The following is a 112,553-nucleotide window of genomic DNA, read 5'->3' as shown; positions in this document are numbered from 1 at the left end:
TGTCGCGCATTGGTCCGCCGGATATCGATCTGTGCCTCGTTGCGCAGCCGCGCCAGCAGCGCGTCCAGATCCTGTGACATCTGCGGCGGCATTGCCCCGCTTGTGCGCACTGTGATGGGCGTTTCAAACCGCGTCAGAATCGGAAGCGGTTGCCCGCTTTCCATCCGAAACGCGAGATCAAGAAAGTCTTGCGCGATTTCCGAATTGGGGCGCTGTGGCGGTGTGGGGGTGGCTTGGTGAAAGCTGCGCATCGCTGGGAATTCCAGCAAAATCGGTTCGGGGCCTTGGGGGACCTCGGTACAGGCTGTGGTCAGCGCAAGGACCATGGCGGCAAGGCGCTTCATAGCGGTCTCTGGTATTTAACAAAGTCCGTGACGGTGCCAATACGGTCATATAGCTGTCGTGCGGATGTATTATCGGATTGCGTCATCCAATAGACATTGGGCGCGCCAGCCTTGTCCGCAGCCTGATAGACGGCTTCGATCAATTTACGTCCGACACCCGTGCCGCGCACGGACGGATCTGCAAAAAGATCTTGCAGGTAGCACACGTTTTCAATGCGCCAACCGTGCCGATGAAACACGTAATGGGCCAGCCCGACCAAAACACCGTTCTGTTCGGCAACCAGCCCGTGAAAATCCTGCGGGTCCCCCCCGATCATGCGCGCAAAAGTGCTGTTATAGACCGGATCGGGCAGGGCGGTTTTGTAAAATGCCAGATAATCTGTCCAAAGCCCGCGCCATGCAGGGAAATCTGCGGCGGAAAGCGGTCTAATCTGTGTTTGGGCCATGAATGTGTTACTCTTGCAGGGTTTGATCGACAATAGTCCGCTTTGGGGCGGATGCCAGTCAAATCACTGTGGGTTAGCGCCCCGAACGCGCCATAAATGCAAGCCGTTCAAACAGATGCACGTCCTGTTCGTTTTTTAGCAACGCCCCATGGAGTTTTGGCAACGCGTTGGCCCCGTCGCGGCGCAAATCCTCGGGGGTCAGGTCTTCGGCAAGCAAAAGTTTCAGCCAATCGATCACCTCGGAGGTTGACGGTTTTTTCTTGAGACCCGCCGTTTCGCGAATTTCATAGAACTGGGTTAACGCGGCCGTCAGGAGCGCGTCTTTGATACCGGGATGGTGGACGGCGACGATTTTGCGCAGCGTGTCGATATCGGGAAAGCGGATGTAATGGAAAAAGCAGCGGCGTAAAAACGCGTCGGGCAGTTCTTTTTCGTTATTCGATGTAATGATCACAATCGGGCGGTGGACGGCGCGAATGGTTTCCCCTGTCTCGTAGACATGAAATTCCATCCGGTCCAATTCCTGCAGCAGGTCGTTGGGGAATTCGATGTCAGCTTTGTCGACCTCGTCGATCAAAAGAACCGACCGGCCGGGGGCGGTAAAGGCCTGCCACAGTTTCCCTTGCTTGATATAGTTCGCGACATCGTTGACCCGCGCATCGCCTAACTGGCTGTCGCGCAAACGGCTGACCGCATCGTATTCATACAGCCCTTGCTGCGCTTTGGTTGTGGATTTCACGTGCCATTCAATCATGGGAAGATCAAGCGCTGCGCTGACCTGTCGCGCCAGTTCTGTTTTGCCAGTGCCGGGCTCACCTTTGACCAGCAGCGGACGCTGCAAGGTAATCGCCGCGTTGACGGCCATTGTCAGGTCGCTTGTTGCGACATAGCTGTCAGTCCCATTGAAATGCATGACGTTTTGCCCCTTTTTCCTAAGCCTAACCTAGCAGTTTACCAAGGATCATCAACATCACGCTTAGACCTTAATTCAGGGGGTGACACTGTGCCGCCAAAAGAGTAAACCCCGCGTAAATACGGCATAGGATGTAACATTTTATCCGCATCCGTCGCCGCATCGGAGCTATGATAGGGTATGACGATGAAAGCTGAAACGTTTCTTCCAGAAGACTACACACCCGCCGACAATGAGCCGTTCATGAACGAGCGTCAGACCGAATATTTTCGTCGCAAGCTTTTAAACTGGAAGGCCGAACTGATGGAAGATACCCGCGACACTGTCGCAGGTATGAAAGATCAAACGCGCAATATTCCCGATGTGGCCGACCGTGCATCCGAGGAAACAGATCGTTCGCTGGAACTGCGGACCCGTGACCGTCAGCGCAAGCTGGTCACCAAGATTGACGCGGCTCTGCGCCGGATCGATGAAGGTGAATACGGCTATTGCGAAATGACCGGAGAGCCGATTTCGCTCAAACGTCTGGACGCGCGCCCGATCGCGACCATGAGCCTTGAGGCGCAAGAGCGTCATGAGCGCCGCGAGAAGGTCCACCGCGACGACTAAAGTGTCCCATAACGCACACCGTGATGTCGCGATTATCGGCGGCGGGATTGGCGGGTTGACCGCCGCAATCGCGTTCGCCCAACGCGGTGCGCGGGTGACAGTCTATGAACAGGCGGCCGCCTTGACCGAAGTCGGGGCAGGGCTGCAAATAACCCCGAACGGCGCGCGTGTCCTACATGCCTTGGGGCTGGAAAGCGCATTAAATCATGTGGGACTTACAGCGCAGGCTGTGGTCCCGATGGATGCTGTGTCGGGTCGCGAGATTACCCGCTTTGACCTTTCCCAACAAACCCCGGCCTATCGGTTTTATCATCGATCTGCGTTGATCGACCTGTTGGCGCGGGCCTGCGCGGCGAATGGTGTGACGGTGCAATTGAACGCACGCATCGACGATTTGCAGCCGGACGGGTCGTTCATGACCGCATCGGGGCGTGTGTCGCCCGCGGTGACCATTGGCGCAGATGGGCTGCGGTCTGTGGTGCGCGGCGTAATCAACGCGCCGTCCCAACCATTTTTTACCGGGCAGGTCGCCTGGCGTGCGGTGGTCAAGTCCGACGACGCCGACCCGGTGGCGCGGATCTGGATGGCGCCCGGTCGGCATATGGTGACTTATCCTTTGGCGGGCGGGCGTTTGAATATTGTCGCCGTGCAGCAACGCAGTCAGTGGGCTGATGAAGGTTGGCATCACACGGATGATCCGGGGAATTTGCGCCATGCGTTTGCGGATTGTCACTGGCGTCTCAAAAGCGTGCTAAGTGACGTCGCGCAGGTCAATCTGTGGGGCTTGTTCCGACACCCCGTCGCGCAGCGTTGGCAGATGGGTACAATTGCCATTTTGGGCGATGCCGCGCATCCAACGCTGCCATTTTTGGCGCAAGGGGCGAATTTGGCGATCGAAGATGCCTATGTTTTGGCGCGCTGTTGCGATGAAAACGCGCAGCTTTCAGCGGGGTTAGCGGCCTATCAAACGGCGCGCCGTGCCCGTGTCGTAAAGGCGATTAACGGCGCCAATGCCAATGCCCGCAACTATCATTTGGGCGGTCTGCAACGGCGTGTGGCGCACGCCGGGCTGGGGCTGATGGGACGTGTCGCGCCTGCGGCGTTTTTGAACCGTATGGGATGGCTTTATGATTTTGACGTGACCAACTAACGCCAGTTGTTGTTGGTCCAGCGGGTCACGTTTTCAAGCACCTCGTAGGTGCGGAAGTCGACGCGGTACAGGTCATTTTCGATCCGCATATAAATCCAGCCATCGCTGACCGGCGGCAGGCCGTAGTAGCGGATATTCATCAATATCGAGTGCGCGCCGCGGTCTAGAAATTCGCCGATTTCGACCGGGCTGGGTCGCGGTTCGGCGGATGTTTTTACGGTCTCGCACTGTGTTCCTGGTACGTTGATCAGGCACTGCGCGGCCGCCTGGGACGGCCCAATACCCAGCATCAGCAGTGCCGTAAAAATGGATTTATCGAGCATTTTCAACATGCTCCTTGTTACTGTTTACCATGGATCGCAAGGTGTAGATAGGCGGCTAAGCCGCAAGGTCAACCCAGACAGGCACGTGGTCGGATGGTTTTTCACGGCCACGCACTTCGGATTCGATCCAGCAATTTTTCAACAGATCGGCGCATTGCGGCGTCAGCAAGAAATGATCAATGCGGATGCCGTTGTTTTTTTCCCATGCGCCGGCTTGGTAGTCCCAGAACGAATAATGGCCGGCCCCGGATTCAACGGCGCGAAACGCCTCTGTGAACCCAAGGTTGAAGATTCGGCGAAAAGCAGCGCGGCTTTCGGGCAGGAACAGGGCGTCATCGCGCCATGCATCGGGGCGCGCGGCGTCTTCGGCTTGGGGGATGATGTTATAATCGCCGGCCATCAAGGCAGGGATTTCAGAGGCAAGCAATTCTTGTGCGCGGGCATACAGCCGGTCCATCCAGCGTAGTTTATAGTCATATTTTGGGCCGGGTGCCGGGTTGCCGTTGGGCAGATACAGCCCGCAAATACGGATTGCCACGTCGCCCACAACAGTCGCTTCGATATAGCGGGCTTCGTCGTCGTCGGCACCTTCACGCCCGGCGCCCGCAGCACCCGGCAAACCGCGTGTGACATCCTCAAGCGGGAATTTTGAAAGGATCGCGACACCATTAAAGCCTTTTTGGCCGTGGGTTTCGACGTTATATCCTTTGTCTTCAAGAAGGTCGCGCGGGAACCCTTCGTCAACGGATTTGATTTCTTGCAAGATTGCGACGTCCGGGTTGGTGTCATCCAGCCAGTCGGTCAACGCATTTATCCGGGCTTTGACGCCGTTGATATTGAATGTCGCAATTTTCATATCTGCCCCCTATGTCGCCGGGCAGTTCTGCAGCAGGGAACGCGGATGCGCAAGCGTTCAGCGTTTGTTGTCGGTCCGCACCGGAATACGGGCCAACGCGGTCATCAGACCGGGAAACCGCGCATCTTTGTTTTTCGCGGCAACACTGTTCAGGTGGTTGCGGAAAATGGCAAGCTGTACCAGCATCGCGGCAGCAAAGATGGCCAAGGCGGCTTCGGTCGCGGTGAACGTGGTCAGTTGGTCCAGCATGGTGAGACTCCTCTATCAACAGACGCTTAACATATTATGGATCGCTACGCAAAAGATTGCGAAAGCCTTCATAATTGGTTCTGCGTCCCTTCAACGTAGATATAGTGTCGAAAGCACGCTTGCGGTAGGCCTGTACCCCAAAAAAGGCAGCAACCATCGCGCCAGAGATGCCTGTAGCGGTTAAAATATCAGCAGATCCGTAAACAACGGCGCCAAAAGCGCCCAACATCAGACCGATGATCGTGCCCATCGCCAACCGGCTGGGCACCATATCATTTTCAAGCCGCGCAATGTCGTGGTCCAGATCGCGCACACGGTCGGCCAAGGATTCGCCGATCGCCTCGGCAAGATCGCGGTAGGTCAGGGTGTTGGTGTCGCGGGCACCTGCAAGCAGCCTGTTGCGCAGGTCGATGCGCGATGGGCCATCGGTTACAGCCTGATCAAGAAGTGACGCGATTTCTGCGTTGCGCCCGTCCCAATCGTTATCTTTGGTGTCGCGCTGGACCTGATCCAAGATCAGGCGCGCCAGCCTTTGATTGTCCTGCATTACATCGAAAAAGACGTGCCGCACCCGCAAGAAGACGTGGCGTTCGGGTTTTGGATAACAAAGCGCGCGCCAATCAGTTCTTCGGTAAAGTCGATGGTCGCATCAGCCAAGAATGGCAGGGACACGCTGTCGATCACGACGGTTTCACCCTTATCGGACAGGATCAGGTCGTCCTCTTTGGCGTCATCCAGATCAATTTCGTATTGGAAACCGGAACATCCGCCGCCTTCGACGGCGATGCGCAGGGCCTTGCCTTGGGACGCGGCACCAATTTCGGCCAGCCGTTCAAACGCGCGGGGTGTCACTTTGGGGGGGATCGTCAGCATATTGCGACCTATCAGTTTGTGTTCACTTGCAATATAGGTGCCACAGGCACGACGGACAAGACAGGCAAATATCATGGCAGCGCTATATGCAACCGACCCGGTAAACCCGCGTGGGCGGCTTTATCCCGAAGAAGAGAGCTATTTTCGCTCGCCTTTTCAACGCGACCGCGACCGGATCATCCATTCCAGCGCGTTTCGACGGCTGAAGCATAAAACCCAAGTGTTCATCGAACACGAGGGCGATTATTTTCGCACCCGCCTGACCCATTCGATTGAAGTCGCACAGGTAGGCCGCACAATTGCGGGCACGTTGGGGCTGAATGTCGAACTGACCGAGGCGGTGGCATTGGCCCATGATCTGGGGCACACGCCCTTTGGCCACACCGGCGAAGAAGCGCTGGATGCCTTGATGCGCCCCTATGGCGGGTTTGACCACAACGCGCAGGCTTTGCGGATCGTGACCGATCTGGAACGGCACTATGCCGAATGGGACGGGCTGAACCTGACGTGGGAAACGCTCGAGGGTATCGCAAAGCACAACGGCCCGGTGACGGGTGATATTCCGTATGCATTGGCGGCCTATAATGCGCGCCACGATCTGGAACTGCACACCCACGCAAGCGCGGAAGCACAAGTTGCGGCGCTTGCGGATGATATTGCATATAATAACCATGACTTACATGACGGACTTCGCGCGGAATTGTTCAGCACGGACGATCTGGCCGAACTGCCGATCCTGCGCGACTGCTTTGCGCGGGTGGATGCAAAATATCCCGGTCTGAATTATTATCGCCGCCGTCACGAGGCACTGCGGCGGTTCTTTGGCGTGTTGGTCGAGGATGTGATTACCGTCAGTCAACGCAACTTGATCGACCTTAACCCACAGTCTGTCCACGACATCCGCCATGCCGGACGCATGGTGATCCAGTTTTCGCCCGCTCTGTGGGCGGACCTGAAGGTCATTCGCCAATTCCTGTTTACGCGCATGTACCGCGCCCCTGCGGTCGTCGAAATGCGCGTCGTCGTCACAAAGATGGTGAATGACCTATTCCCGTTTTTTATGGATAATACTGACGAACTACCAAAACAGTGGCGCAAAGATGTGGCCGACGCGCCTGATCGCCTTACCTTAGCGCGGATCGTGGCGGATTATATCGCGGGCATGACGGATCGGTTTGCGATTCAAGAACACAAACGACTTATTGGGGGCGAAGACATCCCCGCAGGAGTGATTGATGGCAGTTGAAACAGCAGCGGGCGCGATGGCCCCGGTCATGGCATTTGCGCTTGTGGGCGCCCTTGGGGTTGGATCGCAATGGCTTGCGTGGCGTTTACGGATGCCCGCGATTGTGCTGATGCTGGTTGCCGGTGTCCTGATCGGGCCGGTGACCGGGGTCTTTAATCCTGCCCGCGATATCGGGCCGCTGATGAGCCCGATTATCTCGATCGCTGTTGCGATTATTCTGTTCGAGGGTGGGCTGACCCTAAACTTTCATACCTTGTCGGATGCGGCCAAAGGTGTGCGCCGTCTGGTGTTTATCGGGGCGCCGCTGGGGTGGCTGACATCAACCTTGGCGCTGCGGTACGGGGCAGGGTTGTCGTGGGAAAGCGCGACAGTATTCGGCGGGATTATGATTGTGACAGGCCCGACTGTGATTGCGCCGCTCTTGCGCACGGCGCGTCTGTCCAAACGCCCGGCGGCATTGCTGCAATGGGAGGCGATAATCAACGACCCGATTGGCGCGTTGGCCGCTGTCTTCGCGTTCGAAGTTGTGCTGGTCCTGAACACGGCAACGACGGTGCAAGCCGCCGTGATGGATTTGGTTGTCGGCATCGGTTTTGCCACCCTCGTGGGGGCCGTTGCGGGGTACGGCATTGCACGTGGGTTCAAGCGTGGTTGGGTGCCGGAATATATGAAAGTGCCTGTGCTTTTTGCACTGCTTTTGGCGGTATTCGGGGTGTCGGACTATGTCCTGCACGAAAGCGGCTTGTTGGCTGTCACCATTATGGGGATCGTGATCGCCAATGCCAATCTGCCCAGCTATGAAGAACTGCGCCGCTTCAAGGAACATGCGACAGTTTTGCTGGTGTCGGGCGTGTTCATTCTGTTGGCTGCCCAACTCGATTTTTCTGCGCTGGCCAAATTGGATATGCGCGCCGTCGGCTTTATTGTTCTGGTCATTTTCGTCGCCCGCCCGCTGACGGTCCTCATTTCTTTGCTGGGGTCTGGCGTTCCTTACAAAGAACAATTTCTGGTGGCGTTTACCGGGCCGCGCGGTGTGGTTCTGGTTGCGGTGGCGGGGCTGTTTGCAGAACGGTTGTTGACCCTCGGATTTGAAGACGCGGCATTGATCGGTCCGCTGGCGTTTGTGTTGGTTTCGGTCACCGTGGTTTTGCACGGGTTTACGTTAGCGCCCTTCGCGCGCTGGCTGGGCCTGACGGGGGCTGACGTGCCGGGGGTGGTGATTATCGGTGGGTCCGCATGGACAACCGCCTTTGCCGAGGCGTTGAAAAAAGCCGAGGTGCCAGTGCTGATGACCGATCCGAACTTTGGCAATTTGCGGGGCGCACGTGCGGCGGGCATTCCGACGTTTTCGGGTGATATCCTGTCAGAGGCTGCCGAACAGCGGCTCGAGCTGATCAGCTATGCGACATTGGTCGCGGCCACGGACAATGATGCGTATAATACCCTTGTCGCGACCGACCTTGCCCCCGAATTCGGGCGCGACAGCGTGTTTCAGGTGCTGCGCAGCCATAGCGACAGCGCGCGGCACCAGTTGCCGCGCACCTTGGGGGGGCGCAAGTTTGGCCCCGAAGAAACCCATGCCGGGCTGTGTAACTTGATCGCACAGGGTTGGACGTTCAGGATCACACGTCTGACCGAAGAATACACGCTGGACGACTGGCGTGCCAAACGCCCGGATGCGCATCTTTTTGCGCGGATTGATACCAAGGGCGCGATTAAACTTGTTCGCAAGGATGAAGAAGTGAAAGGCGCACCAGACGTCCGCATCATCGCGCTGCGGCCGCCGGAATCGGTTGATGACGAACAGCCACCCGCCGATGCATAAATCCATGCGCAGGGGCGGTTGCAAACGCCGCCCCTGACTGGACATGCTGACACGAATGCCCACATAGTCTTGCGAAAACCACAGGCCAAGCGCGTCGTCAGAATCAATGCGACGACCGTGGCCTAACGCCCGCGTCTCTGAAGGAGCCCGATATGAAATTCCGCTTTCCCATTGTGATCATCGACGAAGATTTCCGGTCTGAAAACACGTCTGGCCTTGGGATCAGGGCGTTGGCGACGGCCATCGAGGCCGAAGGATTCGAAGTGCTGGGTGTGACAAGTTACGGCGATCTGTCGCAATTTGCGCAGCAGCAATCGCGTGCCAGCGCGTTCTTGTTGTCTATCGACGACGAAGAATTTACGCCCGGTCCCGACCTTGACCCGGCGGTCCTGAACCTGCGCAATTTTATCGAAGAAGTGCGCTGGAAAAACGAAGACGTGCCAATTTACGTATACGGTGAAACCAAAACCAGCCGGCATTTGCCCAACGATATCTTGCGCGAATTGCATGGATTCATTCACGCCTTCGAAGACACACCGGAATTTGTAGCGCGTCATATTATCCGTGAGGCGAAACAATACCTTGAAGGGATTCAGCCGCCGTTTTTCAAGGCGTTGCTGGATTATGCCGAGGACGGGTCGTATTCATGGCATTGCCCCGGCCATTCAGGCGGCGTGGCATTTTTGAAAAGCCCGATTGGCCAGATGTACCACCAGTTTTACGGTGAAAACATGTTGCGCGCGGATGTGTGCAACGCGGTCGAAGAATTGGGTCAGTTGCTGGATCACAACGGGGCGATCGGCGCATCAGAGCGCAACGCCGCGCGAATTTTCAACGCGGACCACTGCTATTTCGTGACCAACGGCACATCGACGTCGAATAAAATGGTCTGGCACCACACCGTTGCCCCCGGCGATGTTGTTGTTGTGGACCGCAACTGTCACAAGTCGATCCTGCACAGCATTATCATGACCGGCGCTATTCCGGTGTTCTTGAAACCAACGCGCAACCATTACGGCATTATCGGCCCGATCCCGCAAAGCGAGTTCGAGATCGACAGCATCAAGGCCAAGATCAGGGCAAACCCGCTGCTGGCCGGGGTTGATGCCGATGCGGTAAAGCCGCGGATCATGACGTTGACCCAATCCACCTATGACGGCGTGCTTTATAACACCGAAACCATTAAAAACCTGTTGGATGGCTACGTCGAAAACCTGCATTTTGACGAGGCATGGCTGCCGCATGCGGCCTTTCACCCGTTTTACGGCAGCTATCACGCGATGGGGCGCAAACGTGCACGCACAAAACATTCGGTGACTTACGCGACCCAGTCCATTCATAAACTGCTGGCGGGTATTTCGCAGGCCAGCCATGTTTTGGTGCAAGACAGCGAAGACACCAAATTGGACCGTCACCTGTTTAACGAAGCCTACCTGATGCACACGTCAACCAGTCCGCAATATTCGATCATCGCAAGCTGTGACGTGGCCGCCGCAATGATGGAGCCGCCGGGCGGTACGGCTTTGGTCGAAGAAAGCATCGCAGAGGCGCTCGATTTCCGCCGGGCGATGCGCAAGGTCGACGAAGAGTTCGGCGAAGGCGACTGGTGGTTCGAAGTGTGGGGGCCAGACGCGCTGAGCGAAGAAGGCATTGGCGAAACCAAGGATTGGGTTTTGAAACGGACAGATGCTGACGGCGTGCAAGCCGCCGACGGCGAGGATTCCTGGCACGGTTTTGGGTATATGGCGCCGGGTTTCAACATGCTTGACCCGATCAAGGCGACGTTGATCACACCGGGTCTGAATTTGGACGGTCGATTTGAGGAAACCGGGATTCCGGCCTCTATCGTGTCGAAATATCTGGTGGAACACGGCGTTGTTGTCGAAAAAACAGGGCTTTACAGCTTTTTCATCATGTTCACGATCGGGATCACTAAAGGGCGGTGGAACACGCTTTTGGCGGCGTTGCAGCAGTTCAAAGATGATTACGACCGTAACCAACCGCTGTGGCGGACGATGCCGAAATTCTGCGCCAAACATCCGCGGTACGAAAAGATGGGCCTGCGCGATCTGTGCCAACACGTGCATACGCTTTATGCGAAATATGATGTGGCGATCCTGTCGACCGATATCTACCTAAGCGATCATACCCCTGCGATGACGCCAAGTGCGGCCTTCGCCCATATCGCGCAGCGCACCACACAGCGCGTGCCGATCGACGAATTGGAAGGGCGGATCACAACCAGTCTGGTGACCCCATATCCGCCGGGCATCCCGTTGTTGGTGCCGGGCGAAGTCTTCAACAAAAAGATCGTGGACTACCTCAAGTTCAACCGCGAGTTCGCGCGCGAATGTCCGGGGTTTGAAAACGATATTCACGGGCTGGTGCACGAAGTTGCCGAAGATGGCACATCGACGTATTTCGCCGACTGCGTCGCCGAGTAACAGGTGCGTTCGGCCAGACGCGGCCCTTTTGACATAAGGGCCGCGATCCATTGACCTGCGCGGTTAGGGTGGTAAACCCTGACCAAATGTTATGATGCCCGTCTGGGGCCGAAGGACTGTTATGAACCTCTTTGCTGATATCCGTACCCGTGTCATTGCCTGCCTTGATCAAATGGTCACAGAAGGCACGCTGCCCGCCGGCCTGTCCACTGCGGGCGTTTCGGTGGAACCACCGCGTGATCCGGCGCATGGCGATATGGCGACAAACGCGGCGATGGTTCTGGCGAAACCTGCACAGATGAACCCGCGCGTGATCGCGGATGCCTTGGCGGCTAAATTGCTGGCCGATCCGATGATCACAATTGCACAGGTTGCGGGACCGGGTTTTCTGAACATGCGGTTGGATCCGACCGTATGGCAGGGTGTGGTCAAGACGGTTCTGTCTGATCCAAGTTTCGGCCAGTCCACGCTTGGGCAAAATCAACGGATGCTGGTGGAATACGTATCCGCCAACCCGACGGGGCCGCTGCACGTCGGTCACACGCGGGGGGCTGTGTTTGGCGATGCGCTGGCGCGGTTGCTGGATTACGCGGGCTACGATGTTACCAAAGAGTATTATATCAACGATGGCGGCGCGCAGGTCGATGTTCTGGCGCGGTCTGTTTATAACCGTTACCTAGAGGCGCATGACCTGAGCGTGGATTGGCCCGAAGGCACATACCCCGGTGATTACCTGATCGAGGTCGGCGAGGCGCTGAAAGCCAAGGTTGGCGACAAGTTCGTCGGCAAGGGCGAACAGTTCTGGCTGGAAGAGGTGCGCGAATTCGCCACCGAGGCCATGATGGATCTGATCCGCGCAGATTTGAAATCGCTTGGTGTCGAGATGGACAGCTTCTTCTCGGAAAAGTCGCTGTACGGCACGGGCTTGATCGAAAAGGCAATTGCCGAGCTGGACGCAAAGGGATTGATTTACCGCGGCGTTCTGGAACCCCCAAAGGGTAAAACCCCAGAAGATTGGGAGCCCCGCGAGCAGACATTGTTCAAATCGACCGAACATGGTGATGACGTGGACCGGCCTGTGCAAAAATCTGATGGCGCGTGGACATATTTCGCGCCCGACATCGCATATCACTATGACAAGGTGCAGCGCGGCTATGACCAGTTGATCGATGTCTTTGGTGCTGATCACGGGGGCTATGTCAAACGGATGAAGGCGGCGGTGTCTGCGTTGTCCGATGGCCGCGTACCGCTGGATATCAAGCTGACGCAACTGGTTAAACTGTATAAGAACGGCGCACCATTCAAGATGTCAAAGCGGGCAGGGACGTTTGTGACCCTGCGCGATGTGGTGGATCAGGTTGGCCCCGATGTGACCCGGTTCCACATGCTGACCCGCAAGAACGATGCCCCGCTTGATTTTGACTTCGACAAGGTGCTGGAGCAGTCAAAAGACAACCCTGTCTTCTATGTGAACTATGCCTATGCGCGGGTGAATTCCGCTGTGGCAAAGGCCAGTGCTTTTGCAAAGGTGGATGATGTCACGCTTGCCGGCGTCGATATGTCAGGTCTCAATCACGACGCAGAGCTTAATGTGATCAAGAAATTGGCGGAATGGCCGAGGTTGGTGGAAATCGCCGCCAAAGGTCACGAACCACACAAGATCGCCTTCTATCTGTATGATTTAGCGTCAGATTTCCACGCGCTTTATCACCGTGGAAATGATGAAACCGCATTGCGGTTCGTGCAGGAAAGTGACCCAGACACAACACAGGCGAAAATCGCCCTAATCCGGGCCGTAGCGATTGTTATTTTGCACGGATTGGGTATTCTCGGCGTCACACCGGCAGAAGAAATGCGATAACGTATATTTGCCGGATCGCGCTGAGTTAACGGACCCATAAGCCAAAAAGGCACGGGCAGTGAGGCAGAGATGGCAGTATATGACGAGGGCTTTGCCCGCGTAGGTGACGCATCGCGTCCCGGAAATTTCATCAATTATATTGGTGCAGGCCTTTCGCTTGCGCTCATCGTCGGGGTTGGCCTTTGGGGCTATAAATTGATCATGCGCGATGTCAGCGGCATTCCCGTTGTGCGTGCCATGGAAGGCGAAATGCGCGTGCTGCCCGACAATCCGGGCGGGTTTGTGGCCGATCACATTGGTCTTGCCGTGAACGAAGTGGCAGCAAGCGGAGAGGCGGGCGGTCTGGAAGACAGGCTTGTCTTGGCACCAACGACCGTGGGCCTGTCAGAAGAAGATTTAGCCGCACAGCCAACTGCCGAAGCGGGCGAAATGGTGGCGACCGCGGCGACCACTGACCTGTCTGCAACAGCGGTCAGCGCTAATATGGGTGATTTGGACACGATGGACGTGGACCAGATCATGGCGCTGGCGGACCAAATCGCGGCCGGAGCAGAACCGTTTGCCGATACGCCTGTGAACCCGGACCGCATTGCCGCAACTGTACCCGGTGTGTCCCGGTCCGTGCGCCCGATGGTGCGTCCGGCCAGTCTGCGCAGCGTTGCGGCAGCACCCGTCGCAGCCCCCGCCACATCTGCGGCGCCCGACGAAGTGGCCGTGAGCGGCCAGGATTTCCCTGTTGGCACCAATCTGGTGCAGCTTGGCGCGTTCCAGTCACCGTCGGTTGCAGCGACCCAGTGGGCTTTGCTTGAAGGGCGGTTCGATTCGCTGTTGGATGGCAAAGAACGCGTCATTCAGGTCAGCGACCAGTCCAGCGGCACATGGTACCGCTTGCGCGCCAGCGGGTTTGCCGACAATGCCGAAGCCCGCCGGTTCTGCGCCGCGCTTGTGGCCGAAGGGGCGGATTGTATTGCGGTACAGGTCAACTAAGTGGTGATGAACGCCGCGATTTTCGGGCCTGCGGGGCTTGCGGTCACGCCGTGGGAGCGAAAGTTCTTTCGCGCTGTTAATCCGCTTGGGTTCATCTTGTTTGCGCGCAATGTCGATAATCCAGACCAATTGCGGCGCCTGACAAGCGACCTGCGCGAAGCAGTTGGGCGCGAGGCCCCGATTCTGATTGATCAAGAAGGCGGGCGTGTGCAGCGCATGCGGTCGCCGCATTGGCGCGAATTTCTGCCTGCGCTGGATCAGATGGATCGTGCAACCGACCCGCTGCGCGCGCATTGGATACGCAACCGGCTGATTGCCGATGATCTGCGCAGTGTCGGTATTGATGTGAATTGCGCGCCGCTGGCAGATATTGCCGAAGACGCAACCCATCCTTTCTTGCAAAACCGCCTTTATGGCCGGGATGTGGACAGCGTTGTCGCAGCGGCGCGTGTCTGTGCCGACGCGCATTTGGCGGGCGGCGTTTTGCCGGTGCTCAAGCACATTCCGGGCCACGGGCGTGCGGCGGTCGATAGCCATCTGAACCTGCCCACAGTGACAGCGACACGTGCTCACCTGACGGCCAAAGATTTTGCACCCTTTCAGGCCTTGAACGATCTGCCGATGGGGATGAGCGCACATATTGTGTTCACGTCCATTGACCCGCGTGGCCCTGCCACCACATCGCCTGCGATGATCAAAGTCATCCGTAACGAGATCGGATTCGACGGGTTGCTGATGACGGACGATCTGTCGATGCAGGCGCTTTCGGGCACCGTGGCAGACCGTGCGCATGCGGCGATCGCTGCCGGATGTGATGTGGTTTTGCACTGCAATGGTGATGGGCCTGAAATGGAAGCAGTCGCACATGCGGCCGGGACCATGACCGCAGCGGCGAAAAAACGCAGCGATGATGCGCTTGCTTTGCGCAAGCCACCCGAAATTGTTGACATCAGCGCGCTGGAGGCCGAACTTGAAGCGCTTTTAGCGTGAGTTCTGATGCAACAAGATTTTGACCTATCTGACGACAAACTAAGCGTCAGCGACCGTGTCGCCGCCGAAGCGCTGATCGTCGATGTCGGCGCGTTTGAAGGGCCTCTCGACCTGTTGCTGACGCTGTCGCGCACGCAAAAGGTGGACCTGCGTAAAATTTCGATCCTTGCGCTGGCGCAGCAATATTTGGCCTTTGTGGAAAAGGCCAAACAATTGCGGCTGGAACTGGCGGCGGACTATCTGGTGATGGCGGCATGGCTCGCGTTTTTGAAATCACGCTTGCTGCTTCCTCCCGATCCCAGCGAAGAGGGGCCATCGGGCGAAGAGCTTGCCGCGCACCTCGCGTTCCAGCTAGAGCGGTTACAAGCGATGCGCGAAGCGGCCGCAAAACTGATGGGTCGCGACCAGCTGGGGCGCGATTTCTTTGCGCGGGGCATCACCGAAGATGTGCAGCGGGTGCGCCGTGTCACCTATACTGCGACGCTGCTGGATCTTATGCAGGGCTATGCCCGTATTCGAACCCGCGACGATTTTCGCCCGTTCGTATTGGACCGTGCGCATGTGATGACGATGGAACAGGCGCTGGACCGGATGCGGCATCTCATTGGTTTCGCGGGCGACTGGACCGACATTTTCAGCTATCTGCCCGATGGGTGGGACGCAGACCCGCAGCGGCGCAGATCGACGACTGCGGCGACCTTTGCCGCCAGTTTGGAACTGGCAAAGGAGGGCAAAATCGAAATACGTCAAGGCGATGTGTTTTCCCCGATCCAAATTCGCAAACGGGCCCCCAGAGATGAAAGACCGTCATGAGTAAGCCACAGAACGATAGCCTGTTTGATGCGCCGCCAATGGGCGAACAGGAACGCATGGTCGAAGCCATCATGTTCGCCACCGCTGACCCGGTGACGGTCCAAGAACTGATCGGGCGGATGCCCCATGGCTGCGATCCCGCCGAGGCGATCGCGCGTTTGCGCAAGCGCTACGAAGGACGCGGTGTGAATTTGGTGAAAATTGACAACGCATGGGCCATTCGCACAGCGCCTGACCTTGGGTTTTTGATGCAAAAAGAAACCATTGAGATGCGCAAACTATCGCGCGCCGCGATCGAAACATTGGCGATTGTCGCCTACCACCAGCCTGTCACCCGCGCCGAGATCGAAGATATTCGCGGCGTAAGCGTCAGCCGCGGCACGATTGATCAGTTGATCGAAATGGAATGGATCCGGTTCGGCCGCCGCAAAATGACGCCGGGTCGGCCTGTGACCTTTGTGGTAACGTCACATTTCTTGGATCACTTCGGATTAGAAACAGCGCGTGATCTACCGGGTCTGAAGGATTTGCGCGCGGCGGGATTGCTGGAAAACCGTCCACCGCCCGGCACAACCCGTCTGGGCGAGGATGACGAGGACGACGATGGCGACGATCAAACAGAGTTGTTTGAAGATTGATCATTTGCGCCTATATTCATCTAAACAACGCCAGAGAGGCCATGCAATGAATATGAACCGTTTGATCAACATGGGTGTCCGTATGGCGATGAGACACGGTTCCAAATACCTTGCGAACCGCGGCAAAAGCCATGCTGATATGACACCCGATGAACGCAAATCTGCGCAGTCATCACAGGTGAATATGCGTCGTGCACAGCAAGGGCTGCGGTTTTTCCGCCGTTTTATGCGTTAGATTTAAAGTGTTTAGACAGCTTTAAACCCTGGCCCTGATAGTTTGATTTGATGTCGCGCCCATAAAGCGCGTCTGGCATTGCTGCCATATGTTCATAGACCAATCGGCCGACGACCTGACCATGTTCCAACACAAACGGCGCTTCGTGACAGCGGACTTCAAGCACCCCGCGTGATCCGGCGCCGCCCGCTTCGGCATAGCCGAATCCGGGGTCAAAGAAACCTGCGTAATGTACCCGAAATTCACCGACCATGGCCAGATAAGGCGCCATTTCTGCGGCTTGCATCGGGGGAATCACAATCGATTCGCGGCTGACCAAAATATAGAACGCGCCGGGGTCAAGAATGATCCAGCCGTCGTTGGTGTGAACTGGCTCCCAAAAATCGGCAGGGTCGTAATGGTTGAGTTTGCCCAAATCAACCACGCCCGTGTGCGGTTTCGCGCGGTAGCCGACAAGATTTCCCTGTTCGGGACGCAAATCGACTGAAAACCCCAGCCCGTCCGAAATGACCGGGTCGCCTGAGACAATCGGTGTTTGCGCATGCAGACGGCGCAGGTCGTCGTCGGACATCAGCGTTTTGCCTTGGCGAAAGATGATTTGATTCAACATCTGGCCGGGCTGCGCGACAACGGAAAAAGAGCGGGGACAAATTTCGACGTAAAGTGGGCCGTTGTATCCCTCAGGAACGCGGTCGAATTCGACACCGCGGTCGGTGATGATGCGGGTCAGCAGATCAAGCCGCCCGATGGATGATTTGGCGCTGGCGGCTGCGGTCATGCCTTGGGGCAGGGACAGGCTTTCCATCAGGGGCACGACATAAACACAGCCCTTTTCCAGCACGGCGCCGCCGGTCAAATCAATGGCATGCATTTGAAAATCGGCCAGACGGTCACGGACCGTGCGCTGACGCCCCGCCAAAAACGACGCCCGCACCCGGTAGGCGGTGTTGCCAAGGCGCAGATCCAGCGATGCCGGCTGTATTTGTTCCGGTGTTATGGGCGCGATGGCCGCAATATTACCCGAACCGATCAACGCACGAATTTGGTGATCTGCTAATACGCCCGGTGTTTTCATCATGACCCCCAGATAGATAACAAAACGCCCGCTGCGTTGAAACGCAAGCGGGCGGTTGTGATTGGTCGGGCTAGCAGGACTCGAACCTGCGACCTTCCGTCCCCCAGACGGACGCGCTACCAGGCTGCGCTATAGCCCGACTTGGCGCTTTCATACCCGAAAAGAATTTGGGAGCAAGCCCGAAACGCACGGGCATTGCTACTGGGTATGCATCTGTTGGCGCAAGGCATCCAGACGTGCCAACAGCGGTGCAATTTGTGCGGCGCGCGCGCGCAACGTGGCCTGATCCACAAGGCGCAGACCAAACATTCGTGCAGGCAGATGGGTAATCTCCGCAGGCATCGCGGGCAATGTGACCGCAGGCGCATCGTCATCTGGCAGCGGGTCTGGTGCTGTCGGTTGCGGCGCCGGTGCCGTTTCCACGGTGGGCGCGGGCGGCGTGACTTCGGGGGCGTCGGAGGCATCCAACATGCGACCCAGCGTCGCCACATGTTTGACGCCCTGTTCGCGCAGAATCTTTTGAACGCCTTTGATGGTCAGCCCATCCTCGTGCAATAACTGCTTTATGCCGCTTAACAGCTCCATATCTGCGGGGCGATAATACCGTCGGCTGCCAGCGCCTTTCACGGGTTTGATCTGGGAAAACTTTGTTTCCCAGAATCGCAACACATGTGTCGGCGTATCAAGCCATTCAGCAACTTCGCTGATGGTTCTAAAGGCGTCTTTGGCTTTTGCCATATCTTAGTGCTTGTTCCCCGCAGCGACGCGATCTTTCATCAGATGCGACGGGCGGAATGTCAAAACGCGGCGCGGGTGAATAGGGACCTCTTCGCCGGTTTTAGGGTTACGGCCAACACGTGCGGCCTTTTCTCGGACCGAAAACGTTCCGAAAGATGAAATCTTGACGGCCTGACCGTCCACCAATGCATCTGATACGTGCGTCAGCACGCTTTCCACCAGATCGGCGCTGTCGTTACGAGACAATCCGACTTGCGAATGTACGGCGTCAGCTAAATCCATGCGTGTTAAAGTTTTGTCGGCCATCGGGTCCCCCTGAAATATTCTTGTAGATTAAGCGCGCTGTAATTTCAGAGTCAATAACAAGGACTTGGCAAGTCAGGTTAACATGACCTTCGGTTTACCATCGCAGAACGACCGAACCCCATGCCAGCCCGCCACCGATCGCCTCGGCGACAATCAAATCGCCCTGCTTGATCTGGCCGTTTGCGACCCCGACGGACATTGCCAGCGGGATTGATGCCGCCGACGTATTCCCGTGGTCCTGAACTGTGACAACAACCCGGTCCATTTCGACGCCCAGCTTTTTAGCTGTGGACTGGATGATTCGAATATTCGCCTGATGTGGCACAATCCAATTGACGTCGTCCGCGGTCAGGCCAACTTTTTCCAGCGCTTTATCAGCGGTTTGCGCCAGTTTTTCGACAGCGTGACGGAAGACTTCTTTGCCTTCCATCCGCAACACACCGGTGTTTTGGGTGGCAACGCCACCATCGACATAAAGAAGATCCTTGTAGCGCCCGTCGGAATTCAGATCTGTCGATAGAATACCACGGTCTGCCGTGGTGCCTGTACCGGTCTCGGCCTCGAGAACCAGCGCACCTGCACCGTCGCCAAAAAGTACGCAGGTGGACCGGTCGGTCCAATCCATAATGCGGCTGAATGTTTCGGCGCCGATGACCAGAATACGGTCAGCTTGGCCAGACAGAATCAGCGCATTGGCATTGCTGAGCGCGTAAACAAAACCGGCGCAGACGGCTTGCACGTCAAAGGCATAGCCCGTGGTGTTACCAATCTGGCTTTGCACCATTGTTGCGACCGATGGGAATGTCATGTCCGGCGTCGAGGTCGCAACGATGATCGCGTCAAGGTCTGCGGCGTCCATCCCGGCCATCTTTAATGCAGCCTGTGCTGCATGCGTGGCCAAATGCGATGTGGTTTCGCCCGGCGCAGCAAAATGCCGACGTTCAATTCCCGAGCGGGATTTGATCCATTCGTCTGTGGTCTCGAGCGATTTCTCGAACTCAGAGTTGGGGACAATGCGAGCGGGCAGGTAATGCCCAACCCCTTTGACGACTGCGCGACGTGTCATAGCTATTCGCCTGTATTGGTGCCTGGCGTTTCGGCGCCTGCTTCTTGAAGCGCATCTTGGGCAAGTGCCGCAGCAGATGCAACCCGTGCTGCCAGCTTATCGGAAAAACCGTTTTGGGACAGACGGTAAGCCAGATTAAGCGCGGCTGCGACGCCTGTCGCGTCGGACGAACCGTGGCTTTTGACGACAGTTTGATTGAGGCCCAGAAACACGCCGCCGTTCACGCGGCGCGGGTCAATCCGTTTGCGAAGCCGCTTCAGAGATCCGCGCGCCAGAAATGCACCCAGCATCGACAGCGGGGATTTCATCAGGCTTTCCCGCAGCAGCCCCGAGATCAGATTGGCCGTGCCTTCGCCAGTCTTTAGCGCGACGTTGCCGGTAAACCCGTCGGTGACAATTACATCCACTTTGTCGGATGGCAGGTCGCCTCCTTCGACAAAGCCGACGTATTCATATTCGCCGGCAACTGCCGCAGCGCCGATGATTTCATGCGCGACCTTAAGTTCGGCGCGGCCTTTATGTTCTTCGGTGCCGACATTTAACAAACCGACGCGCGGACGCGCGATGTCAAGCCCGTTGCGCGCGTAAGAGGCGCCCATCAAGGCATAGGTCAGCAAATCGTCCTGATCGGCACGGATATCCGCGCCAGCGTCAAGCATCACGTTAAAACCTGCGGGGTTTCGCGATGGCCAAAGACAGGCAATCGCGGGGCGGCTCACGCCTTCGGCCTTGCGCAAGCGCAGCATGGACATTGCCATCAGTGCGCCCGTATTGCCGCAGCTTATGCAGACTGCGGCTTCGCGGTTGCGCACAGCTTCAATGGCCGACCACATCGATGTTTGTTTGCCGTGCCGCAGAACATGGCTGGGCTTATCGGACATCTTCACAACATCATCGGCAGGGCAGATTGTGACCTGCTCGTTGATTTTATGCTTTTTTATCAGTGGCTTCAGAACATCCTTTGGCCCGTGCAAAAGGGCACGTGCTTGCGGGTTTTTGTTCAGAAACTTTGAAAGGCCCGCAACAACAGTTGCAGGCCCTTTATCGCCACCCATGGCGTCGATTGACAGCACATGAGATGCGCCCGAAGCCGCCGGCGCGGTGTCCGTCAGGCTTTGTGTCATGCTCATGTACCTGCGCCGCAGCTTACGCTGCGTCTTCGTCCAGATCGATTTCTGTTTTGTCAGCGATCACTTCGCGTGTCGCATAGTGACCACAAGAAGGGCACACGTGGTGTGGGCGCTTCAGTTCGCCACAGTTGTCACACTCGTTCGGGTTCGCCGCAACAAGTGAGTCGTGTGAGCGCCGGTTGTTGCGGCGGGATTTGGATACTTTGTTCTGCTGGACAGCCATGTCTCAACCCTATGATAGTGGGCCGACGGCCCTGATTTCGTGCATTCTCGCGGCGTCCTACGCCAAACAGGCAGCCCTGTCGAGAGCGATGTAAAAGAGGTCGCGAACATACTGCGATTTTATTGCGGCGCAACCTTTTTTGTATGTCGCTGCGTGTAACCCTATTCTTCTTTCTTTTCAATAGCTTCTCTTAATGCGCTTAGCCCGGCAAAGGGTTTCGCGTCGTCATCGGTCATTGGGGCAGCACCCGGTTGGGTATAAACAACCTGTCCTAATGCGGCGCCTTCGCTGCGTGGATAGGCCGGTAAGGCCAGCGATAGCGCCTCGATCATGACCTCTGCGACGTCAATTGTGCTGGGAAGAGGTTCAAATGTGTCGTCCTCGGGCATTTCGACTTCGGAGGATTCGATTTCATCGAAGTCAGCGCTGTAGGTGCGTATAACGTCTTCATCGACGCGGGTGGTGACAGGCGCCAGCGTAATCACGCATTCCTGCACTGCGGTGGCACCCAATTGCGCCGTAAGACGCCAATCTGCCCGGCCAAGTGGTGTCAGCTCACCTTCAAAGCGGAGCTTCTTGACTGCGATGATTCCCAGCGCGTCTGCGATGGCTTTTCGTTCATCCGATGTGGGTGTCAGTGCAAATCGTGTCGCCTTGCGGGTTGCAAGGTCTGCCAAACGCAGGTGTGAGTGAGGCAATTGGGCCAAAGTTGCTTCCATTCTTGAACAGGGGCGGGCTGTGATATACTTGGGGATAAAAGGCATAAGACGCCAAAGCAAGAGGGCTGTCATGAGCAGGTACACTGTGAACTTTCAATACGTGGCACGTGGTGTTGCTGTCGCTCTGGTTCTCGCGACCACAACGGCCTGCACAACGACGACCCGATTCCATGGGTATGCGCCCACGCCGCAGGACCTGACAGAGGTTTCGGTCGGTCAAACGACAAAGGACGAGGTGCTGACACGATTTGGTCCACCGGTGTCGCGTGGTGCGTTGGGAAATAACGCTCTTTACTACGCCTCAAGCGCGTTTAAGCATTACGGCGCGAGCGCACCGCAAGAGGTTGACCGCCAAGTTGTCGCGATACGGTTCGACGCCAATAATGTTCTGCGCAACATAGAGCGCTATACGCTGGCCGATGGTCAGGTCGTATCGCTTGACCGGCGGGTCACCGAAGACGGCATTAACGATGTGACGTTTATTGGTCAGTTGCTTGGCTCGTTTGGTCGTATCGACGCTGGCGCGTTCTTGGGCGACGAATAACATTTTCCTGTTATCTTGATCTTCATTGCACCCCTGCCTATCTGGCGGGGGTCGCCGTTGTGGCGGCACCTTCTCAGGGCGGGGCGCAATTCCCCACCGGCGGTATGCCCATTTGGGTAAGCCCGCGAGCGCAAAGGATTTTATCCTTTGGTCAGCAGATCAGGTGCGATGCCTGAGCCGACGGTCATAGTCCGGATGAAAGAGATGGTGCAAATCGGGTGCAGGACTGCGCCCGAAATGTCCTGTTTTGCCTTGGGTCACGCGCAAAACGAAAGGACAGATGCGATGATCCAGATCACAACCATGAACCGCGGTGCCATCATCGGCCCGCTATATTTTGTCATCGCCGGTGCGCTGTTCGCTGGTGCCAATACGGCGGTGCAGGGGGCGGGCATGACCTATGGTGTGCCGTCTGCAACGATTGCGTTTTGGCAATATGCTTTGGCCTGCGTGGTGGCGTTGCCGCTGGTGTGGCGCAGCCCATGGCGTACCAAACGCCCGTTGGCCCATATCGTCCGCGTTATTCTGGCCGCAATCGGGGTGCAGTTGTGGGTCGCTGGGCTGGCGGTGGTGCCGATTTGGCAGGCCGTCGCACTGATTCTGACCTCGCCTTTGTTTGTTACGCTGGGGGCCGGGCTGTTTTTGGGTGAAAAGCTGACCTTGCCGCGGGTATTGGCGGTTTTAATGGGGGCCGTAGGCGGCGCGCTGATTCTGGCCCCGTGGGAGGAGGCGTTTCAATGGGCCGCCCTGTTACCAGTCGCCGCAGCGGCGTTCTGGGCCGGCACGTCGTTAATGACCAAACACCTGACCCAGACCGAGGACGCAGGCACGCTCACGCTTGGGTTATTGGTGCTTTTGGTGCCGGTGAACGGGCTCGCGGCCATCAGCAGTGGATTCGCGGTCGCTGCGGATGCGCTGTGGCTGGTGGCCTTGGCCGGATTGCTGGTCGCCGGGGCACAATACCTGCTGGCGCGGGCCTATATGATCGCGGATGCCGCGTATTTGCAGCCGTTTGATCACTTGAAACTGCCGTTGAATGTGGGGCTTGGGCTGGTGTTTTTCGGCTTTGCGCCGCCGGGCCTGATGTGGATCGGCGCAGGGGTCATCATCGCTGCCAGCGCATGGGTAATGCGCGATGAGGCGGGGTAATATTGTTGAATATGTCAGAGATACTTGCATATATACCACCCAATTAGAGGGAGATATATTGATGGCCCGCCACGTTTTATCTGTTGCTTTGATTTGCGTATCATTTGCGAGTTTTGCTGACACGATTCCTGAAGATGCAGTCAATACCTATTTCGCGCCACAGACCATTCTTGATGGCTACCCGGGCTGCGACGCACGTGGGCAAATTGCATTCAGGACAGACTTTGTTGCTGACAAGGTTGATTTTTCTGTCGCGGGGTTCTCTGCGAATCCAAGATGGAGGTCACAATCAAGCGAAGATCTGTGTGACCTAATCGAAAGACGTGGCACCGCAACTATCCGGATAAATGTGCCATGCGGCAATGACGGGGCCGTTCCTGTTGCGCCATGTCCGCGAAACGGGGGCCCGCCACACCCCAGCGTTTCGATCCGCTATGCCGTGGCGGGGAGGAGGGGCAACCCTGTCGATTATTGGGGCTCCCCGCTTTTTAAACTTTACGATCAGCCTTTGGCGCGCAGGCAAGAATGACGTTTTTCGCGTCGCCAGAACAGGAAATGCTTTGCCCAGAGGGCGTATGCTCGCTTCCTCACGGGGGTCAATCAACGTACTTGGGGTACGCGCGTCCGATCCCGGCAGACTGCCGTTAACGAGAAGCAGCGCGAACGCTTATTCCTGCGGCTCGAACGTCATCGCGACACCGTTCATGCAGTACCGCAGACCAGTGGGTTGCGGGCCGTCTGGGAACACATGGCCAAGGTGAGCGTCGCAGCGGGCGCAGTGAATTTCGGTGCGTTTCATGAAAAACTTGCGGTCGACGCTTTCTTCCACGGCGTCTGGTGTGATGGGCCGGAAAAACGACGGCCAACCGGTTCCGCTTTCGAACTTGCCGCTTTGATCAAACAGCGGCGCACCGCAGCAGACGCACATGAATGTCCCGGGGTCTTTGGGGAAATTGTCATGTGTACCCGCCCGTTCGGTTCCATGTTTACGCGTCACCTGATAGGCCTGATCGGACAGCTGTTCGCGCCACTGCGCATCGGTTTTGACAATTTTGTCCATCGGGTCATATTCCTTTTGCATTCTTTGGCTTTAACTTAGGGTGATGCTATCGTTTCGCCAAGGGATGCCGCAATGACATTTCCGTTTCACAAGGGCCGCTTGACCGCCCGGCTTGCGCAGGATGATGCGGATGTGCGCGCCTGTCAGGCGTTGCGGCAGCGCAGTTTTTTTGACGCGGACGGATATGATGCTGATCCGTTTGATGATCTTTTTCAACATTTGATGATCGTGGACGATTGTGACACCGTCGTCGGGGCGCTGCGATTCCGCGTCTGCCATACGGGCGCTGACATGCAGCATGGCTATGTCGCGCAGCACTATGATCTGCGGGGCTGGGGGCAGGTGGCGGGGCCTTTTCTTGAGGTTGGCCGTTTTTGCACGGTGCCGGGTATGGATGCTGATCTGTTGCGGATGCTTTGGGCGGCGCTGACCCGCCTTGTGGATACCCACAGGGTGACGATGCTGTTTGGGTGTACCAGTTTTGCGGGGACGGACCCGACACGCTATGGTGCCGTCTTTCATCAACTGGCGCGGCGGCATCAAGGTCCGGTGGCATTACGGCCGGGTGTATCGCACCCTATGGCGGTCCGTTTTGCAGATGTTGCACAAACGGGCATCGCGCCAATGCCGGCACTGCTCAAATCCTACCTTTCGCTTGGCGGGTGGGTGGGTGATCACGCGGTGGTCGATCCGGCGATGAAAACCCTGCATGTGTTCACCTGCTTGCAGGTTTCTGCAATGTCAGCGGCCCGCGCAGCCCGGTTGCGTGCGGTTGCCAGTTGACGCCGACAGCGGCGCGCCGTAGCAGGCGATATGGCAAAAGCACCCTTACTCCAACTCTCCGATATTGCGCTCACGTTTGGGGGCAATCCTGTCTTTGAAGACCTGTCACTGGTGGTTCAACCCGGTGATCGTGTTGCGCTGGTTGGGCGCAACGGGTCCGGCAAATCCACTTTGATGAAGGTCATGGCCGGGCTGATTGAAGCCGACAGCGGCATCTGTGTGTCCGCGCCCGGCGTGCGCGTCGGCTATATGGAACAAGACCCCACAATGGAGGGGTTCACGACCTTGGGCGAATACGCCGCCAGCGGGCTGGATATCGACGAGGCTTACAAGGTTGATATGGTTGCCGAAGGGTTAAAATTTAATCCCGATGGCCCTGTTGCAACTGCGTCAGGCGGGGAACGTCGCCGCGCCGCATTGGCAAAACTGATGGCCGAAGCACCTGAACTGATGCTGCTGGACGAGCCGACAAACCATCTCGATATCGAGGCGATTGCCTGGCTTGAAAATGAACTGAAGTCGACCCGCGCCGCGTTTGTTATCATCAGCCATGACAGGGCGTTTTTGCGCGCCTTGACGCGTGCGACCCAATGGATCGACCGCGGCACCGTGCGCCGCGCCGAAGAGGGATTCGAGAATTTTGAAGCGTGGCGTGACAAGATCTGGGAAGAAGAAGACCAGCAGCGCCATAAGCTGAACCGCAAAATCAAAGCCGAAGCCCGTTGGGCCGTTGAAGGCATTTCCGCGCGCCGCAAACGCAATCAGGGCCGCGTGCGTGCGCTGCAAGAATTGCGCGCCGAACGGGCGGATCAAATCACCCGTCAGGGGACTGCGGCCATGGCGTTTGAAGGCGGCAGTACCTCGGGCAAAAAGGTGATGGAGGCTGTCGGGCTGACAAAATCATTTGACGGCAAACAGATTGTTGAAGGCCTGGACCTGACCGTGCAACGTGGCGACCGGATCGCGTTTGTTGGTCCGAACGGTGTTGGAAAAACCACGCTTATCAAGATGTTGCTGGGCCAAGTTGAACCGGATGCCGGGTCTGTGAAGCTCGGGACAAATCTTGATATCGCCATTTTTGACCAAAGCCGCGCGGCCCTGAACCCGGATATGACACTGTGGGAAAACCTTGCGATTGATCCGGAACTGGGCGTCAGCGGTAAATCCGATCAGATCATGGTCCGTGGCCAACCCAAGCACGTTGTTGGTTATCTCAAAGAATTCCTGTTTGACGAAGCCCAGGCACGCGCGCCCGTGCGCGCCCTTTCGGGCGGCGAAAAGGCGCGGCTGTTGTTGGCGCGCCTGATGGCGCGTGAAAGCAACCTGTTGATCCTCGACGAACCCACAAACGATCTGGATATCGAAACGCTCGATCTATTGCAGGATATTTTGGGCGAATACGACGGCACCGTGCTGCTGGTCAGCCACGACCGCGATTTTCTGGATCGCGTCGCCACGACGACGGTTGCGATGGAAGGGAACGGGCAGGCTGTGGTTTACGCGGGAGGTTGGTCTGATTATCGGGCGCAGCGCGGTGGTGACTTCACCGAAAGCAGGGAATCAACCAAGCCCCTCGCGAAAAAGGAAAAGCAGTCCGACAAAAAAGCGGCTGCTGGCCTGTCGTTCACCGAAAAGCACCGGCTTGAGGCGCTGCCCGGCGTGATTGATACGCTGAACGCCGAGATCAAAAAGCTGGAACTGCTGCTGGCTGATCCGACGTTATTCACCAAACAGCCGCTGAAATTCCAAAAAGCGACGGATGCTTTGATTGAACGCCAGACATCATTGTCAGATGCCGAAGAAGAATGGCTGCTTTTGGAAGAAAAAGCGTCCCGTTAACGCGTCTTCGGCGTGAATATATCCTTTTGCGAAGGCGCGGTTATCAGAAGCGACGGGGGGCGGACAGCCCCCCGCCACATCGGTGGCGTTAGCCGTCGAAATTTACTTTTTCCATGATCCGCAAGGCGTCCGGCCGATGTGAGGCCAAATCCTCGAGGCCCATGGTATCGGCCGTAAGGCTGCCCCAACCAGCGACCAAATCGGACAGCGGTGCGCCCGCCAGAACCGGGTATTCGTGATTCAATTCCGCATAGATACCCTGTGCTTCCGGTGACACCAGATATTCCATCAGCTGCAGCGCTTCGTCGTGGTTTGGCGCAGCCTTGGTCATCGCGATGCCCGAAATATTCACATGGGTGCCGCCGTCCTCAAAGGTTGGAAACACAATGCGCACTGAATTGGCCCACTCTGTCTGTTCAGGATCGGCAAGCATCTGGCCCATGTAGTAGGTGTTGCCAAGGCTGATGTCACATTCGCCCGCCCAGATCGCTTTGACTTGTGCGCGGTCGTTGCCTTCGGGTTTGCGCGCCAGATTGCCACGCACGCCAGCGGCCCATTGTGTGGCGTAGTCTTCGCCGTGATGTGCGATCATCGCGGCTGTCAGCGCAAGGTTATAGTCGTGCACGCCCGAGCGTGTACAAATGCGGTCGCGCCATTTTTCGGATGTCAGATCCTCGTATGTTGTGATCTCGCCATCGGCGACGCGGTCGTTGGACGCATAGACGATCCGGGCACGGGTGGTCAGCCCAAACCAAAGATCGTCGCCGCTGCGCAGATTTTCAGGGATTGCGGCTGTCAAGACATCGCTGTGTACCGGCTGGGTCACATCGGCATCCACAATCTGCATCAGATTGGCAATATCAACCGTCATCACCAAATCCGCAGGAGACCGCGGACCTTCCGCTTTTAGCCGCTCAACGATGCCTTCACTGACAAAGGCGAGGTTCACATCGATACCCGTTGCAGCGGTAAAGGCGTCCATCACTGGTTGGATCAGTTCGGGTTGGCGGGTGGTGTAAATATTCACGTCAGCAGCAGCAGGTGCGGCGATCACGGCGCAGGCGCTGGCAAGAAGGCAATTGCGAAGGGTCATGTTAAGGCTCCAGTTTAGACTGCCCGACATAAATCCGACAATTTCCATCAGGTCAATATCTGATTTTTTTAGTCGGATTTCTTTTCGCTCAATTTCACGTCATCCCAAAGCGCATCCATTTCGGCAAGATTGCTTTGTGCCGGGGTCTTGCCGATCTTGTGCAATCGGTCCTCAACCCCTTCAAATCGCCGTGTAAATTTAGCGTTCGCCGCACGCAGCGCTGTTTCCGGTTCGATCCCCAGATGGCGACCCAGATTGGCAACGACGAACAACAGGTCACCGTATTCCTCTTCAACCTCGGCTTGGGTCAAACTGTCGCGTGCCTCTACCAGTTCGGCAGATTCTTCGACGATTTTGTCGATAACCTGCGATGTGTCAGGCCAATCAAAGCCAACCCGCGCCGCCCGTTTTTGCAGCTTGACTGCACGGGTCAGCGCCGGCAGGCCGATGGCAACGCCATCCAGCGTTCTGCCTTGCGCCTTACCCGCGCGCTCTGCTGCTTTGATCTTTTCCCAATCGACGGTTTGCTGTTCCGGGGATTTGTCGCGCGATTCATTTCCAAATACATGCGGATGCCGCGACACCATTTTATCCGCCACATATTTTACAACGCTGTCAAAATCGAAAAGTCCGGCCTCGGACCCCATTTGTGTGTGATAGACGGTCTGTAACAGCAGATCCCCCAATTCGCCCTCTAGCTCGGCCCAGTCTTTGCGCGCAATCGCATCTGCAACCTCATAGGCTTCTTCGATCGTATAGGGGGCGATGCTGTCAAAATCTTGCGCGATGTCCCAAGGACACCCCGTTTGAGGATCCCGCAAGCGTCGCATGATTTCCAAAAGGCGTGGCATGCCGCCGTCTGGATCAAAAATAAGGGTGTTATCAGTCATTTGCGGCCTCGCTTGTTTGGCGTGACGCTATCGAAACTAAAAAGCCGCGCCAAGGGGCGTGGCCAATCGATGTCAAAAATTGCGGTATCGAAAACGGAATGATGCCCGCACAGCCAAAGCGTCAAGATCAATGTCCGCGTCAAAGCCGATCACCACGTTGTTTATGCCTGCTTGGTTGCAGTGCGTTTTGTCCGCGATGACGATAACAATTTCGCGTGTTTCTCTTTTTGCTGCGGGGTGTGCGTGGTTAAACCCATTGTTCTTCTGCGCGCTAACCGCCAGAAAGCGCAAGCAAACGACCACCTCTGCTAAGGACACCTGATGCCTGTAATCAATCGCATTGCCGATTATGCCGCCGATATGCAAGCGTGGCGCCGCCATTTGCATGCCCACCCCGAAATTGCATTCGACTGTCATGAAACAGCGGCGTTTGTAGCGGACCGCCTGCGCGAATTCGGGGTTGATGAACTGCACACGGGAATCGCGACAACGGGATTGGTGGCGATAATTAACGGGACAGGTGATGGCCCAACGATTGGCTTGCGCGCGGATATGGATGCGCTGCCGATGGAGGAATTGACCGGGCTTGATTATGCGTCGACCACCCCCGGAAAAATGCACGCATGCGGGCACGATGGCCATATGACTATGCTGTTGGGCGCTGCAAAGTATCTGGCCGAAACCCGTAATTTTGCGGGCCGTGTCGCGCTGATTTTTCAGCCCGCCGAGGAAGACGGCGGTGGCGCCGACATCATGGTGAAAGAAGGTATCTTGGACCGCTTTGCGATCGCGCAGGTCTATGCGTTGCACAATGCGCCCGGGACGCCGGTCGGGGCGTTTTACACAACACCCGGCCCAATCATGGCTGCGGTTGATGAATTTCGGGTGATAATCACGGGCAAGGGGGGGCATGCCGCGATGCCGCAGGCGACAAATGACCCCATCGTTGTGGCCGTTGCCATCCACAGTGCAGTCCAGACCATCGTCAGCCGGAACCACTATGCCCAAGAGGATCTGGTGATCTCGGTGACCCAGCTGCATGCCGGGTCTGCCGATAACGTGATCCCCGAAACAGCCCGGATCAGCGGGACAGTGCGGACCTTCCAGCGTGAAACGCAAAACATGGTACGCAGGCGTTTGGCCGAAATTGTGGCCGGGCAGGCCGCAGCGTTCGGGGTGAGTGCAGATTTGGTCTATGAGGTCGGGTATCCGGCGACGATCAACGATCCTGAAAAAACCGCTTTTGCCGCCGCCGTCGCGCGTGAGGTGTCAGCCGATGTGACCGAAACTGGTGGTCGCGAAATGGGTGCTGAAGATTTCGCCTATATGTTGGAAAAGCGACCGGGGGCCTATTTGTTTGTTGGCAACGGGGACACGGCGGGATTACATCATCCAAAGTACGATTTTGATGATACTGTCGCGCCGGTCGGGGCGTCGTTCTTTGCGCGATTGGTTGAACGGGCTTTGCCGCTGCGGTGATCTTGCGGTGGCGATATTGATGGAAATGCGAAAGGATCAGCGATGGCGCTAGAGGATGCAAAAGGGCAGGTGGACCTTGCGTTTACCCGTAAGGGTCGCAAAGGGTTGGCTTATGAAAACGCCTTTGCGGGGGCAGTTTCATTTTTGCGCCGGACCTACACCAAGGATCTGGATGGCGTCGATTTGGCGATCACCGGCATCCCCTTTGATCAGGCGGTCACGCACCGCCCCGGCACCCGCTTTGGTCCGCGTGCCATCCGCGAGGCATCGTGTTTGCAACCCTATGACCCGCCCTATGGTTGGGACGGGTTTGACCCGCTCTCGGAATTTGCGATCGTGGATTACGGCGATATGCCGTTTGATTACGCCAATGTGGCCGAAGTCCCTAGCCTGATCGAGGCGCATTTTACCCGCATCTTGCACGCGGGTCCGGGGACCGTGGCCCTGGGCGGGGATCATTTTATGACCCTGCCGATCTTGCGGGCTTATGCCGCGAAATACGGCCCGTTATCAGTGATCCAGTTTGATGCGCATTCCGACCTTTGGGCCGATGATGATATGGACCGGATCGATCACGGCACGTTCATGTACAAGGCGGTGAAGCTGGGTTTGGTCGATGTCGCGCGGTCGGTGCAGATCGGCATTCGCACCGAATGCGATGACTATCTGGGGATGCCCTATATTGATGCGCGGACCTGTCACGAAAAGGGTGCGGCCTTTGTCGCGGCCCGGATTAAAGATATCGTTGGCGCGCATCCGGCCTATGTGACATTTGACATCGACGCGCTTGACCCTGCGTTTGCGCCGGGTACGGGTACGCCGGTTTGGGGCGGGCTTGCATCGTGGCAGGCGGCGGCGGTGCTGCGCGATTTGGCGGGGATCAACATGGTGGGCGGCGACGTTGTCGAGGTGTCACCACCCTATGATACCACGGGCGCCACCGCGATTGCGGGCGCCCATGTCGCGATGGAACTGTGTTGCCTTGCCTTGTGGAACAAGCGTGGCGCCACCCCATAAAGTGGCACAATAAAAAGGTTCGAATGATGATGCGTTTTTTGGTTGCGATCTTCGTCCTGATTGCGGGTCTGATGATGTACATTCGCATGGCGCCAACGCGTCCCGAAATATGGCATCAGGTGTCCGCGGTTACGGGGGCAAGCGACACCCAAACACCCGGTGGGTTTCGGGCCGAACGTCGGATAAATGCAGCCGCGCCGGCTGTTTTACAGGCCGCTTTAACACGCGCACTGGCAACGCCGCGCACAAAACTGATCGCCGGAAATGTTGACGAGGGCATGATGACGTTTGAAACCCGGTCACTTGTGATGGGGTTTCCGGACTATACGACCGTTGCCGTGATCGGCGATTTTTTGGTCATCTCCGGGCGCTTGCGCTTCGGGCGGTCCGACATGGGCGTCAACAAAGCCCGCATCGAAGAATGGCTTGCGGCGCTTGCCCCCTTGACCGAACCGCTGTGATCGGCCAATCGAGAACACATGATAGCACCAGATAAAATTGAACAGATCATCGACCGCTTCCAATTCATCGAAGCCAAGATGTCGGACGGCGCCGCCGGAAGCGAAATTGCGGCGCTGGGTCGCGAATACGCAGAATTGCGTCCAGTCGTGGAAACCGTAACGGCGTATAAGGACCTGCTGGCACAGATTGCCGAAACGCGGGCCTTGTTGGCCGATCCGGAAATGCGGGCCTTGGCCGAAGAAGAGTTGCCCGAACTCAAGGCCGCGCTTGAGGCGTCCGAGCACGAGGTGCAGTTGGCCTTGCTTCCCAAAGATGCCGCTGACGCGCGCCCTGCTTTGCTAGAAATTCGCCCCGGGACGGGCGGCGACGAGGCGTCATTGTTCGCCGGCGATCTGCTGCGCATGTACCAGCGGTACGCCGAAGGGCAGGGCTGGAAATTCGAAATCCTTGAAATGTCCGAAACCGAACTTGGTGGTATCAAAGAAGTCGTCGCGCGCGTCGTCGGTGATGGTGTCTTTGCCAAACTGAAGTACGAAAGTGGCGTCCACCGTGTGCAGCGCGTTCCCGAAACCGAAAGCGGCGGGCGTATTCATACCTCGGCTGCGACGGTTGCAGTTCTGCCCGAGGCGGAAGATGTCGACGTGCAGATCAACCCCGGCGACTTGCGGATTGACACGATGCGTGCGTCCGGCGCGGGTGGGCAGCACGTGAACACCACCGATTCCGCCGTACGTATTCTGCATGTTCCGACCGGCATCATTGTGGTGAGCGCCGAAAAATCACAACACCGTAACCGTGAGATCGCGATGCAGGTGATGAAGACGCGGCTGTTCGATCTGGAACGCCAGCGTGTTGACAGTGAACGGTCGGCAGATCGCAAAAGTCAGGTGGGTTCGGGGGATCGGTCGGAACGCATCCGCACCTATAATTTTCCGCAAGGCCGCATGACGGACCACCGGATTAACCTGACGCTGTATTCGCTGAACCAAGTCATGCAAGGCGATCTGGACGAAACCATCAGTGCCTTGCAATCGGATGCGCAGGCGACGCTGCTTGCGGAAATGGGCGCGTGATATCCGAAGACCTAACCGCTGAGGCCGTGGCACTGCTGTCGGCGGCCGATATCCCGAACGCGCGCCGCGAAGCGCGTTTGCTGTGGCAGGCGGTGTTTCCAAAGCGCTACGATGATGCTGCATTAGACCCAGAGACGGTTGCCAGCTTTTTCGCAATGGTGAAACGCCGTGCAGCCCGCGAGCCGCTGTCGCACATTGTCGGCTATCGCGATTTTTACGAGCATCGGTTTTTGGTGTCCTCTGAAGTTCTTGACCCGCGCCCCGATACCGAAACGCTTGTGGTTACGGCGTTGGAACAAGATTTTGACCGTGTTTTAGATCTGGGGACGGGGTCGGGGTGCATTCTCCTGTCGCTTCTTGCCGCGCGCCCACATGCGCAAGGGGTTGGCGCGGATGCGTCCGAAGCCGCGTTGATTGTGGCGGCGCAAAACCGATCACAGCTTGAACTTGATACGCGGGCGGCATTTGTTCCCTCGGATTGGTTCGGGCAAATCACCGGCCAATTCGATCTGATCGTGTCGAACCCGCCGTATATTGCAGTGGACGAAATGCGGGGTCTTCAGCCCGAAGTGCGCCTGTTCGAGCCGCGCATGGCCCTGACCGATGAGGGGGACGGATTGGGGGCCTACCGGATCATTTGCCGCGATGCGCCCGCGTTTTTGACATCTGGCGGGCGGCTTATCGTCGAAATTGGTCCAACCCAGGCCCAAGCCGTGTCGGGGTTCATGGCAGCGGCAGGGCTAAGCGCCATCCGTGTGGTGCAAGACCTTGATGGGCGCGACCGGGTCGTTGTTGGCGAAAAGCCGCGATAAGACGTGAAAAATCCCGCTTGTTAGGTAAAAAACGACATCAACGAAAATTTAGACTTGTCTTGCAGGGCTCTCCATGTTTATTCAAATGCATCGGACGGTAAGAGGGCCATTATGGATCTCCCCCCGATCAGTCGCCAAAACATCGCAAGGCCAAATAATTGAAACGCGCAATGGGCGCGACAGTGGGCTAGCGCAACGACAGCCAAAGGCTTGAAAGCACATCAATGAGATCATCAAAGTCACGGTCACGGAACAAAAGCCGTAATGCGCGCCCGACGGGCGGAAACATCATCAACCGGGTGTTTGACAGCTCCGGTCCGGACGGCAAGGTGCGCGGTACGCCGCAGCAGATCATCGAAAAATACAATCAGCTGCACCGCGACGCGCAACTGTCCAACGATCGCGTAAACGCAGAAAACTTTGCGCAGCACGCAGAGCATTACACCCGTTTGCTTGCTGAAGCGCAGCGCGAGGTTGATCAACGCCGTGAAGAGCAAGAGGCGCAAAATCGCGAACGTCAGGCTGAACGCGACCGTGAACGCCAAGACCGGATGAAGGCGCAAGAAGCCGCATCAAATGAACCCGCCGAAACACAACCTGCGCCGTCGCAGCCAGTTGAGGATGTTTTTGAAGCGGAAGACGATCAAGACAGCGGTCTGGTCGAAACGCCTGAGGAAAAACCAAAACCGCGCCCACGCAAACCCCGCGCACCCCGCAAACCGCGTGACGCGTCTGCAGACCAGGCGCCTCCGGCACAAAATAGCGCGCCGGAAGCTGCCGAATAATTCAAAGCCCTCCGATTTCGGGGGGCTTTTTTTATGGTGTGTGATGTCATGACCGATTGTCATGATCGCCGCCTTCGTAAAATTATTGTTGTCGGCGCACTGGTGCGGGCAAAACTTAGTGTTCTGCACGCTGCGTTCGCAGCGTTATTCGCGCTCTGCGTCAAGACTGCGGGCGAGGGCGCAAAACGCTTCGAGCCCGACCTGCTCGGCGCGCTCTGTTGGCTTGATACCGACGGCGTTCAAATGGTCTTCGATCGTGGGGCTGATCGATTTCAGCGCGGACCGCAGCATTTTGCGCCGTTGGTTGAATCCGGCGGCGACAACTCTGTTCAACGTGGCCGGGTTCGCCGGGAACCGGGGTGCGGGCAGGGCGGTCAAATGCACAACGGCGGAATTGACTTTGGGGGGCGGGCTGAACGCGGTCGGCGGTAATTCCATCACAATGGATGGGGTGGTGCGCCACTGCGCCAATAACGCGAGGCGGCCGTACGCCTTGGTGCCCGGTTGTGCGACGATGCGTTGCGCCACCTCGAGTTGGAACATCAGCGTCAGACTGTCCCAGACGGGTGGCCATTCTTGCGGTGTCAGCCAGCGCACCAGCAGTTCGGTGCCGACGTTATATGGCAAATTCGCAGCGATTTTGATTGGCCGCGTCAAATGCGCCAATGGGTCAATATCAAGGGCGTCACCGTTGATCACCTCGAGCCGGCCGGGGTATGCGGCGGCGATCTCGGCCAAGGCGGGCATACAACGGGGATCTTTTTCAATCGCAAGCACGCGCCGCGCACCTTCGGCTAGCAGGCCGCGGGTCAATCCGCCCGGCCCAGGCCCTACCTCGAGCACGTCAAAGCCAGTCAAATCACCCGCCATCCGTGCGATCTTGGCGGTCAGGTTCAAGTCCAGCAGAAAGTTCTGCCCCAGCGATTTCTTGGCTGCCAGATCATGGGTCGCGATCACATCGCGCAATGGCGGGAGAGAGTCGATGCTGGTCATTGGGGTGATGATGGCCAGATGGCCGGGTTGCGTCTAAACATGTCGTGCCTTTGCCATTCGGGCTGCCATCCGCAGCGCCGCAATCATCGATGTGGGATCCGCTAAACCCTTACCAGCGATATCGAAAGCTGTGCCGTGGTCTGGCGACGTCCGGATAAACGGCAGGCCAAGCGTGATATTCACGCCGCCTGCAAAGTCCAGTGTCTTGATCGGGATCAGCGCCTGATCATGGTACATACAGACCGCAACGTCATAGCGTGCGCGCGCACCTGGGTGGAACATGGTGTCAGCAGGCCACGGACCACTGATATCCATACCTTCGGCCTGTAGCGCCTGAATGACGGGCCGGATCATATCGATTTCTTCGTGGCCCATCTTGCCGTCTTCGCCTGCGTGCGGGTTCAGGCCCGCGACAGCGATCCGTGGTGCGGTGACACCAAAATCACGCCGAAGCGCCGCATGTGTGATCAACAACGTATCCGTAAGCAACCGTGCCGTCAGCTGTTCGGGAACAGCGGCGAGAGGGATGTGGATGGTGGTGGGCACCACCCGCAAATCATCACACGCAAGCATCATCACCACGCGTTCGACCCCGGCCAGAGCGGCCAGATATTCCGTGTGCCCCGGGTACGCGAACTGTGCACCGTCGATCAGTGCGGCCTTGTGGATGGGGGCCGTGCATATGGCGCTTGCCAGACCGTCACTGACCAGTTGGACGGCCGTGGCAATCGCGTCAATCACACCAGCAGCATGGACCGGGTTTGCATGGCCCGGCTGGGCGGGGGCGCCAAAATCGCGGACCAGAACGGGCAGTGCCCGTGGGCACACGATTGCGGCGTCGGCAGCCGACGTGACGTGTTCAAACACAGTGCCCGCGGGTAAATGGCGGGGGTCGCCAATCCAAAGCAGTGGGATGTCGTCGCGCAGAACCTGCCAAGCCGCAGCCGCGACTTCGGGGCCGATGCCTGCCGGTTCGCCGCAACTGATCGCGATTGGTTTCATTGTTCCCGGATCACCGCCGAGGCGCGCAGGTCCTCAAGCAAAGCATCTGCAAGCCCTGCAAGACGTTGTCCGATGATTTGCGTGCGCACCGCTTCGGTATCGGCAGCGTCAGATCCGGCCTGATTACGGGCGCACATCATCAAGAAAACAAGTGTCTGCCCGTTGTCGCGGGTCAAGTTGTACGAGACTTCGCCCGGATCAAGCCGCGCCAATTCCAGCGCGACATCTCTGCTGATGTCAGAAGGCGCGACAACAAGGCGATCAAGCACCTCGGTGGGTTGGTTGCGGGCGACGCCATACAAGTCATCACAGGTATCGACGGCAGCTTTGACATTTGCCGCGGTCTGTAATGCCGCTTGGGACTGACCACCTGCGATGTAGTAGGCGGCGTAATCAATGCTGACGGGGGGCTGGACGGGGCGCGCAGCCTCGCGAACGCCACGCATCTGGAACAGGGCGATTGCATTCGGAATATCGATGGGTTCTGTCACCTCACCGGGTGCAAGATCAAGAATAACCTGCTGCAATTGTGGTGGGTAATTCGAGATTGGCAACCATCCAAGGCGTCCGCCATTTTCGCGTGACGGCAGTGCCGAAACCTGACGCGCCGCCGCTTCGAAATCCGCATAGCTGCGCATGCGTGAAATTTCGCGGGCGGCTTGTGCCGCTTGTTGCGCACGTTCGGGTGGCGGTGCGATGATGATTTCTGACAGCAGAACCTCGATCTGGGTGGGGGCATTGCCGCGATTTTGCAAGGCACGCTCCACATCGGTATCGGTGACCGTTACTTCGCGGTTGTAGCGCGAACGCACATAGTTGCGCCATGACACACCAATTTTGACGAAATCGCGCAGTGTGACCTCGTCGACGTTGTTCTGTGCCAAAACACCGCGGAACTGCGCCAAAGACATATTGGCGCGCCCTGCAAATTCCTCAAGCGCGGTTTGCAAGGCTTCGTCGGTCAAGCGTAGCCCGACGCGGTCCATTTCTTGCTGTTTCAGGCGGTCTTCGATCAGGCCGTTGCGCGCAACCGCATTCAGGTCTCCGGGCGTCCGGAACAGTTGCAGCAGCCGCATCCGCTGGTTCAGCTCGTAGCGGGTGATGACCTGATCGTTCACAGTGATCACCGGAGCCAGCTGGTTTTGCGCCACAGCCTGCGATCCAACGCCGACTGTCAGTGCCCAAGCAAGTGTGACCGCAAGATAGGAAAATGCGCGCATCGGTATCCTCATCCTTCAATTCAGTTTCGGCAACTTGCCGCAAGGGCATTGCCAGATCTTCCAGCCGAAAAGCCGGTCAACGAGCCGCTTATCCCAAAAGTCGTTGTGGGATCAACAGTAGTAGAAGACGTGTAGCGGCGCGAGGCCGAAACATTGATGTTCACACATTCGTTTTGCCACCCGACGCCGATGCCTGCTTTGACGGGGCTATCCTCGACCACATCGTATCGGCCCGACAATGAAATGCTCCAGACGTCATTCAACACGATATCAGTATCAAGTGTCCATTCTGACACGTCGCTATCGCGGTTTTCATCTGTGTCAGCCGTTTGCCAGATATAGGCAGCAGACAGAGCGACGGCATCGTTTTGCCACGCGGCGCGACTGTCAATCACGGTGACGCCGTCGGTCGAATCTACCAGCGCACGCACATCAAAGATAAACCCGTCCAGTGTCGCGACCTGACCCGCCACCAGCCAGTCAGAGCGCAGACCGTCAAGGCCGGACGAGCGTGTGAAATCCGCCTGATTTTCAGTATGAAGAACCCGCCCCATCGCGAATGTCGTTGCAGTGCCTTCGGCACCAATGCGCGTCCACGTCGCGCCAACGGCGCCCTGCAACCCTGTTTCAAACGCGTCATCGCCCGCAAAACGCGAAATTGAAAACAGGTTGCCGCGGTCAAATTCACTTCGCGTGCTGTCTTCGTTCGGGTTTTTTGCGCCATAGCTGTCTGCCCATGACAGACTGATTGTGGGTTCAATCAGGTGCGCCGCACCAGAGCCGGTTGTCTTGGCCAGCGGAAACCGCAAAACGGTCTGTACATAGGGGACAAGCCGTGTGCGCATCTCAGAATAGCTATCATCGTCATTGACCGCGTAAATATCTGTGCGCAGCCCGGCCGAGATCTGCGACAAAACCCCGTTGCTGGCAGCCCAGTCATTTTGCCACGTGCCAAAGCCACCGAGGCGCGCCACATCACGCCCCGCATCGCCGTTGGTCGTGCTGTAACGGTAGGCGCTGTCGATGCTGGTGCCGTATTTCAAGGTGCCGCCAAAACCAGGGTAAACGCGCGTTTCGTAACGCGCATCGGCGATTAGCGGCGGTAGCGACGCATTGGATTCGTCGTCGCGCAGCGTTTGATAATAGGTTAACGCGGCTTGGGTAAGCGACGTGTCCGTAACGCGCGTCAAATCAATCGCACTATCCAGACGGTCTTTGTCGGAATAGTCGTAGTCGAGCAAATAGGCGGTATCACTGACGGATTCGATATCAAACCTTAACTTGTAATCGTTTGCCAAATCGAATGATCCCGCGACGAAAGCGTATGATCGGGTGCTGCTGTCGAGCGTATCATCGCTGATTGCACCCTTCATCGTGATGTCACCGTTGCGGAATGCTTGGCGATAGATCAATTCAAGCGTGGTGGTCTCGGGTGATATGTACGGGGTCACGGTCACATCGCGATGATCCCCAATTCTGATAAAATAAGGAATTTTCAAACCCGTCCCAAGCAGGTTTGTGTTGCGCTGTTCCGGGATCAAAAAGCCGGTGGCGCGGTCGAGATTTGGATCAGGCAGACGCATCATCGGCAGCCACAAAACCGGCACATCGCGAATACGCAGGGTCGCGTTTTCAAAATAAAGCTGCTGCGCCTCATTGTCGTGGATCACCCGTTCGGCGCGGATCGACCAAAGCGGCGCGCGACCGTCACAGACCTTACAGGACGTCGCGACCGTCCGGTAAAGCTGTGAATACCGCCCATCAATCCGGTTGATTTGATTGGCCGCCAGCTGCAACTGTTGATCAAGCACGATCCGGGCACCTTGCAGTATCCCGTTTTCAAGCAAGGGATCCATTTCAGCCGATTGCGCGGTCACAATTGTATCGTCGGCAAGGCGGATGATGATCGGGCCTACCACACGCAATTGGTCACTTTCGCTGTCATAGATGATTTGCGTCGCCGTCAGGCGGGTGTCGCCATACAGAACCTCGACATTACCGTTCGCAACCAGCTGTTTATCCGCGGTCACACTGACACTATCGGCAACCAGCGTGGCCGCGCCTTGCGCGTGTGCGCCTTGCGGTAGAAATAGCAAAAATAGCAGTGCAGACAGGCGCATCATCCGTCCTCGTTGTGCAGCAAAATTCCTGCCGAAAGCCCTATCGCGGCCAGTGGCGGGGCCCAGGCGGCAAGAATGGCAGGCAGTTGCCCATTCTCGCCCAGCACCTGCGCAAAGTTACGGATAAAGTAAATCACAAAAGCCAGCAAAATCGCAAACATGACCATCAGACCGGTGCGACCACCCCGCTGATGGCGCAGGGTAAATGCGGCGCCGATCATCACCATTGCAACCAAAAAGAGTGGCAGCGCAAGTTCGGAGTGAAACCAGACCAGATGGCGTTGTGCTGAAAATCCCGCCGTTCGCAACCGTTCGATGAACGATGGCAGCTCCCAAATCGGGATTGATGATGGTGTCCCGAAGCTGTCGCGTATTTGATCAGGGGTCAGTGTGGAGGGAATATCAATGCTGGCTTGTGACTGGGCCGTGGCCTCGGGGGTTGCACCGTCATTAAAGGTCCAGAATTTTGCATCGCTCAATTCCCATGCGCCGGGGCGCAGGCGGGCGGATTTTGCGTTGACACGCTGGCTGGGTTTTCCGTCCTCACCAAAGGTGATGAAAGTGACATCAGACAGGCGTGTCCCATCCAAATTCGCACTTTGGGCGCGGATGACGGTTTGTCCAAGCGCGCCACCTTGGCGTAGCCAAAGCCCGGATGACCCGATCGACAGCACCGAGTCCATACCGCGAAGTGCGCCCGACCGCGCCTCGTATTCCATTGATGTGCTGGCGACGATGGGGTTAATGACAGCGACCGCTGTCAGTCCGATCAGCAGCGCCACAAACAATGGCGCTAACAGTGCCTTGAGCGCTGAACGGCCTGCCGCGCGCGTGACGACCATTTCCGACGACCTTGCCAGCCCCAAAAACAATGCGATCGTCGCCAAAATCATCACAAGCGGCAAAATCCGATAGATGCCCTGCGGGATGTTCAGCAAAGACAGCGTCGCGATATCCAGAAAGTTTGCGTCAGCGCTAGCATAGCGTCGCAATTGTTCGACAATATCGAGGAAAAACATGATCATAAAAAACACGGCCAGCACACCCAGAAAGGTCACCAAAAAACGTCTGGCAAAATAGCGGTGTAAAATCATGCGGAGGCCTCAAACTTGTGACGTCGTTTGAGCAGGTACGGACGGGTGGCCCAAAACAAGAGAAACCAGACAATCGCACAGCCGACAATCACGGGCAGGTAAGTTGCAAACCACAGGCGCGGATCGCTGCGTGCTAAATTCAACCCGGCTGTTTCCATTGCCTTGACCACAATAATCAGCGCGATTGCCGCGATGATTTGACGCCAGACCCCAAACCGGCTGAACCCGCCAATCAACAGCGTGGCAAACCCCAGCATCGCGGCAACGCCGCCCAATAACGATTGGCTAAACCGATCATGCCCGCGCGCAAGAAGTTGCGCGGCGCTGCGCCGGGTTTCGGTCATTATTTCGGGCGTCGGGTTTAATAAGTCCCATGTCGATAAATGCGATTCATTGCGGCGCGTGTCCTGACCTTCGCCAATCAAGCTGCCGATATTGTAGGCAAAATCGTCAAAGGACGTGATGAACAACCGTTGGTCTTCACCGCGGAACAATTGGACGAGCCCATCAATCATGACCAATTGCGTCTCACCTTCATCATTGACAAAAAATGCGCGGGTCGCGGTGTATGTCGTTTGCCGGGCATCGTTGCGCGTATCGGATAGGAATATGTCCTGCAATTCACCGGTCGGGGTAATTTCGCGGATATAGAATGTTACGCCTGCGACGGGTTCGATAAACCGTCCTTCGGTCAGCAATCTTGACGTGATGTTTTTCGCAATGTCGGCTTGGCGGTCAGATAAACGTGCCGCGCTGAGCGGTACCAGAAAATGCATCAGCATCGACATCAGCACCACCACGATCAATCCGAAATACAAGACCGGACGCGCAAGGCGAAACGGGGAATACCCCGTTGCCTGGACAACAATGAGTTCGGATTCGGTGGTCATCCTGTTCGTGACATAGACCGACGCCGCAAACGCAGACAAAGGAAGCGCAAGCCGGATCACCGCAGGCAATGACAATGCGGTAAATTCAAGAAAGACGCTTGCGGACTGACCGTCAGCAATCAACTGGTCAAACAGCACGACGGCGCGGTTGATCCAGTAGATCAAAACCAAAACGAGGCTAAAAAAGCCAAATAACACCATCAGTTGCGACAGCAAATATCTGTCAAATTTGGCCACACGAAATTCCTTTGGGACGGCAAGGCGCCTGTTGCTGTGTACGCTAGCCGATTGGTGTGACGGATTGAACAGCTATCTGGTCATTACCGGGCCTGCGGGCTACCTATTGCTTACATCGTTTTATCCGAAGGAACCGCTATGACAACGCCTGCCGAAATCCAGTTCAAAGAAGTCGACCTTGACGCGCTAGCAACCGCCGCTGGCCAACTTGCGGTTTTTATCGATGATGATGGAAAGATGGGAAGCGCGGCGCGCAAAGTGAACACGCTGACACGCAAGGCGATTGCACGGTTTGCGCAAAGCGAGGGATTTGCAAAAATGGCGAGCGGCGACGTCGCGACACTTGGGTTTCCGTCCGGGCTGCTTGCCGAAAATTTGCTGGTGGTGAAACTCGCCCGTCGGCCAACCCAACAAGATGCGCGCAAGGCAGGCGCCCAGCTGGCAAAGGCCCAAGCGGGCAAGCCATTAACCGTTGTCGCGGGGGCTAATCTGCGGGCGGCTGACATCGCACTGGGTCTGGCGCTGCGCGGGTATGACTTCAACGCGCATAAAACAGGCGACAAAAAGCCTGTCGTGGGTGTGACCTTCATGGTGAACGCCCCAGAAGAGGTGGCGAAGATCGCCGCGCCGATGGCGGCGATCGCCGAAGGTGTTTTCTTTACCCGGGATTTGACAAATGAACCGGCGAATATTCTGACAACACAGGATTTTGCTGCGCGTTTGGCTGCAATGCAGGAACTGGGCCTCGAAGTCGAAATTCTGGAAGAAGCCGACCTGCACAAGCTGGGCATGGGCAGTCTGCTGTGCGTCGGACAAGGGTCGGACAGCCCATCGAAAGTTGTTGTCATGTCATGGAACGGCGGCGGCAAAGAAGCCCCGTTTGCGCTGGTGGGCAAAGGTGTGGTGTTTGACACCGGCGGTATCAGCATCAAGCCAGCCGCAGGCATGGAAGATATGACCATGGATATGGGCGGCGCGGGTGTTGTGGCGGGCGTCATGCGGACATTGGCACTGCGCAAGGCCAAGGCCAACGTTGTAGGGTTGGTGGGATTGGTCGAAAACATGCCTTCGGGGAATGCCGTTCGCCCGGGGGATGTTGTCAAATCGATGAAGGGCGACACCATCGAGGTAATCAATACCGATGCCGAAGGGCGTTTGGTTCTGGCCGATGTGATGTGGTATGCGCAGGACCGCTTTCAGCCGGTTGCGATGATCAACCTTGCGACACTGACCGGGGCGATTTTGGTCGCATTGGGACATGAAAACGCCGGGGTATTTTCGAATTCTGATGATCTGTCCGCGTCATTCATCAAGGCGGCCACCGCAGAGGGCGAGGGCGCGTGGCGCATGCCGATGGGCAAAGCCTATGACGATATGCTGAAATCGCGGATCGCGGACATGAAGAATGTCGGCGGCAAACTGGCCGGATCGATCACCGCGGCACAATTCCTGCAACGGTTTGTCAAAGACGACGTCCCTTGGGTCCATTTGGATATTGCTGGCGTGGCCAGCGTGAAAACAGAAACCGCATTGGCACCAGCGGGGGCAACCGGGTGGGGTGTGATGGCGCTTAACCGGCTTATTGCTGACAAATACGAGTCCTAAGGTGGGCGCCGCCTACTTTTATCATCTGACCGATAGCCCGCTGGACGCGACTTTGCCGATGCTTATCGGCAAAGCGCGCGCAGCCGGCTGGCGGGTCCTTGTCCGGGTCCAGAACCCCGCCATGTGCAAGCGGTTGGACGACTTGCTGTGGCAGGGGGCTCAAGATGGGTTCATGCCGCATGGTGTCGTCGGGGGACCACACGATGCGGATCAGCCTGTCCTTTTGGGGGATGCGCCAGCCACCGGTTTCGCCTGCATCATGAGCGTGGCAGGCGCACAGGTCAGCGCACCAGAGGTATTGGAGGCAGAGCGTACCTGCATTTTGTTTGACGGTGGGGATGCCGATGCGGTGGCCCATGCACGGCTGCAATGGAAAGCATTGACCGACGCCGGCTGCGGCGCGCAATATTGGGCGCAAGAAGACGGACGATGGGTCAAAAAGGCCGAAAAAGACCCTGTCTAAAACGCAAAGCTTGAATCGAACCCTTCGGGAAGTTCGGTAGGCGCCGGCGTGCAAGCGCATAGCGCAAATGCGATCAAAATCACGTATTTCATCGGGTCAGGACCAGTTGGTTATTGCTTATTTCGATATGTTGAAAACGGTTCAGATAGGTCATGCCAAGCAAAGATTCAGCAATGTCACCACCGTTCACAACAGCGGGGACATTCCTGTCTTTGATGGTCTCGAGCCTCACAGAATTGAGCAGAACCGGCGCGATTGAAACCCGACCATTCGCCGTCATCGCCGACCCCCAATAATTAAGCGATAAAGGGTCAATGCCGATCCGCGTGGCATCTGCCTGGGTCAGCACAACGTCACTGGCGCCTGTATCAACAACGAACCGGATGGGGGCGTCATTGACGTCAAGCGTCAGGTAGTAATGGCCGTCGATATGCCGCGGGACTTCGATACGGCCATCGGAACGCGTGGATTGGCGTCCTGTTACATCGCGGCTGATGTCGTCCCACAGGCCATAGGCCCCGACGACGCCCAAAAAAATGAATAGCCAAATTGCGGCTTGTTGCGCCGTTTTTCCGATATTCTGGCGACCTGCGACCAGAACCGACCCACCAATGGCCAGACCCAACACACCAAGATAGACAAGCCGCATCCATTGATCGTCTGTCATTGTGACCTCTTAGCCGCCGATGCCAAAGCCGCGCAAGCCATCCAGAATGAATTGAACCGCCAGCGCCGCCAACAACATGCCCAAGACGCGGGTCAGAATGTTCAGGCCCGTTTTGCCTAATGCGCGTTCAATTGCGTTCGACGACAAGAAAGCAAGAAACACGATGATCAGCACAACCGCAATGACGCCCGCAATCGCCCCGAAATCGGCCGCACCTTTGGCCTGACCTGCGAGCAGGATGATTGTTGTAATCGCGCCGGGGCCCACGATCAGCGGCAGCGCAAGCGGAAATACCGAAGGGTCGTCGTGGTGTTCCTCTAGACCTTCGGCGGCATTGTCTTCACGTCGGGCTTGGCGTTTTTGGAACAGCATATCCAGCGCGGTCAGAAACAGCAAAATGCCGCCCGCGATGCGGAACGCATCCATTGAAATCCCGATAAATCCAAGAACGGCTTCGCCCAGAAACAAAAACACCAGCATCAGACAGGCCGACACGACGCAGGCACGGATGGCAATCGTGCGCCTTTGTTTCGATGACATGCCTTGCGTCATGGCAATAAACACCGGCGCAAGGCCGGGGGGATCAATGATGATAAACATCGTGGTGAAGGCGGCGATTAACGCAGGAAATTCTGTCATGATCTGACAATCGTTCGTTTCGCCGCGATGCGCAAGCAGGTTGCCGAAGCGTTGATCGCCTCATAGGTGTATTGAGGCCACGTGGCATTTGGGATGGCCCGCACACCAAGGCTTGCGCAGGCTGATCTTGATGCCTCCGGCGGGAGTATTTATGGGCAAGATGATATGGGAGGGTGCAATTAAGCTTTTTCGGCCTTGTCCAGTTTTTCAAGTGCGGCCATCCACATGGCTTCGGCGCGCTCTAACCCGTCCATGACTTCGGCGTATTTCTTGTTCCACGTCGCCAGTTCGCCTGCTTTGCCGTCTTCGTAAAGCGCCGGATCAGCAAGCTTTTTGGCCAGTTTATCGCGCATTTCGTTGATTTTCTTGACGCGATCTTCGTTTTTGCGCACGTCAGAGCGCAGCGCAAGGATCGCTTCACGTGTCGGTTTCGCCACGGCGGCTGGTTTTGGTTTGTCTTTTTCCGCAGGCTTTTCCGGCGTTAGCAGCAATTTGCGATAGGCCTGCAAGTCGTCGTCGTAAGGGGTCACATGGCCGTCTTTGACCAGCCAAAGCCGGTCTGCGACCATCGACAGCAAGTGCATGTCGTGGCTGACAAGGATCACGGCACCCGAATAGGCGGTCAAAGCTTCGACCAGTGCTTCACGCGATTCGATATCAAGGTGGTTGGTCGGTTCGTCGAGGATCAACAGGTGTGGCGCGGGCAGGGTGGCCAGCAACAGCGACAGGCGTGCCTTTTGCCCGCCCGACAGCCGACCCACAGCAGTATCAGCCTGATCGGCACCCAGACCAAAGCCCGCAAGGCGGGCGCGCAATTTCGCCTGACCTTCATAGGCCCGTTCGCGCATCAGGTGTTGCAGTGGCGTCTCATCGATATAAAGCTCGTCCACCTGATGTTGCGCGAAAAAGCCGATGCGCAGTTTGTTCGACGTCACCATCGTGCCGTTCGCAACATCAAGTCTGCCAGATAACATCTTGGAAAGGGTTGATTTTCCTTCACCATTGCGGCCCAAAAGGGCGATCCGGTCGTCCTGGTCGATCCGCAGGTTCAGATCGCGCAGAATAATGGTGTCGCCATAACCGACGGCGGCATCTTCCGTCGCAATAATCGGCGGCGACAGTTCTTCGGGTTCGGGGAAGGTAAAGACCGTGCGCGCCGCGTCTTCGGGTGCGCGGATGGTTTCCATCTTTTCCAGCGCTTTCACACGCGATTGGGCTTGTTTGGCTTTGGATGCCTTGGCTTTGAAGCGGTCAACAAAGGCCTGCAGGTGTTCGCGCTTGGCGTCCTGCTTTTTCGCGGCAGATGCCAGCAGCGCACGTTTTTGCGCCCGCTGTTTGGCGAACATATCGTACGTGCCTGTATAATAGATCAGGCCCTTTTCTTCGAGATGCAGGATGCCGCCAACTGACCGGTTCAGCAATTCGCGGTCGTGGCTGACAATCAACACAGTGTGGGGGTATTTGACCAGATACGCCTCGAGCCAAAGCGCGCCTTCAAGGTCAAGATAGTTTGTCGGTTCGTCCAACAGCAGCAAATCAGGTTCGGAAAACAATACCGCTGCCAGTGCGACGCGCATCCGCCAGCCGCCAGAGAAGGCAGAGCAGGGCATCTGTTGTTCTTCGTGGGTAAACCCGAGCCCCTTCAGGATCGTTGCGGCGCGGGCTTCGGCGGACCATGCTTCGATATCGGCAAGGCGCGTTTGCACTTCGGCGATCCGGTTGGGGTCCGTTGCGGTTTCGGCCTCTGCCAGCAGGGATTCGCGTTCGGTATCAGCGCGCAGCACGGTGTTGATCAATGACACCTCGTTGCCGGGGACTTCTTGGCTGACGCCACCGATTTTCCAGCCATTGGGCATACTGACCGCGCCGGTATCCAGTACCATTTCGCCACGGATAATTTTGAACAGCGTCGTTTTGCCCGACCCGTTGCGCCCCACAAGCCCGACCTTGTGGCCGGTGGGGATCGTGACGGTGGCGTGTTCGACCAATGTGCGGCCTTCGACGGAGTATGTGATGTCTGATATTTTAAGCATGAAGGGGCTATGCGCGACTTGATCGGCGGCGTCAATCACAGGATTTGCAGGCCGTCATGAAATTGTCACTGCCCCGTTACGTGGTTGTCGCGCAGCGGGGTCATCGGGGGGCATTATTTAATCTGAGGTTCCTTATGACTTACCGCACACTTTGCCTGACATCCGCCATCGCGTTGACGGCTGGCATGGCGCAGGCCGATGCATTCAACCGTATTGCGTCCTTCCCGACGCACCTGAATATTGGCGATGGTGATCACAATGTCGCAACATCCGCCGAGATCATCGCAGCGACCGCTGACGGCATGACACTGGTGTATACCGACAGCCCGTTGGGCGTGATCGGCCGGATCGATATTTCGGATCCGGCGAACCCCAAACCGCTTGGCAACGTCGACATGGGCGGCGAACCGACATCGGTGGGGATCATCGGCAATGTGGCTTTTGTTGGTGTGAACACTTCGCAAAGCTATACCGATCCATCAGGGCATCTGGCCGTTGTCGATATCGCCACGGGTGATGCATTGGCGCAATGCGATTTACCCGGCCAGCCCGACAGCATTGCGGTTGCCAAAGACGGCAGCTTTGTCGCTGTGGCTATTGAAAACGAGCGCGACGAGGATTTTGGGGATGGGCGCGTGGGGCAATTGCCAGCAGGGGCGCTGACACTGGTGCAAATCATCAATGGCACGATCGACTGCACGACACGCGTGAACGTTGATATGACCGGGCTCGCTGATATCAGCCCCGAAGACCCAGAGCCGGAATTCGTCGACATCAACGCCGCTGGCGATATTGTTGTGACAATGCAGGAAAACAACCACATGGTTGTTGTGGGACGCGACGGCGTGATCAAATCCCACTTTAGTGCAGGTCATGTTGATTTGCAGGGCATCGACGCCACTGACGAACGCGCCGCGCTGATTTTCAACGAATCCCTGTCAGATATCCCGCGCGAACCTGACGCGGTAAAATGGGTGGATGAAGACCATTTTGCCATCGCGAACGAAGGCGATATGGACGGCGGGACACGGGGTTGGACCATTTTTAACCGTGACGGAACCATTGTTTACGACAGCGGCACCAGCTTTGAGTATGCGATTGTTCAGGCAGGGCATTATCCGGATAAACGGTCCGATGCCAAAGGCGTTGAACCAGAATCAATTGAAACCGCAACATTTGGCGACACCCGCATGGTGTTTGTGGGCGCAGAGCGGGCATCGATGGTCGGTGTCTATGACGCGACAGACCTAAGCGCGCCTGTCCTGATGCAACTGCTGCCATCAGGGATCGGGCCAGAGGGATATGTTGCGATTCCATCGCGTAACCTGTTGGTGTCGGCCAATGAAACCGATTTGATCGATGATGGCGGGGCGCGTAGCCACGTGATGATCTATGAATATTCGGACGCCGACGCGGTTTATCCGATGATCACATCGGCGGCTGCGGACAGCTTGATCGGTTGGGGCGCGCTTTCGGGCTTGGCGGCTGTGGATGACAACACATTAGTGGCGGTCAGCGACAGCTTTTATAGCTATCAGCCGGCGATTTTTACGATTGATGTACGGGTCACGCCTGCCCAGATCACTGGCGTGACCTACGTCACGCGCGCAGGACATGCTGCACAAAAGCTGGACCTTGAAGGGATCGCAGTTGATCCCGACGGCGGCTACTGGCTGGCGTCAGAAGGGCGCAGCGACCGAGTGACGCCGCACGCAATCTACCACGTTGATGCAGATGGTGAAATCGACCAGGAAATTGGCCTGCCGAACGCGCTTGTGGGTGTGCAGACACGCTTTGGTTTCGAAGGAATCACGCTGATCGGCGATACACTCTGGATGGCCGTCCAGCGCGAATGGGACGACGATGCGGCAGGGCTGGTCAAGCTGGTCGCGTATAATCTGGAAACCAAAGAATGGGGTGCGGTCCATTATCCGCTGGACACGCCGTCAACCGGATGGATGGGGCTGTCGGAAATTGTTGCGCAGGGTGACTATGTCTACCTGATCGAGCGTGACAACCAGATTGGCGCCAACGCGGTCGTCAAACAGATCACACGGGTGGCGCTGGACCAGATGGTCCCTGCCGCACTGGGCGGCGACCTTCCTGTTGTGACGAAAGAAGTCGTGCGCGACCTGATCCCGGACCTGACGGCCACCGGCGGTTATGTTCTGGACAGGGTCGAGGGCCTGACATTCACACCAAACGGCACCGCGTATATCGTGACCGACAATGACGGCGTTGATGATCATTCGGGCGAAACGATGTTCTTTTCATTGGCTAATCTGGTGGACTAGATTTTTCTTGATACCTGAAAAGACATGGCCACCGGAAACCCCCGGTGGCCATATTTGCAAATGGTGTTCAATACCCATTGATTTAATGCAGAGCGGAGCGCGTGAATAGTTTTCACAGTTAACCCGCTGAAGCCGGGTATGTGTTAAAATGCGCATTCCATTTGGGACAGTGGTGCGCATGTGTTTCTACGGATTAATGGGGTGGGATATTCGCGAATTGTCATGCCCTCTTTTCACGCCGCACACCTCATGTTAGGGGACACGGGAAAGCAAACCCTATGACATGAAAGACCTGAAAACATGGCTATTCAACGTACATTTTCGATCATCAAACCAGATGCCACAAAGCGCAACCTGACAGGCGCGATTGCGGCGAAATTCGAAGAAGCTGGCCTGCGCATCGTCGCATCCAAGCGTATTCAACTGACACTGGCGCAGGCGCAGACATTCTACGGTGTGCATTCCGAGCGTCCGTTCTTTGGCGAACTTTGCGAATTCATGATTTCCGAGCCTATCGTGGTTCAGGTTCTGGAAGGCGAAGATGCAATCGCGAAAAACCGCGAAGTCATGGGTGCAACAAACCCTGCCGACGCTGCAGCAGGCACCATCCGTAAAGAGTTCGCGCTGTCGATCGGCGAAAACTCTGTGCACGGTTCTGACGCGCCAGAAACCGCTGCTGAAGAAATCGCATTCTTCTTTTCCGGTCTTGAACTGGTTGGTTAATCCGCCAGTAGGTTAGGGGGTTCCCAAGCCAGATCTTTTTGAGCCGTCCGTACCATTTTGGCGCGGGCGGCTTTTTCATTCAGATTGCGTTCAAGGGCACGGTAGTTGCGGATATTGGCATTATAGAGCGCGTCGAAAATGTCCCCCACCAGCGGAATGCTCCCGATCACAAAATCAATCAATGTATTCAGGGACATATAGGCCAAAGCGCCGGGGGTTGCGCCCAATTGACGCGCTTTGTGGATCATCCAGACGGATGGTACCAACGCTGCCAGGTCACCAACGATCGGCACCATTCCAAATAGATTGTCCAACCCGAGCGAAATATTGGTCCCCGGAATGAACACAATCGCGTCCATGCGCCGTGCAACTTTACGCAGGCGGGCAAGTTCATAGTTGATATCTTGTTCAATGTTCATGCGATTCACATACACGATTCCGGACTGCATGTGAATACTATTTACATCTATTTCGGGTCGATGATCCCGATCGCATTCATCATCTGTTCAAATGCCGAAAGGCCGGCGTCAAAACTTCCTGCCTTAATGATATCGAATTGTTTGCGCAGCGCCTTTTTTTCTTCGCCCTTGCAATCATTCCAAGGGCGCCCTTGCAGGGCCATGTGCAGGACATAGTACCCGATGAAGTGCGGACGCGCGCCGTTTTCCAATAACATGCGATAGGCGGCATCGGCGCCAATCGCGTACAGATCTTCCGCTGTATCGATGCCGGCAGCCTTTAGCGATTTTTCAAACGCAGGCCCGATGTTTTTGATGCTTGAAAGTGCGGACATGCGTAAATGTGACCCGCCCGCGTATGGAAATCCAGCCGAATTTTGCGGATCAAATGCTCGCGAAATCGAAAAAGACTTGGCGCGGATTACTTTCGCCAGCTTTGGTCTGTGCGGTGGGGGTATTTTGGGGCGTTGCAGCCCGCGATGTCGTCTGTGATGCGTGTGCCATGGGATGGTCCGAATTCCGGTGACCGCTATCTTCAGTATAAGAAGATGCGCATCACCGGAATAAAGTTGCGATATTATGGTTTATGGTTTGCTGCGACGTGGCGTAGCAGAGCCGCCTTTGCGTGGACTGGGCTTGCCACCTGGCGGCACAAACCGCTTTGAGGTGTCATTGGCACTTGGGCGTGGCTTATCGCTGCGCGGGCGGTCTTCGGATTTGCCTTTATACGCAGGTTTTCCACCGTCAGATTTACCTTTGTACGCAGGTTTCCCGCCGTCGGATTTGCCTTTATACGCGGGCTTGCCGTCGTCCGACTTCCCCTTGTAGGGGGGCTTGGGGCCATCAGATTTGCCTTTATAGGGCGGTTTGCCACTGTCGGACTTGGCTTTGTAGGCGGGTTTGCCGCCGTCTGACTTGCCTTTATAAGCCGGCTTGCCACGTTTTTCGACCAAGGCATCGCCATGATCGCGGCGTTCGGGCTTGTGACGTGGCTTGCGCGCCGGCGTGAAATCGTCGGCGGCACCGGGAATAGGTTGAATCGCAGGAACATCGTGCTGGGACGATGGCGGCGGCGGCGCATATTCACGCGGCGCGGATCGTTTGGGTTTGTCGCCATAGTCACGCTTTGGCTTGTCACCAAAATCGCGCTTTGGCTTGTCGTCGTAATCGCGTTTTGTCACTCGTGGACCCCGTTCGCCCAACTGTGGCGGGCCATCCAGTGCTGTCAATTTCGCCTGATTTTCAAGCTGCATGTCACCGCCGACGGCGCGCAGGAACCCGGGAACCGCCGGTTCAGAAATTTCGACAAAAGTTTCATTTGGTTGAATGCGGATCGCGCCGATTTCATTTTTGGTGATATCGCCGGCCTTGCAGATCATTGGCAGCAACCAACGGGCTTCGGCTTTGCCTTCGCGGCCCACATCGACGCTGAACCATTTGGATGGACCAAATTCTTTGTGCTCGCGGGGTGCGCGTTCAGGGCGATCGCCACGTTCCGCGCGCTGCGGGCCGTCTTTATATTCAGAAAGCTCTTCGGGTGCCGATTTTTTACCAGCGTAAAGGCGCAGATAAGCTGCGGCAATTTTCGATGCGTCGTGTTCGGCCAAAAGACGGGCGGCGAATTCCTGTTCGCTATCGGTGAAATCTTCGGACCAGACCGGATCAGTCAACAGCCGTTCTTCGTCTTTTGCGGTGACTTCTTCGGACGTAGGCGGAGACGCCCATGTCGCAGAGAGTTTACCCCACGTCAGCAGGTTTTCCGCGCGGCGGCGCATCTTGGCAGGTACGATCAGCGCTGAAATACCTTTGCGTCCCGCGCGACCGGTCCGTCCAGAGCGGTGCAACAGCGTTTCGGCATTGGTCGGCAATTCAGCGTGAATAACCAGTTCAAGGTTCGGCAAATCGATACCGCGCGCGGCGACGTCGGTCGCAACGCAGACCTTTGCGCGGCCGTCACGCATGGCTTGCAGCGCGTGCGACCGTTCGTTTTGTGACAGCTCGCCCGACAGGGCTACGGTTGCAAATCCGCGGTTGGACAGGCGGGTGGTCAGACGTGTGACCATGGCGCGGGTATTACAGAATACAATCGCGTTTGGCGCATCATAGAACCGCAGGCAGTTGATGATTGCCGCATCAATGTCGTGATTGGCAACGCTGAGCGCGCGATACTCGATATCGCTGTGCTGTTTTTCTTTTGACGTGGTTGCAACGCGCACCGCATCCCGTTGATAAGACTGCGCAAGTTTTGCAATTGTTGGCGGCACAGTGGCCGAAAACATCAAGGTGCGGCGACTTGGCGGCGCCTGGTCAAGAATAAATTCAAGGTCTTCGCGGAACCCAAGATCCAGCATTTCATCCGCCTCGTCCAAGATGACGGCTTTGATGTCGGACAGGTCGATGGTGCTGCGCATGATGTGGTCGCGCAAGCGGCCTGGTGTTGCCACAACGATTTGGGCACCACGTTCCAGACTGCGGCGTTCATCACGGAAATCCATTCCGCCCACACAGGACGCGATCGTCGCACCGGCACCTGCGTACAGCCACTGCAATTCACGTTTCACTTGCAGTGCCAATTCACGTGTCGGCGCGATCACCAAGGCCAAAGGCCGACCGGCAGGCCCAAAAAGGCCATCTTCGGGTAGAATGGTCGATCCAATCGCGAGGCCGAAACCGACAGTTTTGCCGGACCCAGTTTGGGCCGAGACCAGCAGGTCTTTGCCTTCCAATTCAGGGTCAGTCACCGCGATCTGAACAGGGGTCAGTTCGGTGTAGCCTTGTTTGGCTAGGGCGTCGGCAAGGGTCGGTATCATCGTGGTCATCAGGGGGCTTTCTGGCGGGTAAGCGTGCGCACTACGCTTATGAGACGCGTTTGTATAGAGGGAAGACGCATGGTCTGCCTTTTATTATAGGGTATTTTACGCGGAGGTCAGGTGTTTTGTGTAAACCACGTGTCAATGCGCAGTTTTAGCGCTGTCCAGATCGCGGGTGCGCCGCGTTCAACTTTGACGCCAACGCGTGTTTGTAGCTGGTCCGGGGTTACTTTGTATTCTGGCCACGTGCCGCCGCCGGTTTCAAGGTTCGCGATAACGGGCTGCACCCGGTCGATCGATTTTGCGAAAATTGCATCGTTTGTTTCGGCGGCTTCGAATTCATCCCAAAGCGCGCGAAAAGCCGTGGCCTGATCGTCAGGCAATAATCCAAAAATACGGTCAGCAGCGGCTTGTTCGATTGCATCGATTGCCGCGGTATCGTGGTTGCCGTGGATGGGTGTGTCACCGGCGTCGATTTCCACAAGGTCGTGGATCAACAGCATTTTGATAACTCTGTCGATGTTCACAGGTGTGACTGTATGCTCGGCCATAACCATTGCATAAAGCGCGATGTGCCAACTGTGTTCGCCAGAGTTTTCGCGCCGCGACCCGTCACATAACGTCGTCGCGCGCAAAGTCGACTTCAGCTTGTCTGCTTCAATCAAAAACGCAAGTTGGGCGTTGATCCGATCCGACATTCAGCGCGTGACCCGCCGTGGCATCCCTGAAACGGGCGCATCATTTTCGGGGGCCTCAGGTGTTTCGACCTCTGGCTCCTCGGGTTCCGCTTCGGCGACGACACCTTGCAGGGGCGCGGCCTTGGGCGGTTGCGCGGCTTTGTAGTTGTTATTTGCACGTTGCGACAACACTTCGCGGGCGCGCTGTTCGGCGCGCCGTACCCGGACGGCCGTCAGAAACGCCTCTTGCAGGGTTTGCGACGAGGCGCCCAAAATGCCACCAATCGATTCTACAATCCCGGTGTCGCCGGACGCCGCCTGATCAGCCAAAGCCAGATCAGCCAGTTCGTCGGCAACTTTATCAAGGTAGGATTGCGCCATCCGATTACCGAGAGTTTTCTGTAAGACGGCGCCGCACGTAGCTTTTCACCGTGTCAATCATCGGGTCCATGTAAGGGTCTTCAAAGAAGTGCCCCGCACCAGCCATTTCGTCATGCGTGACAGTGATGCCTTTTTGCTCGTGCAACTTGCTGACCAGGTTTACGGTGTCTTGCGGTGGGGCGACACGGTCGTTTGATCCGTTGATCACCAAACCCGACGCCGGGCAGGGCGCAAGGAAGCTAAAGTCGTACATATTCGCGGGCGGGCTGACCGAGATAAATCCGGTGATCTCGGGGCGGCGCATCAAAAGCTGCATGCCGATCCAAGCCCCGAACGAGAACCCTGCGACCCAGCAATGTTTGGAGTTGCTGTTCATCGACTGCAGATAATCCAGCGCTGACGCGGCATCAGACAATTCACCGACACCCTGGTCATATTCACCTTGGCTGCGCCCCACACCGCGGAAGTTGAACCGCAGAACGGTGAAGCCCATGTTATAAAACGCGTAGTGCAGATTATAGACGACACGGTTGTTCATCGTCCCGCCAAATTGCGGGTGCGGATGAAGAACGATGGCAATGGGCGCGTCGCGGTCTTTTTGCGGATGGTAACGCCCTTCAAGGCGTCCTTCGGGACCGGGGAAGATGACTTCGGGCATAGTGTTCCGTCGCTGCTGTGGTGCAAGGGCATTGTTGACGAAAACGCTCAGGCACCTTAGAAAGGTTCTAACTTGGGAGGTCTCTCAAGTTATCTGGTCTCGGTGAAGTAATGACCGCGCGCCGTGCCGTCAATGCATTTGCGCCTGCGCAAGGGGAAGAGCGATGAAATTAAGCACTAAAGGCCGCTATGCGATGGTCGCGCTCGCTGATTTGGCGTTGCAGCCGCATGATACGCTTGTGAACCTGACAGAGATTTCCAAGCGGCAAGATGTTTCGCTGCCATATCTCGAACAGCTGTTTGTTAAATTGCGCCGTGCGGGTTTGGTAGAATCGGTGCGCGGCCCCGGTGGTGGATACCGTCTGGCGAAGCTGCCGTCAGAAATACGCGTGTCTGATATATTGGGTGCCGTCGATGAAACAGTGTCGGCGATGCACAAAGGTGCGGGTGCGTCCGGTGGGGCATCGGGTAGCCGCGCACAATCCCTGACCAATCGGTTGTGGGAGGGGTTGAGCGCCCATGTTTACGTGTTTTTGCATCAGGCCCGGCTGTCGGATGTTGTGGAAAATGCCATGGCACCATGTCCTGCGGTACCGGCATTGTTTGAAGTCGTGGACGAAGAGTAAAGGGGCGCTGCCCCCGGCCTGCGGCCTCCCCCGGAGTTTTATTGGCAAGATGATGATATGAGAACCTATCTGGATCATAATGCGACGACACCCCTGCGCGCCGAGGCGCGCGCGGCAATGATTGCGGCGATGGATGTGGTTGGTAACCCGTCGTCGGTGCATGCCGAGGGTCGCGCGGCTAAGGCGGTGATCGAGAAGGCGCGCCAGCACGTCGCGGATGCGGTCGGTGCGTCGGGGGCTGATGTTGTGTTTACGTCGGGCGCGACCGAAGCGGCGGCGCTGGCGCTTGCCGGGCGCGGGCTGCTTGCTGCGCCGGTCGAACATGACGCAGTGCATGCGTGGATCGATCCTGTTTTAGCCTTGCGCGACGGGCTGGTGGTGGTGAATGAGCCGGAGCGGTCGGCGGTGCAATTGGCCAATTCCGAAACCGGGATCGTTCAGGCGCTGCCCGCAGGTTTGGCGGTGAGCGACATCACCCAAGGTTTTGGAAAGGTGCCCTTTGCATTTTCGTGGTCGGGCGTGAAAATGGTATTTTTGTCGGCACATAAATTTGGCGGGCCAAAGGGCGTGGGCGCGCTGATCTTTCCGGCGGGCACGAATATTGCCGCACAAATCAAGGGCGGCGGGCAGGAAATGGGGCGCAGGTCCGGGACAGAGAATGTCGTGGCAATTGCCGGGATGGGTGCGGCTTGCGTGGCGGCACAGGCCGATTTGGCGGCAGGACGCTGGGACCGGGTTGCACAACTTAGAAATATTCTAGAAAAGGCCATTGAGGCCGCCGAAAAGAACACTATTTTTGTCGGGAAAGACGCGAACAGATTACCCAACACCAGTTGCTTTGCGACGCCGGGGTGGAAGGGTGAAACACAAGTGATGGCGATGGACCTTGCTGGCTTTGCTGTATCAGCGGGTTCGGCGTGTTCGTCAGGCAAGGTGAAGGTCAGCCGCGTGCTGGGCGCACTGGGATTGGATGATGATGCTGCGGCAAGCGCTTTGCGTGTGTCGCTGGGCATTGAAACTACAGAAGACGAGGTCATGCGTTTTGTGCAGGCCTGGACGCAGAAACGGGCGCGGCTGCGGGCCGCATGAGAGGAAAGAACATGGCTGCTTTGGATGATGTCGAAGTCAAAGAGGGTGTTGATCAGGAAACCGTGGATGCGGTTTCGAAACTGTCGGGCAACTATAAATATGGCTGGAACACCGAGATCGAGATGGATTATGCCCCCAAGGGCGTGAACCCCGATATCGTGCGCCTGATTTCTGGCAAAAACGAAGAACCGGAGTGGATGACCAACTGGCGTCTGGACGCATTCCAGCGCTGGGAGCAGATCGAAGAGCCGACTTGGGCGATGGTGAGCTATCCTGACATCGACTTTCAGGATATCTATTACTATGCCCGCCCGAAAAGTATGGCGGAAAAGCCAAAATCATTGGATGACGTCGACCCCAAGCTGCTGGAAACCTACAAAAAACTGGGTATCCCGCTAAAGGAGCAGGCGATTTTGGCGGGCGTCGAAGGCGCAGAAGATCTCCCTGCTGAGGGTCGCAAGGTGGCCGTGGATGCCGTGTTTGATTCTGTTTCTGTCGGGACAACTTTTCAGGCCGAATTGAAAAAGGCCGGGGTGATTTTCTGTTCGATCTCGGAAGCGATCCGCGAGCACCCGGAGTTGGTGAAGAAATATCTGGGCACCGTTGTCCCCGCGTCTGACAACTTTTATGCCACCCTGAATTCGGCTGTATTTTCGGACGGGTCATTTGTTTACGTGCCGCCGGGGGTGCGTTGCCCCATGGAACTGTCGACCTATTTCCGGATCAACGCCGAAAATACGGGGCAGTTCGAGCGGACGCTGATCATTGCCGATAAAGGGTCATATGTGTCCTACCTTGAAGGCTGTACGGCCCCAAAGCGTGACGTGGCACAGTTACACGCCGCAGTGGTCGAGATCATTATCGAAGAAGATGCAGAGGTGAAATATTCCACCGTTCAGAACTGGTACCCCGGTGATGAAAACGGGGTGGGCGGCATCTATAACTTTGTGACCAAGCGCGCAGATTGCCGTGGCGACCGCGCAAAAATCATGTGGACGCAGGTGGAAACCGGGTCGGCAGTGACTTGGAAATACCCAAGTTGCATTTTGCGCGGCGACGATAGCCAAGGCGAATTCTATTCGATCGCCATCGCGAACAACATGCAGCAGGCCGACACAGGCACAAAGATGATCCATCTTGGCAAAAACACCAAGTCGCGGATCGTATCCAAGGGGATTTCGGCAGGTAAAGCCCAAAACACCTATCGCGGACTGGTGTCGATGCACCCGAAGGCGAAAAATTCGCGCAACTATACCCAGTGCGATAGCCTATTGATTGGTGACAAATGTGGCGCGCACACCGTCCCGTACATCGAGGTTAAGAATAACAGCAGCCGCGTTGAGCACGAGGCGACGACATCCAAGGTTGACGACGATCAACTGTTCTATTGCCGTTCGCGCGGGATGGACGAGGAAGAAGCAGTTGCGCTGGTTGTAAACGGGTTCTGCAAGGAAGTATTGCAAGCCCTGCCAATGGAATTTGCGATGGAAGCCCAAGCACTTGTTGCGATTTCGCTGGAAGGATCAGTGGGTTAATGCAGGCCGACGCACGACATAGTTGGCTTTGCCCCGCAAGCGCCCCGGCGCAGCCGCGATCTTGCCGTAGTTTTGTGCCAGACTCTGCCCGAACACGGCAAGCTGGGACCGCACGATATGGCGAATTTGGGGCAAAAGGAATTCGACGCGCGGATCAAACGTATCAACAATCCGCGCAACAATTCCTATTACGATCCCGACCTGCAAATGCATGTGCCCAAACGTGTGACACGCGCGAAGATCGAAAAACCAAAGTCAGCCGGAAACGAAATGCTGTCGGCATTTTTTGTGTCGATGGTGATTGGCGCCTTTGGTTTATTCCTTGCACAGATAGTGCGCGTCAAGTTTTTGGGCATGACCGGCTTTGGCAACCCGGTGGTTGCTACCGACGTGCTGATCGGGCTTTGGATGGTTCTTTTACTTTCGGCTTTACTAAAGCGGCGCGCGTTTTTGGCGCGGTTTGCGCAAGTTGCCGGAATGGGACTGATGCTGATTGCGGGGCACAACCTTGTGTTCAAATGGCCAGACGCAATGGCCAAAATCTATTCGCCAGCCCACGTCGCCGCAGTTCAGGCCGTTGCCAAACCGCAGTCGCTGGTGGTTCGCGGCGCGGTTTACGCACTGCCCTAAGGCCAGCAATCCAATCCGTGACACGGTCAGCGTGCGATCTGCCAGATGGTGGATCGGCGATGACTGGCTGTGGCCAATATTCAGATATTCAACGCGGCGCGGCCGCCGTTGCCATGACACATGCGCGATTTGATCGCGCGACGCATAAGGAATAAAAAATGCTTGAAATCAAAGGCTTGAAAGTCAAACTTGAAGACGAAGATAAACAAATCCTCAAGGGGTTGGATCTGACGGTCGAGACAGGCAAGGTCCACGCCATTATGGGCCCCAACGGGTCGGGAAAGTCGACGCTGTCGTATGTTCTGTCGGGCAAAGACGGTTACGAGGTCACCGGTGGCAGCGCGTTGCTTGAGGGCAAAGACCTGCTGGACATGGACCCTGAAGAACGCGCAGCAGAAGGTCTGTTTCTGGCGTTCCAGTACCCGGTGGAAATCCCCGGCGTCGGTAACATGACATTCTTGCGCACTGCGGTGAACGCCCAACGCAAGGCCCGTGGCCAGGAAGAGATGAGCGCGGGTGACTTCTTGAAAGAAGTGCGTGCAAAGGCCAAGGAGCTGAAAATCGACGCGGACATGCTGAAGCGGCCCGTCAACGTCGGTTTTTCCGGCGGCGAAAAAAAGCGCAACGAAATCCTGCAAATGGCGATGCTTGAGCCAAAGATGTGCATCTTGGACGAAACTGACTCCGGTCTTGATGTTGATGCGATGAAATTGGTGGCAGATGGCGTCAATGCGCTGCGTTCCGAAGGCCGTTCATTCCTTGTGATTACGCATTATCAGCGCCTGCTGGACCACATCAAACCGGATGTGGTGCACATCATGGCGGATGGCCGTATCGTAAAAACGGGTGGGCCAGAGCTTGCCCTTGAGGTCGAAAATAACGGCTATGCCGACATCTTGGCCGAGGTATCCTAAATGGCGGTTGCACAGCTGAAATCTGAAATAACGACCGCGCGGCTTGATGATGCCGTGTTACCAAATGGCGCCGCGTGGGCAAATTCTGTGCGTGCCGATGCGGCATCACGGGTCCGGGCGATGGGGTTACCAACGAAACGGGACGAATATTGGAAGTATACCAATCCAGCGGAATTGACGGCGGTCGCTGCGCCATCAGCATCGTTGTTCGACGCGGGTGAAACACCGCTATTTGAAGCCGTCAACCGGATCAAAATTGTGTTCGTGGATGGGGTTTTCGATGCCGCTGCATCGGACGATTTGACCTGTGAAGGTCTGCAAATCGAACGTCTTGTGGATGCAATGGCCGCTGATATTCATTGGGCCAAGGACATGTACGGCGTATTAGAAACCCGTGGTCAAACGCCTGTGGCGCGCCCGCTCGCGGCGCTGAATACAGCGCTTGCGACAGATGGCGTGGTGATCCACGTGACGGGAAAAACTGCCAAACCTGTGCATTTGGTCTATCTGCACCAAAACGAGACATCGGACGCGGTCTTGCACCATCTGGTAAAGGTGGATTCCGGCGCTGAAATGACATTGCTTGAAAGCGGTCCGTCAGCAGCGCGGTTTTCAGGATGTCTTGAGGTTGAGGTCGCCGATGGTGGTGCCTTTCACCATGTGCGTGCGCAGGGCCGCGATCATGAATGCCGCAATGTGACCCACTGCTTTGCGCGGATCGGGGCAGAATCGACATTCAAGTCATTCACATTGACGGTGAACGGTGTCTTGACCCGCAACGAATGTATTCTGGAAATTGTCGGTGATGATGCGATTGCGCATGTCGCAGGGGCCTGCGTTGGTGACGGCAATGATTTCCATCATGACGATACCGTTTTCATTACCCACGATGCGTTGAACGGCGAAAGCCGTCAGGTGTTTAAAAAGGTGCTGCGCAACGGTGCAACTGGCGTGTTTCAAGGCAAGATTTTGGTCAAAGCCGGCGCGCAAAAAACCGATGGCTATCAGATCAGCCAGTCCTTGCTTTTGGACGAAGATGCACAGTTTTTGGCAAAGCCAGAGCTGGAAATCTATGCCGATGACGTTGCGTGTTCGCATGGATCGACATCTGGCGCGATCGACGAGACGGCGCTGTTTTACCTGCGTTCGCGGGGGGTTCCGATGCATGATGCGCGCAATTTGCTAACGCTGTCGTTTATGGCTGAAGCCCTGGCTGAAATTGCTGACCCTGTTTTGGCTGAAGAGTTGCGCGACCGGCTTGAAGGCTGGCTGGCGCTGCGCAGCTAGTGGCAGTCACAGCCGATATCATGCGCACATGGCGCGCGCCGCGTGCCGTGATCCGCAAGCTGTTGGATCAAGGGCGCCGTGAAGATCGCGCGGTCGCTTATGTGATGGTCGCTTGTCTGTTGATCTTCGTGGCGCAGTGGCCGCGTCTATCGCGGATCGCGAACGGGTTTGAGGCATCGCCTTGGCCACCCGAAGTCAACTTCGAAGGTATGATGACCTATACGTTTTACGGTTTGGTGATGATGCTTCCGCTCGGGCTTTATGGGGTGGCTGCATTGGCGCATATCGTTGCGAAAGCGGCGCGCGGGCAGGGGGATTGGTATGGTGCGCGGATTGCACTCTTTTGGTCCCTTCTGTCCACGACGCCGCTTCTTTTGCTGCACGGATTGGTGCGCGGTTTCATCGGACCCGGTAGCCAATCTGTCATTGTCGGCGTGATCTGGGCCATTGTTTTTGCGTATATCTGGGTTCAATCGATGTTCGAGGCGGAGCGCGGCTGATGGATGTCGGTATGATAAGCTATCTGAATGCTGTCGGCCAAACGCTGCAAAACCCCGAGGCGGCTGCCCGGAGCATCATGCAACAAAGGTTTTCACGCACTGTTTTGCTACAGGCGACTTTGGTTGTTGTCATCATCAACGCCGTTTTGCTGGCGTTGCTCTGGACGATCGCGCCACCACCTGCTGAGATGCCGCTTGCCAATATTTCGCCGCTTCAGTTCACAGCGCTGAACTGTATCGGGATGGTTGTTCTGGCCTCTGCGCTTGCGCGGGCGGGGCAGTTGTTTGGTGGTACGGGTAATTTTGATCAGGCGTTGATGCTGCTGATCTGGTTGCAAGCGGTTGGGTTGATGTTGGATGTGGCGCAGATTGTGTTGCTGCTCGTCAGCCCACTGGTCGCCGCCCTTTTCAGCATTGCTGCGATTTTTGTGCTGTTGCGATGCTTTGTGATATTTATCAAGGTATTGCACAAGTTTGACGGGCTGGGTCGGGCGCTGTTGACAGTGGTTATCGCACTGATTGGCACAATGTTTATCGCCGGTATCTTGCTGGCAATTTTGGGCTTTGGCCCCGCTGGAGATGCGATATGAGCTTTGATATCAATACGATACGTGCGGATTTTCCAATTTTGTCCCGCGAAGTCAATGGAAAGCCGTTGGTCTATCTTGATAACGGTGCGTCTGCACAAAAACCGCAGGTCGTGATTGACGCAATCACCCGCGGCTATGCCGAAGAATATGCCAACGTGCATCGCGGGCTGCATTACCTTAGCAATCTTGCGACTGATAAATACGAGGCGGTACGCGGCACAGTTGCCAAGTTCCTGAATGCGGCCTCCGAAGACGAGATCATTTTTAACTCGGGTACGACCGAAGGGATCAATATGGTCGCCTATGCTTGGGCGATGCCACGGCTTCAGGCTGGTGACGAAATCGTGCTGTCGATTATGGAACACCATGCCAATATCGTCCCTTGGCATTTCCTGCGCGAACGACAGGGTGTCGTCATTAAATGGGTGGATGTGGACGCGAATGGCGATCTGGATCCCCAAAAGATGATTGACGCCATTGGTCCCAAAACAAAATTGGTGGCCGTGACGCATATGTCCAACGTGCTTGGCACGGTGGTGGATGTCAAAACGATCACCGCTGGCGCACATGCTAGGGGTGTGGCTGTTTTGGTCGATGGATCCCAAGCCGCCGTGCACATGCCCGTCGACGTCAGGGATATCGGATGCGACTTCTACGCGATCACAGGGCATAAACTATACGGCCCGTCCGGATCAGGTGCGATCTACGTGCGTCCAGATCGGATGAAAGAAATGCGCCCGTTTATGGGCGGCGGTGACATGATCCGCGAGGTGAGCCGCGATGCCGTCACCTATAACGACCCGCCGATGATGTTCGAGGCTGGCACGCCCGGTATCGTACAAACCATTGGTATGGGCGCTGCGCTAGAGTATTTGATGGATATCGGGATGGACCATATCGCATCCTATGAACACAGTTTATGCGCATATGCCCGTCGTCGTCTTGATGGGTTGAATTGGGTGAACGTCCAAGGTCAGTCTGCCACCAAAGGCGCGATTTTTTCCTTTACTTTGAATGGGGCAGCACACGCGCACGATATTTCAACGGTTCTTGATAAAAAAGGTGTTGCCGTGCGGGCAGGGACCCACTGCGCGATGCCGTTGATGGAACATATGGGCGTGGGCGCGACCTGCCGTGCATCATTTGCAATGTATAACACGACCTCTGAAGTGGACATATTTATTGACGCACTTGAATTGTGTCACGACCTGTTTAGCTAGCGGACCAACGTCATTCGCGTGCTGCCGCTTTCGGCGGCCGCCAGCGATGGAACAAGAACCAAAATAGCGCATTCAATGACAAGAGAATGACTTGCACCTGCTCGGATGCGTAGGTATCAGGACTGCAGGCACCCGTAGCTCAGCTGGATAGAGCGCTGCCCTCCGAAGGCAGAGGCCACAGGTTCGAATCCTGTCGGGTGCACCATTTTCAAAATATTTTGCATGTCATATGACACCGGTTATGGTCGCACCCGTGACACATCGACTATATCGTCGCAGGCCAAAAAAAATGGGCCCGGCGGGCCCATTTTTCGGTTGGTTTTGCTTTATCCCCGCCAGGTACGCACTGGGCCGCAATCCATATGGACAAAATTTGAACCATTGTAACGCCCAACGCCACCAGCGTTACACGCAAGTGCCGCGCTCGCCATTTGGGCCGTTGTCCGGCTTTGCAAACGCAAGTCGGCGGCCTGCCCACGCATGTGTAGCGAATTGCTTGCCACACCCAGCGACTGACCGCGCAGCATCGCGTTGGTCTGCGGCGAGCGGTAGCCCGACAGCAACAGGTAAGGTTCGTTCGCGTCCATCAGATTCGATGCGGCTGCCATAATATCAATGGTGCGCAGATCCATCTGGACAGCTTCACCGGTGCGCCAATCGCGCATATGCACGTTAATTTCGCGCACGGCCTCAGCGATATATTCGCCTTCGATCCAGTAGATGGTGTCAAGCCGTTCGCCCGTGCGACCGGAGTACATCGATATGCGGCGAATATCGCCTGCACCACGAAGAAAACCTGCGGCCTGAGAATATGTTGGAGCTGCTGTCGCAACTGTTGCTGCGAATGCACCAAGCAAGCCGCGGCGTGTGATCCCGGAGGGGGTTGTTTTGGTCATGGTATTGCGCCTGTCCCGTCGCTCAACTACTGCCGCTTTGCGGCTTTTTTCGCCATCTCCCCAGATGTACCGAATTTATGGCACATTTGGATTCGTTCACCAAGGTCTTTTTAGCGCCGCTTTCCTTAATAAGTGCAAAACTGCTTATCGGTTGTTTGAATTTTATGCATTTGCGCGCGTCGACGATTGTTTGCGGCACGGCAACAACGCAACACACACCGACAGCATCGACACATCGCGGCATTATGAATGGACATGTCTATAGTAAGGATATTCATACTCTGTTTTACGAAGTCGACCCTATATAACGAGTCGGGTCATTGTATACTTGGGGGTACTATATGCACATCTTACGTGCGCCGAGATCGGCATCACTTACACGGATTAGGCTGTTTTTTGCAGCTTTCACCATGCTTCTGTTTGTCGCACCGTTTGCACAGGCGCAGGTTACGGATTTTCGTCAATCCGTGGCACAAGCTGCTGCATCAGACAGCGATTTGGCTGCTTTCTACCGCGAACGAAATTTCGACGGTATCTGGAGCGCCAATGGGGATCGTGACCGCCGCAACGCGTTGATGACCGCTTTTGCCGCTGCGGGCGATCACGGTTTGCCTGCCGCCCGCTATGACGCCCAAGCCTTGATGGCGCAATTGCAAGCGGCTTCAACCCCTGCGGACCAAGGGCGCATGGAGGTCGAACTGAGCCGCGCGTTTTTGCAATATGCGCGTGACGTGCAGACCGGCATGTTGGTCCCGTCGCGGATCGACAGCAGCATTGTGCGCGAGGTGCCGTATCGTTCGCGCCTGTCCACGTTACGGGCCTTTTCACAGTCGAACCCTGCTGCTTTCCTGCGCGCATTGCCGCCCAGCTCGCCCGAGTATACCCGGTTGATGCGCGAAAAACTGGCGATGGAACGCTTGCTTGCAAATGGCGGCTGGGGGCCGACTGTACCTGGCGGTAAGCTTGAGGCAGGAGATTCGGGTGACCGCGTGGTCGCTTTGCGCAATCGTTTGATGACGATGGGCTTTCTTGAGCGGACGAATACCCAAACCTTCGATGCGGCGATGGTAAATGCGGTTCAGCGTTTTCAGCAGGCGCATGGTTTGGCAATTGACGGAACCGCCGGCCCAAGCACGCTTGCAGAAATCAACATGGCGCCAGAAAGCCGTCTTCAGTCAATCATTGTCGCGATGGAACGTGAGCGTTGGATCAACCGTCCGCGGGGTGAACGGCATGTGTGGGTTAATCTCACGGATTTTACGGCGAAGATTATTGATAATGACGTCGTGACATTCGAAACCCGGTCCGTGATCGGCGCAAACCAAAGTGATCGTGTCAGCCCAGAGTTTTCTGACGTGATGGAGTTCATGATCATCAACCCAAGCTGGTACGTCCCGCGGTCGATCATCACCAAAGAATACCTGCCGCAATTGCAGCAAAACCGAAATGCGGTGCGCCAATTGGTAATCACCGATGGCAGCGGTCGTCCGATTGACCGCAATGCGGTGGACTTTAGCCAGTACACGGAACGCAACTTTCCGTTTTCGATGCGTCAACCACCAAGCGAGGGTAACGCGCTGGGGTTGGTCAAGTTCATGTTCCCGAACCACTACAATATCTACTTGCATGACACACCATCCAAGAGCCTGTTCGGCCGCGAAGTCCGTGCATACAGCCACGGTTGTATCCGCCTCGCTGACCCGTTTGATTTTGCCTACGCCCTGTTGGCGCGGCAGATGTCAGACCCGCAGACGTTCTTTCAGGCACAGTTGAGCACCGGTCGTGAACAGCGCGTTGACCTGGAGCAACCGGTGCCGGTTCATCTGGTTTACCGGACGGCATTCACCAATGCACAAGGTCCAATGCAGTATCGCCGTGATGTTTATGGGCGTGATGGGCGGATTTGGAACGCATTGGCACGTGAAGGGGTGGCGATCCGCGCTGTTCAGGGTTAAATCTGTCTTCGGAGACGTTCCGGGGGCAATATGATGCATTCAGTTAAAGATATCGCAGCGGCGCTCGGGGTTCAGGCCTTTGGCGCCGTTGACATTTTGGTCGGTCATGCCTCTGAACCCGCGAGCGCGGGACCAACTGATTTGGCGCTGGCGATGTCGCCTGCTTATGGTGCTGCGATCGCACGGGGCCGTGCGCGGGCGGCAGTTGTTTGGCCGGGCGCTGACTGGCAGGCATTGGGGCTTGAGGCCGCGATTGTCGCGCCGCGCGCGCGGCTTGCGATGGCGGCGCTGACACAGATGCTGGACCAGCCATTGCCGGGACGCGGGATCAGCCCGCATGCGGTCATCGACCCCTCTGCGCAACTGGGCGAGGGGGTCACGATTGGACCATTCGTTGTAATCGGGGCTGATGCGGTGATCGGCGCGGGCAGCTGGATTGCGGATCAGGTCAGCATTGGGGCAGGGGTTCGCATTGGTCACGACTGTCAGATCCACGCAGGCGTCCGCGTGCAACGTGGTGTGACTGTCGGCAAGCGCGTGATCTTGCAACCCAATGTCACGCTTGGCGGCGACGGGTTTTCTTTTGTCAGCAAAGAACCATCGAACGTTGAAATTGCCCGCGAAACATTGGGCAATGTAGCTTTGTCCGCGCCCAAAGATGCCACGTGGCACCGCATACATTCGTTGGGCGGCGTCACGATCGGCGACGATGTTGAAATCGGTGCGAACGCGACCGTTGACGCAGGCACGATCCGCCCGACCCAAGTGGGCAACGGGACCAAGATCGATAATCTGGTACAGGTCGGTCACAACGTCATTATCGGCGAACACTGTTTGCTATGTGCGCAAGCCGGGGTCGCCGGGTCCACCGTGATTGGTGATCGGGTGGTGATTGGTGGCAAGGCAGGTGTGGCTGATAACCTGACAATTGGCGCCGACGTGGTGCTGGGCGGCGGGTCAGTGGTTCTGTCCAACGTCCCTGCGGGCCGCGTGATGATGGGATACCCCGCAACCAAGATGCAGACCCATCTTGAAAGCTATAAAGCCTTGCGCCGTTTGCCACGTTTTCTAAACAGTTTCTCGAAGCGTTAACAAACTGTTTCAATCTTAGTCAAAACGACCTAGATCGTGATCAAACAAAGGTGGGTCTGAAAAGATGAACATCAAAGAGCAAGTTATCGCTATTATTGCAGAGCAAGCCATGCTGGAGCCATCGGACGTCACGATGGCGCACACACTTGCCGATTTGGGTATCGACAGTCTTGGCCTTGTCGAAAGCATTTTTGCAATCGAAGAAGCCTTTGATATCGCAGTGCCCTTTAATGCGAACGATCCCGGCAACAGCGACTTTGATATTTCGTCGGTGGCCGCAATTATCGCCGCTGTAGAAAAGATCAAAGCGGGGCAGAGCATCTAGATGCATCGCGTCGTCATTACTGGTGCAGGGACGATGAACCCGCTGGGCAACGATGTTGCCACAACGTTTGAAGCCATGCGCGAAGGGCGCTGCGGTATTGGCCCGCTTGAGATCAGGGACGTTGACCGACTGGCGATTCAAATTGGCGGCCAAGTCAAGAATTACGATGAAACCGCGCATTTCAATCGGCAACAGCTGGTGCTGTTCGATCGCTTTACCCAGTTTACGCTGCTAGCTGCGCGGCAGGCGATCACCCAATCGGGGCTTAATTTCTCGGGCAATTTGGCGGATCAATCAGGCGTTGTCTTGGGGACGTCCGGCGGCGGGCTTACCACACAAGATGAAAATTATCGCGCGGTCTATGAAGAAGGCAAAAACCGGGTTCACCCGTTCATCGTGCCGCGCCTGATGAACAACGCTGCCGCAAGCCACGTGTCCATCGAATTTAATCTGCGCGGTCCCACCTTTACCGTGGCGACGGCATGTGCGTCATCCAACCACGCGATGGGGCAGGCGTTTAATATGATCCGGTGCGGCATGTCCAAGGTGATGATCACCGGCGGGTCGGAGGCAATGCTGTGCTTTGGCGGCATCAAAGCATGGGAAGGGCTGCGTGTGATGTCCAAAGATGCGTGCCGCCCGTTTTCGGCAACACGTAACGGCATGGTTCAAGGCGAAGGTGCAGGCGTTTTTGTGTTCGAAGAGTTCGAGCATGCGCAAGCGCGTGGCGCGGATATCTTATGCGAGGTTGTCGGTTTTTCAATGTCATCGGACGCGTCCGATATCGTTACCCCATCCAAGCAGGGCGCCGCACGCGCAATTGCGGGCGCGGTGTGTGATGCCAAATTGCCGTTGGACAGTGTGGGCTATATCAATGCCCATGGCACGGGTACGGCGGCGAACGACAAAACAGAATGTGCTGCGGTGGCGGATGTGTTCGGAACCCATGCGGACCGGTTGATGATTTCGTCAACCAAATCAATGCACGGACACTTGATCGGGGGCACCGGGGCGGTCGAATTGCTGGCCTGCATCATGGCGCTACGCGACGGTGTGATTGCCCCGACCATCGGGTATCAAGAGGCAGACCCAGAATGCGCGTTGGACGTGGTACCAAACGAAGCGCGCGATGCAAAGGTGGATGTCGTCTTGTCAAATGCCTTTGCATTTGGTGGTCTAAACGCCGTGCTTGCCTTGCGGCGGATATAGGCAGGCCGTCAAAGCGACCTGCCTAAGTGCAATTATTGCGTGCTACCAACAGAGCCTTCGTAGCCCGCGGTAAATCCAGTCAGTGACAGGTCCAAAAGGATTTCCTGGCCCGGGTCTGCGGCAGGTACGACACGCACGGTTGCCGTCGATCCACGCTTGAACAGATCAATGTCTTCTTGCGTAAAGCCAAGACGCGCAACACAGCCGCCCGCGTTACAAAACCGGAACGGGTAGACCCGCGGGTTTTGCCCATCAACGGCGATCGTCAATTGTTGTGTCAGGAGCGTCTCAAGCGGGACAACAACATTGGCGCCCGCAACCGGGCCCGCGTCAGGGGGCAGCCGGAAAAAGTTGAACTCGGCGATCGCATTCCCCTCATCATCCTTCAAAAGTTGATACAGGTTGCACGGGTCCGCTTCCCCCTCTGGGGCGCGGATGCAGCGCATTGCCCAATCGCCGAACTCTTGCAGGACATATGACTGACCAACTGCCGGTTCTGACGACTGGCCCAAGTCAAGCGCGCTTTCCGCTGAACTATCGGATTCTGTTGTGGTTTCGGCTGGCGCTGCCGTCTCGTCTTGGGCGTAGGCTGCGCCGACATGTGTCAGGAAAGCGGCCATGAGAAGGGTTTTGACTGAACTGCGCATCAATAGGGTCCTTTTTGCGGTTTTCTAGGCTTTATCATGCAAGATATCGGCTGTCAGTGGGAAAGCCGCGCCATCGGCGGGGACCTGATCACAAATAGATGTGAACACAATAGAAAAAGGGCCCAGCATTGGACCCTTTTTCATTTTTTCCCTGCCGAACTTTGCCGACTGATTTGGAAAAAATCTACGCAATGGTCGTTGACCCGTCAACAGGAAATGCAACGGGCATGTAACAGATTAAACGAAAAAAGCCGTGTCCGAAGACACGGCCAGTTCAACAGGGAGGAAATTTGCCAAACCCGCACATGAACACAGGTTGGCGTGGATTAGGCTAGCATCAAGACGTTAAGGATGTATTTTGGCGGCAAGCAATATTCAAAGGACGACAGCATGTCAGATCATATCTTTATTGGCGGCGGCGCGCAGGACTACGGTGTCGCGCAAACCTTGTTGTTAGACAAGGCGAACCGCCACGGGTTGATTGCGGGGGCCACAGGGACGGGTAAAACTGTGACGCTGCAAATCATGGCCGAAGAGTTTTCTGCAGCGGGCGTGCCAGTGTTCTTGTCGGACGTCAAAGGCGACCTTTCGGGATTGGCAGCATCAGGCAGTGTCGACTTCAAGCTGCATGACGCCTTTACGAAACGCGCGGCGACAATTGGGCTGGACCTGCAATACGACAGTTTTCCGGTCACCTTTTGGGATTTATTCGGTCAAAAGGGCCACCCGATCCGCGCGACGGTCGCCGAGATGGGGCCGCTTTTGCTGGCGCGTCTGATGGACCTGACGGACGTGCAAGAAGGCGTTTTGAATGTGGCGTTCCGGGTTGCTGACGAAGAGGGCTTGCCGCTTTTGGACCTGAAAGACCTTCAAGCGCTGCTGGTCTGGGTAGGGCAAAACGCCAAAGAGCTGTCGCTGCGTTACGGCAATGTGGCCGCATCGTCGGTCGGTGCGATCCAGCGCGATTTGCTCGTTCTGGAAAATCAGGGTGGCAATGCGCTGTTCGGGGAACCGGCGCTAGATTTGGCAGATATGATGCGCCTGCGTGACGGTCGCGGGGAAATTAATATTCTGGCAGCGGATCAACTCATGGGGTCGCCACGGCTTTATGCGACATTCCTGCTGTGGCTGTTGTCGGAGCTTTTCGAAGAACTGCCCGAAGTCGGAAACCCCGAAAAACCCAAACTGGTGTTCTTTTTCGATGAGGCGCATTTGCTGTTTGACGGCGCGCCAAAAGCTTTGGTCGATAAGGTCGAACAGGTTGCGCGTCTGATACGATCCAAAGGTGTCGGCATCTATTTTGTGACGCAAAACCCCGCAGATATTCCCGACGACGTCTTGGGTCAGCTTGGCAATCGGGTGCAGCATGCGCTGCGCGCGTTTACAGGCAAAGACCGTAAAGAATTGAAAATGGCTGCGGAAACCTACCGTGACAACCCTGCGTTCGATACGGCAGAGGCAATTCAACAGGTGGGCACAGGCGAGGCGGTGACATCGTTCCTTGATGCAAAAGGCACACCCCAGATCGTTGAACGCACATTGATCCGCCCGCCGTCATCTATGCTTGGCCCGATCGATGAAACCACACGGCAATCTGTGATGGCGGCTTCTGCGATGGCTGGCAAATATGATACGCCTCTGGACCGTGAGAGCGCACACGAGATACTGGCAAAACGGGCGGATGTCGCGGCAAAGGCTGCGGAAGACGCCGAAAAGGCCGAGGCGGAAGCTGCTGAAAAAGATCGCGAGTTTAGCAACGCGCGACGCTACGATGGGGGCGGCCGTGCGCCCAGCCGAACCTCGCGAAGCGCGCGGTCCTCGGGCGGTGGTTTTGGCGATGCATTGGCATCGGTCGTGGCCAAGGAACTGAAGGGCACCACCGGACGCCGCATTGTCCGCGGCATTCTGGGCAGTATCTTTAAAGCGCGTTAACCCACGCTGGGGGCGCTCATGCGCCCTCAAAGCTGCCTGATTTTCAGCGTCGCAAGACGGTTTTCTTCTTTGCTCACGACTTCGAACCGGAAGCCATGGAAAGAAAAAACCTGACCCTCCACGGGGATCATCTGTGCCTCGTGGATGACCAACCCGGCGATTGTATTGGCTTCTTCGTCTGGCAGATTCCAGTCATGGGCGCGGTTTAGGTCGCGGATGGTCATGCCGCCGTCCACGATATAGGCGCCATCTGCTGTCGCCTCGATCTGTGCTTCTTCGTGCTGATCAAACTCATCGGCGATTTCACCGACGATTTCTTCCAGAATATCCTCGAGGGTGATCAGACCTTGCAGCCCGCCATATTCGTCGACGACCAGCGCAAAATGGGTTTTCCGCTTAAGAAAGTTACGCATTTGGTCGCCAAGCGTTGTGGTTTCCGGCACAAAATAGGGCGGCATCACCACCTTCATCACGTCAAATGCTGCCAGACCTTTGCCGTCTGATCCGGCAAGCAGTTTGTGCATGGCGCGCAACAGGTCTTTGGCGTGCAGGACGCCCACGATATTTTCCTGATCACCACGGTACAACGGCAGACGCGTGTGCGGGCTATCCAAAATTTGCGCCAGCATATCTTGTGGCGGGAGGTCGGCGTCGATCATTTCGATGCTGGAGCGGTGCAACATGATCTCTTCGACAGCGCGTTCGTTCAGATCAAGCGCGCCCAAAATACGGTCGCGATCTTCTTTTTCGACGATCCCTTCGGAATGGCCAAGATGCAAGGCCCCTGCGATTTCTTCGCGGACTGCCAGGATGTTGCTGTCTGGGTCGGTCCGGACGCCAAACAAATACAAGACACCGCGGACCAAGGTGCGGACGGCGTAAACGATGGGTGAAAACACTTTGACGACGATCGCAATCGGCCCCGCGACCCGTGCCGCAACCGTTTCGGGGTAAGTGATTGCAAAGGTTTTTGGCAGTACCTCGGCGAAAATCAACACCAAGAGGGTCATAATCAACGTTGCCGCGGCAACGCCGTTTTGGCCGAATATTTTTGTCAAAAGCGCGGTCGCCAGAGATGTGGCCAAGATATTGACGACGTTGTTACCAAGCAGAACCGACCCGATCAGCCGTTCGCTGTCTTCTGTCACAGTAAGCGCAGTTTCTGCCCCCTTCGAGCCTTTGTCAGCCGCAGAGCGTAACTTGCCCCGTGACGCTGCGGTAAGCGCAGTTTCCGAGCCCGAGAAAAAAGCGGAGAGAATCAAAAGAATCAAGATGCCGCCAGCGGTAAGCCAGAATGCGGCGTCAGAGGTCACGGTTTCCATTGTTGGCCTTCAGTTAGAGCGTTGTTTCTTGGCAAGCGGATGATGTTCTAGCACCAAATCTTTTAGCCGCTCATCCAAGACATGTGTATAAATTTCGGTCGTTGCGACATCAGCGTGTCCCAACATCGTTTGGATCGACCGCAAATCCGCGCCGCCAGCCAATAAATGGGTCGCAAAAGCATGACGCAATGTGTGCGGTGTGACCTTGGCAGGGGACACGCCGCCCGCGACTGCAAATTCTTTGATCAAGCCAAAGAAACGATGTCGCGTAAGATGCCCCGCCTTGCCATGGGACGGAAATAAAAATGGTGATGGCGATTTGCCGTCTTTGCGGCCGGCGTCTTCGATCTCGTCGCGGGCCGCTAAATAGGTGGCAAGGGCTTTGCGCGCAGGCGGAGACAGCGGCACCAGTCTTTCCTTGCCGCCCTTCCCACGCACAAGCAGCATCCGCGGATCGCCACGCGCTGCCGACGCGGGCAGGCTGACCAGTTCGGTGACGCGCATGCCTGTCGCGTATAGCAATTCCATCAGGCAGCCGTTGCGCAAAGAATCGCGTGCCGACCCATGGGCGGCGGCAAGCAGACGGTCGACTTCAGTGATGTCCAAAATTTTGGGCAGCCGTTGCGCGCGTCCGGGGCCTTTGATCTGGATGGCTGGATTGTCGTCACGCCAACCTTCTTCAAATGCGAATCGAAATAACTGTTTCATGGCTGATAGGCGCCGGGCCCGTGTGGATTTCGCCAGTCCTTCTAATTCGCAATCGATCAGATAGGATTCGATATCATCGCGCGTGACCCCGGCAAAATGCAGGTTGCGGTCCGCAAGCCACCCGGCAAAATTTTGCAGATCGCGCGCATAGGCAAGCTGGGTGTTGGTTGCGGCATCAAGCTCGGCAGCCTGTGCTTCAAGAAAGACCTGTACCCAGCGGGCCATTGGGTGCGTTGAATGTGTCACGCCGGACGATCCAAAATCAGCAACTGCAACGAGATCCGGCGCGCTGTATCCTCGAGGCCGACCGCCCGAAACACTGCCAAAGCATCGGTAATGGACCGGAAATCCCCTGCGTACCCTTCGTTGAAGATTGCCATCGCGCGCAATAATGCTTCGCCCAATTTTTCTTCGGTGATAAGTGCTTGCAGCACGTCGGGCGGCGGCGCGCCATTAAACGCGGATTGGATCGCCAATCCGCGCGGCGATGTGACCCGCACATCTTGGGGCTGACCGCGCGCGACAGCCAGAAGGAAAGGGTCAAATCCTGATTGCGCCGCGTCGATGGCTACGGCTTCATAGTCAGGTGACAGCAGGCCAACCGTGATCGCGGTGGTTTGCGCTGGTCCGGCCAGTTCAACGTGTTGCAAGGCGTCACCATACAGCTTTGCAAAGGCGACCTCTGTATGCGCTTGCTGCATCGCCTCCCAGGCTGGCAGAAGTGCGCGCGCGATTTGTTCTGCGTCGCCTGTGTCTAACGCCTCGTCGAACCGCTGGATTGCGCGCGCCCGGTCCCACACGCCGCCCGATGCAGCGGGCGTTCGGGTGGTATAGAATTTCTGCAACACATTTTCCGCAATCGCGCCTTGCCGCGCAAGCCGCTCTGCTGCCTCTATCTGTGACTTCCAACCGACGTTGGGCCGCAAATCAGCATGCGAAAACGCAAGCGGGAGGTCGGACGTCACCAAACCTTCGCCGATGGCTTCGTGCATCCTGAACATCAGCGGGCTGACCCGTGCAGGCGGGTCAAGCGGCGGTTCGCCTTCGAAAAGGTCGGGATCCAGGAACCGCGCAATCAACTGTTCTTCGGCGTCCGAAATGTCGCCCAAAATGCGGTGCGTATTCAGGGTCAAAGCGGCAGCCGACCAGTCGCCGTTGCGGGCAAGACAAAATATACGGGCTGGGTAGGTCGGCGCGATGGCTGGTTTTTGCCCAATCACCGCGCATGCCTCGTCTTCGGTTCCCGTCAACAAGGCCACATCGAACCAACGTCGAAAAAGCGGCGGCGTGTCGGGTTCCGCCTGTTCAATCAACGCCTTAGCCGGTTCGATTGCGCCAAGGTCCAATAATTTGTCGATCCGTTCAAGGAACAATGTGCCACTTTGGCTGGCATTGAACGGCGCATCGGCTTCGGCAAGGACGAGCATTTTAAGAAGGTCCTGAATGGCCGGAAGCGTTTCCACCCGTTCAGCGCGTAAAAGCGCGACCAATGTTGTCTCGTCGCTGCGCGACCAAAGCGTGCGCGGCAGACCGGTGACGTCACTGGGCAAAAGCCCGAACGGGTCTTTTGAAGGGCGGTCAAGCGGGGTCACCGTCACCTGCGGTGTGCTTGCCCCGTCACTGACCGGAGGTTCCGTCGGGCGGATAGGCTGTACCGACCGCGACAGCCAGTCAATCGCGGACATCGGTTGATCCTGCGCAACCGCAGGGCTGCACAGCACGATCAGCGTCAGTGACAGCCGCTTAGTTTGTTTCCAGCGTGACAGGGTTTGTTACCTCTTGTAGGGGGGGCGCAAAATCAGCAGGAAAAAAGATAGGCCCGATATAGGCGTATGCAATCAATCCGGCTGCCGCCAAAACGAATAAAAACAAAAGTACTTTGATGAGCCGCAACATGATCTGCTCCGTCCTTTTTATCTGCCTCAATATGTGGTCTAGGTGCCAACAATTGAAGTCTTTATATATGGCCTTTTGCGTAAGATCACGGCATTCATTCAATAATTTTGTATGAGGCGGTGAAATGCCGAAGTTTCCGGGGGGAAATGTATGACAGAGGGGCCAGGATATCAGCTCCATCGCACCGTTGTTTTGGTGGGGATGATGGGGTCGGGGAAATCCGCGATTGGCCGCTGCCTGTCGGATCGTCTGCAGGTGCCGTTTGTTGATAGCGATGCCGCGATTGAACTGGCAGCCGCAGCCAGCATCGCCGAAATTTTTGCCCGCGATGGCGAAGCGTTTTTCAGGCAACGTGAATCAGAGGTGTTGCGCCGACTGCTTTCTGGGCCGCCAGGGATTGTGTCCACCGGGGGTGGTGCGTTTATGACCCAACAGAATCAGGATGCGATTGCGCAGTTGGGTGTTGCGTTGTGGTTGGATGCTGACGTGGAAACGCTTTGGGATCGGGTGCGCCACAAGGACACGCGCCCTTTATTGCGCACCGCCGACCCGAAGGCGACATTGCGCAAGATTTTTGACGATCGCCAACCAACCTATGCGCTTGCTGGGTTGCGCCTGCCCGTCGCCCGGACCGCAACGATCGAAGACACCACGCAATCGGCGCTTGAATTGCTGTGTTCTCGGCCTGATATTTTGGAGAAAACACCATGACCGCTACCGTCCATGTGGATTTACCCGGCCGCGCTTATGACATTCACATCGGACCCGGGTTGTTAGATCAGGCGGGTCGCCATGTGGCGGGAATGGGCGGGCGCAAGCATGTCTGTATTTTGACCGATGAAACAGTCGCTGCCTTGCATTTAAACCAACTTCAGGCGGCTTTGGGGGCGGCGGGGCTGACGTCGGATGCGCTTGCTTTGCCCGCAGGCGAGAGCACGAAATGCTGGGCGCAGCTTGAACGGTCGGTGGAATGGTTGCTGTCGCAAAAGGTCGAACGCGGTGACGTGGTGATTGCCTTTGGTGGCGGTGTGATCGGCGATCTGGCTGGGTTTGCTGCTGCGATCATGCGGCGTGGTGTACGTTTTGTGCAAATACCGACAACGCTGTTGGCCCAAGTCGATAGTTCTGTCGGCGGGAAAACGGGTATCAATTCGCCCCACGGCAAAAACCTGATCGGGGCGTTTCACCAGCCAAGCCTTGTGCTGGCCGATACCGCGCTTTTGGGGACGTTGGCGCCGCGCGACTTTTTGGCTGGCTATGGTGAGGTGGTGAAATACGGCCTGCTGGGGGATGCGGCGTTCTTTGACTGGTTGGAAACCATGGGGCCGGCGTTGGCTGCTGGCGATATGGACGCCCGCGTCAAGGCAGTGACGCGCGCATGCGACATGAAGGCCGGTATTGTTGCGCGTGATGAAACCGAGCAGGGCGAACGCGCACTCTTGAACTTGGGGCATACCTTTGGGCACGCACTGGAATCTGCAACAGGTTATTCAAACCGGCTTTTGCACGGCGAAGGCGTGGCGATCGGATGCGCGATGGCGTTCGAGGTGTCAGCCCGTCTGGGTCTATGCAGCCAAGAGGACCCAAGTCGCGTTCGCGCACACCTGAAAGATATGGGCATGAAAGTTGATATCGCTGATATCGATGGCGATTTGCCCGATGCTGCCGGGCTTTTGACGTTGATGGGCCAAGATAAAAAAGTGCTGGATGGCAAGTTGCGGTTCATTTTAGCACGCGGGATAGGCGATGCGTTTATCACCTCTGACGTGCCGTCCGACATCGTGTTGTCGGTACTGGATGCGGCGCTCGCATTAAAAAAGTCCCGGGGATAACCGGGACTTTTGATCGTCGTTCGGATGGGCCGCGTTTAGAACGGAATTTCGTCATCCATGTCATTGCTGCGGCCTGATGGTGCGTTGCTATTGCTGTTGCCGCCACCATAGCCACCATCGTTGCCACCGTAAGATGACCCGCTGCCGCCACCGTAGTTGCCGCCGCCTTGGCCACCGCCACCTTCGCCACGCCCGTCAAGCATGGTCAGTGTGCCGTCGAAACCTTGCAGCACAACCTCGGTTGAATAGCGGTCTGCGCCAGACTGGTCCTGCCATTTGCGGGTTTGCAATTTGCCTTCGATATAAACTTTTGACCCCTTTTTCAGGTATTGTTCAGCGATCTTGACCAAACCTTCCTGAAAAATTGCGACGGTGTGCCATTCGGTTTTTTCGCGGCGCTCGCCGGTATTGCGGTCTTTCCACGTTTCAGAGGTCGCGATGCGCAGGTTGCATACCTTGCCGCCGTTCGGAAAATTGCGGACCTCCGGGTCGGCCCCAAGGTTCCCGATAAGAATGACTTTGTTCACTGATCCGGCCATGATGGCATCTCCCACGATTCTTGTTTGCGCTTTTGTGACAGACTGGGGATCGGCGAACAAGGTTAAGGAATGATTGTGCGGCAAGGCTTGGCGAATTGCACAAAAGCACCTACATTGGCGCATCGAAACAAAGCGAGATAGTCCAGTGCAGTCAGTGTGGCCCGGCCTAGCAACGATTTTTATATTGGCCACCAGTGGTCTATCGGCGCAAGAGCAAGTGTCGACGATGAACAGGACGGCTCTTTTGCGAAGCCAAACAGCGCTTTTGGATAGCCGTGCTGCGACCCAATATGAAAATTCGGCGCGTTTGCAGCCACCACGCGCTGATTTCACCAGCATGATCCGCCCCTACACGGGGTCGTACGCTGGACCTTACCTTGCTGTTGCGCGGGCAGCCGCCGAACGTCATGGCATTCCTGTTGATCTGTTTTTGCGCCTTGTTCAGCAAGAAAGCGGCTGGAACGCCGGTGCTGTGTCGCACAAAGGCGCGCTTGGACTTGCGCAGTTGATGCCACAAACCGCAGCGGTGCTGGGGGTTGATCCATTGGATGCGGCGCAGAACCTAGAGGGCGGCGCGCGATACCTGCGCCAGCAGTACAATACATTTGGTGATTGGCGGCTTGCGCTTGCGGCCTATAATGCGGGGCCGGGCGCCGTTGAACGCTATGGCGATGTGCCACCATACGCAGAAACGCAGTCCTATGTTCTGGTCATCTGGGGCAATTGACGCGTCATACGATACGCCATCGCGGGCATAGTCTGTTTAGCGTCGCTGCTGTTTGGCATGGCGGAAATCGGTCGGTGTCGCCCCGGTTTTTTCCTTGAAGGCACGTGTGAAATACGCCGCAGAGTGAAACCCGAGACGTGTCGCAATATCTTGTACCGGGGTGCGGGTGTCGCGCAGAAGCAAACATGCCTCGTAATGGATGCGTTCGTTGAGTATTTTCAGCGCAGATTGGCTGCAGGTCTGCTGACAGCAGCGGGTCAGATGTGTGGGCGTGACGTGCAAGGCATCCGCATAATGCGCCACCGTCCAGTCAGACCGGAACTCTTGGGCGATCAGTGACGTGTAACGCGTAACCAGTTTTGCGGTAGCAGTTTCACGCCGTGTGTCTGACGCGGTTGCCCCGTGGATCGCCAACTGGCGTTCGATGAAGATCGATAACAAAACCTGATAACTTGTGACGGCCCGTGCATCACCGCCAGGTTGCAGTTCACGCTCGATCGCTTCGAAATAGCTTTGCAATTCCTTCTGGGGACCGACGTCGCGCAGTCGCAAATGAAAGGGTTTCGCAGGCATACCGGCATCGTCGGGCAACGCCATCATCTGTGCAAAAACGGTGGGGCCGATTTCGATGCCGTACATTGTATGTGGCGGAATGAGGATCAGGTTGTTTGGGCCGTACCCGTTTGTCAGGCCCGCGACCGTAATGCGGCCCTGACCCTTGGTGATATGGATAAGCCGGGGCGTTGCATGGCTGCGCATGGCTTCGTTACGCCAGCGCGATGTGATGCCCACGTGTTTTAGATGCACCAGCGAAAGCGCTGGTTTGACTTCGATCATCAGGGTCATCAACTTTGCCTCAATGTTGATTTTTGAAACACTCTGACCGAAAGCCCTTTTAAATCAATGTGTCGCAGGTTTATCGGAACTGAACTGTTGCGATAATGTCGGATTGATCAATCTGCAGCTGAAGCCAGTCTTTGTGGCGCGACCGAAACCACGTGCGCTGGCGTTTCGCATACTGTCTTGACCCGATGATCGCGGCGGCGCGGGCAGCCTTGAGCGTGCAATGTCCCGCAAGATGCGCGATCAGTTCTGGCGCGCCGATTGCTTTGGAAGAGGGGTGCAATGGATCCCACGTTTCAAACATCTTGCGCGCTTCGTCCAATGCGCCCATGTCGAGCATCTGGTCGAAACGCTGTTCAATGCGGGCATTCAGCCAGTCAGTTCCCGCATTGACGTTGATGCAGACCGCGTTTTCAACAGGCAACAGGGCGGGCGGTGTGCTGTCCTGCCAATCCGCAAGCGGTCGCCCGGTTGCGTGCAATACCTCCCAGGCGCGCTGCACACGCATCTTGTTATTTTGATCGATCCGGGCAAGCGTTTTAGCATCAAGGTCGGCAATAAGATCCTGCAAAGACATATGATTAGCCTTCAATCTTATAGCATCAGGTATTGCAGGTATTTCTGCCAATCCGTGGGTCAGCGCATTAAAATTAAGCCCGGTGCCACCTACGATAATCGGGCGCTGATCGCCGTGCAGATACGGCGTTACATCGCGCAGCCAATGCCCCACCGAATACGCCATATCGAACGGTACATGCCCGTAAAGTGCGTGTGGCGCCTTCGTCAGGTCGCGGTCATCCGGGCGCGCGGTCACGATCCGCCAGCCATCATACACCTGCAGCGCGTCCGCGTTCACAATCACGCCGCCTTGGGTCTGGGCAATATGCAGCGCGAGCGCGGATTTGCCAGATGCCGTAGGCCCCGCAATCAGCACTGGTTGGTGTGGTGAAATGGTAATCATCTGTCTATTTGCGCAGCTTCGCGTTTTGTCGGCAAGGTGCCATTGAAATTGGCGCGGTTTTGCGACATTTTGCGCGCCATAACAACATAGAGCCGGGGGCCGCCATGACTGACACTGAGAAGACAGCTTATAAACGCGTAATGCTTAAGATCTCGGGTGAGGCGCTCATGGGGGACACGGCGTTTGGCCTGCATCCACCAACTGTGCAGCGCATCGCCCGCGAGGTGCAATCGGTCCACAACCTTGGCGTTGAAATCTGCATGGTGATTGGTGGCGGCAACATCTTTCGCGGATTGCAAGGTTCGGCCCAAGGCATGGAACGCACGACCGCTGACTACATGGGGATGCTGGCGACCGTCATGAACGCGCTTGCGATGCAGTCTGCGCTGGAAGAACTGGGTATTCACACCCGTGTGATTTCCGCGATCACCATGAACGAAGTCGCCGAGCCCTATATTCGCCGCCGCGCCGTGCGCCACCTTGAGAAAAAGCGGGTTTGTATTTTTGCGGCAGGGACCGGCAACCCGTATTTCACCACAGATACCGCGGCCACGCTGCGCGCCAATGAAATGAACTGTGAGGCGATTTTCAAAGGTACCAAGGTTGACGGCGTTTACGACAAAGACCCAGCCAAGCATTCCGATGCGGTGCGCTATGATCGTGTCAGCTATGATGAAGTGCTGCAAAAGCATCTGGGCGTCATGGATGCCAGTGCGATTGCGCTCGCACGCGACAACCACTTGCCGATCATTGTGTTTTCGCTTGATGAACCGGGCGGATTTCAGGGCATTCTGGCGGGCGAAGGAACCTATACGATCGTGCACGAATAGACGTAAATGGCGGGGAAAATTTGGTGTTCTGCACAACTGCTGCACATTTCCCAATCTATACATTCGCGCGGCAGTGCCCTAAAATGAAGAAAAGCTGGGCACAGCCCACAAAGGAAGAGCAGTAAAGATGTCAGATGACTTTGAACTAGATACCGACGATTTAGGCCGCCGCATGGATGGCGCGATTGCAAACCTGCGCGTTGAACTGGCGTCGTTGCGAACCGGGCGGGGGTCGGGGTCGATGCTGGAACCCGTGATGGTTGATGCCTATGGTACGATGACGCCGATCAACCAGGTGGGCACTGTCAACGTGCCGGAACCCCGGATGGTCACGATCAACGTCTGGGATAAATCGTTGGTTGGTAAGGTCGAAAAAGCCATTCGTGACAGTGGATTGGGAATCAATCCGCAACTGAACGGTACGATCATCATGTTGCCGATCCCTGAACTTAACGAAGAACGGCGGCGCGAGCTGACCAAAGTTGCGGGCAACTATGCCGAAAGCGCGCGTGTGTCGATCCGTAACCTGCGCCGTGATGGGATGGACCAGATCAAGAAGGCAAAAAACGATGGTCTGTCCGAGGATGACCAGAAGTTTTGGGAAACCACTGTGCAAGAAATGACCGATCTTCATATCAAAAAGGTCGATGAAACGCTTGACGCCAAGCAAGCGGAGATCATGCAGGTTTAACACCTGCGTGTGACCCTGAAATAACGTAACAGGGGGCCAGCAATGCCCAAGGACCCAGACCCAAAGACAGGCCCGGCCCATGTTGCGATTATCATGGATGGCAACGGCCGTTGGGCGCAAAAACGCGGACGGCCCCGGCTGTTCGGTCACCACGCAGGCGCGCGCCGTGTGCGCGAAATTGTGGCCGCTTGTCCTGATCAAGGGGTGAAATACCTGACGATCTTTGCTTTTTCGACCGAAAACTGGAAACGGACCCAGTCCGAAGTGTCCGGGCTGATGTCACTGTTTCGCAAATATATCGAACGCGAGGCAAAGGCGCTGCTGGCCAACGGCGTGCGTGTCCGTTTTATCGGAGACCGCGTGCGGCTGGATGAAAAACTGGTCAGGCTGATGGATGAACTGGAGCTGCTGACCTCTGGCAACGATCTGGTGCATTTGACGGTCGCCCTGAATTACGGTGGCCGCGACGAGGTGACCCGCGCCGCAAAGCGTTTGGCCTATGAGGTCGAGCAGGGCAGGCTGAGCTATGCCGATGTCGATGCGGAAACGCTGGCGCGGTTTCTCGATACCCATGTCCTGCCTGATCCGGATCTGGTGATCCGTACCAGCGGAGAGGCGCGGATTTCGAATTTTCTGCTGTGGCAATCCGCATATGCCGAATATGAATTTATTGATACATTATGGCCTGATTTTACAGCGGCCGAATTTGCCAGCGTACTGGCCAACTACGGCGTCAGAGAACGGCGCTATGGCGGAGTAATAGCCTGACCATGACACATGTAACGACGTCCAACTGGGAGGATCTGCGCGTCCGCCTGATATCCAGCGTTGCGATGACTGCGGTTGGCGCTGTTGGGGTGATTGTGGGCGGTGTCTGGTTCCAGATGCTGGTGGTATTTGTGACCGCGGTGATGGTGTGGGAACTGTGGATGATGATCTGCAGCGATGAACCGACAAAGGGCATGCTGCTTGCGGCGCTTGTTGCATCCGTGATGTCGGGACAAATCGCCGATGGCACGGCGTTTGGACTTCTCCTTTTTCTTGTGGTGCCGCTGATCGGGGTTAGTCAACTGAAAGGTGAGCGCGCCACATTTTTCGCCTTCGCGCTAGGGATTCAAGTCGCGGGTTGGGGGCTGGTGCATTTTCGGACCGATTATGGGTTCACCTGGCTGATCTGGTTGATGTCGGTGGTGATTGTCACGGATATTTTCGGGTATTTTGCGGGCAAAGCGTTTGGTGGCCCGAAATTCTGGCCAAAGATTAGCCCCAAAAAGACATGGAGCGGAACCGCTGCAGGTTGGATTGGCGCAGGCATCGTCGGGTGCGTTTTTACGTTGTTCACCAACGCAGGCTTGTCAATTATTCTCATTTCGATGGTCATCAGCTTTGCGGGGCAAATGGGCGATATCGCCGAAAGCGCATTAAAGCGGCGGATGGGCGTCAAAGACAGTTCGACGCTTATTCCGGGACATGGCGGGCTGTTCGACCGCTTTGACGCCTTGTTGGGTGCAGCCTTGTTTATGCTGCTGATCGCCAGCGCGTTCAATGTGCCAGGAGTAGCCTTTTGAGGCGGATCACGCTTTTCGGAGCCACTGGATCTGTTGGCCAAAGCGCGGTTGATCTGATTGCGCGTGACACGGAATCCTATGATGTTGTTGCCCTGACGGGTGGCCGCAATCTGACCCGTCTCGCCGCTGATGCCGTGCGCCTGAACGCTGATCTTGCGGTCACGTGTTATGACGATTGCTACGTAGAACTGAAATCCATGTTGGCCGGAACCGGAGTAGAGGTTGCTGCTGGCAGTGCTGCTGTTGCGCAGGCGGCAGCGCGCCCCGTTGACTGGGCGTTATCCGCAATTGTCGGGGCGGCAGGACTGGTGCCGGGGCTTGCTGCGCTGGAATCTGGCACGACGCTGGCCTTGGCGAATAAAGAATCCTTGGTGACGGCTGGACCGTTACTTTTGGCGCGCGCCGATGCGCATGGTGCAACCGTTCTGCCGGTCGACAGTGAACATTCCGCGATTTTTCAGGCGCTTGTCGGTGAAGATATCGCCGCCGTGGAACGCGTGATCATCACAGCAAGCGGCGGAGCATTTCGGGATTGGCCGTTGGAAAAACTAGGCTCTGCCAGCTTGTCCGAAGCGTCAAGTCATCCCAATTGGGATATGGGGCAGCGGATCACGATTGACAGCGCGTCAATGTTCAACAAAGCCATGGAGCTTATTGAAACCAAAGAATTTTTTGGAGTAACTTCCAACCAGATAGAGGTGTTGATCCACCGTGAAAGTTTGGTGCATGCACTGGTTGGTTTCCATGACGGGGCGTTGATGGCCCATGTTGGGCCGCCCGATATGCGCCATGCCATCGGCTATGCCCTTCATTGGCCGCATCGCAAGGCACTGCCTGTTGAACGGCTCGATCTTGCGAAAATCGGTAAACTGACATTCGAGGCACCGGATAGCGCGCGGTATCCAGCCCTGCAATTGGGCCATATGGTGATGGAAACAGGCGGCTTGACGGGTGCCGTCTTCAACGCTGCAAAAGAACGCGCCTTGGATGGGTTTATTGCTGGCGATATCGGATTTTTAGATATGGCGCGGGTGGTCGAAACCGTGTTGACCAAAATGTCATCGGATCCGGCGATCGTTTCGGGTGCCATCTCGCTTGATAATGTCCTAGAGACAGACAGGCTGGCGCGTATCCGCGCGGGTGAAATCATAAAGAAGTTGGGATAACGCGTTGGAATTCATCTCGGACCTTGCCATGACGTTCGGCAATCTTGGCTACGCGATCGTTGCGTTTGTGATTGCGCTGTCCGTCATCGTTGTTGTGCATGAATACGGCCATTATATCGTCGGGCGTCTGGGTGGCATCCACGCCGAGGTGTTTTCACTGGGCTTTGGCCCGCGTCTGTTCAGCTGGGTCGATAAGCGGGGAACACGCTGGCAGGTCGCCGCTATTCCGTTGGGCGGATATGTGAAGTTCTTGGGTGACGCGAATGCCGCCAGTGTCGGAAGCGCAGAGGTCGCCCCCGAGATAGACCCGCGGCGCACGATGAACGGGGCGCCCCTGTGGGCGCGGGCGTCAACGGTGGCGGCGGGGCCGGTTTTTAATTTCGTGCTTGCTGCGCTTGTTTTTGCGGGTTCTGCGATGGTGCAGGGGCAGGCGATCGATCCGCTTACGTTTGACAAGTTGGCAAACCTGCCGCCCAGTTTTGAGTCCGAACTGAAGCAAGGCGATGTGATGCTGGCCGTCGAAGGGATCGCGATTGACGATCCGTCGCGCCAAGATACGCTGTCTGATTTGCTGCCGCAAAAGCCTGTATTGGACTATACCGTTTTGCGTGACGGCGTTGAGATCACCGTGAAAGGTCCATTTTTCTTGCCATCGATCGTCGGGGGTGTGTCGCCACGTTCGCCCGCGGATACCGCCGGATTGCAAAAGGATGACGTGATTACCGCCATTGATGGCGAACCTGTGTTTTCATTTTTGCAGTTGCAAGAACGCGTTCTTGCCGCTGAAGGTGCACCTGTCACGCTCAGCCTGTGGAACGCGGGGGTCACCCGAGACGTCACCTTGGCTGCACGGCTTTCGGCGTATGAATTGCCCGACGGCAACTTTGAATCACGCTATTTGATTGGCATTGGCAGCCAAATATTTTTTGAACCGATGGTTGAATCGATGGGGATTTCTGACGCCCTTGGTTTTGGTGCCCAAAGTGTTTGGCGTTCGATCACCACGACCGGTTCTGCGGTCAAGCACATGGTCATGGGCAATATTTCGACATGTAATCTGTCCGGCCCCGTTGGCATTGCGCAAACCAGCGCGTCCATGGCGCGCAGGGGTGTGCAAAGCTTTATCTGGTTGATTGGCGCACTATCAGCGGCGGTTGGCCTGATGAACCTGTTGCCAATTCCTGTTCTCGATGGTGGGCATCTTGTGTTGTATGCATACGAAGCCGTCGCGCGCCGCAAACCAAGCGAAAAGGCCGTTCAAGTGTTCATGTTCATTGGGTTGGCGATCATTTTGACATTCATCCCGTTCACCATCGTGAATGACGCCGTCTTATGTCGCTAGGCGGTGATAAAGATCACGCGTGATGCGGCTTTGTCTTTTTGACATCACAACACAATCCCGCTACTTCAGTGAACGAGTGGCATGTGAAAAACAGGCGAATAAAAATGCATAAATTTGTGGGGTGCCTGCGGGCGCAAAGCGTAACAACAGCACGTCATCTAGGGATGGCTGCGAGTTTCGCAATTTTCTCGGCAGGCGCTGTTTCTGCGCAAAGCTATGTTTTCAACGCGGTGACAATTGACGGCAACCAGCGGGTCGCCGACGGCACAATTCTGACGTATGGCGGGCTTGCGCAAGGAACCGCCTATGGGCTGGATGATCTGAACGATGCGGCGCAGAAAATTCGCGCCACTGGCCTGTTTGAAAGTGTTGCCTTGGTTCCGGTTGGCAATAGCCTTTTGATCACCGTCGTCGAATACCCCACCATCAGCCGTATCAACATTGAAGGCAACGATCGCCTGCGCGATGCCGACTTGATGCAGGTGGTGCAATCGCAGCCGCGTCGTGTTTACAATCCGACACAGGCCGAAGCGGATACCGCCGCGCTGACCCAGGCCTATGCAGAGCAGGGGCGCATCAATGCAACGGTCACACCCCGCATTATCCCCCTGAGCGATAACCGGGTCGATCTGGTGTTTGAAGTGACCGAATCTGCGGTGACTGAGATTGAACGAATTTCGTTTTTGGGCAACCGCACCTATTCAGAGTCGCGTTTGCAGCGTGTCCTTGACACCAAGCAGGCCGGTATTTTGCGTGCGTTGATCCGGCGGGACACATATTCGCCTGACCGTGTTGCTGCCGATCGCGAACTGCTGACCGATTTTTACCATTCCCGCGGCTACCCCGACTTTGTAATCCAAAACGTCGATGTGGCGCTCACCCGTGAACGGGATGCCTATCTGGTCACGTATAACCTGCGCGAAGGGCAAAAATTCAACTTTGGGTCCGTTAGCGTGTCGAGTGAAATCGCAGGGCTTGATGCTGCGCCTTATGGCGACGTGATCCGTGTGCGGTCGGGCGCGACCTATTCTCCGGTGCCGATTGAAACCGATATCACACGGATTGAACGGCTTGCGCTACGTCAGGGACAAAACTTTGTACGTGTTGAAACACGCATTAACCGGAACCCGCGTGATCTTACGCTTGATCTTGAATATGTTCTGGTGCCCGGTCCGCGACTTTTTGTCGAGCGGATCGACATCGAAGGCAATGGCACCACGCTTGACCGCGTGATCCGCAACCAGTTTGACGTTGTTGAGGGGGATGCATTCAACGCCCGCGGTATTCAGGAAAGCGCGCGCCGCATTCGCGCGCTGGGGTTCTTTCAAAACGCATCGGTTGAGACGCGTCAGGGGACATCTGAAAATCAAGTCATTGTCGACGTGAACGTGGTGGAAGGTCCGACCGGATCGCTCAGCTTTGGGGCGAATTATAACAGTGACACCGGGCTTGGGCTGGTTGCATCGTATAAGCAGTCAAACTTTCAGGGTCGGGGTCAACGGCTTAACTTTGATCTGTCCACTGCTGAAACCAACCGCCGATTGACGTTCGGGTTCACAGAACCGCAATTGTTGGGCCGCGACCTGCGGTTTTCGTTTGATACGTCCTATGGCACGACCAACAACGAAAATGCGCTGTATGACACGGAAACCTTCCGCATCAGCCCTTCGCTGAGTTTTCCAGTCAGCGAAAACGGACGGTTATCCGTTCTTTATGCGCTCGATTACAGTGATTTGACCGATGTAAGCGCAAGTGCAAGCCAAGTCATTCAGAACGAAGAGGACGAGGGCGCAGTCACTACCCATTCATTGGGCTATGTTTATAGCTTTGATACCCGCCGTACGGGTTTGAACCCGAATGCAGGCGTGCTGTTACGGTTCGGTCAGGAGTTCGGGTTTGGAGATGCGCAGTTCATCAAATCAACGGCACTGGCTGGGGCGGAAGCCAAAGTTCTGAACGAAGAAGTCACTTTGCGCGCAACGTTCGAGAGCGGTTACCTCGACTACCAAGAAGGCAGCAGCCGCGTTACCGACCGCTTTTTTATGGGGAGCAGGGTGATGCGCGGCTTTGAAGCTGGCGGTGTCGGGCCGCGTGATGCCGTGACGGACGATGCGCTGGGTGGCAACGCCTATGCTGTTGTCCGGCTGGAAACCGAATTCCCATTGGGACTGCCCAGCGAATACGGATTATCTGGCGGCGCATTCGTTGACTACGGATCGGTCTGGAATGTTGGCGAAACCTATGGCCAATCCGTGCTTTATGATGATTTCACGCCGCGCGCTGTGGCCGGTCTGTCGGTTTTCTGGACAACCCCCATCGGGCCATTGCGGTTCAACTTTACCGAACCGCTGGATGTGCAAGATCAGGATAATCCCAAATCCTTTGATGTGACCATCTCGACGAGCTTTTGATGATTTTGTGGCGCGCAATTCTGGTTTGGTTGCTGTTGGCACTGCCTGCCGCAGCCCAGGAAGGCGCGCCGCAAATACTGATTATCGACAGCGACCGCATCTTCTTTGAAACGCTGTACGGGCGCAGAATATCGGACGATATGGCCGCTCTCGTTGCACAGTTGCAGACGGAAAATGAACAAATTGTTGCGACGCTGACCGAAGAAGAGCGCAGCCTGACAGTGCGTCGGCCAGCGATGACACCCGAAGCCTTTCGTGCCGAGGCCGATGCGTTTGATGCAAAGGCCCAAGAGGTTCGGCGCGCCCGCGATGCAAAGAATGTTGACCTTCAGAATTCGGCGGCGGAAGAGCGCGCAAAATTCGAAGACCGGGTACAGGGCATCATCGGCAATATTATGATCGAACGCGGTGCCGTATTGGTCATGGAGCAACGCAATGTCGTGATGTCTGTCCGTGCTGCGAATATTACCGATGATGTGATTGTCCGTGTTGACGCCGAATTGGGCGATGGCACACGCTAGCTCTGGCTTGCCCGCGCTGGTTTCCCTTGCTACTCAGGGACAAAGCGGCCTAAAAGCGCCGCGAAAATAAGGAAGACTATCCAATGTCCGAACCCGTCACCGAAGCTGACATTATTCTGATCCAAAAAATCCTGCCACATCGTTACCCGTTCTTGCTGGTGGACAAAGTTCACAGCATCAATGGCACGACATCGGCTGTCGGCGTCAAAAACGTGACAATGAACGAGCCACATTTCCAAGGCCACTTTCCCGGAAATCCGATCATGCCGGGCGTCACCATCGTCGAGGCAATGGCGCAGACAACGGCCGTGATGGTTGGCGCAACGCTTGGCCTGACCGAAGGCAATTTGCTTGTGTATTTTATGGCCATCGATGGATGCAAATTCCGGCGCAAAGTGGTGCCCGGAGATGTGCTGGAAATGCATGTCGAGACGACCAGAGGCAAACCGGGCGGCAAAGTCTGGCGCTTTAAGGGGGTCGCGACAGTCGATGGTGAAATGGCCGCAGAGGCAGAATTCACTGCGATGATGGATTTGCCAAGCGCATGAGCACAATTCACCCCTCAGCCGTGGTTTCCGAAGGCGCCGTGATCGGCGCGGGTTGCGTGATCGGCCCGTTCTGTGTGATCGGGGCCAAGGTGGTGCTTGGCGAACGGGTGACCCTGAAAAGCCATGTGGTGGTTGATGGCGATACGCAGATCGGTGACGATACGGTGATTTTCCCGTTCGCCGTAATTGGTGAAATTCCACAAGATCTGAAGTTCGACGGTGAAGAAACGCGCCTGCGGATCGGTGCCCGCAACCGGATACGCGAACACGTTACAATAAATACAGGCACAGTACAGGGCGGCGGCCTTACCCGTATCGGGGATGATGGATTGTTCATGGCAGGCTGCCATATTGCGCATGACGCACAGGTCGGTAACCGTGTCATTGTGGTGAATTCTTCCGCGGTCGCAGGGCATTGTATCATCGAAGACGACGTGATCATCGGCGGCTTAAGCGGTGTGCATCAATGGGTGCGTATCGGCAAAGGCGCGATTATCGGCGCCGTCACGATGGTGACAAACGATGTGGTGCCGCACGGGCTTGTGCAAGGCCCACGTGGGGTTTTGGATGGGCTTAACCTGGTTGGTTTGAAACGCAAAGGCGTGCCGCGTGCGGATATCACCGCGCTGCGCGCGGCTTTCCAGATGCTCAAAGATGGCGAGGGTACGTTTCAAGATCGCGCGCGTCGCTTGGGCGAGGAAAGCGACAGCGTCTACGTGCAAGAGATGGTTGCCTTTATTTTAGGTGACACAGACCGTAACTTTTTGACGCCGGGCTGATGCTGGCGCTGATTGCAGGCACAGGCGCGCTGCCGCCTGCTTTGGTCGCCCGATTGACTCAGCGCCCGCTGATTTGTTGCTTGCGCGGTTTTGAACCCGCTGTGGCGCCTGATATCAGCTTTCGTATGGAACATTTGGGGAGCTTTCTGGCGACCCTAAAGTTGCGCGGCGTCACAGACATTTGCATGGCAGGGGCCGTGCGCCGGCCGCAGATCGACCCCAGCCAGATTGACAGCGCGACCATGCCATTGGTCCCCAAGGTGCAAGCAGCACTGACCCAAGGCGACGACGGGGCCTTGCGCGTCATAATCGGCATCATGGAGGACGCCGGGTTTAATGTGGTTGCGGCGCATCAAATTGTGCCAGAGTTGCTGCCTGCGTCCGGCGTGCGTACCAAAATGGGGCCAGCATCGCGACACACCCGTGACGCCTTTGCGGGCGAAGGATGCGTCACCGAGATGGGGTTTACGGATACCGGCCAAGCCTGCGTGATCCGTGACGGAAATGTCGTCGTGCGTGAGGATGCGCATGGGACCGACGCGATGCTGCAAAAATTATTTTTACCTTACAATCGTCAATCCATGGCGTTTGATCCGTTGGAATGGGCCATGGATATGGTCGTTGATTTGACCAAAGATGTAAAAAACTGGTTGATTGCCCATCCCCATAAACCGGATACTTCGCTTGGTGGGATCCTTTTCAAGGCGCCCAAACCCACCCAGGACCGGCGCGCTGATTTACCTTTGATCGGGCCACACACGGCGATGGCCGCCGCAGAGGCGGGGCTTGATGGAATCGTGATCGAGGCGGGTGGGGTGATGGTGTTGGATCTTCCTGCGGTCAGGCGGATTTTGGACGCGCAAGGGATGTTTCTATGGGTGCGACCGCGGGGCGGGCTATGAAGGTATTTGTTATCGCTGGCGAGGCATCGGGCGATAAACTGGGGGCTGCCATGATGGCGGGCCTGAAACAGCTGCGGCCAGATGTTCGTTTTGACGGGGTGGGTGGCCCGTTGATGCAGGCCGAAGGTTTGGTCAGCCGGTTTCCTATGGACGAGCTTAGCGTCATGGGACTGGCCGAGATTTTACCAAAATACCGCGCTCTCAAGGCGCGTATCCGCGAAATGGCTGCTGCCGTTATCGCAACAAATCCTGATGTATTGATCACCATCGACAGTCCTGATTTTTGTCTGCGGGTGGCAAGATTGGTGAAGGCCTCCAGTGATATTCGCACCGTCCACTACGTCGCGCCGACAGTCTGGGCGTGGCGTCCTGGTCGCGCCGCAAAAATGGCGCATCACATTGATCACGTCCTTGCGCTGTTTCCTTTTGAACCCCCGTATATGCAAGCTGCAGGGATGGACTGTGATTTTGTCGGGCACCCGGTGGTGGCTGAACCTGTCGCAACCCAAGCTGACGCTGATGCGATGGGCGCGGGCACAGTTGTGCTGGTCTTACCCGGCAGCCGCAAAGGCGAAGTCGGGCGGTTAGCGGACCGCTTTTATGCGGCGGCGAAACGGGTTGCTGACCGGTTACATGATGCAAAGTTTGTGATCCCCACAACCGATGGGGTTTACGACCTTGTGCGTGAAAAGACCGCCCATTGGGATATTCCGGTTACGATCCTTCCACCCGGATCACCCGATAAGGCGGCGTGGTTCAAACGGGCGGACGTCGCGTTGGCGGCGTCTGGGACGGTGTCGCTTGAGCTGGCGGCGAATGGCACGCCAATGGTGATCGCTTATGATATGTCACCGCTTAGCCGATTTATCATCAGTCGGATGCTGCTGGTCGATACAGTGACATTGGTGAATTTGGTCAGTGATATGCGTGTGGTGCCAGAGTTTATCGGTAAAAATTGTGAACCCGGCCCGATTGCTGACGCGGTAATGGCGGTGCTGGCAGCGCCTGACGCGCAGAACGCGGCGATAGCGCTCACGATGGCGCGGCTGGGGCAGGGCGGCGAAGCCCCCGGATTGCGCGCCGCAAAAGCGGTTTTGGCGCGGCTGAAATGAAAAAGCCCCGCCATATGGACGGGGCTTTGTATCTTTGCAGGCTGAAGATCAGTAGTTGTAGGACACCTTCAGACCAAGTGCGACAGCACTATTGTCTTCGAACGTCGCAAAACTTGTTGTTGCGTCGCCGATCATAACATAGCGCACACCACCGGAGAGCTTGACGCCGTTGTCCATCGTATAGGCACCGCCCACCGAAAGGCTCGTGTTGCCATCAGTTGGTGAAAGGTTGCTTGCTTGACCGCCGTTTGCTTTTTCGTGACCAATCGAAACAGATCCGGAAAAAGCGTCAGAGAAACGGCGTCCGACACCCAAGTTGTAAGTGAATACATCATCGGTATAGCCGACAATTGGGTTGCTAGGGTAACCAAAGCTATCAATTTGTGTTTTTGACCATTCAACCCAGCGTACCGAACCGAACAAAAGGGTGTCAGCGGCGATACCGGTTTGGAAATCCAGATTAACACTTTGCGGAATTTCATATTTCGTGTCCCGGACATCCGCACCGCCCAGATTGGTCGCATGTGAGAAATCCATCGCCGAAGTATACGTCAGTGCGACGCGCAGCGCGATATCGGGGCGTTCATATGCACCACCAATGACATAGGCCAACTGCGTGTCGTCGTCATAAGCGGCGTCGTATGCCGAGCTTGTAACGACATAGGCATCTGCGCCGATTGTTACCGCACGTAAGCCGCCGTGGACGCTGATGTTTTCATCGAGCTTGTAGCGGCCCAGTAGCGTAACGCCAGTACTGCGGAATTCAGCATGTGAAGTCGCGATCGGATAGCCTGCTTCTGTTTCGTCATAATCGACGTTTGCACCATACGGTTGATCCAAAATCAACGCATAGGACACTTTGTCATTTACGTCATTCTTGAATGCGGCGCCAACCTGTCCGTAGTTTACACCAACATTGCCGCTACCGACGCCTAATCCGGTGACTTCACCACTGACGTCTGGCATCACGTAACCTAAACTCAGTTCCATGTAGCTGCCGTCTTCAAAAAGCGCACCAACGCTCTGCCCAGATCGATCCAGCCCACCGGCGCTCGCGATGCTTGTGGTCAGCAGCAGTGCTGCGCCAGCTGATAATGTGTTTTTCATGTCCTCATCCCTGTCATGAATCTCCTCGTGGTTTGACCGTAAGGAGTGTGTGACCTTTGCGTCAATTCTTGACGCTGCGTCATCGCCCAACTGAGGGCTTGCCGTCTCAAAATTGCAATAAACTAAACGGTCTAGTTGTTTTTGGCGGCGAATGAGGCAGGCTGCCGTGCGGTCTGTCCGTAGCTGATGTTCAGGTAATTCGCGGCGAAAATTAATGCGGCGCCCACAAAAACAATCAAATGCACGGGTTCGTTGAACAGCAACATCCCGGCAATAGAAATGACAGGTAAGCGGACAAAGTCGATTGGCATCACGATACTGGCCGGGGCCAGGCTTAGGGCTTTGGTCAGGCAGAAGTGCGCGCCTAAACCCGCGAAACCGATCAGGATGATTAATGGCAAAGTGATGCGAGATGGCACCGCGATGTCGCCGTCGATGCCTGCACAGATCAGACCGAAAATTGCTTGCATGACGGTAAGATAGAACATGATCGTCAGGATCGGGTCGTTTTGCGTCAATTTTCGGGTAAAGATAGCTGTGAGCGCAAAGAAGATGGCGCAGGTTGCGCCCGCGACGAAACCCACGTTTAGCTCTGCTGCGCCGGGCTGCGCCACGATGATAACACCCGTGAACCCCATGACCGCGCAGATCATACCGATCGGTGTCAGCCGTTCACGCAAAACCAAGGGCGACAGCAGGATAACCCAGATGGGGGTTGTGAATTCAAGCGCGAACACCTGCGCCAGAGGGATCGTCGCGATTGCCACAAACCACAGGTTTTGCCCGATAAAGTGAAACAGGTTACGCGTCAGGTGCATCCGTACGTGCCGGGTTTTGAACTGCTGTGTTTGCCCTGAAACGACGGCAATCGACAGCACGATCACCACACCGGTCAGGCTGCGAAACAACATGATTTCAAAGGTATCCAGTTCAAAGCTCACGGCGCGCCCGGCGAGTGCCATGCACGTAAATGCTGCGATGGCGCCGACCATCCATATTCCGGCTTTGACGATATTGTTCATGCGCACAGTTGTGCTTTTTGGTGTGTGATATGCAAGACCTATTCCAACAGGTCAGGGTGCTTGTGGCCGGTTCCGGACCAAAGCAAGGCGCGGCCAAGGTTGAACCAAATTGCCACTGCTTCGCGTCCGATCATTCTTGGATTGATCAATCCTGCGTCGGTGCGGCGAAAACGTGCGCTATGCACGGCCTGTACATCTTGCATACCCATCCACCAGAAGCTGGCGACAGCCCTTGGAAGGTGAAACGCTTCGGTGACCAGTATAATCCGGCGGTGATTTTCTAAATATGGACGAGAGAACAAAGCGTTTTGTAGGGTCGAAAGCGATTGCGTTTCAACAGTGATCGCGTCGCTTGGCACCCCGAGCGACATCGCAAGCGCGGCCATTTCGTCACCCGCGCTTGGCCCGCCCATCACAGCGCGTCCACCCGTGAAATGTATGTGTGACGCTGCGCCATTACGATAAAGACCAACGCCGGTTTCCACGCGGGCAATACTGGGGGCGTGGAGCGTGCCGTCATGGTCCATACCTGCACCAAGTACGACAATCACATCGCCTTTGGCTTGTGGTTGCTGGTGCAGGATTGCATATGCGCAGATGCTGAATGCGGTCAGAAAAAGGGTGATCGCGCAGAAAACCACAAGGCCAACAACAGGTCGCAGTGCCGTCCTATTTGTCGTTTTGCGCGTCAGAGCGTTTCCTTGCGGAAATTGCGCACCACTCCGGCGCTGGCAGGACCCCATGCGCGTTTGGCGCCGTTTGATTGATGCGCATCAAACGCAGTGGCGTCAACGAACAGTTCGCTGACGTGAAACAGTTCGGGCGTTTCGGCGTCCTGGGTTACGTCAAAATGAAGACAGCCGGGTTCGGCACGGGTCAGACGCATGTGTTCCTCTAACAAAGGAATGAGCGCTTCGTGTTGGGTCACGGGAATGGTGATCGTTCCCAATAGCCGCACATTACCCGGCCTGCCGGTTATTCCCATTCGATCGTCCCCGGAGGCTTTGACGTGATGTCATAAGTTACACGGTTAATACCTTGGATTTCATTGATAATCCGCGTTGCGGTTTCCCCAAGAAATTCATGGGTGAAAGGGTAGTAATCCGCGGTCATCCCATCGACTGATGTGACTGCGCGCAGCGCACAGGCGAAATCATAGGTGCGGCCATCACCCATCACACCAACGGTGCGCACAGGAAGGATTGCGACAAAGGCCTGCCAGATTTCATCATAAAGCCCGTGTTTGCGGATCTGGTCGATATAGACCGCGTCGGCCTTGCGTAGGATTTCAAGCTTTTCACGGGTGATTTCGCCGGGGCAGCGGATAGCAAGGCCGGGACCGGGGAACGGGTGACGCCCGATAAAGCTGGGCGGCAAACCAAGTTCGACGCCCAAGGCGCGCACTTCGTCCTTGAACAGTTCGCGCAGCGGTTCAACGAGTTTCAAACCCATTTTCTCTGGCAGGCCGCCCACGTTGTGGTGGCTTTTGATCGTCACCGAAGGTCCGCCGGAAAACGACACCGATTCAATGACATCTGGATAGAGCGTGCCTTGCGCCAGGAACTCTGCACCGTCGATTTCATTGGCGTATTTCTGGAAAACGTCGATGAACAGGCGGCCGATAATCTTGCGTTTGGTTTCCGGATCAGACACGCCGTCCAATTCGCCCAGAAACAATTCTGTTTCATCGGCATGGATCACCTTGAGGTTCATATGGTCGCGGAACATGGTCACGACTTCTTCGGCCTCGTTCAGGCGCAGCAACCCGTGGTCAACGAAAACACACGTCAGCTGATCGCCAATCGCTTCGTGGAGCAAGGCCGCAGCGACAGAGCTGTCGACGCCACCCGACAGCGCGCAGATCACGTTCTTGTCGCCGACTTGTTCTTTGATCGCTGCGATCGCTTGTTCGCGGTATGCGCCCATGGTCCAGTCACCGCTAAATCCCGCGATGCGCACAAAATTTTCATACAGCTTAGCGCCGTTCGGGGTGTGGTGGACTTCGGGGTGGAATTGCACCGCGTAAAAGTTACGCAAGACATCGGCTGTCACCGCAAACGGGGCGTTTGGCGATGTGCCGTAAACTTCGAATCCGGGGGCGATTTCGGAAACATGATCGCCGTGGCTCATCCAGACTTGTTCTTTATCGGTCAGAAACCACCCATCAAGCAGTGGCAGTGACCCTTTGGGGGTCACATAGGCGCGGCCAAATTCAGCGGTGCCGTGCCCGCCGATGACTTTGCCGCCCAGTTGCGTCATCATCGTTTGCTGGCCGTAACAGATGCCCAGCACCGGAATGCCGAGGTCAAACAGCGACTGCGGCGCGCGCGGTGATCCCTCGCGGGTCACACTGTCGGGGCCGCCGGACAGGATGACCGCCTTGGGCGCAAATTCCACAAGAAATTCGTCAGTGACGCGCTGGTAAGGGTGAATTTCGCAATAGACGCTAAGTTCGCGCAGGCGACGCGCAATCAGCTGCGTGACCTGGCTGCCAAAATCAATGATGAGAAGGCGTTCGTGGGTGCTGTTTTCCATGGCGCTTCGGTAAAGCCAGAGTTGGATTTGTGCAAGAGCGTTGCTTTGGCAAAGGTCGTTTGTCAGCGAAAATACCTGCGGGACGCACCGCCGCTTTGAATTTGTTGGCACGGATCGCTGCCTATGTCGTTTTCGCGCCGGAAAGGGCGCAAAAGTAACAGGGTGTGGGGCCAACGGTCGGTATCAATGGCGCAAGACAGCTTTTAAGGAATAATTCATGTCAGATGCACCAGTCACATCAGGGCGCCGCGCACGTGGCGGTGGCGGCGCTGCCCGCCGGGCCGAACGTACCGCCGTAAGTGTGGAAACCGCAAAGTATATTGAACGCAATATTCCCAATTACGAAGTGCTGACCGAAGACGCATTGAACGTGATCGAGGCAAATGCCGAAACCGTGCTGGCGGAAATTGGCGTGAACTTCGTCGAAAATCCGGCCGCGCTGGACCGGTGGCGCGCTGCGGGTGCACAGGTTGACGGCGAGCGCGTGCGTATTCCGCGCGGGTTGGCGCGCAAGCTGTGTGCGACGGCCCCGGCCACATTCACCCAACATGCCCGCAACCCCGACCGTAATGTTGTGATTGGTGGCAAAAATCTGGTTCTGGCGCCGGTTTATGGCCCGCCGTTTGTGCGCGATGCCGAAGGTGGGCGCCGTTACGCGACGATGGCGGATTTTGAGAAATTCGTGAAACTGGGCTATATGTCTAAGTGGCTACATCACTCGGGCGGGACCGTCTGCGAGCCGACCGATGTACCGGTGAACAAACGTCACCTTGATATGTTGCTGGCCCATATGGTCTATTCCGACAAGCCGTTCATGGGGTCAGTGACCGAACCCAGCCGCGCACAAGATTCCATCGACATGTGCGAAATCCTGTTTGGCAAGGAATTTGTCCAAAACAATACGGTGATGACATCGCTGATCAATATCAACTCTCCGCTGACATTTGATAATACGATGATGGGCGCGCTTGAGGTTTTTGCGGCCAATAATCAGGCGTCGATCATCAGCCCGTTTATTGTCGGTGGTGCCATGGCGCCGGTATCGGTGGCTGGAACGCTGACGCAAGTTTTGGCCGAAGTGTTGGCGGGCGTCGCCTATTCCCAGCTGGTGCGTCCTGGCGCGCCGGTAATTTTCGGGGCGTTTGTCACGTCGATTGACATGAACTCTGGCGCACCAACATTCGGGACACCCGAGGCCGCACATATCACTTATGGCGCGGGTCAGCTGGCCCGCCGTCTGGGGTTGCCTTACCGGTCTGCCGGATCATTCTGCGGGTCGAAATTGCCCGACGCACAGGCGGCCTACGAGACATCAAACAGTTTGCAGATGGGCCTGCTGTCCGGTGTCAACTTTATGTTGCACGCCTGTGGTTGGCTTGAAGGTGGGCTGGTGGCGTCCTTTGAAAAGTTCGTCATGGACGCCGACCAGTTGGGTACGTTGCATCATTTTGCGCGCGGCGTTGATATGTCTGAAAATGGTCAAGCGATGGGCGCCATTGCCGAAGTCGGGCCGGGGGGCCACTATCTGGGCTGCGAACACACGCAATCCAATTTCAAGACGGCATTCTGGCGGTCCGACCTGTTCGATTATAAGCCGTTCGAGACATGGGACGAAGAGGGCGCGCGCGATACGCAGACCCTTGCCAGTGCACGGGTCAAAAAGATGCTGGATACCTACCAGCAACCGACGCTTGATCCTGAAATCGAAGCGCGGCTGCGGGCGTATGTTGCCGAGAAAAAGGCAAGCATGTCCGACGCCTTTGGCTAAGACGGCGCCTGTTCCACAAGACGCAGGCGAGTCGCACGCATCAGCAGTGCCTCGCCTGTGATGGCAATTAACACATCCACATGCCGCCCCAGATTGTATTCACCGGACTGATCCAGTCGCTGGGTGTTCATCTCGGATTCGATACTCAGCAGCTGCATTAACGCGTCCGCTGATCGCGGTAGCGTCTCTACACCCAAAATCCTTTGCAAATGGATTTCGCGGCGATAGTCGTCGAGCCCGAATCTGGCTGCGCGTGCCAGTAAAGTGGGGCGTTTCAGCATTGAAATGCGGGTATCAAGATCGATCATGGCCTGTCCTTTTTAGCGGAAATCTACCAACGCACCTTTGCACAGGGTTTGCGGGTGTTGCGGCGATCCCGTTTGTTAAGAACGCAAGGGTCAGATTTGTTTATCTTTTAGCAAGAATAGTTGACGAGCCAACCAGGGCGTTAACAAATGAGTAACCAGGCAAGAATAGGTTGATTTTTCAGCGTGCTGGTACTGATAGCGATCCTGCGATGGTCTATCGAAACCTTCGGGAAGAGGACGCAAAAATGACTGCACAGCCAGAGCCACCATCCGATCAGCGGCTCCCTAGGTGGGTTCCTATGGCCGCCCGCAATTATCTGGTTCACACGCAAACAGGCCTTTCGATCAGGGCTGTCGCAAGAGCGAGTGATTGCCATCCTTCCACCGTCCTGCGCCAAGTACGCAGGTTTGAGGGACGTCGTGATGATCCGTTGATCGACGCGGCGCTCGACCAGCTTTCGACACAGGTTGCATCCGATCAATTAGCACAACACAAGGGACGCACAAAAATGAACTCAGAACGTAAGTTTGATCGCATCGATCACAAGCAGGAGCTTACGCAGCGACGCATTGATCAGGACGCGAAACGCATTTTGCGGCGGCTGTGTGAACACGGTGCCGTACTTGCCGTGGCGCGCGATATGGAAACAGCTGTGGTTGTTCGCGAAGCGGGCCAAAGTGACCAGTTGCGAACCGCGATTGTCGACCGCGAGATCGCGCAGGCAATGGCATTGAAAGATTGGATTACCTGCCCGTCACCTGACGAACGCATCGCGCGCTATTTTATCACCAACACCGGACGGGCGGCGTTGCGCCGCCTGACCGCCGAAGACGAAAATCGCGCGCATGGCTTGGGGGACCGGCGTGGTGACCCCGAAGCCGAAGCCGCGTGGGATTTGGATGCGATGGACGCTGGATCGCAGCGTAGCCGGCGCTATCACGGTACCGAAAGCCCGTTGGTTGGGCTGGCACGCCGCAAAGATCGCGATGGGAAACCGTTTTTGGACCGGTCGCTTGTGGTTGCCGGCGAACGGCTGCGCGAAGATTTCGAACTGGCGCAAGTCGGGCAACCCGTCATCGAAAGCTGGGACGCATTTATGCAAGAACCCGTACTCGCAGAACCGGCGCAAGCCTGCGGAGCGTTGGCCGCGCGATATCGGCTGCGGATGGCACTGACAGAACTGGGGCTCGGGCTGGGTGATATTGTGCTACGGTGTTGTTGTTTTCTTGAAGGGCTGGAGCAGACCGAAAAAACCATGGGTTGGTCCGCGCGCTCCGGCAAAATTGTGCTGCGTATCGGGCTCGAGCGGCTAAAAAACCATTATGGCCAGCACGGCGGAAAGTTCGGGCCGTTGATCGGCTGATGAAGGTTTTGCATGTCGGCTATGCGGGGTATCAAGACTGTTGGACAAATCGATAGGGCGGCGTTACCTATCTGCCAAACCAACGGAGACCGATATGTCCACGCGCGATCTGAAAATACCGGCACAGCGCCACCCCGAAAAGCAGCGCCGCGCGGATGCGGCGCAGCCCAAAAAACCAGACTGGATTCGGGTCAAGGCGCCGACCTCAGAAGGATACAAGCAAACACGCGACATTATGCGCGAACACAAGCTGGTCACGGTCTGCGAGGAAGCAGGCTGTCCCAACGTCGGCGAATGTTGGTCGCAGGGCCATGCAACAATGATGATTATGGGCGAGGTGTGTACCCGCGCCTGCACGTTCTGTAATATTGCAACGGGCAAGCCGCCCGAGGCACTGGATGTGTTCGAGCCGGGGCGCGTCGCGGATGCCGTAAAAAAACTGGGCCTCAAGCACGTCGTTATCACATCTGTTGATCGCGACGATGTTGATGATGGCGGTGCAGAGCATTTTGCGCAAACCATCCGCGCAGTGCGTCGCCAATCGCCCGCAACGACGATTGAAATTCTTACACCTGATTTTATCCGATGTGATTCCAGTGTGTTAGAGGTTGTTGTTGCTGCGCGGCCTGACGTCTTTAACCACAATCTGGAAACAGTACCGGGCCTGTACCCAGAGGTACGGCCTGGCGCACGCTACTTCCATTCACTGCGTCTTTTGCAGCGGGTCAAGGAGCTAGACCCGACAATGTTTACCAAGTCGGGGATTATGGTTGGGTTGGGTGAAGACCGCCAATCAGTCATTCAGGTCATGGAGGATATGCGCGCGGCCGACATCGATTTCTTGACGATCGGGCAATATTTGCAGCCGACGCCCAAACACCACAAAGTCGACCGTTTTGTGACGCCAGAGGAGTTCGCGTCATATGAAAAGGCCGCATTCGGCAAGGGTTTCTTGATGGTTTCAGCCACGCCGTTGACCCGTTCGTCATATCATGCGGGCGAAGATTTCGCGCGACTGCGTGCTGCACGTCTTAAGCGGTTGGGCGGACTGTAATTAGTGAATGGCCCAGCGCGCAGGTTCTGGGCTTTCGCTGACGTTGGCCCCTGAACGTGCTTGATGTAACAGATGCAAGCGCGTGATTTGTTCTTCGGCAGGGATCGGGCGACCCAAATGATACCCTTGACCGAAGCGCACACCAAGGTGCAGCAGCACACGTTTTTCTTCCTCTTTTTCAATGCCTTCCGCGATTAAAAACGCGCCAATTTGCTTTGAAAAATAGACCATGGCGCGGGTCAGCGATTGTTTGACCGGATCGTTATGGATGTCCGATACCAACGAACGATCCAGCTTTAACACATTCGGATTAAGCTCCACGACGGTGCTGAGCCCCGCATAGCCAGCACCCAGATCGTCGATGGCAATCCCGATCTCGCGCGACCGCATCGGCGCAATGACTTTCAAGATGCGATCGACATCGCCGATCATCTTGTGCTCGGTCAATTCAATGACCACGCGGCGACGGGGCAGGCTCATCATGACATCCAAAAACTCTGGCGCTGCAATCGTTTCCGGGCTGGCATTCAGTGTCAGGTATAGCCGGGGTGGCAGTTCGTTCAAATATGTCAACGCTTTGCGGATCGCGGCCAATTCAAGCCTTACCAGCATATCGGCCTCGGTGGCCAAATCGAACCAGATCATCGGGTCAGCGCAAGAGGTGAGCGTAAAGCGGCTGAGCGCCTCTACACCGACTGGTCGCTGGCTATTCAGCGTTGCGATCGGTTGAAGATGAATGTCGATCGCGCTGCGTTTGATTACCTGCTTTATCTGATTCACAGCAAAGCTGCGCGCGCTGACAAGATCAATCTCGTCCGCCAACGACTTTGCGGCGAGATCCGCAAATAGGGTCACTGTTTGCAGGTCGCGTGCGGTAAGTGCTGGCTGGGCGGCATGCGAAAAGCAACAAAACATACCGTGGATTGATCCGTCGCGACGCCTGATCGGGACACTGATCATTGCGCGAATATGCGCAGACTGGATGAAACGCAGGGTTTTTGTAGACGGGTAGTCGTTCAAGTCCGTCATCATCGGCGGAAGCGTCCCGTTCATGATCTGCCCGCAGGGGGTGTCAGCAAACCGCACCATCGTATTGGGCTTCACCATCTGCATCTTGTCTTGCCCGGAAACGCGGATGAACTTTATCGTGTCATTACAAGCCTCTGATATATATGCAACATCCATACCCATCAGTTTGCGCACTGTGTCTAAAATTGCGGAAATTACATCCTCCGACGCGTCCGCCGTAGACCTTGGTAAGCTACGCATAAACCGTTCTCCCACCCATACAAGGCCAGCTAACGACACACAGGTTAACAACCCATAAAAAACGAATAACTTTGCAGTTTTTAGTTGATATCTGGTTATTGATCGTCAGTGAAACGGACCTTGCCGATATAGGGAAGGTTCCGGTTGCGCTGCGCAAAGTCGATGCCGTAACCCACCACAAACTCGTCCGGTATTTCAAAGCCGATCCAGTCCGCGCGGAAATCCACCTCGCGGCGCGCAGGCTTGTCCAGCAGGGCAATGCTGCAAAGGCGGGTGGGCTGTTTGGTCGCCAGATAATCCATGACATGGGTCAACGTATGTCCTGTGTCGATGATATCTTCGACGACCAAGACATCGCGCCCTTCAATGCGGCCACGCAAGTCTTTGAAAATACGAACCTCTCGGCTGCTTTCCATCGCGTCACCATATGATGATGCTTCAAGAAAGTCGACTTCGACCGGCAGATCCAATTCGCGGACCAGATCAGCGATAAAGACAAACGACCCGCGCAACAAACCAACCACCACAAGCTTGTCCGTATCATGGAATTTACGCCCGATGTCGCGGGCGAGATCCTCGATCTTTGCGGCGATCGCTTTGGCGCTGATCAATTCGTCGATCACATAGGGGCGGTGCGGCATCGGTGACATGACCTCTGACAAGGGTTGCATTTCTGCGCGCAGTTTACGACATCAGAAGGCGAAGTCACCCGCGAAAGACCCCAAATGCCAACGCATTCCGAAACAAAGATTCTCCCTTACACCGCGCAGCAGATGTATGATCTGGTGGCAGATGTCGCGAACTACCCCAAATTTCTGCCGTGGACTGCGGCAGCAAGGATCCGCAGTATCGATGATCAAGGCGAGAAACAGGTGATGCTGGCCGATCTGGTGATTTCATTCAAAGTGTTTCGGGAAACTTTCGGCAGTCGTGTCACGCTTTGGCCCGACGTTCGAAAAATTGAAACGGAGTATCTTGATGGACCATTTCGTTATTTGGAAAGTCAGTGGAATTTCAAAGATATCGCAGAAGGTTGCGAAGTATCATTTTATGTGGACTTTGAATTCCGCAATCGGTTGTTGCAGGGCGCTGCGGGCATGTTTTTCAACGAAGCCATGCAGCGGGTTGTCCGCGCGTTTGAACGCCGCGCGTCCGAATTATATGCCTAAGGCAATTGGCCTGTTGCGGTGATTGATACACCGCAACAGGCCCAATGCGTTACGAATTAAAGTGATATGCGCGTTCACCATGCACGGTGATATCTAGCCCTTGGACTTCTGTGTCGGGATCGACGCGCAGTGGTGTGATTGCCTTGCAGATATAGATCAGTGCAACCGTCACCACCGTGGTGAAAATGCCCACAATCGCTAACCCGCCCAGCTGTGCGGCCCATGACCCTGCGCCAAACGCCGCGATAATGATCGTTCCAAAGATCCCGCCGATGCCATGTACCGCAAAGACATCCAGCGTGTCGTCGATCTGGAACCGGTTGCGGATTACATTCACCATCTCTTGGCACAAAACACCTGCGACCGCGCCGATGATCATCGCTTCGACAGGATCGACAAAACCGGACGCAGGCGTGATCGACGCCAGCCCGGCGATGGTCCCCGTGACGATCCCAACAAGAGACGTGCGGCCAAATTTGACCCGCTCCCAGATCGCCCAGGTCAGCGACGCCGTCGCCGCCGAGATATGTGTGACCGTGATGGCCATCGCGGCGTTCCCGTCGGCTGCCAGTTGTGATCCACCGTTAAATCCGAACCAGCCAACCCAAAGCATGGCCGCGCCAATCATCACCATGCCCGGATGATGCGGGGGTTTGGTTGTATCATGCCGTTTGCCCAAAAACAGCGCGAGGATCAGCGCCGCAAGCCCTGCGGTTTCGTGAACCACGATCCCACCAGCAAAATCCTTTACGCCGATTTCCCCAAAGATTCCGCCATCGGCCAAAAACCCGCCGCCCCAAATCCAATGTGTCACAGGCGCATAGCAAAGCAGCATCCAAAGGCCGGAAAACAGCAGCACAAAGCCAAAGTTGATCCGTTCAACATAGGCCCCAACAATGAGCGCTGGGGTAATGATCGCAAAAGTCATCTGAAAGGCAAAGAACAGCACCTCGGGCAGGGTGCCCGACAGCGTATCTGCGGTGATGCCGGTCAGGAACATTTTGTCCAAGCCGCCCCAATAGGCGTTGCCGGACCCGCCAAAGGCAATCGAATATCCAAACGCGAGCCAAAGGATGCTCATCAGGCATGCGATGGCATAGCAATGCATGAACACGCTCAGCACGTTGCGTGCACGTACAAGCCCACCGTAAAACAGCGCCAGCCCTGGCAATGTCATGAATAACACAAGCGCCGTGGCCACCATGATCCACGCGGTGTCTGCTCCGTTCATTTTGTCCCCTCCAATTGGGTTTTCCCATTGGACAGGCGTTAGGGCGGATTTTTCTTGCTGGATAAAGTAGCAATGCGCCAATCAGAGCGCGCAATATTACATCGATTTTAAAAGTGTCAGTATTTGAAGCGAAATGCACCCATTTTGACTAATTTGTAGGCGAAAATGAATCGATTGCGCGAACAAGCAACGCCAGCGCATGGTCACGCGCGGCAATCCGCACGTTTGAACGCCCCAAAGGGCCAAAATCAATGGTTTCGGTGCTGCATCGGCCGTTGATCGCGATGCCAAAACAAACGCGACCTTCGGGTTTGTGTTCGGAACCGCCGGGGCCCGCGATACCGGTGACAGACACGGATACCTGTGCGCCGGACTGCGCCAGCGCACCAAGCGCCATTTCACGCGCAACCTGTTCTGACACGGCGCCAAAGGCGTCCAATGTATCACTTTGGACACCCAGCATCTGCATTTTGGCGGCGTTGGAATATGTGACAAACCCGCGATCAAAAACCGCTGAACTGCCCGCGGTGTCGGTAATGGCCGCTGCGACCATGCCGCCCGTACAGCTTTCTGCTGTGGCAATCGTCAAACTTTTCGCGCGGGCGGCGTCGATCAGATTTTTCACATCAAAATTCCATGCGCGATTCCGGCAAGGATACCTACACCGACTGCTGCAAACACACCCGCGATGACATCGTCCAACATCACGCCGGTTGGGCCATGCATCCGGTCTGCCCAGCCGACAGGCCCCCATTTTGTAATGTCAAACAGCCGGAATAGCAAAAACGCTGCAATCCATCCCGGCCATAGTGCCAAGATCGCGACACCGTTATTGGCCGCGCCAAAGGCAATGGGCAACAAAGCGATCCATTGGCCGCAGACTTCGTCAATGACGATCTCGGACGGGTCGTGATTATCTTTGCCGCGGGTTTCTTCGGCGGTGGCCCATAGCCCGATGCCGTAGGACAGGATGACGCCAGCAACGATGCCCCATGGCCCTGCAAGCATATAAATGACCCAAGCGGCGGGCAGGGCGGCCAGTGACCCCCACGTGCCGGGGGCCGGGCGTATATGGCCCACATAAAAGAAAGTCGCGATCAGATGTGTCATGGCTTCACCAATGTAGCAGTTGCGATTGCGGCGATCCCTTCGCCGCGGCCCGTAAACCCAAGCCGCTCGGATGTGGTTGCCTTTACGCTAATCCGGTCGGGCGCAAGGCCCATGATCCGGGCCATCGCGGATTTCATTGCGGGCTGATGTGGTCCGATCTTTGGAAACTCGCAAACCAAGGTGCAATCGACATTGCTGATTTCATACCCCTGATCATGCGCGAGGGCGACGGCATGAGATAGGAAAATATGGCTTTCAGCGCCCTTCCATTGCGGATCAGACGGAGGGAAATGTTGACCGATATCCCCCATCCCTAACGCACCATAAATCGCGTCCGTTACGGCATGCATGCCAACGTCAGCATCGGAATGGCCTTGCAGGCTGCGCGCGAACGGGACTTTGACCCCGCAAAGCCACACATGATCGCCCGGCCCAAACCGGTGAACATCGTATCCGTTTCCGCATCTGACATCCATTGTGCGCCTCATTAACTGTTCGGCCAGCGCGAAATCGCTGGGGGTGGTGATCTTTATGTTGCGTTCATCGCCCGCAACGATCGCCACGTCCAGCCCCGCAGCGCGCGCCACGGCGACATCGTCGGTGGCATCGCCCGGATGTGCGCGGTGCGCGGCAAGAAGGGGGATCAGGTGAAAACCTTGTGGCGTCTGTGCGCGGTAAAGCCCGGCGCGATCCTGAACGCCTGTGACAAGATGCTGTTCCCCGTGCCAAAGCGTATCGGTGACGGCGACCGCAGGGGCCGCCCCCGCGTGGGTCTTTAGGGCTTCAATAACGCTGTCGATGATGGTGGATGTGACCAACGGACGTGCGGCATCGTGGATCAACACCTGCGTGGCAAGCCCGTCAGCTGCGGCAAGACCGGCAAGAACTGATTCCCGACGGGTTGCGCCGCCCGGCACCACAATGGCCTTTGGGGTGTCCTGCCACACCTGCGTCGCGATGTCGTCGGGGTGCAGAACCAAAATAAGATGGTCAACCGAAGCATGATCGGCAAATGGCTGCATGGCGCGCGCTGCAATGCTACGTCCCGCGATATGTTGCCACTGCTTGGGCATCGTTCCGCCGGCCCGCGTTCCGCGACCCGCGGCGACTATAATTGCGGCTATGGTCATGACAGTGTGATCCTAGGTTTTTCGTTTTGTGTAAGCTTGCCTGCCTTGCGGCGCAATTCGTCAGTTGGTCGCGGTCATTGCCCAAAAAATGGGCGTATGCATATTTAACCTTACTTTTTTAGCAGGGTTTTGTTGTGAAGTCAGGTATTTCCGCTTACCTCGTGTGGTGCGCACACACTTTAGGCAAATGACTGATAACTTGGCACATCGCGAATCAATCCAGATCAACACTGTTGAATTGTCCCCACCAGTTGCTCTTGCGCCTCTGGCTGGGATCACCGACCTGCCGTTTCGGCAGTTGGTCGCATCCTTTGGGGTGGGCTGGGTCGTGAGCGAAATGGTTGCCAGTCAGGAAATGGTGCAAGCCAAACCCGGCGTGCGCGAGCGGGCAGAACTGGGGTACGATCAAGATGGAACAGCAGTGCAGATCGCGGGCCGCGATCCATACTGGATGGCCGAGGCCGCTCGCATGATCGAAGCGAACGGTGCGGCAATGATTGACATCAACATGGGGTGTCCCGCCAAGAAGGTCACCAACGGCTACTCCGGTTCGGCGTTGATGCGCACGCCTGATCACGCACTTTCTTTGATCGCGGCGGTTGTGGGGGCCGTGTCGATTCCGGTCACGTTGAAAACGCGGTTGGGCTGGGATGACGATTGTTTGAATGCGGCCGATATCGCCAAGCGTGCCGAAGACGCAGGTATCAAACTTGTCACTATCCACGGACGTACGCGCTGTCAATTTTATAAAGGTGCCGCCGATTGGGCGGCGATCAATCAGATAAAACAGGCCGTGTCGATTCCGGTGATCGCAAACGGCGACATTGTGGACGCCGGCACCGCACGAGACGCGCTTGCACTGTCAGGGGCGGATGGCGTGATGATCGGGCGCGGCGCCCAAGGGAAACCTTGGGTATTGGCGCAGGTCGCACAGGCGTTGCACGGCGGTCCGGTCGTAAACGTCCCCGAAGGCGCCGCGCTGGCGACGCTGGTCGGCGCACATTACGAGGCGATGTTGTCGTTTTACGGCACTGAGCTGGGCCGCAGGGTCGCCCGCAAACATTTGGGGTGGTACATGGACGACGCCGCAACCGACCCGTCACTGCGCAAAGCAATCCTGACACATGCAAATCCGCGCGACGTGTTGCGCGACCTTCCCGATGCTCTGACCCAGAAGGTGGCGGCATGATTTTAGATACAGCGCTTTGGTCCTCTATCCCGGTGCCTGCACTGATGCTGGACGATGACGATTTGATCATTTCCAGCAATCCTGCGGCCGAAAGTTTTTTAAATATCTCGGCCAGAACCCTGGTCGGGCGGCGTTTTTGGGAAAAGGTCGTCATTGACGCCCACCTTGAAAACGCGTTCGCGCGGGCACGCAAAAATCGGTCGTCGCTATTTGTAAACGATGTGAATGTCGGCAGCGGCGAGCGACCGCCCATGATGTGCAATCTTCAGTTTGCGCCGTTGCAGGGCAGCGATTCAGTGATGATTGTCATGGTCAGCCCGCGCGAAATAGCGAGCCGTATTCATCAACAACATTCGTCCGAAAAGGCCGCGAAATCCGCTATCGGCATGGCAGAAATGTTGGCCCATGAAATCAAAAATCCGCTGGCGGGCATCACAGGTGCCGCACAGCTTCTGTCCATGGGCCTCAGCCCGGAAGATCAGGAAATGACGGATTTGATCGTCGAGGAAAGCCGCCGCATCGTTAAGCTTCTTGAGCAGGTAGAGCAATTTGGGAACCTGCGGCCCCCATTGATGAAGCGGATGAATATTCACGATGTGCTGGATCGCGCGCGTCAGTCGGCATCGGTCGGATTTGGCGCACACATGCTGTTTATCGAGGAATACGACCCGTCGCTGCCGCAAACGCTGGCGGACGGGGACCAGTTGTTGCAGGTGTTTTTGAACTTGCTCAAAAACGCGTCCGAGGCCTCCAAAGACGGCGGTGTTATTACGCTGCACACCTTTTATGACGCGTCGCTGCGTGTGCGGCGTTCTGACGGGACGCAGGCCCGTTTGCCGCTGCAAATCGAAATCATCGACAACGGACCGGGTCTGCCACCCGCGATTGCCGAAGATATTTTTGAACCCTTTGTCTCTGGCAAAGAAAATGGCACCGGGCTTGGGCTTGCGCTGGTGTCTAAACTGATTGGCGATGGTGGTGGATGGATCACGGTTGACAGCGTCCCCGGACGCACCGTGTTCCGCATATCGTTGCCTCTGGCCCCAAAAGACACCGAAACAGGAGAGAATTAATGGACGGCACCGTTCTTGTTGCAGATGACGACCGGACGATCCGGACAGTATTGACCCAAGCCCTGACGCGGGCAGGCTGTAAGGTGCACGCGACATCGTCGCTGGTGACTTTGATGCGGTGGGTCGATGAAGGCAAAGGCGATCTGGTGATCTCTGATGTGGTCATGCCCGACGGTAACGGATTGGACCAATTGCCAAAAATCGCCGCGGCGCGTCCGGGCCTTCCTGTTATCGTGATCTCGGCGCAGAACACGATTATGACGGCGATTCAGGCCGCCGAGGCGGACGCATACGACTATCTGCCCAAACCGTTTGACCTACCTGACCTGATGAAGCGCGCCGCGCGCGCCCTAGAGGTGAAGCGGCGTGCGCCCAACAATCGCGCCAAAGAAGCACCCGCCTCTGAACAGGGGGGGGATTTGCCACTGGTCGGGCGCACAGCCGTGATGCAGGCGCTTTATCGTCTGGTTGCACGGGTGATGAATACCCAGCTTCCCGTGTTGATCACCGGAGAAAGCGGCACTGGAAAGTCATTGATCGCACGTGCTGTACATGATTTTTCTGATCGGCGCAGCCTGCCGTTCGTCGTTGTATCGTCTAACGATTTAGAAGGCATGGACGGACCTTCATCCGTCTTGAGCCGTGCCAAGGGCGGGTCGATTTTATTCGATGAGGTCAGTGATCTGTCTGACGAAGCGCAGGGGCGTATTGTGCGCATGCTTGACGCCTTGGGTGATAACGCGCCGCGGATTATGGCGACATCGCAGTCGGATCTGATGGCGCGCATGGAAGAGGGGCGTTTTCGCGAAGATCTGTTTTACCGGCTTGGCGGCGTCACTGTTGATGTCCCATCGCTGCGCGAACGCGTTGACGACATTCCATTGCTTGCAGAACATTTTCTTGCCCGCGCCGAACGTGATGGCGCACCCGTCCGTCGCTTTGGCGGATCTGCGCTGGAACTCATTCGCGCCTACAGCTGGCCCGGGAACGTGCGCCAGCTTGAAAATGCGGTCCGGCGTTTGGTCTTTACCGCTGCGGAAGAGGAAATAACCCGTGCCGAGGTCGAATTGGTGCTGGGGAACCAACCAGCGATCGAACCGCTGCGGCAAGGTGGCGAGGGCGAAAAATTGTCCGCCAGCGTTGCAAAACACCTGCGGCGTTATTTCGATCTGCATGGCGGTGTGTTGCCGCCTCCGGGGCTTTATAATCGTCTTCTCAAGGAAATCGAAGGTCCGCTTTTAGAGATTGCGCTTGATGCGACGGGGGGAAATCAGGCGAAATGTGCCGATTTGCTTGGGATCAACCGAAATACTTTGCGTAAGAAGATCACCGACCTCGATATCCGCGTGACACGCCGCCGCAAATTGATGTAAAACCGCAACAGAACCGTTGCAAGGATGCGCCTATGTCGTAAATGCGCCACGTGTTCTCGGCGGTAATGTGGGAAAACCCACCTGAATTAAAAGAGAACAAGGGCGTGCAGCGTACCTTTTGGGCCTCTTATTTGACGCGGTTCGCCCGTTGGCAACGCCAGCGGCGCGTGCAAAACGCGATCAGTCTTGCGCTGATTGTCGCGGCGCCTTTGTTCGCCGGGATAACATACATATCCGTGGCGACACGCGGGCAGGGTACGACCTCACCTCTGCTGCGTCTCGTTCTTTTGGCCGATTTGATTTACGTGCTGGTCGTCATGGCTGTGGTGATGCGGCAAGTCGCCAAGATGATTGCGGCGCGGCGGGCCAAGTCCGCGGGATCGCGTCTGCATCTGCGTTTGACGGGCGTGTTTGCGATGGCGGCGTTGGTCCCCACCGTGCTTGTTGCCGTATTTTCCGTTCTGTTGATATCGGTCGCCTTGGACGGTCTGTTTTCAGAGCCTGTCGGCAACGTGTTGCGGACATCGTTGACGACAGCCCAAGCATACGAGGATGAACACAGGCAAGAGCTGACGCGCGATGCCTCGGGTTTGGCCGGTTATCTGAACCGTGAACGGCAGGCCGATTTTTTCATGGATGATGGGGCGGTGCGGCGCGCGCTTGGCAATGTGCAGGCGCAGATCGAACGATCATTGTCC

The 112,553-nt window shown here is 56.4% G+C and carries 115 protein-coding genes, 2 tRNA genes and 1 riboswitch (2 of these 118 cut by a window edge); of the genes, 63 read left to right on the top strand and 54 right to left on the bottom strand.

Annotation, left to right across the window (positions count from 1 at the left end; genetic code table 11):
- From ACXJGX_RS00865 to ACXJGX_RS00855, 3 genes are all read right to left on the bottom strand, one after another.
- Positions 1-344, bottom strand: partial view of a DUF2927 domain-containing protein gene (locus ACXJGX_RS00865; protein WP_474778244.1) — the 5' end (the start) only. 1,003 nt of this gene lie to the left of the window's left edge; only the first 344 of its 1,347 coding nucleotides appear in the window; the start codon lies at positions 342-344; its stop codon lies beyond the left edge, outside the window.
- On the bottom strand, positions 341-790 hold the full coding sequence (locus ACXJGX_RS00860) for an N-acetyltransferase family protein (protein ID WP_474778243.1): 450 nt from the start codon (positions 788-790) through the stop codon (positions 341-343). Before ACXJGX_RS00860 ends, ACXJGX_RS00865 begins: the two co-directional genes overlap by 4 nt.
- A 73-nt stretch (positions 791-863) precedes the next feature.
- A complete protein-coding gene (locus tag ACXJGX_RS00855) occupies positions 864-1,703 on the bottom strand; it encodes an AAA family ATPase (protein ID WP_474778242.1) in 840 nt (279 codons plus the stop codon).
- Between the two features lie 186 nt (positions 1,704-1,889).
- Between ACXJGX_RS00855 and dksA the strand changes: the two genes are divergently transcribed.
- Both dksA and ACXJGX_RS00845 read left to right on the top strand, forming a co-directional pair.
- Positions 1,890-2,312, top strand: a complete 423-nt coding sequence (gene dksA / locus ACXJGX_RS00850) for an RNA polymerase-binding protein DksA (protein ID WP_474778241.1) — start codon at positions 1,890-1,892, stop codon at positions 2,310-2,312.
- A gap of 1 nt (position 2,313) precedes the next feature.
- The gene (locus ACXJGX_RS00845) at positions 2,314-3,462 is read left to right on the top strand and encodes an FAD-dependent monooxygenase (protein ID WP_474778240.1); all 1,149 of its coding nucleotides are present in this window, start codon (positions 2,314-2,316) and stop codon (positions 3,460-3,462) included.
- Here ACXJGX_RS00845 and ACXJGX_RS00840 read toward each other — a convergent pair.
- The 5 genes from ACXJGX_RS00840 to ACXJGX_RS00820 are packed head-to-tail and all read right to left on the bottom strand — an operon-like array spanning position 3,459 to position 5,760.
- The gene (locus ACXJGX_RS00840) at positions 3,459-3,785 is read right to left on the bottom strand and encodes a hypothetical protein (RefSeq protein ID WP_474778239.1); all 327 of its coding nucleotides are present in this window, start codon (positions 3,783-3,785) and stop codon (positions 3,459-3,461) included. The two genes, ACXJGX_RS00845 and ACXJGX_RS00840, sit on opposite strands and share 4 nt — an antisense overlap.
- A 55-nt stretch (positions 3,786-3,840) precedes the next feature.
- Entirely contained in the window at positions 3,841-4,641 is an 801-nt protein-coding gene (gene xth / locus ACXJGX_RS00835; protein WP_474778238.1) for an exodeoxyribonuclease III, read from the bottom strand.
- Between the two features lie 57 nt (positions 4,642-4,698).
- On the bottom strand, positions 4,699-4,890 hold the full coding sequence (locus ACXJGX_RS00830; RefSeq protein ID WP_474778237.1) for a hypothetical protein: 192 nt from the start codon (positions 4,888-4,890) through the stop codon (positions 4,699-4,701).
- A gap of 34 nt (positions 4,891-4,924) precedes the next feature.
- On the bottom strand, positions 4,925-5,461 hold the full coding sequence (locus ACXJGX_RS00825) for a hypothetical protein (protein ID WP_474778236.1): 537 nt from the start codon (positions 5,459-5,461) through the stop codon (positions 4,925-4,927).
- A complete protein-coding gene (locus tag ACXJGX_RS00820) occupies positions 5,437-5,760 on the bottom strand; it encodes a HesB/IscA family protein (protein ID WP_474779147.1) in 324 nt (107 codons plus the stop codon). Before ACXJGX_RS00820 ends, ACXJGX_RS00825 begins: the two co-directional genes overlap by 25 nt.
- Before the next feature lie 76 nt (positions 5,761-5,836).
- On the opposite strand from ACXJGX_RS00820, the gene ACXJGX_RS00815 reads away from it, so the two are divergent.
- From ACXJGX_RS00815 to ACXJGX_RS00775, 9 genes are all read left to right on the top strand, one after another.
- The gene (locus ACXJGX_RS00815) at positions 5,837-7,009 is read left to right on the top strand and encodes a deoxyguanosinetriphosphate triphosphohydrolase (protein WP_474778235.1); all 1,173 of its coding nucleotides are present in this window, start codon (positions 5,837-5,839) and stop codon (positions 7,007-7,009) included.
- Entirely contained in the window at positions 6,999-8,834 is a 1,836-nt protein-coding gene (locus tag ACXJGX_RS00810) for a cation:proton antiporter (RefSeq protein WP_474778234.1), read from the top strand. Before ACXJGX_RS00815 ends, ACXJGX_RS00810 begins: the two co-directional genes overlap by 11 nt.
- A 152-nt stretch (positions 8,835-8,986) precedes the next feature.
- Entirely contained in the window at positions 8,987-11,278 is a 2,292-nt protein-coding gene (locus tag ACXJGX_RS00805) for an Orn/Lys/Arg family decarboxylase (RefSeq protein WP_474778233.1), read from the top strand.
- Positions 11,279-11,399: 121 nt separating this feature from the next.
- Positions 11,400-13,139: an arginine--tRNA ligase gene (argS, locus tag ACXJGX_RS00800; protein ID WP_474778232.1), complete on the top strand. Its 1,740-nt coding sequence runs from the start codon at positions 11,400-11,402 to the stop codon at positions 13,137-13,139.
- 69 nt (positions 13,140-13,208) lie between these two features.
- Positions 13,209-14,126 (top strand): SPOR domain-containing protein, encoded by a 918-nt coding sequence (locus ACXJGX_RS00795; protein ID WP_474778231.1) that lies wholly within the window; start codon positions 13,209-13,211, stop codon positions 14,124-14,126.
- A 6-nt stretch (positions 14,127-14,132) separates the two neighbouring features.
- Positions 14,133-15,116, top strand: a complete 984-nt coding sequence (locus ACXJGX_RS00790) for a glycoside hydrolase family 3 N-terminal domain-containing protein (RefSeq protein ID WP_474779146.1) — start codon at positions 14,133-14,135, stop codon at positions 15,114-15,116.
- A 6-nt stretch (positions 15,117-15,122) separates the two neighbouring features.
- Positions 15,123-15,929 (top strand): segregation and condensation protein A, encoded by an 807-nt coding sequence (locus ACXJGX_RS00785; protein ID WP_474778230.1) that lies wholly within the window; start codon positions 15,123-15,125, stop codon positions 15,927-15,929.
- Positions 15,926-16,567: an SMC-Scp complex subunit ScpB gene (gene scpB / locus ACXJGX_RS00780; protein ID WP_474778229.1), complete on the top strand. Its 642-nt coding sequence runs from the start codon at positions 15,926-15,928 to the stop codon at positions 16,565-16,567. Before ACXJGX_RS00785 ends, scpB begins: the two co-directional genes overlap by 4 nt.
- Positions 16,568-16,619: 52 nt before the next feature.
- Positions 16,620-16,802, top strand: a complete 183-nt coding sequence (locus ACXJGX_RS00775) for a hypothetical protein (protein WP_474778228.1) — start codon at positions 16,620-16,622, stop codon at positions 16,800-16,802.
- On the opposite strand, the gene ACXJGX_RS00770 is transcribed toward ACXJGX_RS00775, so the two are convergent.
- The 8 genes from ACXJGX_RS00770 to ACXJGX_RS00735 all read right to left on the bottom strand — a co-directional run bounded on the left by ACXJGX_RS00770 (position 16,792) and on the right by ACXJGX_RS00735 (position 22,059).
- Positions 16,792-17,877 (bottom strand): 2'-deoxycytidine 5'-triphosphate deaminase, encoded by a 1,086-nt coding sequence (locus ACXJGX_RS00770; RefSeq protein WP_474779145.1) that lies wholly within the window; start codon positions 17,875-17,877, stop codon positions 16,792-16,794. The two genes, ACXJGX_RS00775 and ACXJGX_RS00770, sit on opposite strands and share 11 nt — an antisense overlap.
- A gap of 62 nt (positions 17,878-17,939) precedes the next feature.
- A tRNA-Pro gene (locus tag ACXJGX_RS00765) sits at positions 17,940-18,016 on the bottom strand.
- 59 nt (positions 18,017-18,075) lie between these two features.
- A complete protein-coding gene (locus ACXJGX_RS00760; protein ID WP_474778227.1) occupies positions 18,076-18,615 on the bottom strand; it encodes a MerR family transcriptional regulator in 540 nt (179 codons plus the stop codon).
- Positions 18,616-18,618: 3 nt separating this feature from the next.
- Positions 18,619-18,921: an integration host factor subunit alpha gene (ihfA, locus tag ACXJGX_RS00755; RefSeq protein WP_474778226.1), complete on the bottom strand. Its 303-nt coding sequence runs from the start codon at positions 18,919-18,921 to the stop codon at positions 18,619-18,621.
- Positions 18,922-19,015: 94 nt separating this feature from the next.
- Positions 19,016-19,987: a beta-ketoacyl-ACP synthase III gene (locus ACXJGX_RS00750; protein ID WP_474778225.1), complete on the bottom strand. Its 972-nt coding sequence runs from the start codon at positions 19,985-19,987 to the stop codon at positions 19,016-19,018.
- A gap of 2 nt (positions 19,988-19,989) precedes the next feature.
- Positions 19,990-21,111, bottom strand: a complete 1,122-nt coding sequence (gene plsX / locus ACXJGX_RS00745) for a phosphate acyltransferase PlsX (RefSeq protein WP_474779144.1) — start codon at positions 21,109-21,111, stop codon at positions 19,990-19,992.
- A gap of 22 nt (positions 21,112-21,133) precedes the next feature.
- A complete protein-coding gene (gene rpmF, locus ACXJGX_RS00740; RefSeq protein WP_474778224.1) occupies positions 21,134-21,340 on the bottom strand; it encodes a 50S ribosomal protein L32 in 207 nt (68 codons plus the stop codon).
- Positions 21,341-21,501: 161 nt separating this feature from the next.
- Positions 21,502-22,059 carry a YceD family protein gene (locus tag ACXJGX_RS00735; protein ID WP_474778223.1) on the bottom strand — a complete coding sequence of 186 codons (558 nt, stop codon included), beginning with the start codon at positions 22,057-22,059 and terminating at the stop codon, positions 21,502-21,504.
- A 70-nt stretch (positions 22,060-22,129) separates the two neighbouring features.
- Between ACXJGX_RS00735 and ACXJGX_RS00730 the strand changes: the two genes are divergently transcribed.
- On the top strand, positions 22,130-22,603 hold the full coding sequence (locus ACXJGX_RS00730; protein WP_474778222.1) for an outer membrane protein assembly factor BamE: 474 nt from the start codon (positions 22,130-22,132) through the stop codon (positions 22,601-22,603).
- Positions 22,604-22,668: 65 nt separating this feature from the next.
- A riboswitch (FMN riboswitch) is annotated at positions 22,669-22,814 on the top strand.
- A 74-nt stretch (positions 22,815-22,888) separates the two neighbouring features.
- On the top strand, positions 22,889-23,752 hold the full coding sequence (locus ACXJGX_RS00725) for a DMT family transporter (RefSeq protein ID WP_474778221.1): 864 nt from the start codon (positions 22,889-22,891) through the stop codon (positions 23,750-23,752).
- A 667-nt stretch (positions 23,753-24,419) separates the two neighbouring features.
- Here ACXJGX_RS00725 and msrB read toward each other — a convergent pair.
- Positions 24,420-24,812: a peptide-methionine (R)-S-oxide reductase MsrB gene (gene msrB, locus ACXJGX_RS00720; protein ID WP_474778220.1), complete on the bottom strand. Its 393-nt coding sequence runs from the start codon at positions 24,810-24,812 to the stop codon at positions 24,420-24,422.
- Between the two features lie 72 nt (positions 24,813-24,884).
- Between msrB and ACXJGX_RS00715 the strand changes: the two genes are divergently transcribed.
- Complete coding sequence (locus ACXJGX_RS00715; RefSeq protein ID WP_474778219.1) at positions 24,885-25,595, top strand: GNAT family N-acyltransferase; 711 nt, start codon at positions 24,885-24,887, stop codon at positions 25,593-25,595.
- Positions 25,596-25,625: 30 nt separating this feature from the next.
- Positions 25,626-27,434, top strand: a complete 1,809-nt coding sequence (locus tag ACXJGX_RS00710) for an ABC-F family ATP-binding cassette domain-containing protein (protein WP_474778218.1) — start codon at positions 25,626-25,628, stop codon at positions 27,432-27,434.
- Between the two features lie 88 nt (positions 27,435-27,522).
- Here ACXJGX_RS00710 and ACXJGX_RS00705 read toward each other — a convergent pair whose 3' ends face one another.
- Positions 27,523-28,527, bottom strand: a complete 1,005-nt coding sequence (locus tag ACXJGX_RS00705; protein WP_474779143.1) for a Fe(3+) ABC transporter substrate-binding protein — start codon at positions 28,525-28,527, stop codon at positions 27,523-27,525.
- A gap of 68 nt (positions 28,528-28,595) precedes the next feature.
- Positions 28,596-29,417 (bottom strand): nucleoside triphosphate pyrophosphohydrolase, encoded by an 822-nt coding sequence (gene mazG, locus ACXJGX_RS00700; protein ID WP_474778217.1) that lies wholly within the window; start codon positions 29,415-29,417, stop codon positions 28,596-28,598.
- Between the two features lie 321 nt (positions 29,418-29,738).
- Between mazG and ACXJGX_RS00695 the strand changes: the two genes are divergently transcribed.
- The 6 genes from ACXJGX_RS00695 to ACXJGX_RS00670 all read left to right on the top strand — a co-directional run bounded on the left by ACXJGX_RS00695 (position 29,739) and on the right by ACXJGX_RS00670 (position 35,045).
- Positions 29,739-30,896, top strand: coding sequence for a M20 aminoacylase family protein (locus tag ACXJGX_RS00695; RefSeq protein WP_474778216.1), 1,158 nt, complete (start codon positions 29,739-29,741; stop codon positions 30,894-30,896).
- Between the two features lie 42 nt (positions 30,897-30,938).
- A complete protein-coding gene (speB, locus tag ACXJGX_RS00690) occupies positions 30,939-31,913 on the top strand; it encodes an agmatinase (RefSeq protein ID WP_474778215.1) in 975 nt (324 codons plus the stop codon).
- 26 nt (positions 31,914-31,939) lie between these two features.
- Positions 31,940-32,374, top strand: coding sequence for a DUF1499 domain-containing protein (locus tag ACXJGX_RS00685; RefSeq protein WP_474778214.1), 435 nt, complete (start codon positions 31,940-31,942; stop codon positions 32,372-32,374).
- Positions 32,375-32,392: 18 nt separating this feature from the next.
- Positions 32,393-33,448, top strand: coding sequence for a peptide chain release factor 1 (prfA, locus tag ACXJGX_RS00680; protein ID WP_474778213.1), 1,056 nt, complete (start codon positions 32,393-32,395; stop codon positions 33,446-33,448).
- Positions 33,445-34,260 carry a peptide chain release factor N(5)-glutamine methyltransferase gene (prmC, locus tag ACXJGX_RS00675; protein ID WP_474778212.1) on the top strand — a complete coding sequence of 272 codons (816 nt, stop codon included), beginning with the start codon at positions 33,445-33,447 and terminating at the stop codon, positions 34,258-34,260. The genes prfA and prmC overlap by 4 nt, the downstream gene beginning before the upstream one ends.
- A gap of 224 nt (positions 34,261-34,484) precedes the next feature.
- Positions 34,485-35,045, top strand: coding sequence for a DUF4167 domain-containing protein (locus tag ACXJGX_RS00670; RefSeq protein ID WP_474778211.1), 561 nt, complete (start codon positions 34,485-34,487; stop codon positions 35,043-35,045).
- A gap of 144 nt (positions 35,046-35,189) precedes the next feature.
- On the opposite strand, the gene rsmA is transcribed toward ACXJGX_RS00670, so the two are convergent.
- Genes rsmA through lptF form a run of 6 tightly spaced genes read right to left on the bottom strand, consistent with a single transcriptional unit; the run spans position 35,190 to position 42,601 of the window.
- A complete protein-coding gene (gene rsmA, locus ACXJGX_RS00665; protein ID WP_474778210.1) occupies positions 35,190-36,038 on the bottom strand; it encodes a 16S rRNA (adenine(1518)-N(6)/adenine(1519)-N(6))-dimethyltransferase RsmA in 849 nt (282 codons plus the stop codon).
- A 33-nt stretch (positions 36,039-36,071) separates the two neighbouring features.
- Positions 36,072-37,040, bottom strand: coding sequence for a 4-hydroxythreonine-4-phosphate dehydrogenase PdxA (gene pdxA / locus ACXJGX_RS00660; protein ID WP_474778209.1), 969 nt, complete (start codon positions 37,038-37,040; stop codon positions 36,072-36,074).
- Positions 37,037-38,260: a peptidylprolyl isomerase gene (locus ACXJGX_RS00655; RefSeq protein WP_474778208.1), complete on the bottom strand. Its 1,224-nt coding sequence runs from the start codon at positions 38,258-38,260 to the stop codon at positions 37,037-37,039. The genes pdxA and ACXJGX_RS00655 overlap by 4 nt, the downstream gene beginning before the upstream one ends.
- Positions 38,261-38,280: 20 nt before the next feature.
- Entirely contained in the window at positions 38,281-40,383 is a 2,103-nt protein-coding gene (locus ACXJGX_RS00650; RefSeq protein ID WP_474778207.1) for an LPS-assembly protein LptD, read from the bottom strand.
- Complete coding sequence (gene lptG, locus ACXJGX_RS00645) at positions 40,380-41,474, bottom strand: LPS export ABC transporter permease LptG (RefSeq protein WP_474778206.1); 1,095 nt, start codon at positions 41,472-41,474, stop codon at positions 40,380-40,382. Before lptG ends, ACXJGX_RS00650 begins: the two co-directional genes overlap by 4 nt.
- Positions 41,471-42,601, bottom strand: a complete 1,131-nt coding sequence (gene lptF, locus ACXJGX_RS00640) for an LPS export ABC transporter permease LptF (RefSeq protein WP_474778205.1) — start codon at positions 42,599-42,601, stop codon at positions 41,471-41,473. Before lptF ends, lptG begins: the two co-directional genes overlap by 4 nt.
- 138 nt (positions 42,602-42,739) lie before the next feature.
- Between lptF and ACXJGX_RS00635 the strand changes: the two genes are divergently transcribed.
- Together ACXJGX_RS00635 and ACXJGX_RS00630 are read left to right on the top strand one after the other, a co-directional pair.
- Positions 42,740-44,206, top strand: coding sequence for a leucyl aminopeptidase (locus ACXJGX_RS00635; RefSeq protein WP_474778204.1), 1,467 nt, complete (start codon positions 42,740-42,742; stop codon positions 44,204-44,206).
- 1 nt (position 44,207) lies between these two features.
- Positions 44,208-44,669, top strand: coding sequence for a DNA polymerase III subunit chi (locus ACXJGX_RS00630; protein ID WP_474778203.1), 462 nt, complete (start codon positions 44,208-44,210; stop codon positions 44,667-44,669).
- 88 nt (positions 44,670-44,757) lie between these two features.
- Here ACXJGX_RS00630 and ACXJGX_RS00625 read toward each other — a convergent pair whose 3' ends face one another.
- The 3 genes from ACXJGX_RS00625 to ACXJGX_RS00615 all read right to left on the bottom strand — a co-directional run bounded on the left by ACXJGX_RS00625 (position 44,758) and on the right by ACXJGX_RS00615 (position 48,008).
- On the bottom strand, positions 44,758-45,336 hold the full coding sequence (locus ACXJGX_RS00625; protein WP_474778202.1) for a retropepsin-like aspartic protease family protein: 579 nt from the start codon (positions 45,334-45,336) through the stop codon (positions 44,758-44,760).
- A 9-nt stretch (positions 45,337-45,345) separates the two neighbouring features.
- A complete protein-coding gene (locus ACXJGX_RS00620; RefSeq protein WP_474778201.1) occupies positions 45,346-45,975 on the bottom strand; it encodes a MarC family protein in 630 nt (209 codons plus the stop codon).
- Between the two features lie 179 nt (positions 45,976-46,154).
- On the bottom strand, positions 46,155-48,008 hold the full coding sequence (locus ACXJGX_RS00615; protein WP_474778200.1) for an ABC-F family ATP-binding cassette domain-containing protein: 1,854 nt from the start codon (positions 48,006-48,008) through the stop codon (positions 46,155-46,157).
- 134 nt (positions 48,009-48,142) lie between these two features.
- Between ACXJGX_RS00615 and ACXJGX_RS00610 the strand changes: the two genes are divergently transcribed.
- Both ACXJGX_RS00610 and ndk read left to right on the top strand, forming a co-directional pair.
- Positions 48,143-50,302, top strand: coding sequence for an esterase-like activity of phytase family protein (locus ACXJGX_RS00610; RefSeq protein ID WP_474778199.1), 2,160 nt, complete (start codon positions 48,143-48,145; stop codon positions 50,300-50,302).
- Between the two features lie 300 nt (positions 50,303-50,602).
- The gene (gene ndk / locus ACXJGX_RS00605; protein ID WP_474778198.1) at positions 50,603-51,025 is read left to right on the top strand and encodes a nucleoside-diphosphate kinase; all 423 of its coding nucleotides are present in this window, start codon (positions 50,603-50,605) and stop codon (positions 51,023-51,025) included.
- On the opposite strand, the gene ACXJGX_RS00600 is transcribed toward ndk, so the two are convergent.
- From ACXJGX_RS00600 to ACXJGX_RS00575, 6 genes are all read right to left on the bottom strand, one after another.
- Positions 51,022-51,444 carry a DUF4112 domain-containing protein gene (locus ACXJGX_RS00600; RefSeq protein WP_474778197.1) on the bottom strand — a complete coding sequence of 141 codons (423 nt, stop codon included), beginning with the start codon at positions 51,442-51,444 and terminating at the stop codon, positions 51,022-51,024. The two genes, ndk and ACXJGX_RS00600, sit on opposite strands and share 4 nt — an antisense overlap.
- Before the next feature lie 47 nt (positions 51,445-51,491).
- Complete coding sequence (locus tag ACXJGX_RS00595; RefSeq protein WP_474778196.1) at positions 51,492-51,818, bottom strand: TfoX/Sxy family protein; 327 nt, start codon at positions 51,816-51,818, stop codon at positions 51,492-51,494.
- Positions 51,819-52,067: 249 nt separating this feature from the next.
- The gene (locus ACXJGX_RS00590) at positions 52,068-54,293 is read right to left on the bottom strand and encodes a DEAD/DEAH box helicase (RefSeq protein WP_474779142.1); all 2,226 of its coding nucleotides are present in this window, start codon (positions 54,291-54,293) and stop codon (positions 52,068-52,070) included.
- Positions 54,294-54,409: 116 nt separating this feature from the next.
- On the bottom strand, positions 54,410-54,991 hold the full coding sequence (locus tag ACXJGX_RS00585) for an HD domain-containing protein (protein ID WP_474778195.1): 582 nt from the start codon (positions 54,989-54,991) through the stop codon (positions 54,410-54,412).
- Complete coding sequence (locus ACXJGX_RS00580; RefSeq protein WP_474778194.1) at positions 54,992-55,351, bottom strand: hypothetical protein; 360 nt, start codon at positions 55,349-55,351, stop codon at positions 54,992-54,994.
- A 4-nt stretch (positions 55,352-55,355) separates the two neighbouring features.
- A complete protein-coding gene (locus tag ACXJGX_RS00575) occupies positions 55,356-56,009 on the bottom strand; it encodes an alpha/beta hydrolase (protein WP_474778193.1) in 654 nt (217 codons plus the stop codon).
- A gap of 163 nt (positions 56,010-56,172) precedes the next feature.
- Between ACXJGX_RS00575 and iscR the strand changes: the two genes are divergently transcribed.
- From iscR to ACXJGX_RS00525, 10 genes are all read left to right on the top strand, one after another.
- Entirely contained in the window at positions 56,173-56,634 is a 462-nt protein-coding gene (gene iscR / locus ACXJGX_RS00570; RefSeq protein ID WP_474778192.1) for a Fe-S cluster assembly transcriptional regulator IscR, read from the top strand.
- 57 nt (positions 56,635-56,691) lie between these two features.
- Positions 56,692-57,723 (top strand): cysteine desulfurase family protein, encoded by a 1,032-nt coding sequence (locus tag ACXJGX_RS00565; protein ID WP_474778191.1) that lies wholly within the window; start codon positions 56,692-56,694, stop codon positions 57,721-57,723.
- A gap of 11 nt (positions 57,724-57,734) precedes the next feature.
- Positions 57,735-59,258: a Fe-S cluster assembly protein SufB gene (gene sufB, locus ACXJGX_RS00560; protein ID WP_474778190.1), complete on the top strand. Its 1,524-nt coding sequence runs from the start codon at positions 57,735-57,737 to the stop codon at positions 59,256-59,258.
- 117 nt (positions 59,259-59,375) lie between these two features.
- Positions 59,376-59,888 (top strand): hypothetical protein, encoded by a 513-nt coding sequence (locus tag ACXJGX_RS00555; protein ID WP_474778189.1) that lies wholly within the window; start codon positions 59,376-59,378, stop codon positions 59,886-59,888.
- A gap of 158 nt (positions 59,889-60,046) precedes the next feature.
- Positions 60,047-60,802 (top strand): Fe-S cluster assembly ATPase SufC, encoded by a 756-nt coding sequence (gene sufC, locus ACXJGX_RS00550; RefSeq protein ID WP_474778188.1) that lies wholly within the window; start codon positions 60,047-60,049, stop codon positions 60,800-60,802.
- A complete protein-coding gene (locus tag ACXJGX_RS00545) occupies positions 60,803-62,089 on the top strand; it encodes a SufB/SufD family protein (protein WP_474778187.1) in 1,287 nt (428 codons plus the stop codon).
- Positions 62,089-62,589, top strand: a complete 501-nt coding sequence (locus ACXJGX_RS00540; RefSeq protein WP_474778186.1) for a YIP1 family protein — start codon at positions 62,089-62,091, stop codon at positions 62,587-62,589. Before ACXJGX_RS00545 ends, ACXJGX_RS00540 begins: the two co-directional genes overlap by 1 nt.
- 11 nt (positions 62,590-62,600) lie before the next feature.
- Entirely contained in the window at positions 62,601-63,179 is a 579-nt protein-coding gene (locus ACXJGX_RS00535; RefSeq protein ID WP_474778185.1) for a YIP1 family protein, read from the top strand.
- Positions 63,176-64,399, top strand: a complete 1,224-nt coding sequence (locus ACXJGX_RS00530) for a cysteine desulfurase (RefSeq protein ID WP_474778184.1) — start codon at positions 63,176-63,178, stop codon at positions 64,397-64,399. Before ACXJGX_RS00535 ends, ACXJGX_RS00530 begins: the two co-directional genes overlap by 4 nt.
- A 128-nt stretch (positions 64,400-64,527) precedes the next feature.
- Positions 64,528-64,604, top strand: a tRNA-Arg gene (locus ACXJGX_RS00525).
- 121 nt (positions 64,605-64,725) lie between these two features.
- Here the strand turns inward: ACXJGX_RS00525 and mepK are convergent.
- Positions 64,726-65,295: a peptidoglycan L,D-endopeptidase MepK gene (gene mepK / locus ACXJGX_RS00520; protein WP_474778183.1), complete on the bottom strand. Its 570-nt coding sequence runs from the start codon at positions 65,293-65,295 to the stop codon at positions 64,726-64,728.
- Between the two features lie 341 nt (positions 65,296-65,636).
- On the opposite strand from mepK, the gene ACXJGX_RS00515 reads away from it, so the two are divergent.
- The 4 genes from ACXJGX_RS00515 to ACXJGX_RS00500 all read left to right on the top strand — a co-directional run bounded on the left by ACXJGX_RS00515 (position 65,637) and on the right by ACXJGX_RS00500 (position 69,876).
- Positions 65,637-67,250 (top strand): L,D-transpeptidase family protein, encoded by a 1,614-nt coding sequence (locus ACXJGX_RS00515; RefSeq protein WP_474778182.1) that lies wholly within the window; start codon positions 65,637-65,639, stop codon positions 67,248-67,250.
- A 30-nt stretch (positions 67,251-67,280) separates the two neighbouring features.
- The gene (locus tag ACXJGX_RS00510; RefSeq protein WP_474778181.1) at positions 67,281-68,342 is read left to right on the top strand and encodes a UDP-3-O-(3-hydroxymyristoyl)glucosamine N-acyltransferase; all 1,062 of its coding nucleotides are present in this window, start codon (positions 67,281-67,283) and stop codon (positions 68,340-68,342) included.
- A gap of 64 nt (positions 68,343-68,406) precedes the next feature.
- Positions 68,407-68,667, top strand: coding sequence for an acyl carrier protein (locus tag ACXJGX_RS00505; protein WP_474778180.1), 261 nt, complete (start codon positions 68,407-68,409; stop codon positions 68,665-68,667).
- The gene (locus ACXJGX_RS00500) at positions 68,668-69,876 is read left to right on the top strand and encodes a beta-ketoacyl-[acyl-carrier-protein] synthase family protein (protein WP_474778179.1); all 1,209 of its coding nucleotides are present in this window, start codon (positions 68,668-68,670) and stop codon (positions 69,874-69,876) included. It abuts the gene before it with no gap.
- A 32-nt stretch (positions 69,877-69,908) separates the two neighbouring features.
- On the opposite strand, the gene ACXJGX_RS00495 is transcribed toward ACXJGX_RS00500, so the two are convergent.
- Positions 69,909-70,523, bottom strand: coding sequence for an invasion associated locus B family protein (locus ACXJGX_RS00495; protein ID WP_474778178.1), 615 nt, complete (start codon positions 70,521-70,523; stop codon positions 69,909-69,911).
- Between the two features lie 390 nt (positions 70,524-70,913).
- Here ACXJGX_RS00495 and ACXJGX_RS00490 point away from each other — a divergent pair, with 390 nt between their 5' ends.
- Complete coding sequence (locus ACXJGX_RS00490; protein WP_474778177.1) at positions 70,914-72,455, top strand: helicase HerA-like domain-containing protein; 1,542 nt, start codon at positions 70,914-70,916, stop codon at positions 72,453-72,455.
- 26 nt (positions 72,456-72,481) lie between these two features.
- Here the strand turns inward: ACXJGX_RS00490 and ACXJGX_RS00485 are convergent, their stop codons facing one another.
- Genes ACXJGX_RS00485 through ACXJGX_RS00475 form a run of 3 tightly spaced genes read right to left on the bottom strand, consistent with a single transcriptional unit; the run spans position 72,482 to position 76,170 of the window.
- Positions 72,482-73,777 carry an HlyC/CorC family transporter gene (locus ACXJGX_RS00485; protein ID WP_474778176.1) on the bottom strand — a complete coding sequence of 432 codons (1,296 nt, stop codon included), beginning with the start codon at positions 73,775-73,777 and terminating at the stop codon, positions 72,482-72,484.
- 9 nt (positions 73,778-73,786) lie between these two features.
- Positions 73,787-74,710 carry a site-specific tyrosine recombinase XerD gene (locus tag ACXJGX_RS00480; protein ID WP_474778175.1) on the bottom strand — a complete coding sequence of 308 codons (924 nt, stop codon included), beginning with the start codon at positions 74,708-74,710 and terminating at the stop codon, positions 73,787-73,789.
- Positions 74,711-74,727: 17 nt separating this feature from the next.
- Positions 74,728-76,170: a hypothetical protein gene (locus ACXJGX_RS00475; RefSeq protein WP_474778174.1), complete on the bottom strand. Its 1,443-nt coding sequence runs from the start codon at positions 76,168-76,170 to the stop codon at positions 74,728-74,730.
- 361 nt (positions 76,171-76,531) lie between these two features.
- Between ACXJGX_RS00475 and ACXJGX_RS00470 the strand changes: the two genes are divergently transcribed.
- Both ACXJGX_RS00470 and aroB read left to right on the top strand, forming a co-directional pair.
- Complete coding sequence (locus ACXJGX_RS00470) at positions 76,532-77,092, top strand: shikimate kinase (protein ID WP_474778173.1); 561 nt, start codon at positions 76,532-76,534, stop codon at positions 77,090-77,092.
- Positions 77,089-78,213, top strand: a complete 1,125-nt coding sequence (gene aroB / locus ACXJGX_RS00465; protein WP_474778172.1) for a 3-dehydroquinate synthase — start codon at positions 77,089-77,091, stop codon at positions 78,211-78,213. The genes ACXJGX_RS00470 and aroB overlap by 4 nt, the downstream gene beginning before the upstream one ends.
- Positions 78,214-78,248: 35 nt before the next feature.
- On the opposite strand, the gene ACXJGX_RS00460 is transcribed toward aroB, so the two are convergent.
- Positions 78,249-78,752, bottom strand: a complete 504-nt coding sequence (locus ACXJGX_RS00460; protein WP_474779141.1) for a single-stranded DNA-binding protein — start codon at positions 78,750-78,752, stop codon at positions 78,249-78,251.
- A gap of 175 nt (positions 78,753-78,927) precedes the next feature.
- Here ACXJGX_RS00460 and ACXJGX_RS00455 point away from each other — a divergent pair, with 175 nt between their 5' ends.
- Entirely contained in the window at positions 78,928-79,479 is a 552-nt protein-coding gene (locus tag ACXJGX_RS00455) for a lytic transglycosylase domain-containing protein (RefSeq protein ID WP_474779140.1), read from the top strand.
- 36 nt (positions 79,480-79,515) lie between these two features.
- Here ACXJGX_RS00455 and ACXJGX_RS00450 read toward each other — a convergent pair whose 3' ends face one another.
- Both ACXJGX_RS00450 and miaA read right to left on the bottom strand, forming a co-directional pair.
- Complete coding sequence (locus ACXJGX_RS00450) at positions 79,516-80,325, bottom strand: AraC family transcriptional regulator (RefSeq protein WP_474778171.1); 810 nt, start codon at positions 80,323-80,325, stop codon at positions 79,516-79,518.
- Positions 80,326-80,395: 70 nt separating this feature from the next.
- Positions 80,396-81,283 carry a tRNA (adenosine(37)-N6)-dimethylallyltransferase MiaA gene (gene miaA, locus ACXJGX_RS00445; RefSeq protein ID WP_474778170.1) on the bottom strand — a complete coding sequence of 296 codons (888 nt, stop codon included), beginning with the start codon at positions 81,281-81,283 and terminating at the stop codon, positions 80,396-80,398.
- A 104-nt stretch (positions 81,284-81,387) separates the two neighbouring features.
- On the opposite strand from miaA, the gene pyrH reads away from it, so the two are divergent.
- The 12 genes from pyrH to lpxB all read left to right on the top strand — a co-directional run bounded on the left by pyrH (position 81,388) and on the right by lpxB (position 93,153).
- Positions 81,388-82,113 carry a UMP kinase gene (gene pyrH / locus ACXJGX_RS00440; protein ID WP_474778169.1) on the top strand — a complete coding sequence of 242 codons (726 nt, stop codon included), beginning with the start codon at positions 81,388-81,390 and terminating at the stop codon, positions 82,111-82,113.
- A gap of 127 nt (positions 82,114-82,240) precedes the next feature.
- Positions 82,241-82,804 (top strand): ribosome recycling factor, encoded by a 564-nt coding sequence (gene frr, locus ACXJGX_RS00435; RefSeq protein WP_474778168.1) that lies wholly within the window; start codon positions 82,241-82,243, stop codon positions 82,802-82,804.
- 42 nt (positions 82,805-82,846) lie between these two features.
- Complete coding sequence (gene uppS, locus ACXJGX_RS00430) at positions 82,847-83,572, top strand: polyprenyl diphosphate synthase (protein WP_474778167.1); 726 nt, start codon at positions 82,847-82,849, stop codon at positions 83,570-83,572.
- 2 nt (positions 83,573-83,574) lie between these two features.
- Complete coding sequence (locus tag ACXJGX_RS00425) at positions 83,575-84,372, top strand: phosphatidate cytidylyltransferase (RefSeq protein WP_474778166.1); 798 nt, start codon at positions 83,575-83,577, stop codon at positions 84,370-84,372.
- On the top strand, positions 84,369-85,538 hold the full coding sequence (dxr, locus tag ACXJGX_RS00420) for a 1-deoxy-D-xylulose-5-phosphate reductoisomerase (RefSeq protein WP_474778165.1): 1,170 nt from the start codon (positions 84,369-84,371) through the stop codon (positions 85,536-85,538). The genes ACXJGX_RS00425 and dxr overlap by 4 nt, the downstream gene beginning before the upstream one ends.
- A gap of 28 nt (positions 85,539-85,566) precedes the next feature.
- Positions 85,567-86,880 (top strand): RIP metalloprotease RseP, encoded by a 1,314-nt coding sequence (rseP, locus tag ACXJGX_RS00415; protein ID WP_474778164.1) that lies wholly within the window; start codon positions 85,567-85,569, stop codon positions 86,878-86,880.
- A gap of 104 nt (positions 86,881-86,984) precedes the next feature.
- Entirely contained in the window at positions 86,985-89,291 is a 2,307-nt protein-coding gene (bamA, locus tag ACXJGX_RS00410) for an outer membrane protein assembly factor BamA (RefSeq protein WP_474778163.1), read from the top strand.
- Entirely contained in the window at positions 89,291-89,812 is a 522-nt protein-coding gene (locus ACXJGX_RS00405; RefSeq protein ID WP_474778162.1) for an OmpH/Skp family outer membrane protein, read from the top strand. The genes bamA and ACXJGX_RS00405 overlap by 1 nt, the downstream gene beginning before the upstream one ends.
- A gap of 83 nt (positions 89,813-89,895) precedes the next feature.
- Positions 89,896-90,360: a 3-hydroxyacyl-ACP dehydratase FabZ gene (fabZ, locus tag ACXJGX_RS00400; RefSeq protein WP_474778161.1), complete on the top strand. Its 465-nt coding sequence runs from the start codon at positions 89,896-89,898 to the stop codon at positions 90,358-90,360.
- Complete coding sequence (gene lpxA, locus ACXJGX_RS00395; protein WP_474778160.1) at positions 90,357-91,139, top strand: acyl-ACP--UDP-N-acetylglucosamine O-acyltransferase; 783 nt, start codon at positions 90,357-90,359, stop codon at positions 91,137-91,139. Before fabZ ends, lpxA begins: the two co-directional genes overlap by 4 nt.
- Complete coding sequence (locus tag ACXJGX_RS00390) at positions 91,139-92,041, top strand: LpxI family protein (protein ID WP_474778159.1); 903 nt, start codon at positions 91,139-91,141, stop codon at positions 92,039-92,041. The genes lpxA and ACXJGX_RS00390 overlap by 1 nt, the downstream gene beginning before the upstream one ends.
- Positions 92,038-93,153 carry a lipid-A-disaccharide synthase gene (gene lpxB, locus ACXJGX_RS00385; RefSeq protein WP_474778158.1) on the top strand — a complete coding sequence of 372 codons (1,116 nt, stop codon included), beginning with the start codon at positions 92,038-92,040 and terminating at the stop codon, positions 93,151-93,153. Before ACXJGX_RS00390 ends, lpxB begins: the two co-directional genes overlap by 4 nt.
- 48 nt (positions 93,154-93,201) lie before the next feature.
- Here lpxB and ACXJGX_RS00380 read toward each other — a convergent pair whose 3' ends face one another.
- The 5 genes from ACXJGX_RS00380 to guaA all read right to left on the bottom strand — a co-directional run bounded on the left by ACXJGX_RS00380 (position 93,202) and on the right by guaA (position 97,817).
- Complete coding sequence (locus tag ACXJGX_RS00380) at positions 93,202-94,260, bottom strand: OmpP1/FadL family transporter (protein ID WP_474778157.1); 1,059 nt, start codon at positions 94,258-94,260, stop codon at positions 93,202-93,204.
- Positions 94,261-94,391: 131 nt separating this feature from the next.
- Positions 94,392-95,282 (bottom strand): DMT family transporter, encoded by an 891-nt coding sequence (locus tag ACXJGX_RS00375; RefSeq protein ID WP_474778156.1) that lies wholly within the window; start codon positions 95,280-95,282, stop codon positions 94,392-94,394.
- Positions 95,283-95,320: 38 nt separating this feature from the next.
- Positions 95,321-95,833 carry a YdcF family protein gene (locus ACXJGX_RS00370; RefSeq protein WP_474778155.1) on the bottom strand — a complete coding sequence of 171 codons (513 nt, stop codon included), beginning with the start codon at positions 95,831-95,833 and terminating at the stop codon, positions 95,321-95,323.
- Positions 95,834-95,970: 137 nt separating this feature from the next.
- A complete protein-coding gene (locus ACXJGX_RS00365; RefSeq protein ID WP_474778154.1) occupies positions 95,971-96,267 on the bottom strand; it encodes a putative quinol monooxygenase in 297 nt (98 codons plus the stop codon).
- A complete protein-coding gene (gene guaA / locus ACXJGX_RS00360; RefSeq protein ID WP_474778153.1) occupies positions 96,258-97,817 on the bottom strand; it encodes a glutamine-hydrolyzing GMP synthase in 1,560 nt (519 codons plus the stop codon). The genes ACXJGX_RS00365 and guaA overlap by 10 nt, the downstream gene beginning before the upstream one ends.
- Positions 97,818-98,034: 217 nt before the next feature.
- Here guaA and ACXJGX_RS00355 point away from each other — a divergent pair, with 217 nt between their 5' ends.
- Positions 98,035-99,585: a trimethylamine methyltransferase family protein gene (locus tag ACXJGX_RS00355; protein ID WP_474778152.1), complete on the top strand. Its 1,551-nt coding sequence runs from the start codon at positions 98,035-98,037 to the stop codon at positions 99,583-99,585.
- Here ACXJGX_RS00355 and ACXJGX_RS00350 read toward each other — a convergent pair.
- Complete coding sequence (locus ACXJGX_RS00350; protein WP_474778151.1) at positions 99,582-99,893, bottom strand: DUF6477 family protein; 312 nt, start codon at positions 99,891-99,893, stop codon at positions 99,582-99,584. The genes ACXJGX_RS00355 and ACXJGX_RS00350 overlap by 4 nt on opposite strands.
- A 299-nt stretch (positions 99,894-100,192) precedes the next feature.
- On the opposite strand from ACXJGX_RS00350, the gene ACXJGX_RS00345 reads away from it, so the two are divergent.
- Together ACXJGX_RS00345 and lipA are read left to right on the top strand one after the other, a co-directional pair.
- Positions 100,193-101,257 (top strand): DUF6456 domain-containing protein, encoded by a 1,065-nt coding sequence (locus ACXJGX_RS00345; protein WP_474778150.1) that lies wholly within the window; start codon positions 100,193-100,195, stop codon positions 101,255-101,257.
- Positions 101,258-101,351: 94 nt separating this feature from the next.
- A complete protein-coding gene (gene lipA, locus ACXJGX_RS00340) occupies positions 101,352-102,311 on the top strand; it encodes a lipoyl synthase (protein WP_474778149.1) in 960 nt (319 codons plus the stop codon).
- On the opposite strand, the gene ACXJGX_RS00335 is transcribed toward lipA, so the two are convergent.
- On the bottom strand, positions 102,312-103,580 hold the full coding sequence (locus ACXJGX_RS00335) for a sensor domain-containing phosphodiesterase (protein WP_474778148.1): 1,269 nt from the start codon (positions 103,578-103,580) through the stop codon (positions 102,312-102,314).
- Positions 103,581-103,675: 95 nt separating this feature from the next.
- Positions 103,676-104,221 (bottom strand): hypoxanthine phosphoribosyltransferase, encoded by a 546-nt coding sequence (gene hpt / locus ACXJGX_RS00330; protein ID WP_474778147.1) that lies wholly within the window; start codon positions 104,219-104,221, stop codon positions 103,676-103,678.
- An 84-nt stretch (positions 104,222-104,305) separates the two neighbouring features.
- On the opposite strand from hpt, the gene ACXJGX_RS00325 reads away from it, so the two are divergent.
- Entirely contained in the window at positions 104,306-104,749 is a 444-nt protein-coding gene (locus ACXJGX_RS00325; protein ID WP_474778146.1) for a type II toxin-antitoxin system RatA family toxin, read from the top strand.
- Between the two features lie 49 nt (positions 104,750-104,798).
- On the opposite strand, the gene ACXJGX_RS00320 is transcribed toward ACXJGX_RS00325, so the two are convergent.
- The 4 genes from ACXJGX_RS00320 to ACXJGX_RS00305 all read right to left on the bottom strand — a co-directional run bounded on the left by ACXJGX_RS00320 (position 104,799) and on the right by ACXJGX_RS00305 (position 108,220).
- A complete protein-coding gene (locus ACXJGX_RS00320) occupies positions 104,799-105,980 on the bottom strand; it encodes an ammonium transporter (protein ID WP_474778145.1) in 1,182 nt (393 codons plus the stop codon).
- 148 nt (positions 105,981-106,128) lie between these two features.
- Positions 106,129-106,605: a CinA family protein gene (locus tag ACXJGX_RS00315; RefSeq protein ID WP_474778144.1), complete on the bottom strand. Its 477-nt coding sequence runs from the start codon at positions 106,603-106,605 to the stop codon at positions 106,129-106,131.
- Positions 106,602-107,090, bottom strand: a complete 489-nt coding sequence (locus ACXJGX_RS00310) for a phosphatidylglycerophosphatase A family protein (protein WP_474778143.1) — start codon at positions 107,088-107,090, stop codon at positions 106,602-106,604. The genes ACXJGX_RS00315 and ACXJGX_RS00310 overlap by 4 nt, the downstream gene beginning before the upstream one ends.
- The gene (locus ACXJGX_RS00305; RefSeq protein WP_474778142.1) at positions 107,087-108,220 is read right to left on the bottom strand and encodes a bifunctional 2-C-methyl-D-erythritol 4-phosphate cytidylyltransferase/2-C-methyl-D-erythritol 2,4-cyclodiphosphate synthase; all 1,134 of its coding nucleotides are present in this window, start codon (positions 108,218-108,220) and stop codon (positions 107,087-107,089) included. Before ACXJGX_RS00305 ends, ACXJGX_RS00310 begins: the two co-directional genes overlap by 4 nt.
- Before the next feature lie 187 nt (positions 108,221-108,407).
- Here ACXJGX_RS00305 and dusB point away from each other — a divergent pair, with 187 nt between their 5' ends.
- The 4 genes from dusB to ACXJGX_RS00285 all read left to right on the top strand — a co-directional run.
- Entirely contained in the window at positions 108,408-109,409 is a 1,002-nt protein-coding gene (gene dusB, locus ACXJGX_RS00300; protein WP_474778141.1) for a tRNA dihydrouridine synthase DusB, read from the top strand.
- Positions 109,406-110,482: a two-component system sensor histidine kinase NtrB gene (locus tag ACXJGX_RS00295; protein WP_474778140.1), complete on the top strand. Its 1,077-nt coding sequence runs from the start codon at positions 109,406-109,408 to the stop codon at positions 110,480-110,482. The genes dusB and ACXJGX_RS00295 overlap by 4 nt, the downstream gene beginning before the upstream one ends.
- Complete coding sequence (locus tag ACXJGX_RS00290; RefSeq protein WP_474778139.1) at positions 110,482-111,855, top strand: response regulator; 1,374 nt, start codon at positions 110,482-110,484, stop codon at positions 111,853-111,855. Before ACXJGX_RS00295 ends, ACXJGX_RS00290 begins: the two co-directional genes overlap by 1 nt.
- A 104-nt stretch (positions 111,856-111,959) precedes the next feature.
- Positions 111,960-112,553 carry the beginning of a sensor histidine kinase NtrY-like gene (locus ACXJGX_RS00285; protein ID WP_474778138.1) on the top strand. Its footprint extends 1,656 nt past the window's final position, so only the first 594 of its 2,250 coding nucleotides appear in the window; the start codon lies at positions 111,960-111,962; its stop codon lies off the right edge, out of view.

It is taken from the genome of Yoonia sp. SWMV100 (genome assembly GCF_056108365.1).
Note: the sequence above shows the minus strand (reverse complement) of the source record. Positions and strands in the feature narration are given on the sequence as shown.

What these genes read in the sequence shown, in the direction of transcription:
- ACXJGX_RS00860 (WP_474778243.1), bottom strand. Translation starts at nt 790, where the DNA reads ATGGCCCAAACACAGATTAGACCGCTTTCCGCCGCAGATTTCCCTGCA.
- ACXJGX_RS00855 (WP_474778242.1), bottom strand. Translation starts at nt 1,703, where the DNA reads ATGCATTTCAATGGGACTGACAGCTATGTCGCAACAAGCGACCTGACA.
- dksA (WP_474778241.1), top strand. Translation starts at nt 1,890, where the DNA reads ATGAAAGCTGAAACGTTTCTTCCAGAAGACTACACACCCGCCGACAAT.
- ACXJGX_RS00840 (WP_474778239.1), bottom strand. Translation starts at nt 3,785, where the DNA reads ATGCTCGATAAATCCATTTTTACGGCACTGCTGATGCTGGGTATTGGG.
- xth (WP_474778238.1), bottom strand. Translation starts at nt 4,641, where the DNA reads ATGAAAATTGCGACATTCAATATCAACGGCGTCAAAGCCCGGATAAAT.
- ACXJGX_RS00830 (WP_474778237.1), bottom strand. Translation starts at nt 4,890, where the DNA reads ATGCTGGACCAACTGACCACGTTCACCGCGACCGAAGCCGCCTTGGCC.
- ACXJGX_RS00815 (WP_474778235.1), top strand. Translation starts at nt 5,837, where the DNA reads ATGGCAGCGCTATATGCAACCGACCCGGTAAACCCGCGTGGGCGGCTT.
- ACXJGX_RS00810 (WP_474778234.1), top strand. Translation starts at nt 6,999, where the DNA reads ATGGCAGTTGAAACAGCAGCGGGCGCGATGGCCCCGGTCATGGCATTT.
- ACXJGX_RS00805 (WP_474778233.1), top strand. Translation starts at nt 8,987, where the DNA reads ATGAAATTCCGCTTTCCCATTGTGATCATCGACGAAGATTTCCGGTCT.
- argS (WP_474778232.1), top strand. Translation starts at nt 11,400, where the DNA reads ATGAACCTCTTTGCTGATATCCGTACCCGTGTCATTGCCTGCCTTGAT.
- ACXJGX_RS00795 (WP_474778231.1), top strand. Translation starts at nt 13,209, where the DNA reads ATGGCAGTATATGACGAGGGCTTTGCCCGCGTAGGTGACGCATCGCGT.
- ACXJGX_RS00790 (WP_474779146.1), top strand. Translation starts at nt 14,133, where the DNA reads ATGAACGCCGCGATTTTCGGGCCTGCGGGGCTTGCGGTCACGCCGTGG.
- ACXJGX_RS00785 (WP_474778230.1), top strand. Translation starts at nt 15,123, where the DNA reads ATGCAACAAGATTTTGACCTATCTGACGACAAACTAAGCGTCAGCGAC.
- scpB (WP_474778229.1), top strand. Translation starts at nt 15,926, where the DNA reads ATGAGTAAGCCACAGAACGATAGCCTGTTTGATGCGCCGCCAATGGGC.
- ACXJGX_RS00775 (WP_474778228.1), top strand. Translation starts at nt 16,620, where the DNA reads ATGAACCGTTTGATCAACATGGGTGTCCGTATGGCGATGAGACACGGT.
- ACXJGX_RS00770 (WP_474779145.1), bottom strand. Translation starts at nt 17,877, where the DNA reads ATGAAAACACCGGGCGTATTAGCAGATCACCAAATTCGTGCGTTGATC.
- ACXJGX_RS00760 (WP_474778227.1), bottom strand. Translation starts at nt 18,615, where the DNA reads ATGGCAAAAGCCAAAGACGCCTTTAGAACCATCAGCGAAGTTGCTGAA.
- ihfA (WP_474778226.1), bottom strand. Translation starts at nt 18,921, where the DNA reads ATGGCCGACAAAACTTTAACACGCATGGATTTAGCTGACGCCGTACAT.
- ACXJGX_RS00750 (WP_474778225.1), bottom strand. Translation starts at nt 19,987, where the DNA reads ATGACACGTCGCGCAGTCGTCAAAGGGGTTGGGCATTACCTGCCCGCT.
- plsX (WP_474779144.1), bottom strand. Translation starts at nt 21,111, where the DNA reads ATGACACAAAGCCTGACGGACACCGCGCCGGCGGCTTCGGGCGCATCT.
- rpmF (WP_474778224.1), bottom strand. Translation starts at nt 21,340, where the DNA reads ATGGCTGTCCAGCAGAACAAAGTATCCAAATCCCGCCGCAACAACCGG.
- ACXJGX_RS00735 (WP_474778223.1), bottom strand. Translation starts at nt 22,059, where the DNA reads ATGGAAGCAACTTTGGCCCAATTGCCTCACTCACACCTGCGTTTGGCA.
- ACXJGX_RS00730 (WP_474778222.1), top strand. Translation starts at nt 22,130, where the DNA reads ATGAGCAGGTACACTGTGAACTTTCAATACGTGGCACGTGGTGTTGCT.
- ACXJGX_RS00725 (WP_474778221.1), top strand. Translation starts at nt 22,889, where the DNA reads ATGATCCAGATCACAACCATGAACCGCGGTGCCATCATCGGCCCGCTA.
- msrB (WP_474778220.1), bottom strand. Translation starts at nt 24,812, where the DNA reads ATGGACAAAATTGTCAAAACCGATGCGCAGTGGCGCGAACAGCTGTCC.
- ACXJGX_RS00715 (WP_474778219.1), top strand. Translation starts at nt 24,885, where the DNA reads ATGACATTTCCGTTTCACAAGGGCCGCTTGACCGCCCGGCTTGCGCAG.
- ACXJGX_RS00710 (WP_474778218.1), top strand. Translation starts at nt 25,626, where the DNA reads ATGGCAAAAGCACCCTTACTCCAACTCTCCGATATTGCGCTCACGTTT.
- ACXJGX_RS00705 (WP_474779143.1), bottom strand. Translation starts at nt 28,527, where the DNA reads ATGACCCTTCGCAATTGCCTTCTTGCCAGCGCCTGCGCCGTGATCGCC.
- mazG (WP_474778217.1), bottom strand. Translation starts at nt 29,417, where the DNA reads ATGACTGATAACACCCTTATTTTTGATCCAGACGGCGGCATGCCACGC.
- ACXJGX_RS00695 (WP_474778216.1), top strand. Translation starts at nt 29,739, where the DNA reads ATGCCTGTAATCAATCGCATTGCCGATTATGCCGCCGATATGCAAGCG.
- speB (WP_474778215.1), top strand. Translation starts at nt 30,939, where the DNA reads ATGGCGCTAGAGGATGCAAAAGGGCAGGTGGACCTTGCGTTTACCCGT.
- ACXJGX_RS00685 (WP_474778214.1), top strand. Translation starts at nt 31,940, where the DNA reads ATGATGCGTTTTTTGGTTGCGATCTTCGTCCTGATTGCGGGTCTGATG.
- prfA (WP_474778213.1), top strand. Translation starts at nt 32,393, where the DNA reads ATGATAGCACCAGATAAAATTGAACAGATCATCGACCGCTTCCAATTC.
- ACXJGX_RS00670 (WP_474778211.1), top strand. Translation starts at nt 34,485, where the DNA reads ATGAGATCATCAAAGTCACGGTCACGGAACAAAAGCCGTAATGCGCGC.
- rsmA (WP_474778210.1), bottom strand. Translation starts at nt 36,038, where the DNA reads ATGACCAGCATCGACTCTCTCCCGCCATTGCGCGATGTGATCGCGACC.
- pdxA (WP_474778209.1), bottom strand. Translation starts at nt 37,040, where the DNA reads ATGAAACCAATCGCGATCAGTTGCGGCGAACCGGCAGGCATCGGCCCC.
- ACXJGX_RS00655 (WP_474778208.1), bottom strand. Translation starts at nt 38,260, where the DNA reads ATGCGCGCATTTTCCTATCTTGCGGTCACACTTGCTTGGGCACTGACA.
- ACXJGX_RS00650 (WP_474778207.1), bottom strand. Translation starts at nt 40,383, where the DNA reads ATGATGCGCCTGTCTGCACTGCTATTTTTGCTATTTCTACCGCAAGGC.
- lptG (WP_474778206.1), bottom strand. Translation starts at nt 41,474, where the DNA reads ATGATTTTACACCGCTATTTTGCCAGACGTTTTTTGGTGACCTTTCTG.
- ACXJGX_RS00635 (WP_474778204.1), top strand. Translation starts at nt 42,740, where the DNA reads ATGACAACGCCTGCCGAAATCCAGTTCAAAGAAGTCGACCTTGACGCG.
- ACXJGX_RS00625 (WP_474778202.1), bottom strand. Translation starts at nt 45,336, where the DNA reads ATGACAGACGATCAATGGATGCGGCTTGTCTATCTTGGTGTGTTGGGT.
- ACXJGX_RS00620 (WP_474778201.1), bottom strand. Translation starts at nt 45,975, where the DNA reads ATGACAGAATTTCCTGCGTTAATCGCCGCCTTCACCACGATGTTTATC.
- ACXJGX_RS00615 (WP_474778200.1), bottom strand. Translation starts at nt 48,008, where the DNA reads ATGCTTAAAATATCAGACATCACATACTCCGTCGAAGGCCGCACATTG.
- ACXJGX_RS00610 (WP_474778199.1), top strand. Translation starts at nt 48,143, where the DNA reads ATGACTTACCGCACACTTTGCCTGACATCCGCCATCGCGTTGACGGCT.
- ndk (WP_474778198.1), top strand. Translation starts at nt 50,603, where the DNA reads ATGGCTATTCAACGTACATTTTCGATCATCAAACCAGATGCCACAAAG.
- ACXJGX_RS00600 (WP_474778197.1), bottom strand. Translation starts at nt 51,444, where the DNA reads ATGAACATTGAACAAGATATCAACTATGAACTTGCCCGCCTGCGTAAA.
- ACXJGX_RS00595 (WP_474778196.1), bottom strand. Translation starts at nt 51,818, where the DNA reads ATGTCCGCACTTTCAAGCATCAAAAACATCGGGCCTGCGTTTGAAAAA.
- ACXJGX_RS00590 (WP_474779142.1), bottom strand. Translation starts at nt 54,293, where the DNA reads ATGATACCGACCCTTGCCGACGCCCTAGCCAAACAAGGCTACACCGAA.
- ACXJGX_RS00585 (WP_474778195.1), bottom strand. Translation starts at nt 54,991, where the DNA reads ATGTCGGATCGGATCAACGCCCAACTTGCGTTTTTGATTGAAGCAGAC.
- ACXJGX_RS00580 (WP_474778194.1), bottom strand. Translation starts at nt 55,351, where the DNA reads ATGGCGCAATCCTACCTTGATAAAGTTGCCGACGAACTGGCTGATCTG.
- ACXJGX_RS00575 (WP_474778193.1), bottom strand. Translation starts at nt 56,009, where the DNA reads ATGCCCGAAGTCATCTTCCCCGGTCCCGAAGGACGCCTTGAAGGGCGT.
- iscR (WP_474778192.1), top strand. Translation starts at nt 56,173, where the DNA reads ATGAAATTAAGCACTAAAGGCCGCTATGCGATGGTCGCGCTCGCTGAT.
- ACXJGX_RS00565 (WP_474778191.1), top strand. Translation starts at nt 56,692, where the DNA reads ATGAGAACCTATCTGGATCATAATGCGACGACACCCCTGCGCGCCGAG.
- sufB (WP_474778190.1), top strand. Translation starts at nt 57,735, where the DNA reads ATGGCTGCTTTGGATGATGTCGAAGTCAAAGAGGGTGTTGATCAGGAA.
- ACXJGX_RS00555 (WP_474778189.1), top strand. Translation starts at nt 59,376, where the DNA reads ATGGCGAATTTGGGGCAAAAGGAATTCGACGCGCGGATCAAACGTATC.
- sufC (WP_474778188.1), top strand. Translation starts at nt 60,047, where the DNA reads ATGCTTGAAATCAAAGGCTTGAAAGTCAAACTTGAAGACGAAGATAAA.
- ACXJGX_RS00545 (WP_474778187.1), top strand. Translation starts at nt 60,803, where the DNA reads ATGGCGGTTGCACAGCTGAAATCTGAAATAACGACCGCGCGGCTTGAT.
- ACXJGX_RS00535 (WP_474778185.1), top strand. Translation starts at nt 62,601, where the DNA reads ATGATAAGCTATCTGAATGCTGTCGGCCAAACGCTGCAAAACCCCGAG.
- ACXJGX_RS00530 (WP_474778184.1), top strand. Translation starts at nt 63,176, where the DNA reads ATGAGCTTTGATATCAATACGATACGTGCGGATTTTCCAATTTTGTCC.
- mepK (WP_474778183.1), bottom strand. Translation starts at nt 65,295, where the DNA reads ATGACCAAAACAACCCCCTCCGGGATCACACGCCGCGGCTTGCTTGGT.
- ACXJGX_RS00515 (WP_474778182.1), top strand. Translation starts at nt 65,637, where the DNA reads ATGCACATCTTACGTGCGCCGAGATCGGCATCACTTACACGGATTAGG.
- ACXJGX_RS00510 (WP_474778181.1), top strand. Translation starts at nt 67,281, where the DNA reads ATGATGCATTCAGTTAAAGATATCGCAGCGGCGCTCGGGGTTCAGGCC.
- ACXJGX_RS00505 (WP_474778180.1), top strand. Translation starts at nt 68,407, where the DNA reads ATGAACATCAAAGAGCAAGTTATCGCTATTATTGCAGAGCAAGCCATG.
- ACXJGX_RS00500 (WP_474778179.1), top strand. Translation starts at nt 68,668, where the DNA reads ATGCATCGCGTCGTCATTACTGGTGCAGGGACGATGAACCCGCTGGGC.
- ACXJGX_RS00495 (WP_474778178.1), bottom strand. Translation starts at nt 70,523, where the DNA reads ATGCGCAGTTCAGTCAAAACCCTTCTCATGGCCGCTTTCCTGACACAT.
- ACXJGX_RS00490 (WP_474778177.1), top strand. Translation starts at nt 70,914, where the DNA reads ATGTCAGATCATATCTTTATTGGCGGCGGCGCGCAGGACTACGGTGTC.
- ACXJGX_RS00485 (WP_474778176.1), bottom strand. Translation starts at nt 73,777, where the DNA reads ATGGAAACCGTGACCTCTGACGCCGCATTCTGGCTTACCGCTGGCGGC.
- ACXJGX_RS00480 (WP_474778175.1), bottom strand. Translation starts at nt 74,710, where the DNA reads ATGGCCCGCTGGGTACAGGTCTTTCTTGAAGCACAGGCTGCCGAGCTT.
- ACXJGX_RS00475 (WP_474778174.1), bottom strand. Translation starts at nt 76,170, where the DNA reads ATGTCCGCGATTGACTGGCTGTCGCGGTCGGTACAGCCTATCCGCCCG.
- ACXJGX_RS00470 (WP_474778173.1), top strand. Translation starts at nt 76,532, where the DNA reads ATGACAGAGGGGCCAGGATATCAGCTCCATCGCACCGTTGTTTTGGTG.
- aroB (WP_474778172.1), top strand. Translation starts at nt 77,089, where the DNA reads ATGACCGCTACCGTCCATGTGGATTTACCCGGCCGCGCTTATGACATT.
- ACXJGX_RS00460 (WP_474779141.1), bottom strand. Translation starts at nt 78,752, where the DNA reads ATGGCCGGATCAGTGAACAAAGTCATTCTTATCGGGAACCTTGGGGCC.
- ACXJGX_RS00450 (WP_474778171.1), bottom strand. Translation starts at nt 80,325, where the DNA reads ATGACCCTGATGATCGAAGTCAAACCAGCGCTTTCGCTGGTGCATCTA.
- miaA (WP_474778170.1), bottom strand. Translation starts at nt 81,283, where the DNA reads ATGATTACCATTTCACCACACCAACCAGTGCTGATTGCGGGGCCTACG.
- pyrH (WP_474778169.1), top strand. Translation starts at nt 81,388, where the DNA reads ATGACTGACACTGAGAAGACAGCTTATAAACGCGTAATGCTTAAGATC.
- frr (WP_474778168.1), top strand. Translation starts at nt 82,241, where the DNA reads ATGTCAGATGACTTTGAACTAGATACCGACGATTTAGGCCGCCGCATG.
- uppS (WP_474778167.1), top strand. Translation starts at nt 82,847, where the DNA reads ATGCCCAAGGACCCAGACCCAAAGACAGGCCCGGCCCATGTTGCGATT.
- ACXJGX_RS00425 (WP_474778166.1), top strand. Translation starts at nt 83,575, where the DNA reads ATGACACATGTAACGACGTCCAACTGGGAGGATCTGCGCGTCCGCCTG.
- rseP (WP_474778164.1), top strand. Translation starts at nt 85,567, where the DNA reads ATGACGTTCGGCAATCTTGGCTACGCGATCGTTGCGTTTGTGATTGCG.
- bamA (WP_474778163.1), top strand. Translation starts at nt 86,985, where the DNA reads ATGCATAAATTTGTGGGGTGCCTGCGGGCGCAAAGCGTAACAACAGCA.
- ACXJGX_RS00405 (WP_474778162.1), top strand. Translation starts at nt 89,291, where the DNA reads ATGATTTTGTGGCGCGCAATTCTGGTTTGGTTGCTGTTGGCACTGCCT.
- fabZ (WP_474778161.1), top strand. Translation starts at nt 89,896, where the DNA reads ATGTCCGAACCCGTCACCGAAGCTGACATTATTCTGATCCAAAAAATC.
- lpxA (WP_474778160.1), top strand. Translation starts at nt 90,357, where the DNA reads ATGAGCACAATTCACCCCTCAGCCGTGGTTTCCGAAGGCGCCGTGATC.
- ACXJGX_RS00390 (WP_474778159.1), top strand. Translation starts at nt 91,139, where the DNA reads ATGCTGGCGCTGATTGCAGGCACAGGCGCGCTGCCGCCTGCTTTGGTC.
- lpxB (WP_474778158.1), top strand. Translation starts at nt 92,038, where the DNA reads ATGAAGGTATTTGTTATCGCTGGCGAGGCATCGGGCGATAAACTGGGG.
- ACXJGX_RS00380 (WP_474778157.1), bottom strand. Translation starts at nt 94,260, where the DNA reads ATGAAAAACACATTATCAGCTGGCGCAGCACTGCTGCTGACCACAAGC.
- ACXJGX_RS00375 (WP_474778156.1), bottom strand. Translation starts at nt 95,282, where the DNA reads ATGAACAATATCGTCAAAGCCGGAATATGGATGGTCGGCGCCATCGCA.
- ACXJGX_RS00365 (WP_474778154.1), bottom strand. Translation starts at nt 96,267, where the DNA reads ATGGGAATAACCGGCAGGCCGGGTAATGTGCGGCTATTGGGAACGATC.
- guaA (WP_474778153.1), bottom strand. Translation starts at nt 97,817, where the DNA reads ATGGAAAACAGCACCCACGAACGCCTTCTCATCATTGATTTTGGCAGC.
- ACXJGX_RS00355 (WP_474778152.1), top strand. Translation starts at nt 98,035, where the DNA reads ATGTCAGATGCACCAGTCACATCAGGGCGCCGCGCACGTGGCGGTGGC.
- ACXJGX_RS00350 (WP_474778151.1), bottom strand. Translation starts at nt 99,893, where the DNA reads ATGATCGATCTTGATACCCGCATTTCAATGCTGAAACGCCCCACTTTA.
- ACXJGX_RS00345 (WP_474778150.1), top strand. Translation starts at nt 100,193, where the DNA reads ATGGCCGCCCGCAATTATCTGGTTCACACGCAAACAGGCCTTTCGATC.
- lipA (WP_474778149.1), top strand. Translation starts at nt 101,352, where the DNA reads ATGTCCACGCGCGATCTGAAAATACCGGCACAGCGCCACCCCGAAAAG.
- ACXJGX_RS00335 (WP_474778148.1), bottom strand. Translation starts at nt 103,580, where the DNA reads ATGCGTAGCTTACCAAGGTCTACGGCGGACGCGTCGGAGGATGTAATT.
- hpt (WP_474778147.1), bottom strand. Translation starts at nt 104,221, where the DNA reads ATGCCGCACCGCCCCTATGTGATCGACGAATTGATCAGCGCCAAAGCG.
- ACXJGX_RS00325 (WP_474778146.1), top strand. Translation starts at nt 104,306, where the DNA reads ATGCCAACGCATTCCGAAACAAAGATTCTCCCTTACACCGCGCAGCAG.
- ACXJGX_RS00320 (WP_474778145.1), bottom strand. Translation starts at nt 105,980, where the DNA reads ATGAACGGAGCAGACACCGCGTGGATCATGGTGGCCACGGCGCTTGTG.
- ACXJGX_RS00310 (WP_474778143.1), bottom strand. Translation starts at nt 107,090, where the DNA reads ATGACACATCTGATCGCGACTTTCTTTTATGTGGGCCATATACGCCCG.
- ACXJGX_RS00305 (WP_474778142.1), bottom strand. Translation starts at nt 108,220, where the DNA reads ATGACCATAGCCGCAATTATAGTCGCCGCGGGTCGCGGAACGCGGGCC.
- dusB (WP_474778141.1), top strand. Translation starts at nt 108,408, where the DNA reads ATGACTGATAACTTGGCACATCGCGAATCAATCCAGATCAACACTGTT.
- ACXJGX_RS00295 (WP_474778140.1), top strand. Translation starts at nt 109,406, where the DNA reads ATGATTTTAGATACAGCGCTTTGGTCCTCTATCCCGGTGCCTGCACTG.
- ACXJGX_RS00290 (WP_474778139.1), top strand. Translation starts at nt 110,482, where the DNA reads ATGGACGGCACCGTTCTTGTTGCAGATGACGACCGGACGATCCGGACA.